110 protein-coding genes and 2 tRNA genes (2 of these 112 running past the window's edge) are annotated in these 108,656 nt (G+C 66.4%); 52 read left to right on the forward strand and 60 right to left on the reverse strand.

Annotated features, from left to right (window positions below):
* The 4 genes from MJ602_RS03000 to MJ602_RS03015 all read left to right on the forward strand — a co-directional run.
* On the forward strand, positions 1 to 297 hold the 3' portion of the coding sequence (locus MJ602_RS03000) for a cytochrome c1 (RefSeq protein ID WP_243019345.1). It extends 447 nt beyond the left edge of the window; 297 of the gene's 744 nt are visible here — the last part of the coding sequence; the start codon falls outside the window, past its left edge; its stop codon occupies positions 295 to 297.
* Between the two features lie 108 nt (positions 298 to 405).
* Positions 406 to 1,017 carry a glutathione S-transferase N-terminal domain-containing protein gene (locus MJ602_RS03005; protein WP_162017299.1) on the forward strand — a complete coding sequence of 204 codons (612 nt, stop codon included), beginning with the start codon at positions 406 to 408 and terminating at the stop codon, positions 1,015 to 1,017.
* A 37-nt stretch (positions 1,018 to 1,054) separates the two neighbouring features.
* On the forward strand, positions 1,055 to 1,543 hold the full coding sequence (locus MJ602_RS03010) for a ClpXP protease specificity-enhancing factor (RefSeq protein ID WP_162017298.1): 489 nt from the start codon (positions 1,055 to 1,057) through the stop codon (positions 1,541 to 1,543).
* Positions 1,544 to 1,571: 28 nt separating this feature from the next.
* A tRNA-Thr gene (locus tag MJ602_RS03015) sits at positions 1,572 to 1,646 on the forward strand.
* A 184-nt stretch (positions 1,647 to 1,830) separates the two neighbouring features.
* Here the strand turns inward: MJ602_RS03015 and MJ602_RS03020 are convergent.
* A complete protein-coding gene (locus tag MJ602_RS03020; RefSeq protein WP_243019346.1) occupies positions 1,831 to 2,307 on the reverse strand; it encodes a winged helix-turn-helix transcriptional regulator in 477 nt (158 codons plus the stop codon).
* Positions 2,308 to 2,433: 126 nt separating this feature from the next.
* On the opposite strand from MJ602_RS03020, the gene MJ602_RS03025 reads away from it, so the two are divergent.
* Entirely contained in the window at positions 2,434 to 3,744 is a 1,311-nt protein-coding gene (locus tag MJ602_RS03025) for a D-amino acid dehydrogenase (protein ID WP_243019347.1), read from the forward strand.
* Positions 3,745 to 3,874: 130 nt separating this feature from the next.
* On the opposite strand, the gene MJ602_RS03030 is transcribed toward MJ602_RS03025, so the two are convergent.
* From MJ602_RS03030 to MJ602_RS03060, 7 genes are all read right to left on the reverse strand, one after another.
* A tRNA-Arg gene (locus MJ602_RS03030) sits at positions 3,875 to 3,949 on the reverse strand.
* A gap of 102 nt (positions 3,950 to 4,051) precedes the next feature.
* Positions 4,052 to 8,059 (reverse strand): translocation/assembly module TamB domain-containing protein, encoded by a 4,008-nt coding sequence (locus MJ602_RS16785; RefSeq protein WP_243019348.1) that lies wholly within the window; start codon positions 8,057 to 8,059, stop codon positions 4,052 to 4,054.
* 41 nt (positions 8,060 to 8,100) lie between these two features.
* Positions 8,101 to 9,954: an autotransporter assembly complex protein TamA gene (locus MJ602_RS03040; protein WP_243019349.1), complete on the reverse strand. Its 1,854-nt coding sequence runs from the start codon at positions 9,952 to 9,954 to the stop codon at positions 8,101 to 8,103.
* Between the two features lie 4 nt (positions 9,955 to 9,958).
* A complete protein-coding gene (locus MJ602_RS03045; RefSeq protein WP_243019350.1) occupies positions 9,959 to 11,146 on the reverse strand; it encodes a vWA domain-containing protein in 1,188 nt (395 codons plus the stop codon).
* 21 nt (positions 11,147 to 11,167) lie between these two features.
* A complete protein-coding gene (locus MJ602_RS03050; protein ID WP_243019351.1) occupies positions 11,168 to 11,767 on the reverse strand; it encodes a GNAT family N-acetyltransferase in 600 nt (199 codons plus the stop codon).
* Positions 11,768 to 11,772: 5 nt separating this feature from the next.
* Complete coding sequence (locus MJ602_RS03055) at positions 11,773 to 12,009, reverse strand: hypothetical protein (protein WP_243019352.1); 237 nt, start codon at positions 12,007 to 12,009, stop codon at positions 11,773 to 11,775.
* 13 nt (positions 12,010 to 12,022) lie between these two features.
* Positions 12,023 to 12,871 (reverse strand): AAA family ATPase, encoded by an 849-nt coding sequence (locus tag MJ602_RS03060; protein WP_162017282.1) that lies wholly within the window; start codon positions 12,869 to 12,871, stop codon positions 12,023 to 12,025.
* Positions 12,872 to 12,978: 107 nt separating this feature from the next.
* Here MJ602_RS03060 and MJ602_RS03065 point away from each other — a divergent pair, with 107 nt between their 5' ends.
* Positions 12,979 to 13,644 (forward strand): c-type cytochrome, encoded by a 666-nt coding sequence (locus tag MJ602_RS03065; protein WP_243019353.1) that lies wholly within the window; start codon positions 12,979 to 12,981, stop codon positions 13,642 to 13,644.
* Between the two features lie 375 nt (positions 13,645 to 14,019).
* Positions 14,020 to 14,913, forward strand: a complete 894-nt coding sequence (locus MJ602_RS03070) for a universal stress protein (RefSeq protein WP_243019354.1) — start codon at positions 14,020 to 14,022, stop codon at positions 14,911 to 14,913.
* A gap of 10 nt (positions 14,914 to 14,923) precedes the next feature.
* Here the strand turns inward: MJ602_RS03070 and MJ602_RS03075 are convergent, their stop codons facing one another.
* Together MJ602_RS03075 and MJ602_RS03080 are read right to left on the reverse strand one after the other, a co-directional pair.
* Positions 14,924 to 15,358, reverse strand: a complete 435-nt coding sequence (locus MJ602_RS03075; protein ID WP_162017279.1) for a DUF1841 family protein — start codon at positions 15,356 to 15,358, stop codon at positions 14,924 to 14,926.
* Between the two features lie 79 nt (positions 15,359 to 15,437).
* Entirely contained in the window at positions 15,438 to 16,073 is a 636-nt protein-coding gene (locus MJ602_RS03080; protein WP_243019355.1) for a trimeric intracellular cation channel family protein, read from the reverse strand.
* Positions 16,074 to 16,178: 105 nt separating this feature from the next.
* Between MJ602_RS03080 and MJ602_RS03085 the strand changes: the two genes are divergently transcribed.
* The 4 genes from MJ602_RS03085 to MJ602_RS03100 all read left to right on the forward strand — a co-directional run bounded on the left by MJ602_RS03085 (position 16,179) and on the right by MJ602_RS03100 (position 19,146).
* On the forward strand, positions 16,179 to 16,817 hold the full coding sequence (locus MJ602_RS03085) for a LysE family translocator (protein ID WP_162017277.1): 639 nt from the start codon (positions 16,179 to 16,181) through the stop codon (positions 16,815 to 16,817).
* An 89-nt stretch (positions 16,818 to 16,906) separates the two neighbouring features.
* Positions 16,907 to 17,524 (forward strand): ParA family protein, encoded by a 618-nt coding sequence (locus MJ602_RS03090; RefSeq protein WP_243019356.1) that lies wholly within the window; start codon positions 16,907 to 16,909, stop codon positions 17,522 to 17,524.
* Between the two features lie 57 nt (positions 17,525 to 17,581).
* On the forward strand, positions 17,582 to 18,046 hold the full coding sequence (locus tag MJ602_RS03095; RefSeq protein WP_162017275.1) for a MaoC family dehydratase: 465 nt from the start codon (positions 17,582 to 17,584) through the stop codon (positions 18,044 to 18,046).
* 152 nt (positions 18,047 to 18,198) lie between these two features.
* Positions 18,199 to 19,146 (forward strand): LysR family transcriptional regulator, encoded by a 948-nt coding sequence (locus tag MJ602_RS03100; RefSeq protein ID WP_243019357.1) that lies wholly within the window; start codon positions 18,199 to 18,201, stop codon positions 19,144 to 19,146.
* Between the two features lies 1 nt (position 19,147).
* Here the strand turns inward: MJ602_RS03100 and MJ602_RS03105 are convergent, their stop codons facing one another.
* On the reverse strand, positions 19,148 to 19,627 hold the full coding sequence (locus MJ602_RS03105; protein ID WP_243019358.1) for a tRNA (cytidine(34)-2'-O)-methyltransferase: 480 nt from the start codon (positions 19,625 to 19,627) through the stop codon (positions 19,148 to 19,150).
* Positions 19,628 to 19,653: 26 nt separating this feature from the next.
* Positions 19,654 to 20,394 (reverse strand): phosphoribosyltransferase family protein, encoded by a 741-nt coding sequence (locus MJ602_RS03110; protein ID WP_243019359.1) that lies wholly within the window; start codon positions 20,392 to 20,394, stop codon positions 19,654 to 19,656.
* 62 nt (positions 20,395 to 20,456) lie between these two features.
* Here MJ602_RS03110 and MJ602_RS03115 point away from each other — a divergent pair, with 62 nt between their 5' ends.
* The 7 genes from MJ602_RS03115 (at position 20,457) to MJ602_RS03140 (ending at position 26,338) form a co-directional block, all read left to right on the forward strand.
* Complete coding sequence (locus tag MJ602_RS03115; protein WP_243019360.1) at positions 20,457 to 21,356, forward strand: methyltransferase domain-containing protein; 900 nt, start codon at positions 20,457 to 20,459, stop codon at positions 21,354 to 21,356.
* A gap of 254 nt (positions 21,357 to 21,610) precedes the next feature.
* Positions 21,611 to 22,780, forward strand: a complete 1,170-nt coding sequence (gene coxB, locus MJ602_RS03120; RefSeq protein WP_162017270.1) for a cytochrome c oxidase subunit II — start codon at positions 21,611 to 21,613, stop codon at positions 22,778 to 22,780.
* Positions 22,781 to 22,812: 32 nt separating this feature from the next.
* Positions 22,813 to 24,450, forward strand: a complete 1,638-nt coding sequence (gene ctaD, locus MJ602_RS03125; protein ID WP_243019361.1) for a cytochrome c oxidase subunit I — start codon at positions 22,813 to 22,815, stop codon at positions 24,448 to 24,450.
* 10 nt (positions 24,451 to 24,460) lie between these two features.
* Entirely contained in the window at positions 24,461 to 24,574 is a 114-nt protein-coding gene (locus tag MJ602_RS16860) for a cytochrome oxidase small assembly protein (protein ID WP_479725622.1), read from the forward strand.
* A 10-nt stretch (positions 24,575 to 24,584) separates the two neighbouring features.
* Positions 24,585 to 25,202 carry a cytochrome c oxidase assembly protein gene (locus MJ602_RS03130; protein ID WP_243019362.1) on the forward strand — a complete coding sequence of 206 codons (618 nt, stop codon included), beginning with the start codon at positions 24,585 to 24,587 and terminating at the stop codon, positions 25,200 to 25,202.
* Positions 25,199 to 25,420, forward strand: coding sequence for a DUF2970 domain-containing protein (locus tag MJ602_RS03135; RefSeq protein WP_162017267.1), 222 nt, complete (start codon positions 25,199 to 25,201; stop codon positions 25,418 to 25,420). The genes MJ602_RS03130 and MJ602_RS03135 overlap by 4 nt, the downstream gene beginning before the upstream one ends.
* A gap of 36 nt (positions 25,421 to 25,456) precedes the next feature.
* Positions 25,457 to 26,338 (forward strand): cytochrome c oxidase subunit 3, encoded by an 882-nt coding sequence (locus MJ602_RS03140; protein ID WP_243019363.1) that lies wholly within the window; start codon positions 25,457 to 25,459, stop codon positions 26,336 to 26,338.
* Between the two features lie 9 nt (positions 26,339 to 26,347).
* Here the strand turns inward: MJ602_RS03140 and MJ602_RS03145 are convergent, their stop codons facing one another.
* Positions 26,348 to 26,578, reverse strand: coding sequence for a twin transmembrane helix small protein (locus tag MJ602_RS03145; RefSeq protein WP_162017265.1), 231 nt, complete (start codon positions 26,576 to 26,578; stop codon positions 26,348 to 26,350).
* Here MJ602_RS03145 and MJ602_RS03150 point away from each other — a divergent pair.
* From MJ602_RS03150 to MJ602_RS03170, 5 genes are read left to right on the forward strand one after another with little or no spacing between them, the layout of a single operon-like run.
* Positions 26,577 to 27,365 carry an SURF1 family protein gene (locus tag MJ602_RS03150; RefSeq protein ID WP_243019364.1) on the forward strand — a complete coding sequence of 263 codons (789 nt, stop codon included), beginning with the start codon at positions 26,577 to 26,579 and terminating at the stop codon, positions 27,363 to 27,365. The genes MJ602_RS03145 and MJ602_RS03150 overlap by 2 nt on opposite strands.
* Positions 27,310 to 28,005 (forward strand): hypothetical protein, encoded by a 696-nt coding sequence (locus MJ602_RS03155; RefSeq protein WP_243019365.1) that lies wholly within the window; start codon positions 27,310 to 27,312, stop codon positions 28,003 to 28,005. The genes MJ602_RS03150 and MJ602_RS03155 overlap by 56 nt, the downstream gene beginning before the upstream one ends.
* Positions 28,002 to 29,207 (forward strand): COX15/CtaA family protein, encoded by a 1,206-nt coding sequence (locus MJ602_RS03160; protein WP_162017262.1) that lies wholly within the window; start codon positions 28,002 to 28,004, stop codon positions 29,205 to 29,207. Before MJ602_RS03155 ends, MJ602_RS03160 begins: the two co-directional genes overlap by 4 nt.
* Positions 29,204 to 30,100 (forward strand): heme o synthase, encoded by an 897-nt coding sequence (gene cyoE, locus MJ602_RS03165; protein WP_162017261.1) that lies wholly within the window; start codon positions 29,204 to 29,206, stop codon positions 30,098 to 30,100. Before MJ602_RS03160 ends, cyoE begins: the two co-directional genes overlap by 4 nt.
* A gap of 11 nt (positions 30,101 to 30,111) precedes the next feature.
* On the forward strand, positions 30,112 to 30,726 hold the full coding sequence (locus MJ602_RS03170) for an SCO family protein (protein ID WP_243019366.1): 615 nt from the start codon (positions 30,112 to 30,114) through the stop codon (positions 30,724 to 30,726).
* A gap of 81 nt (positions 30,727 to 30,807) precedes the next feature.
* Here the strand turns inward: MJ602_RS03170 and rpoH are convergent, their stop codons facing one another.
* Complete coding sequence (gene rpoH, locus MJ602_RS03175) at positions 30,808 to 31,743, reverse strand: RNA polymerase sigma factor RpoH (RefSeq protein ID WP_243019367.1); 936 nt, start codon at positions 31,741 to 31,743, stop codon at positions 30,808 to 30,810.
* Positions 31,744 to 31,888: 145 nt separating this feature from the next.
* On the opposite strand from rpoH, the gene cutA reads away from it, so the two are divergent.
* Positions 31,889 to 32,221: a divalent-cation tolerance protein CutA gene (cutA, locus tag MJ602_RS03180; protein WP_243019368.1), complete on the forward strand. Its 333-nt coding sequence runs from the start codon at positions 31,889 to 31,891 to the stop codon at positions 32,219 to 32,221.
* A 15-nt stretch (positions 32,222 to 32,236) separates the two neighbouring features.
* Here cutA and MJ602_RS03185 read toward each other — a convergent pair whose 3' ends face one another.
* The 3 genes from MJ602_RS03185 to ftsY form a co-directional block, all read right to left on the reverse strand.
* The gene (locus MJ602_RS03185) at positions 32,237 to 33,295 is read right to left on the reverse strand and encodes a hypothetical protein (RefSeq protein WP_243019369.1); all 1,059 of its coding nucleotides are present in this window, start codon (positions 33,293 to 33,295) and stop codon (positions 32,237 to 32,239) included.
* A gap of 65 nt (positions 33,296 to 33,360) precedes the next feature.
* Complete coding sequence (locus tag MJ602_RS03190) at positions 33,361 to 36,012, reverse strand: EAL domain-containing protein (RefSeq protein WP_243019370.1); 2,652 nt, start codon at positions 36,010 to 36,012, stop codon at positions 33,361 to 33,363.
* Positions 36,013 to 36,146: 134 nt separating this feature from the next.
* Positions 36,147 to 37,547, reverse strand: coding sequence for a signal recognition particle-docking protein FtsY (gene ftsY / locus MJ602_RS03195; protein WP_243019371.1), 1,401 nt, complete (start codon positions 37,545 to 37,547; stop codon positions 36,147 to 36,149).
* A 28-nt stretch (positions 37,548 to 37,575) separates the two neighbouring features.
* Between ftsY and MJ602_RS03200 the strand changes: the two genes are divergently transcribed.
* From MJ602_RS03200 to coaD, 5 genes are all read left to right on the forward strand, one after another.
* The gene (locus MJ602_RS03200; RefSeq protein ID WP_243019372.1) at positions 37,576 to 39,009 is read left to right on the forward strand and encodes a M16 family metallopeptidase; all 1,434 of its coding nucleotides are present in this window, start codon (positions 37,576 to 37,578) and stop codon (positions 39,007 to 39,009) included.
* 35 nt (positions 39,010 to 39,044) lie between these two features.
* Positions 39,045 to 40,391 carry a M16 family metallopeptidase gene (locus MJ602_RS03205; RefSeq protein WP_243019373.1) on the forward strand — a complete coding sequence of 449 codons (1,347 nt, stop codon included), beginning with the start codon at positions 39,045 to 39,047 and terminating at the stop codon, positions 40,389 to 40,391.
* A complete protein-coding gene (rsmD, locus tag MJ602_RS03210; RefSeq protein ID WP_243019374.1) occupies positions 40,388 to 41,059 on the forward strand; it encodes a 16S rRNA (guanine(966)-N(2))-methyltransferase RsmD in 672 nt (223 codons plus the stop codon). Before MJ602_RS03205 ends, rsmD begins: the two co-directional genes overlap by 4 nt.
* A 182-nt stretch (positions 41,060 to 41,241) precedes the next feature.
* On the forward strand, positions 41,242 to 42,255 hold the full coding sequence (locus MJ602_RS03215) for a sulfate ABC transporter substrate-binding protein (RefSeq protein ID WP_243019375.1): 1,014 nt from the start codon (positions 41,242 to 41,244) through the stop codon (positions 42,253 to 42,255).
* 285 nt (positions 42,256 to 42,540) lie between these two features.
* Positions 42,541 to 43,041, forward strand: coding sequence for a pantetheine-phosphate adenylyltransferase (gene coaD / locus MJ602_RS03220; RefSeq protein WP_162017244.1), 501 nt, complete (start codon positions 42,541 to 42,543; stop codon positions 43,039 to 43,041).
* Between the two features lies 1 nt (position 43,042).
* On the opposite strand, the gene MJ602_RS03225 is transcribed toward coaD, so the two are convergent.
* Entirely contained in the window at positions 43,043 to 44,122 is a 1,080-nt protein-coding gene (locus MJ602_RS03225; RefSeq protein ID WP_243019376.1) for a zinc-binding metallopeptidase family protein, read from the reverse strand.
* A gap of 9 nt (positions 44,123 to 44,131) precedes the next feature.
* Positions 44,132 to 45,496, reverse strand: coding sequence for a CHASE3 domain-containing protein (locus tag MJ602_RS03230; protein ID WP_243019377.1), 1,365 nt, complete (start codon positions 45,494 to 45,496; stop codon positions 44,132 to 44,134).
* Between the two features lie 68 nt (positions 45,497 to 45,564).
* Here MJ602_RS03230 and MJ602_RS03235 point away from each other — a divergent pair, with 68 nt between their 5' ends.
* The gene (locus tag MJ602_RS03235) at positions 45,565 to 46,197 is read left to right on the forward strand and encodes a response regulator (RefSeq protein WP_243019378.1); all 633 of its coding nucleotides are present in this window, start codon (positions 45,565 to 45,567) and stop codon (positions 46,195 to 46,197) included.
* Between the two features lie 135 nt (positions 46,198 to 46,332).
* On the opposite strand, the gene MJ602_RS03240 is transcribed toward MJ602_RS03235, so the two are convergent.
* The 4 genes from MJ602_RS03240 to gpmA form a co-directional block, all read right to left on the reverse strand.
* A complete protein-coding gene (locus MJ602_RS03240) occupies positions 46,333 to 46,746 on the reverse strand; it encodes a response regulator (protein WP_243019379.1) in 414 nt (137 codons plus the stop codon).
* A 90-nt stretch (positions 46,747 to 46,836) separates the two neighbouring features.
* The gene (locus MJ602_RS03245) at positions 46,837 to 47,604 is read right to left on the reverse strand and encodes a HesA/MoeB/ThiF family protein (RefSeq protein WP_162017239.1); all 768 of its coding nucleotides are present in this window, start codon (positions 47,602 to 47,604) and stop codon (positions 46,837 to 46,839) included.
* A 65-nt stretch (positions 47,605 to 47,669) separates the two neighbouring features.
* Positions 47,670 to 49,106, reverse strand: coding sequence for a S41 family peptidase (locus tag MJ602_RS03250; RefSeq protein ID WP_162017238.1), 1,437 nt, complete (start codon positions 49,104 to 49,106; stop codon positions 47,670 to 47,672).
* Positions 49,107 to 49,211: 105 nt separating this feature from the next.
* Positions 49,212 to 49,955 carry a 2,3-diphosphoglycerate-dependent phosphoglycerate mutase gene (gene gpmA / locus MJ602_RS03255; protein WP_243019380.1) on the reverse strand — a complete coding sequence of 248 codons (744 nt, stop codon included), beginning with the start codon at positions 49,953 to 49,955 and terminating at the stop codon, positions 49,212 to 49,214.
* A gap of 71 nt (positions 49,956 to 50,026) precedes the next feature.
* Here gpmA and MJ602_RS03260 point away from each other — a divergent pair, with 71 nt between their 5' ends.
* The 4 genes from MJ602_RS03260 (at position 50,027) to MJ602_RS03275 (ending at position 52,343) form a co-directional block, all read left to right on the forward strand.
* Positions 50,027 to 50,434 (forward strand): rhodanese-like domain-containing protein, encoded by a 408-nt coding sequence (locus MJ602_RS03260; RefSeq protein ID WP_162017236.1) that lies wholly within the window; start codon positions 50,027 to 50,029, stop codon positions 50,432 to 50,434.
* A 27-nt stretch (positions 50,435 to 50,461) separates the two neighbouring features.
* Positions 50,462 to 50,722 carry a glutaredoxin 3 gene (gene grxC, locus MJ602_RS03265; RefSeq protein WP_243019381.1) on the forward strand — a complete coding sequence of 87 codons (261 nt, stop codon included), beginning with the start codon at positions 50,462 to 50,464 and terminating at the stop codon, positions 50,720 to 50,722.
* Positions 50,723 to 50,817: 95 nt separating this feature from the next.
* Complete coding sequence (gene secB, locus MJ602_RS03270) at positions 50,818 to 51,285, forward strand: protein-export chaperone SecB (RefSeq protein ID WP_162017234.1); 468 nt, start codon at positions 50,818 to 50,820, stop codon at positions 51,283 to 51,285.
* A 50-nt stretch (positions 51,286 to 51,335) separates the two neighbouring features.
* The gene (locus MJ602_RS03275; protein ID WP_243019382.1) at positions 51,336 to 52,343 is read left to right on the forward strand and encodes an NAD(P)H-dependent glycerol-3-phosphate dehydrogenase; all 1,008 of its coding nucleotides are present in this window, start codon (positions 51,336 to 51,338) and stop codon (positions 52,341 to 52,343) included.
* A gap of 164 nt (positions 52,344 to 52,507) precedes the next feature.
* Here MJ602_RS03275 and MJ602_RS03280 read toward each other — a convergent pair whose 3' ends face one another.
* The 4 genes from MJ602_RS03280 to panB are packed head-to-tail and all read right to left on the reverse strand — an operon-like array spanning position 52,508 to position 55,537.
* The gene (locus MJ602_RS03280) at positions 52,508 to 53,146 is read right to left on the reverse strand and encodes a pseudouridine synthase (protein WP_243019383.1); all 639 of its coding nucleotides are present in this window, start codon (positions 53,144 to 53,146) and stop codon (positions 52,508 to 52,510) included.
* A gap of 5 nt (positions 53,147 to 53,151) precedes the next feature.
* Positions 53,152 to 53,757 carry a hypothetical protein gene (locus MJ602_RS03285; protein WP_243019384.1) on the reverse strand — a complete coding sequence of 202 codons (606 nt, stop codon included), beginning with the start codon at positions 53,755 to 53,757 and terminating at the stop codon, positions 53,152 to 53,154.
* A 19-nt stretch (positions 53,758 to 53,776) separates the two neighbouring features.
* Entirely contained in the window at positions 53,777 to 54,625 is an 849-nt protein-coding gene (gene panC, locus MJ602_RS03290; protein ID WP_243019385.1) for a pantoate--beta-alanine ligase, read from the reverse strand.
* An 18-nt stretch (positions 54,626 to 54,643) separates the two neighbouring features.
* Complete coding sequence (panB, locus tag MJ602_RS03295; protein ID WP_162017229.1) at positions 54,644 to 55,537, reverse strand: 3-methyl-2-oxobutanoate hydroxymethyltransferase; 894 nt, start codon at positions 55,535 to 55,537, stop codon at positions 54,644 to 54,646.
* Between the two features lie 153 nt (positions 55,538 to 55,690).
* On the opposite strand from panB, the gene nadC reads away from it, so the two are divergent.
* From nadC to MJ602_RS03315, 4 genes are all read left to right on the forward strand, one after another.
* Positions 55,691 to 56,533: a carboxylating nicotinate-nucleotide diphosphorylase gene (gene nadC / locus MJ602_RS03300; RefSeq protein WP_243019386.1), complete on the forward strand. Its 843-nt coding sequence runs from the start codon at positions 55,691 to 55,693 to the stop codon at positions 56,531 to 56,533.
* Entirely contained in the window at positions 56,530 to 57,648 is a 1,119-nt protein-coding gene (gene nadA / locus MJ602_RS03305) for a quinolinate synthase NadA (protein ID WP_162017227.1), read from the forward strand. Before nadC ends, nadA begins: the two co-directional genes overlap by 4 nt.
* Before the next feature lie 53 nt (positions 57,649 to 57,701).
* Complete coding sequence (locus MJ602_RS03310) at positions 57,702 to 59,474, forward strand: chorismate-binding protein (protein ID WP_243019387.1); 1,773 nt, start codon at positions 57,702 to 57,704, stop codon at positions 59,472 to 59,474.
* A 92-nt stretch (positions 59,475 to 59,566) separates the two neighbouring features.
* A complete protein-coding gene (locus MJ602_RS03315) occupies positions 59,567 to 59,818 on the forward strand; it encodes a hypothetical protein (RefSeq protein ID WP_162017225.1) in 252 nt (83 codons plus the stop codon).
* Between the two features lie 39 nt (positions 59,819 to 59,857).
* Here MJ602_RS03315 and MJ602_RS03320 read toward each other — a convergent pair whose 3' ends face one another.
* From MJ602_RS03320 to MJ602_RS03335, 4 genes are read right to left on the reverse strand one after another with little or no spacing between them, the layout of a single operon-like run.
* Positions 59,858 to 61,924, reverse strand: coding sequence for an AIPR family protein (locus MJ602_RS03320; RefSeq protein ID WP_243019388.1), 2,067 nt, complete (start codon positions 61,922 to 61,924; stop codon positions 59,858 to 59,860).
* On the reverse strand, positions 61,924 to 62,889 hold the full coding sequence (locus tag MJ602_RS03325) for a PD-(D/E)XK motif protein (RefSeq protein WP_243019389.1): 966 nt from the start codon (positions 62,887 to 62,889) through the stop codon (positions 61,924 to 61,926). Before MJ602_RS03325 ends, MJ602_RS03320 begins: the two co-directional genes overlap by 1 nt.
* On the reverse strand, positions 62,882 to 65,542 hold the full coding sequence (locus MJ602_RS03330) for a Z1 domain-containing protein (RefSeq protein ID WP_243019390.1): 2,661 nt from the start codon (positions 65,540 to 65,542) through the stop codon (positions 62,882 to 62,884). Before MJ602_RS03330 ends, MJ602_RS03325 begins: the two co-directional genes overlap by 8 nt.
* Complete coding sequence (locus tag MJ602_RS03335) at positions 65,539 to 67,059, reverse strand: ATP-binding protein (RefSeq protein WP_243019391.1); 1,521 nt, start codon at positions 67,057 to 67,059, stop codon at positions 65,539 to 65,541. Before MJ602_RS03335 ends, MJ602_RS03330 begins: the two co-directional genes overlap by 4 nt.
* A gap of 105 nt (positions 67,060 to 67,164) precedes the next feature.
* Here MJ602_RS03335 and MJ602_RS03340 point away from each other — a divergent pair, with 105 nt between their 5' ends.
* Entirely contained in the window at positions 67,165 to 67,626 is a 462-nt protein-coding gene (locus tag MJ602_RS03340; protein WP_279235701.1) for a very short patch repair endonuclease, read from the forward strand.
* Here the strand turns inward: MJ602_RS03340 and MJ602_RS03345 are convergent.
* From MJ602_RS03345 to gspG, 15 genes are all read right to left on the reverse strand, one after another.
* Positions 67,596 to 69,221 (reverse strand): DNA cytosine methyltransferase, encoded by a 1,626-nt coding sequence (locus tag MJ602_RS03345; protein WP_243019393.1) that lies wholly within the window; start codon positions 69,219 to 69,221, stop codon positions 67,596 to 67,598. The two genes, MJ602_RS03340 and MJ602_RS03345, sit on opposite strands and share 31 nt — an antisense overlap.
* Before the next feature lie 67 nt (positions 69,222 to 69,288).
* Positions 69,289 to 69,669, reverse strand: coding sequence for an aspartate 1-decarboxylase (gene panD / locus MJ602_RS03350; protein WP_243019394.1), 381 nt, complete (start codon positions 69,667 to 69,669; stop codon positions 69,289 to 69,291).
* Between the two features lie 11 nt (positions 69,670 to 69,680).
* Positions 69,681 to 71,261, reverse strand: a complete 1,581-nt coding sequence (nadB, locus tag MJ602_RS03355; RefSeq protein ID WP_243019395.1) for an L-aspartate oxidase — start codon at positions 71,259 to 71,261, stop codon at positions 69,681 to 69,683.
* A 56-nt stretch (positions 71,262 to 71,317) separates the two neighbouring features.
* On the reverse strand, positions 71,318 to 72,184 hold the full coding sequence (locus MJ602_RS03360; RefSeq protein WP_423246682.1) for a segregation and condensation protein A: 867 nt from the start codon (positions 72,182 to 72,184) through the stop codon (positions 71,318 to 71,320).
* Positions 72,185 to 72,242: 58 nt separating this feature from the next.
* Positions 72,243 to 72,452: a DUF3460 family protein gene (locus MJ602_RS03365; RefSeq protein WP_243019396.1), complete on the reverse strand. Its 210-nt coding sequence runs from the start codon at positions 72,450 to 72,452 to the stop codon at positions 72,243 to 72,245.
* Between the two features lie 218 nt (positions 72,453 to 72,670).
* On the reverse strand, positions 72,671 to 74,059 hold the full coding sequence (locus MJ602_RS03370) for a GspE/PulE family protein (protein ID WP_243019397.1): 1,389 nt from the start codon (positions 74,057 to 74,059) through the stop codon (positions 72,671 to 72,673).
* Between the two features lie 2 nt (positions 74,060 to 74,061).
* The gene (gene gspD, locus MJ602_RS03375; protein WP_243019398.1) at positions 74,062 to 76,278 is read right to left on the reverse strand and encodes a type II secretion system secretin GspD; all 2,217 of its coding nucleotides are present in this window, start codon (positions 76,276 to 76,278) and stop codon (positions 74,062 to 74,064) included.
* Between the two features lie 351 nt (positions 76,279 to 76,629).
* Entirely contained in the window at positions 76,630 to 77,439 is an 810-nt protein-coding gene (gene gspN, locus MJ602_RS03380) for a type II secretion system protein N (protein WP_243019540.1), read from the reverse strand.
* 29 nt (positions 77,440 to 77,468) lie between these two features.
* Positions 77,469 to 77,996 carry a type II secretion system protein GspM gene (gspM, locus tag MJ602_RS03385; RefSeq protein ID WP_243019399.1) on the reverse strand — a complete coding sequence of 176 codons (528 nt, stop codon included), beginning with the start codon at positions 77,994 to 77,996 and terminating at the stop codon, positions 77,469 to 77,471.
* 8 nt (positions 77,997 to 78,004) lie between these two features.
* Complete coding sequence (gene gspL, locus MJ602_RS03390; protein WP_243019400.1) at positions 78,005 to 79,219, reverse strand: type II secretion system protein GspL; 1,215 nt, start codon at positions 79,217 to 79,219, stop codon at positions 78,005 to 78,007.
* Between the two features lie 47 nt (positions 79,220 to 79,266).
* A complete protein-coding gene (gene gspK, locus MJ602_RS03395) occupies positions 79,267 to 80,226 on the reverse strand; it encodes a type II secretion system minor pseudopilin GspK (RefSeq protein ID WP_243019401.1) in 960 nt (319 codons plus the stop codon).
* Positions 80,223 to 80,885, reverse strand: a complete 663-nt coding sequence (locus MJ602_RS03400) for a prepilin-type N-terminal cleavage/methylation domain-containing protein (protein WP_243019402.1) — start codon at positions 80,883 to 80,885, stop codon at positions 80,223 to 80,225. Before MJ602_RS03400 ends, gspK begins: the two co-directional genes overlap by 4 nt.
* Positions 80,886 to 81,054: 169 nt before the next feature.
* A complete protein-coding gene (gene gspI / locus MJ602_RS03405) occupies positions 81,055 to 81,426 on the reverse strand; it encodes a type II secretion system minor pseudopilin GspI (protein ID WP_243019403.1) in 372 nt (123 codons plus the stop codon).
* Positions 81,423 to 81,884: a prepilin-type N-terminal cleavage/methylation domain-containing protein gene (locus tag MJ602_RS03410; protein WP_243019404.1), complete on the reverse strand. Its 462-nt coding sequence runs from the start codon at positions 81,882 to 81,884 to the stop codon at positions 81,423 to 81,425. The genes gspI and MJ602_RS03410 overlap by 4 nt, the downstream gene beginning before the upstream one ends.
* Complete coding sequence (gene gspG, locus MJ602_RS03415) at positions 81,859 to 82,299, reverse strand: type II secretion system major pseudopilin GspG (protein WP_162017208.1); 441 nt, start codon at positions 82,297 to 82,299, stop codon at positions 81,859 to 81,861. The genes MJ602_RS03410 and gspG overlap by 26 nt, the downstream gene beginning before the upstream one ends.
* A gap of 65 nt (positions 82,300 to 82,364) precedes the next feature.
* On the opposite strand from gspG, the gene MJ602_RS03420 reads away from it, so the two are divergent.
* Complete coding sequence (locus MJ602_RS03420) at positions 82,365 to 82,811, forward strand: type II secretion system protein N (RefSeq protein WP_243019405.1); 447 nt, start codon at positions 82,365 to 82,367, stop codon at positions 82,809 to 82,811.
* Between the two features lie 33 nt (positions 82,812 to 82,844).
* On the opposite strand, the gene MJ602_RS03425 is transcribed toward MJ602_RS03420, so the two are convergent.
* From MJ602_RS03425 to MJ602_RS03460, 8 genes are read right to left on the reverse strand one after another with little or no spacing between them, the layout of a single operon-like run.
* Complete coding sequence (locus tag MJ602_RS03425; protein WP_243019406.1) at positions 82,845 to 83,270, reverse strand: hypothetical protein; 426 nt, start codon at positions 83,268 to 83,270, stop codon at positions 82,845 to 82,847.
* Positions 83,267 to 85,090, reverse strand: a complete 1,824-nt coding sequence (locus MJ602_RS03430; RefSeq protein ID WP_243019407.1) for a radical SAM protein — start codon at positions 85,088 to 85,090, stop codon at positions 83,267 to 83,269. The genes MJ602_RS03425 and MJ602_RS03430 overlap by 4 nt, the downstream gene beginning before the upstream one ends.
* 2 nt (positions 85,091 to 85,092) lie before the next feature.
* Positions 85,093 to 85,551: a hypothetical protein gene (locus MJ602_RS03435; protein ID WP_162017202.1), complete on the reverse strand. Its 459-nt coding sequence runs from the start codon at positions 85,549 to 85,551 to the stop codon at positions 85,093 to 85,095.
* A gap of 18 nt (positions 85,552 to 85,569) precedes the next feature.
* Positions 85,570 to 86,118 carry a crossover junction endodeoxyribonuclease RuvC gene (gene ruvC / locus MJ602_RS03440; RefSeq protein WP_243019408.1) on the reverse strand — a complete coding sequence of 183 codons (549 nt, stop codon included), beginning with the start codon at positions 86,116 to 86,118 and terminating at the stop codon, positions 85,570 to 85,572.
* A 58-nt stretch (positions 86,119 to 86,176) separates the two neighbouring features.
* Positions 86,177 to 87,175, reverse strand: a complete 999-nt coding sequence (locus MJ602_RS03445; protein ID WP_243019409.1) for a phosphatidate cytidylyltransferase — start codon at positions 87,173 to 87,175, stop codon at positions 86,177 to 86,179.
* 4 nt (positions 87,176 to 87,179) lie between these two features.
* Positions 87,180 to 87,908, reverse strand: a complete 729-nt coding sequence (locus tag MJ602_RS03450) for a lysophospholipid acyltransferase family protein (protein WP_243019410.1) — start codon at positions 87,906 to 87,908, stop codon at positions 87,180 to 87,182.
* A gap of 43 nt (positions 87,909 to 87,951) precedes the next feature.
* Complete coding sequence (locus MJ602_RS03455; RefSeq protein ID WP_479725623.1) at positions 87,952 to 88,494, reverse strand: low molecular weight protein-tyrosine-phosphatase; 543 nt, start codon at positions 88,492 to 88,494, stop codon at positions 87,952 to 87,954.
* 20 nt (positions 88,495 to 88,514) lie between these two features.
* Positions 88,515 to 89,531, reverse strand: a complete 1,017-nt coding sequence (locus MJ602_RS03460) for a GlxA family transcriptional regulator (protein ID WP_243019411.1) — start codon at positions 89,529 to 89,531, stop codon at positions 88,515 to 88,517.
* Positions 89,532 to 89,645: 114 nt separating this feature from the next.
* On the opposite strand from MJ602_RS03460, the gene MJ602_RS03465 reads away from it, so the two are divergent.
* A complete protein-coding gene (locus MJ602_RS03465) occupies positions 89,646 to 90,266 on the forward strand; it encodes a LysE family translocator (RefSeq protein ID WP_243019412.1) in 621 nt (206 codons plus the stop codon).
* Between the two features lie 11 nt (positions 90,267 to 90,277).
* On the opposite strand, the gene mtgA is transcribed toward MJ602_RS03465, so the two are convergent.
* Genes mtgA through MJ602_RS03490 form a run of 5 tightly spaced genes read right to left on the reverse strand, consistent with a single transcriptional unit; the run spans position 90,278 to position 95,437 of the window.
* On the reverse strand, positions 90,278 to 91,012 hold the full coding sequence (mtgA, locus tag MJ602_RS03470; RefSeq protein WP_243019413.1) for a monofunctional biosynthetic peptidoglycan transglycosylase: 735 nt from the start codon (positions 91,010 to 91,012) through the stop codon (positions 90,278 to 90,280).
* Positions 91,013 to 91,025: 13 nt separating this feature from the next.
* On the reverse strand, positions 91,026 to 91,880 hold the full coding sequence (gene aroE / locus MJ602_RS03475) for a shikimate dehydrogenase (protein ID WP_243019414.1): 855 nt from the start codon (positions 91,878 to 91,880) through the stop codon (positions 91,026 to 91,028).
* Positions 91,877 to 92,740, reverse strand: coding sequence for an energy transducer TonB (locus MJ602_RS03480; RefSeq protein ID WP_243019415.1), 864 nt, complete (start codon positions 92,738 to 92,740; stop codon positions 91,877 to 91,879). The genes aroE and MJ602_RS03480 overlap by 4 nt, the downstream gene beginning before the upstream one ends.
* Positions 92,737 to 94,815, reverse strand: a complete 2,079-nt coding sequence (locus MJ602_RS03485) for a ribonuclease catalytic domain-containing protein (RefSeq protein ID WP_243019416.1) — start codon at positions 94,813 to 94,815, stop codon at positions 92,737 to 92,739. The genes MJ602_RS03480 and MJ602_RS03485 overlap by 4 nt, the downstream gene beginning before the upstream one ends.
* 37 nt (positions 94,816 to 94,852) lie before the next feature.
* Positions 94,853 to 95,437: a YqiA/YcfP family alpha/beta fold hydrolase gene (locus tag MJ602_RS03490; RefSeq protein WP_243019417.1), complete on the reverse strand. Its 585-nt coding sequence runs from the start codon at positions 95,435 to 95,437 to the stop codon at positions 94,853 to 94,855.
* A gap of 95 nt (positions 95,438 to 95,532) precedes the next feature.
* Between MJ602_RS03490 and MJ602_RS03495 the strand changes: the two genes are divergently transcribed.
* The 6 genes from MJ602_RS03495 to MJ602_RS03520 all read left to right on the forward strand — a co-directional run bounded on the left by MJ602_RS03495 (position 95,533) and on the right by MJ602_RS03520 (position 103,182).
* On the forward strand, positions 95,533 to 97,953 hold the full coding sequence (locus tag MJ602_RS03495; RefSeq protein ID WP_243019418.1) for a serine/threonine protein kinase: 2,421 nt from the start codon (positions 95,533 to 95,535) through the stop codon (positions 97,951 to 97,953).
* A 38-nt stretch (positions 97,954 to 97,991) separates the two neighbouring features.
* The gene (rodA, locus tag MJ602_RS03500) at positions 97,992 to 99,164 is read left to right on the forward strand and encodes a rod shape-determining protein RodA (protein WP_162017190.1); all 1,173 of its coding nucleotides are present in this window, start codon (positions 97,992 to 97,994) and stop codon (positions 99,162 to 99,164) included.
* A gap of 35 nt (positions 99,165 to 99,199) precedes the next feature.
* Positions 99,200 to 100,684 (forward strand): metalloprotease TldD, encoded by a 1,485-nt coding sequence (gene tldD / locus MJ602_RS03505; protein WP_162017189.1) that lies wholly within the window; start codon positions 99,200 to 99,202, stop codon positions 100,682 to 100,684.
* 245 nt (positions 100,685 to 100,929) lie between these two features.
* Complete coding sequence (locus MJ602_RS03510) at positions 100,930 to 101,472, forward strand: hypothetical protein (protein WP_243019419.1); 543 nt, start codon at positions 100,930 to 100,932, stop codon at positions 101,470 to 101,472.
* Between the two features lie 228 nt (positions 101,473 to 101,700).
* The gene (locus MJ602_RS03515; RefSeq protein ID WP_243019420.1) at positions 101,701 to 102,831 is read left to right on the forward strand and encodes a 3-deoxy-7-phosphoheptulonate synthase; all 1,131 of its coding nucleotides are present in this window, start codon (positions 101,701 to 101,703) and stop codon (positions 102,829 to 102,831) included.
* 39 nt (positions 102,832 to 102,870) lie between these two features.
* Complete coding sequence (locus MJ602_RS03520; protein WP_162017186.1) at positions 102,871 to 103,182, forward strand: hypothetical protein; 312 nt, start codon at positions 102,871 to 102,873, stop codon at positions 103,180 to 103,182.
* 75 nt (positions 103,183 to 103,257) lie between these two features.
* On the opposite strand, the gene mpl is transcribed toward MJ602_RS03520, so the two are convergent.
* Complete coding sequence (mpl, locus tag MJ602_RS03525; RefSeq protein WP_243019421.1) at positions 103,258 to 104,685, reverse strand: UDP-N-acetylmuramate:L-alanyl-gamma-D-glutamyl-meso-diaminopimelate ligase; 1,428 nt, start codon at positions 104,683 to 104,685, stop codon at positions 103,258 to 103,260.
* Positions 104,686 to 104,845: 160 nt separating this feature from the next.
* Between mpl and MJ602_RS03530 the strand changes: the two genes are divergently transcribed.
* The 5 genes from MJ602_RS03530 to prmA all read left to right on the forward strand — a co-directional run.
* A complete protein-coding gene (locus tag MJ602_RS03530; RefSeq protein WP_243019422.1) occupies positions 104,846 to 105,442 on the forward strand; it encodes a hypothetical protein in 597 nt (198 codons plus the stop codon).
* Positions 105,439 to 106,041 (forward strand): TlpA family protein disulfide reductase, encoded by a 603-nt coding sequence (locus MJ602_RS03535; RefSeq protein ID WP_242455394.1) that lies wholly within the window; start codon positions 105,439 to 105,441, stop codon positions 106,039 to 106,041. Before MJ602_RS03530 ends, MJ602_RS03535 begins: the two co-directional genes overlap by 4 nt.
* Before the next feature lie 126 nt (positions 106,042 to 106,167).
* Positions 106,168 to 106,629 carry an acetyl-CoA carboxylase biotin carboxyl carrier protein gene (accB, locus tag MJ602_RS03540; RefSeq protein WP_162017183.1) on the forward strand — a complete coding sequence of 154 codons (462 nt, stop codon included), beginning with the start codon at positions 106,168 to 106,170 and terminating at the stop codon, positions 106,627 to 106,629.
* Between the two features lie 177 nt (positions 106,630 to 106,806).
* Positions 106,807 to 108,156 carry an acetyl-CoA carboxylase biotin carboxylase subunit gene (gene accC / locus MJ602_RS03545; protein ID WP_162017182.1) on the forward strand — a complete coding sequence of 450 codons (1,350 nt, stop codon included), beginning with the start codon at positions 106,807 to 106,809 and terminating at the stop codon, positions 108,154 to 108,156.
* Positions 108,157 to 108,202: 46 nt separating this feature from the next.
* On the forward strand, positions 108,203 to 108,656 hold the 5' portion of the coding sequence (gene prmA / locus MJ602_RS03550; protein ID WP_243019423.1) for a 50S ribosomal protein L11 methyltransferase. The gene runs 434 nt beyond the window's last position; only the first 454 of its 888 coding nucleotides appear in the window; it begins with the start codon at positions 108,203 to 108,205; the stop codon falls past the right edge of the window.

The raw sequence follows: 108,656 nt of genomic DNA on the forward strand, positions 1-108,656 counted from the left end.
GTGCTGTTCCCCAACGTGGGCATGCCGCATGCCCTGTGGCAACTGCAGGGTGAGCGCCGTGCGGTGTTCGACCAAACCACCCATGCCTTCAAGGGCTACGAGCAGATCACGCCCGGCTCCATGAGCGCGCAGGACTACGATGCCGCCATCGGCGACCTCGTGGCCTACATGCAGTGGATGGGTGAGCCTGCCCAGGGCACGCGTGTCCGCCTGGGCATCTGGGTGCTGGGCTTCCTGTTCGTCATGACATTCTTCGCCTGGAAGCTCAACGCAGCCTACTGGAAAGACGTCAAGTAAGGCCCGGTCTCGACCTGGCCACCGCCGCCGCCCTGGCGGCGGTGCATTTCTCTACGGAGTGGGCGCTTGCGAGCGCTCCACTCCTTTGGTTTTTAGGAGCTACTCGCCATGATGGTGCTTTATTCGGGAACCACCTGTCCCTTCTCCCACCGTTGCCGTTTCGTGCTGTTCGAAAAAGGCATGGACTTTGAAATCCGCGACGTGGATCTTTACAACAAGCCCGAGGACATCAGCGTGATGAACCCCTACGGGCAGGTTCCCATCCTAGTTGAACGTGACCTGATCCTGTACGAATCGAACATCATCAACGAGTACATCGACGAGCGCTTCCCGCACCCCCAGCTCATGCCTGGCGATCCGGTGGACCGCGCCCGCGTGCGCCTGTTCCTGCTCAACTTCGAGAAGGAACTGTTCGTGCACGTCGGCACGCTCGAATCGCGTGCCTCCAAGAGCAACGAAAAAGCCCTGGAAAAGGCCCGCGCCCACATCCGCGATCGCCTGACGCAGCTCGCCCCCGTGTTCCTGAAGAACAAGTACATGCTGGGCGAGAACTTCTCCATGCTCGACGTGGCGATTGCACCGCTGCTGTGGCGCCTGGATTACTACGGCATCGAACTGTCCAAGAACGCGGCGCCGCTGCTCAAGTACGCCGAGCGCATCTTCTCGCGCCCGGCCTACATCGAGGCGCTCACGCCCTCCGAAAAGGTCATGCGCAAGTAAGACTGTCCGTCGCCCAACCCCTGCAGGCTCCTCGCCCATGAACGCCCTGGAAACTACCTCCACGCGCCCCTACCTCATCCGTGCACTGCACGAATGGTGCACGGACAACGGCTTCACGCCCTACATCGCCGTGCGCGTGGACGAAACCGTGCAGGTGCCCATGGAGTACGTCAACAATGGCGAGATCGTGCTCAATGTCGGCTTTGATGCCACGGGCAGCCTGCAACTGGGCAACGACTACATCAGCTTCAAGGCCCGCTTTGGCGGCGTGGCGCGCGACATCATGGTGCCCGTGGGCCGGGTGATTGCCATCTACGCCCGTGAAAACGGGCAGGGCATGGCCTTCCCTCCCGCGGAAGACATGGCGCCGCCGCCCGCCACTTTTGCGGCACCGGTATCCAGTGCCGATCCAAGCCGCCTGGTGCAGCTGGTCAGCAGCGAGCCGGGCGACGAGGACAGCGACCCGCATCCCCCCGGGCCACCCCCGGCTTCGCCCACACGGCCCGCGCTCAAGCGTGTCAAGTGAGCTGGCGGGGCTTTACAATACTCCTCTCGCCGATTTAGCTCAGTGGTAGAGCAACCGCCTTGTAAGCGGTAGGTCGTCAGTTCAATCCCGACAATCGGCACCACATCAAGGGCCGCACAGTTCCAAGAACGTGCGGCCCTTTTCTTTGTGCTCTTTGGTATCGCACCGGTGCAGTGGGGGGCTGTGCGCTGGAAGCCACGTGCTGCCGATGGTATGTCGCGCTGCTTCTGCTGCGGTCGTTCATGTTGGACTGCCGAAGAAGCCATCAGGGCCCTTCCCCCGCCGCGTCAGACCTTTCCTCGCTGGACGGGGATCACGAAGCTTTCCTTGACCTCCTCCATCACCACATAGCTGTTGGACTGCGCTGGCACCGGCATGTGCTGCAGGATGGAGCCCAGCAGGTGCCGGTATTCCGACATGTCGGTCAGGCGCACCTTGACCAGGTAGTCGAAGCTGCCCGAGATCAGGTGACATTCCAGCACCTCGGGCATGTTTTGCAACTCGTCGCGCACCTTTTTGAAGATGTGCTCGGACTTCTGTGCCAGGGTGATTTCCACGAACACCAGCAGGTTCTTGCCCAGCGCGGCCGGGTTGACGCGTGCGTGGTAGCCCTTGATCACGCCCTGCGCCTCCAGCCGTTTGACCCGTTGTGAGCAGGGGGAGGTGGACAGGCCGACACGCTCGCCCAATTCGGTCATGGTCAGGCGTCCGTCCTGCTGCAAGAGGTCCAGGATGCGCCGGTCGATGGAGTCGATTTCAGACATTGTTGTTCATGCAGAAGTTTGACAATCAAAACAGCAGCTATTGCTGTATGTGTGCATTATTTCAGCAAAAGATATGCCTGAAAATCCGTAAAGTCACGATCATTCATCGTACATCGGAGACATGCCATGAAAGTTGTCGTATTGGGTGCGGGCGTGATTGGTGTGACCACCGCCTACTACCTGGCCCGCGCGGGCGCCGAGGTCACGGTTATCGACCAGCAGGAGGGCCCGGCCCTGGACACCAGCTTTGCCAATGCCGGCCAGGTCTCGTTCGGCTACTCCACGCCCTGGGGCGCGCCCGGCATCCCGGTCAAGGCGCTCAAGTGGATGTTCGAAAAGCACGCGCCGCTGTCCATCCGGCCTGACGGCACCTTGTTCCAGCTGCGCTGGATGGCCCAGATGCTGCGCAATTGCTCGGCCGAGCGCTATGCGGTCAACAAAGAGCGCATGCTGCGCTTGTCCAACTACAGCCGCGAGTGCATCACCCAGCTGCGTGCCGACACCGGCATTGCCTACGAAGGCCGCCAGGCCGGTACGCTGCAGTTGTTCCGCTCGCAAAAGCAGGTGGACCAGGCCGAGCGCGACATCGCCGTGCTCAAGGAGTGCGGCATCGCCTACGAAATGCTCGACGCCAAGGGCGTGTGCCAGGCCGAGCCTGCGCTGGCCCGGGCCGGTGCCCCGATCGCCGGCGGCCTGCGTTTGCCGCAGGACGAAACCGGCGACTGCTTCAAGTTCACCAACGCCCTGGCGCGCATGGCGCAGGAGCTGGGCGTGCAGTTCCGCTTCAACACCAGCGTGGACGGGCTGCTGTTTGACGGGCAGGGCGCCGTCAATGGCGTGCAACTGGCCACACCAGACCGGGAGGTGGTCAAGGCCGACCGCTACGTGCTGGCCATGGGCAGCTACTCGCGCCAGTTGCTGCTGTCCAGCGGGCTGGACATCCCGGTGTACCCGGTCAAAGGCTATTCGCTCACCATCCCGATCCAGGACGAGGCGCTGGCACCCGTCTCCACGGTCCTCGACGAAACCTACAAGATTGCGCTGACACGCTTTGACAACCGCATCCGCGTAGGTGGCATGGCCGAACTGTCGGGCTTTGACAAGACGTTGCGCGCGCAGCGCCGCGCCACGCTGGAGATGGTCACGCGCCAGCTTTTCCCCGGCGGCGACCTGGCACGCGCCGAGTTCTGGACCGGCTTGCGCCCCATGACACCCGACAGCACGCCCATTGTGGGCCGCACGCCGCACAGGAACCTGTACCTGAACACGGGGCACGGCACGCTGGGCTGGACCATGGCCTGCGGTTCGGGGCAACTCCTGGCCGACATCGTCACCGGCCGCAAGACCGGGATCTCCACCGAAGGCCTGTCGGTGGACCGCTACCTTGGCAGCGTCCCAACCTTGCAGGGTCGGACGGCCGCCGGCAGCGTGGCGTAAGAGTGTGCTTTGCGCTGCACAGTGACCCTGTTGCAGCGCAAAGGGGCTGCGAATCGAAGGCATGGGGCGCGGGGCACGTCAGCGCATGGCCCATGCGCAGCCGTCGCAATGTACCCATGTTTCCGTTGGGTGGTCCCCTCGACAGGAATCGAACCTGTATCTAGCGCTTAGGAGGCACTCGTTCTATCCATTGAACTACGAGGAGCGGCAGGCCAGGATTGTACGCGTTCAAACGCTTCCATTTTGATAGCTGCCTGCGCTTGATGGACGGGCGCTACAGGCCAATTTGGCCTAAATCCTTCGGCCTTCAGTCGAATCGCCGGGTGTAGATCAGATCCAGAGCCGCTTTCTCGCCTGTCTGGGCGCGCAGGGTCAGGTGGCGTGAGAGGTCGTAGAAGATGTACAGCGTGCCCATGGCGCCCGAGAGGCTGCGTTCGTAGCTCAGGTACAAGTCCTGGGACAGCCGCTTGCCCAGGGTGAGGGCGGCGCTGCTGGCGCCGTTGCTGCCGTCGGTGGTCTGGACGCCGAGTTCGTCCAGCCCGAGACGGCTGGCCAGGGGGGCTGTGGGGCTCGTCCCTTTGCTGCCCAGCAGTGCCCATGCGGCCTGCTGGAGCAGCACGGTTTCGGCAGTGCCGCTGGAGGCGCTGCGGCCCAGCACCACGAGGGCCAGTTTTTCGGCATCCGGCCGCTCCGGGTCGGCATACAGGCGCACGCGCGGGGCCTGTGCCGTGCCTTGCACCTGCACGCCGGCCCGGGTGCTGATTTGGGGGCGCAGGGCCAGGATGTCCAGTGCTGGGTTGTCGTAGACGCCGTTGAAGCGGATCAGCCCGCTCTCCACGTCCAGCATCTGGCCCCAGGCGCGGTAGCGGCCCTGCACGGTGCGCACCTCCCCGGTCACGCGCAGTGCGGCGCCTCCTGGCCCGCCACTTTGCACCTCCACCTGCCCACCCAGGCGGGTGGTGATGCCGTGGCCTTGCACGGCAAAGTCATCGCCCAGATCCAGGCGCAGCTCCACCTGGGCGGCAGGAAGGGTGCGGCGTGCAGGGGCCGCAGCGTCCCTGCGAGGGGCATCGTCCGCACGGTGCACCACCACGTCGCTGCCCAGGCGGGGGGCGTTGGCGTCCGGCAGCAGCAGGGCGGCGCGGTCCGCGCGCAGTTGGCCCTGCAAGCGCACCTGGCCCTGGGCCAGGGTGGCGCGCACCTTGCCGGACACGCTGGCCTGGCGGTCCGCGCGGGCCAGTACCTGCAGGGCGTGGGCCTGGGCGTTCAGGTCCATGGCCAGGCCTTGGCCGGCGACCCAGGTGACATGGCCCTGGGCCTCCAGGCGCCCGCCGTCGCGTGGTGGCGGTGTGCGATTGCCGCTGTAGCCGGGGATGTGGGCGCCACCGCCGGGGCTGCCGTGCAGCTGCAGTTCGGTGATCGCGATGCGGTCGCCCTGCAGCGTGGCGCGCAGGCGGCCGTCGCGCAGGTCCACGCCGTCCAGCACCGAGCGCAGCGCAAAGCCATCAGCCGCCAGCTTGCCGTGCCAGCGCGGCTGGCTGCGCGTGCCCGACAGGGTGGCCTGCGTGTCCAGCGTGCCCTGCACACGCCAGCCCGGCGGCGCCAGGGCCGACCACACGCCCAGTTGCGGCAGTTGGGCGTTCATCTGCGCTGCCACGGGGGCTTGTTCGGGCCAGAGCCAGCCCTGGTCCGTGCGCGCGATTTGTGTGGATGCCTGCAGCTCCAGTGTGCCTGCGCGTGCGCTGTCCCAGTGCAGCTGGGCGCTCAGGGTGGTGCCGTCGGTTTCCAGCTGCGCGGCCAAGGCGCGCACCCCTGCGGATTGGGGTGCGGCGCTGGTTTCGATCAGGGGCAAGGGCAGGTCGCCGCTTTCGTGCTGCAGGCGGGCGTCCAGGCGTGGTCGGGCGCCGCCTTCGGTGTCCCAGCGGCCCTTCAACAGCAGGGGGGCGACGCCTTGCGCCGTGGCAGGCCATGGGGTGCTCGATGGGGGTGCAAGCGCGGCCAGCCAGGCCAGCGGCAGGCCCTCCAGCGTGCCACGGCTCTGCCATTGCCAGGGCTGGGTCGGGTGCGTGCGCAGGCGCTGGGGCTCCCAGCGCAGCAGCGTGCGGCCGGGCTGGGGCCCGCTGAGGTGGGCCGATCCCGCATCCGCCTGCAAGGCCAGTGTGGGGCCGGGCTCGGTGTGCAGCGCCAGGGGCAGCGGTTCGGCCAGGGCCAGCAGCCAGGGCTGGCCTGCGCCTGCCGCTGTGGGCTGGGCCGTCAGTTGCAGGGTAGCGATCTGGGCGTGCCATGCCGCAGTGGCGGGGGAGTCGCCCGCTGGGGCCTTCTGGCCGCCGCTCAGGCGCGTCTGCAGGCGCAGGCGCTGGCCTTGGGTGAGGGCCTGGGCGTCCAGGTCGAGCTGGGCTTGCGCGGCGTTACCGCTGAAACGGGCCTGCACATCGCGCCATTGCACGGTGGTGGCCGCTGGGTTGTCCGCCGCGCGGGTCATCCATTCCAGACGCGGGGCGCTCAGCGTGGCTTCGAGCTGGGGTGGGGGGCTTGGGGCATTGCGGCCCGTGCCCGTGGGTACTGCCAGGCCGTCTTTCCAGCCCCCTTGCCAGCGCATGTCCAGCCGGGCCTGGCCCTGGGCCGAGCCTGCATCCAGTATGCCGGGCGGCAGGCCGGGCAGGCTGCGCAGCCAGGCCTGCACCTGGGCTGCCTGCTGCACGTCCACCTGGGCCTGGCCTGCGCCGCTGTGGGCGCTCCAGTGCCCGCTGGCCTGGGCGCTGGCGCCGGGCAGCGCCAGGGTCAGACGGCCACGCGCCTGGGGGGCATCGGCCCAGCGCAGTTCCAGCCCTGGGCTTTGTACACGGGCCTGCAGGGCTTGCAGGTCCAGGCGGTCGATCTGCAAGGTGCGGTCGTGCCAGCGGCCCTGGGCACGGGCATGGTCCAACCGCAGGCCCGGCCCAGGCGCTGTGCGGCGCGCGTCGGCCTGTACGTCCACGCGCCAGTCCAGGCCCGTGGCGTTCTGCCGTGCCTGCAGCGATCCACTGAGGGGCTGCGGCGCCCAGGCGCTGTGCAGCAGGGCGGGGTTGAAGGCGTGCAACTGGGCGCTGCCTTCCAGGGCCTTGTCCGCGGGGTGGTAGCGGCCTTGCAGGGTCATGTGGCCGCTGCCTGCCTGCAGACGGGCCTGGGCCAGCTCCCACAGCGTACCGTCGTAGTGGGCGCTGGCTTGCAGGGCCTGCAGAGGCAGGCGCTGCTGGTCCCAGGGGCCGTGCTGCGGGTTGCTCAACTGGGCCTCGATCTGCCAGCCCGCACCTTCGGGCTGCACCTGCACGTTGCCTTGCAGCGCGGTGTGCGGTGCCTGGGGCCACAGAATGGCCAAGTCCAGCGCCTGTAGCTTGGCTTGTGCCTGGCGCAGTGGCTGCGCGGCCCAGGGCGCGACGGTGGCGTCGATCTGGGCGGTGGAGTGCGTGGTGGGGGCGTGTGCTGTGTCGGGCTGCAGCCGGGCCTGCAACCGCAGCAGGGCATCGGCCCCGGCCAGAGGGCCTTGCAGCCGGGCCTGTGCTTGAAGGACCAGGTCCTGCCCGGCTGGCGTGGTGGTGTGCACCTGGCCTTGGGCTTGCACGTCCAGTGCCATGGGGGCCTGTGCCTGCAGCGTGCCACTGGCCTGGTAGCGGCCCTGGGCCACCTGCAACTGGGTGAGCTCCAGCCGGTGCGTGCTGCCGTCGTATCCGTAGTGCGCTTGCAGGTCTTGCGCGAGGGGCTGGCCGTTCCAGACGATCTGACCGATGTGCGCTGGCATGTCCACGCGCAGGGGCAGGCCGAGCTGTGTTGGCGCGGTTGTGTCGCGCTGGGCCGGGCTGGGCTGGGGGGTGTGGGTCAGCACAAGCTGTGCGGCCTGCAGGCGGCTGAGCACCACGCGGCCTTGCAGGAGCGTGGCAAGGTCCCAGGCGATCTGCACGTCTTGGGCTTGCACCTGCAGGCCGGGACCGCTCCAGCGCAGCGAGGCCATGCGGCCCCCATGGCGCAGGCTGCCCTGCACACCCTGGGCCTCGATCTGTTGGCCTGCGGGCAGCAGCGGGGTGATCCATTGCACCGCCGTGGCCAGTGAGCCGGGCAGGTGCAGCCACACGAGCAGGGCCGTGCAGGCCAGCAGCACCAGGGCGCCCGCGCGCACCAGGGCGTGGCCCAGCAGCGGTAGCAGCCAGGGCTTGCGCTGCGGCGGTGCGCTGGCGCTTGCGCCCTGGCCAGAGGCGGCTGCGTAAGGGTTGGGGCCGCTGGGCCGGCTCGCGCCAGCGGCAAACACCTTGGGGCTGGGCGCGCTAGTGTAGTGTTTCACTCTGATTGAGGCGGGTGGGGTGCGGCGCGGCATGGTGCCCATCAGAAGCGAAAGCCCAGGCGCAGGTGCAGGCGCAGCTTGCGCTCCTGCACGCCGTAGGCCAGGTCGGCCTGCACCGGCCCCACCGGGCTGCGCCAGCGCAGGCCTGCACCCACACCCACGCGGGCGTGCAGGTCGCCAGGCTGGTCGGCCACGGCGCCTGCATCCAGAAACAAGGCGCTTTCCCAGTCCGACGGGGCGCCATCCAGCACCAGGGGTTGCTGCCATTCCACGCTGCCCACGGCCAGGTAGCGGCCGCCGGTGGTCTGGCCTGCCGTGGTGCGCGCGCCAATGCTGTGGTAGCCGTAGCCGCGCACTGTGGTGTCACCACCGGTCACGAACAACTGGCTCACCGGCACGGGCGTGCCATTGCGCGCCAGAACGGCGCCGCCCTCGGCGCGCCAGGCGATGCGCGCCCTGGGGCCGGGCTTCGTGGCCTTGCCGACCTGCCCCAGCGGCTGGTAATGCAGCCAGCGCACCAGTGCGCGCACGTAGGGGTCGCGCTCGGGGCGCAGGGTGTGGCCCAGGCCCAGTTCCCAGGCCAGGCCCCAGCCGCGCGTGGGGTTGGTGGGCTGGTTGAAGTAGCGTCCCGTCCAGGCGTAGTGCAGGCCCAGGGCGGCGCTGGAGGGAGGGGCGCCGACGCCCTGGCTGTCTGCGCTGTCGTATTGCAGTGCCAGGGAGCGGTCGATGCGTTGGCTGCTCTTGGCGCGGCCTGCGCGCAGGCGGCTGCTGTGCACCATGGTGCTGCCCGTGGCATCGCGCTGCACCAGGGCGCCGGTGAACCAGCGCCAGCCGCTGTCGTGCGGCAGGCCGGTCCAGTCGGTGGTCAGGGACTGGGTGTTGCGGTCCCAGCCGATCTTGCTCAGGGCGCGCCAGCCCAGCCAGGGCAAGCGGTTGTGTGTGTGGTCCACCGACAGGCGCAGGCCGCTGTCGGTGGAGGCGCCCACGCCCAGCACCCATTTCTGCAGCGGTGCTTCTCGCACCTGGGCCAGAACGGGGGCGGAGAGCGGGTCTTGCGCTTCGGGCGCCAGGCTCAGGAACACGGCGTCGAAATAGCCGCTGTCGGCCAGGCGCTGCTGCGCGTCGAGCAGGGCGGCTTCGTCGTAGGTGCTGCCCAGGGGCAGGCGGGCGATGCGGCGCACGGTGTCGCTGCCATAGCGCTCGCTGCCTTGCACCTGCAGCGCACCAAAGCGGTACAGGGGGCCGCTGTCGTAGTGCACGGCCAGGCGGGCTTGGTGCTGCGGGGCATCGATGTCGGCGCGGCTGTGGGCGATGCGTGCCGCTGGGTAGCGCCGCGTTTGCAGGGTGCGCAGGCCCTGCTGCTTGGCGTTGTCCCAGGCGTCCTGGGTGAAGGGCTGGCCACTGGGCAGCGTCCATGCCGATTGCAGGCCTTGCTGCAGGCGCTCGGCACCGGGGGCTTGTGTGCCAGGGCCTTGCAGGTGGATGTCCACCTGTGCAACCTGGGTGCGGGGGCCGGGCTCCACCTGCACGCGGATGTGTTGTGCGGTGGCGCTGCCTGGGGACGCCTGCGTCAGCAGTACCTGCACATCGGGTGAGAAGTAGCCCTGGGTGGCCAGCAATTCGCGGGCGTCGGTGGCGGCGGCATCGCGCAGGCGTTCGAGCTCGTCGGCACGCAGGTCGGGCAGGTGGCGAAAGCGTTGCAGCTCCAGGTGCTGTTCCAGCAGCGGGCGCAGCGCATCCGGGGCCTGGACGTGCACCTCAAAGGCCAGGGGTGTGCCGGGTTGGCCTTCCGGGTCCGCGTCGTTCGCGCGGGGCAAAAGGCTGCAACCCGTCAGCATCAGGCAGGAAAACAGCAACGCCGGCCATCGGGCCGGCGTTGGGGCGTGGCGTGGCATGCGGCTATTTTGACAGCAGGCGCATGGTGTCTTCGAGGCCTTTGAGTGACAAAGGGAACATGCGGTGGCCCATGAGCTGCTGGATGATGCTGATGCTCTGGCGGTACTCCCACACGCCCTGGGGCTCGGGGTTGACCCAGGCGTAGCGGGGGAAGGCGTGCGTCAGGCGCTGCAGCCACTCGGCCCCGGCTTCCTCGTTGTTGTATTCCACGCTGCCGCCAGGCTGCAGGATCTCGTAGGGGCTCATGGTGGCGTCGCCCACGAAGATCAGCTTGTAGTCCTTGTTGTACTTGCGGATGATGTCCCAGGTGGGAAACTTCTCGGCAAAGCGGCGGCGGTTGTTCTTCCAGACGAAGTCGTACACGCAGTTGTGGAAGTAGTAGAACTCCAGGTGCTTGAACTCGGCCTTCACGGCGCTGAAGAGTTCCTCCACGCGCTGGATGTGTTCGTCCATGGTGCCGCCCACGTCCATGAGCAGCAGCACCTTCACGTTGTTGTGGCGCTCGGGCACCATCTTGATGTCCAGAAAGCCCGCGTTGGCCGCGGTGCTGCGGATGGTGTCGGGCAGGTCGAGTTCCAGCTCGTGCCCTTCGCGTGCGAACTTGCGCAGGCGCCGCAGCGCGACCTTGATGTTGCGCGTGCCCAGCTCCTGCTGGTCGTCATAGTCGCGGTAGGCGCGCTGTTCCCACACCTTGACGGCGCTGCGGTTCTTGCCCGCACCACCAATGCGCACGCCCTGCGGGTTGTAGCCGCCGTGACCAAAGGGGCTGGTACCGCCGGTGCCTATCCACTTGTTGCCGCCTTCGTGGCGTTCTTTCTGTTCTTCGAGGCGCTTTTTCAGCGTCTCCATGAGCTCGTCCCAGCCCATTTTCTGGATCGCGGCCTTTTCCTCGGGGCTCAGTTCGCGCTCCAGCACCTTGCGCAGCCAGTCGGTGGGGATCTCCTTGGTGAAGTCGGCCACCATTTCCACGCCCTTGAAGTACGCCGCAAAGGCACGGTCGAACTTGTCGAAGTGCTTTTCGTCCTTGACCAGCGCGGTGCGCGCCATGAAGTAGAAATCGTCCAGGCTCCAGGCGTCCTCGGAGCGCGGCCCCACCACGCCAGCCTCCAGCGCTTCGAGCAGGGTGAGGTACTCCTTCACCGATACCGGGAGCTTGGCGGCGCGCAGGGTGTAGAAAAAATCAATCAACATAAAAATAGCCTCTAGCGCCCGTCAATCCTGCGCATGGCGCTGCAAAAGGTATAGCAACTGTGCGCGGGCCTCGGGCCATTCGCCGCTGCGCATGCTGTACATCACGGTGTCGCGGATGGTGCCGTCGCGGCGCAGTGCATGGCCGCGGATCACGCCGTCCTTCCTGGCGCCCAGGCGTTCGATGGCGCGCTGGCTGGCGAAGTTGAAGTTGTCGGTGCGCCAGCCCACCACGTGGCAGGCGAGCTGGTCAAAGGCGTGCCCCATCATCAGCAGCTTGGCGGTGGTGTTGACGTGGGTGCGCTGCACGCTCTTGCGGTACCAGGTCCAGCCGATCTCCACGCGGCGCACGGCCGGCAGGATGTCGTGGAAGCTGGTGCTGCCCAGCACCTGGCCGCTGGCGTCGTCCAGCACGGCAAAGGCAAAGCGGTGGCCTTGGGCACGTCCCTCCAGCGCGGTTTCGATGTAGGCGCGCGTGTCCTGCGGCTCGGGCACCGAGGTGATGCGCAGCTTCCACAGTTCACCGTCGGCAGCGGCATCGGCCAGACCGGGCGTGTGCTCCAGGCCCAGGGGCTCCAGGCGCAGGCCGCGGTCTCTCAGGGTGACGGGTTCCACAAAGGCCATGGAAATCACTTCTCGTTGGTTTTCTGCGGGTTGCGGAGGTTGCGCCAGCGCCGTGCGGCCTGCAGCCCCAATCCGGCGCTCAGTCCCACCAAGGCGATGGCCAGCACTGTCGTGGTGCCATAGCTGGGGGCAAAGAGATCCCATCCCAGCAGGGTGCCCAGCCAGAAGCCGACCAGCGCCCCGCCGACGAAGCCAATGGCGTCGGACAGGCCTTCGATCAGCAGGCGGTTGGCGTCACGCATGGTGCATGCCCCTTCAGCGGTTGCGCTGGTTCATGAACACCAGCTTTTCGAACAGGCTCACGTCCTGCTCGTTTTTCAGCAAGGCGCCCACCAGCGGCGGCACCGACACCTTGTTGTCGGCGCTTTGCAGGGCAGACAGCGGAATGTCTTCGGCCACCAGCAGTTTGAGCCAGTCCAGCAGCTCGGAGGTGGAAGGCTTCTTTTTCAGGCCCGGCAGGTTGCGCACGTCGTAGAAGGTCTTCATGGCCACCGAGAGCAGATCGCCCTTGAGCGTGGGGAAGTGCACGCCGACGATCTGGCGCATGGTGTCGGGCTCGGGGAACTTGATGAAGTGGAAGAAGCAGCGGCGCAGAAAGGCGTCGGGCAGTTCCTTTTCGTTGTTCGAAGTGATGAACACCAGCGGACGGTGCTTGGCCTTGATGAGCTCGCGCGTTTCGTAGCAGTAGAACTCCATGCGGTCGAGCTCGCGCAGCAGGTCGTTGGGGAATTCGATGTCGGCCTTGTCGATCTCATCGATCAGCAGTGCCACCGGGCGGTCGGCCGTGAAGGCCTGCCACAGCACGCCCTGCACGATGTAGTTGCGGATGTCCTTGACGCGCTCGCTGCTGCCTTCCAGCTGGCTGTCGCGCAGGCGGCTCACGGCGTCGTATTCATACAAACCCTGCTGCGCCTTGGTGGTGGACTTGATGTGCCACTGCAGCAGCGGCATGTCCAGCGCCTGGGCCACTTCCTCGGCCAGCATGGTCTTGCCGGTGCCGGGCTCGCCCTTGACGAGCAAGGGGCGCTGCAGTCGGATAGAGGCGTTCACGGCCAGCATGAGGTCCTGGGTGGCGACGTAATTCTGGGAGCCTTGGAATTTCATGAAAATAAATGCGGTATCGTTGACAAATGGGCTTGACAGGTGCTGGCTATAATCATTTTCAGCGCCTGGGCCCCAGGGTTCTCTTCCACAAAGATTGTGCTCGCAAAATGAAAAAGACGCTCCACATGCTCGTTGTCTTGGCTGTCGCTTGCGGGACCGCCGCCATCCACGCCCAGGAGGTGCAGGGCAACGTCCAGGCCGGTGAACAAAAGAATGCCATGTGCATCGGCTGCCACGGCATCGTGGGCTACCAGTCCAGCTTCCCTGAAGTGCACAAGGTGCCGATGATTTCGGGCCAGAACGCGGCCTACCTGGCTTCGGCGCTGCAGGCCTACCTCAAGGGCGAGCGCAAGCACCCCACCATGCGCGGTGTGGCCATCTCGCTGACCGAGCAGGACATTGCCGATCTGTCCGCCTACTATGCCCAGCATGGCAAGAGCGGCACCGAGTTGCCCGCGGCACCCAAGCGCCAGCCCGATGCCCGCGTGGCCGCGCTGCTGCAAAAGGGCGCCTGCGTGTCCTGCCACGGCGACAACTTCGCCAAGCCCATCGACCCGTCCTACCCCAAGATCGCCGGCCAGCATGCCGACTATCTGTTCGTCGCCCTCAAGTCCTACAAGGAAACCGGCAAGAACGCCTACGTGGGCCGCAGCAACGGCGTGATGGCAGGCGTGGTCGGCCAGTTCTCCAACGACGAGCTCAAGGCGCTGGCGCAGTACATCGGCAAGGTGCAGGGGGACCTGCAGGTGGTGCCGCAGCCGCGCTTCCGCTGACCCTCCCTCGCGCTTGCCACGGGCGCGCCAATACTGGCACGCCGAGGTGCGACATGCTTGTGGCTTGCAGCCCTGCTCCCTACAATGGCAGGCGCATGAAACCGCTGGCCCTTGACCCCCATCATTCAACGCCCAGATCCTTTCGGGTCGGGCCGGGGTGGGCGCAGTCCATCGCCCCGGCCGCAGATTCCTAGGCCCGGCGGCTCTTCTCTCACAGACGTCATCCAATCCCCGCCGGGCACATCCTCGTCCAGTGCAGTGGCATGCACGCGCCGCCCTGGCCCGGTGCCACAGATGCCTTTCTGCCGCGCGAGAGGTGGATGACGCAGACGATGACGCTGAGGCGTCCCGCCCATCTGCCCGAGAGGAGTTCCCATGCGCATCCAGAACATTCTGGCCCTGACCGATTTTTCCACCCCGGCCGAGCACGGCCTGGACCGGGCGGCGACGCTCGCCGCCACCCATGGCGCGCGGCTGCGCGTCCTGTATGTCTGCGAAACGCCGCCGCTGCAACTGGCCGATCCGGCGGCTCGGTTGGAACAGCGCGCGCGCCAACTGGCGCGGCGCCATGGTGTTCCAGTGACTGCGGTGATCGGCACGGGTCGGCCGCTGGACGATTGCCTGGCCGAGGCCGAGCGAGCCGATCTGCTGGTGGCGCACGGACGCATGCACCGTCCCTGGCCCGTGCCGCCCTGGCGCACGCTGCTGTACCCGTTGTTGCGCCGCTGTCCCTGCCCGGTGCTGGTGGCATGTCGTCCGCCGCAGGGGCCTTATGCACGGGTCCTGGTGGCGGTGGATTTCTCTGCGGCATCGCGCCCACTGGTGCGCTACGCGGGCGATTTCGAGACCGGCGCGGCCCTGGAACTGTTCCATGCCATCGACACCCACGATGAAGCCCGGCTGCGCAGTGCCGAGGCTTCAACGGCTGCCGTGCAGGCCTACCGGCGCGAGGTGCTGCAGTACGCGCAGGAGCGGCTGTACCGGCTGTCCAATGTGTTCGATGCTCGGCGCAACCGTGTCGGCACGCTGATCGGCCGGGGCGACCTGGCGCGTCAACTCACGGTACAGCAGGAAAGCGCCGACGCCGATCTGGTGGTGCTGGGCCAGGAGCACCGCTCATGGCCGATGGAACTGCTGCGCGGCAGCGTGCCGCGCCGTCTGCTGGCGGGCGGCCTGGAGAGCGACCTGCTGGTCGTGCCCCATGCCTACCTGGGCGTGGTGCCCGGTGGCGCGCAGCCCGCCCGTCCGGCGGGGCGGCTGACGGCATGACGTGGTGCGCTCAGTCGCGTGTTGCCCGGCGTTGGACAGCGGCGACATAGGCATCGCCATCGGGCGGGCGGCCCGAGCGTTGGCTGTCCCACAGCATCTGGCCCAGGCATTCCATGGTGGCGTGGTGCGCGTCGTGCAGGGAATCCAGGCGCTTGGACAGCAACTCCACGGCCTGGCGGATGCCGCGCGGCTGGTCGATGCTGCACTGCTCGCTGATGGACAGGTGCATCGACAGGTGCAAGAAGGGATTGGTGCGGTCCGGCGTCTCGTCGTAGTTGCGCGCCACGGCGGCGTCCGCATCCGCGAGTTCGGCGTGGTACTCGGGGTGCTCGGCGATCCACAGGCTGGCCAGGGTCTCTATGGCTTCCATGGGCGCGCCCGCACGCGCCTTGGCATGGGCTGCGCAGAAGAAGCGGCGGACGTCGGCTTGGCTGGGCTGGAACATGGCGGCAGTGTAGCGGTGCAGCGGGCCATGCGCGGTGCGCCCCGTGCATGTGCCTGGGCATGGAGGGGCAAACCGGCTTTCAGACCCGCCAGGCGGGCAGTTGCCAGTTGCGCCACACGGCCAGGCCGCGCAGCCCCGCCGTGATGGCCACGCAGGCCACCAGCGGCATCCATTCACTGGTGTGGATTTGGCGCAGCGCCACGTCGGCCCAGCCGCCCGCGAAGGCGCACAGTGCGTAGGGGCGGTGGTCGCTGAAGGCCTGGGGCACTTCGTTGCACAGCACGTCGCGCAGCACGCCGCCAAACACGCCCGTGATCACGCCCATCATCACGCCAATGATGGCGGGCATGCCCACGGCCGTGGCCACATCCACCCCCACGGCCGCAAACAGGCCCAGACCGATGGCGTCGGGCAGCAGCATGGCGCGCTCGGTGGGCTCGAAGTGGCGGTGGCGCATGAACAGCATGGCCGCCAGGGACAGGGCGAGCACACCCCACACAAACTCGGTGTGCCGCACCCAGAAAAAGGGGCGTTGGTCCAGCAGCAGGTCGCGCAGGGTGCCGCCGCCAAAGGCGGCCACAAAGGACACCACGCACACGCCCACGACGTCCAACCGCTTGCGTGCCGCGGCGATGATGCCCGAGAGCGCAAAGGCCGCCGTGGCCGCGATTTCCAGCAGCAGGCGCAGGGTGTGGAGCCAGTCGGAGGTTGGCATGGAACGGGGCGTGAGCGAGGGTGTCATTGTCGCGCACGGCATGTGGGCTGCGCCGGGGCTTGCTAAGATGCCCCGCTCAATTTGAGCTTGTGGCGGACGGTTCCCATGGATGTGCAGACTTGGTTGGCTTTTTTCGTGGCTTCTTGCCTGATTGCGATCTCGCCCGGCTCGGGGGCCGTGCTGTCCATGAGCCACGGGCTCAACTACGGGGTGCGCAAGGCGGGCGCCACCATCCTGGGCCTGCAGTTGGGGTTGTTGCTGGTGCTGGTCATTGCCGGGGCGGGCGTAGGCTCGCTGTTGCTGGCGTCCGAGTGGGCGTTCAACCTGGTCAAGGTGCTCGGGGCGTGCTATCTGCTGTACCTGGGGTTCAACCAGTGGCGTGCAGGTGAGGCGTCACCCCTGCAGGAGCAGGAGGGTGGGCCTGCGGGCACCTGGAAGAAGCGCTGCCTGACCGGTTTTCTGACCAATGCCACCAACCCCAAGGGCATTTTGTTCATGGTGGCCGTGCTGCCGCAGTTCATGACCGACGCGCGTCCGCTCTGGACCCAGTTGCTGGTGATGGCCGCCACCACGGTGGTGGTCGATGTGACCGTGATGCATGGCTATGCCGCCGGTGCCAGCGCATTGCGCCGGCTGACGCGCAGTGCCCGTGCCATGCGCGTGCAGAACCGCGTGTTTGGCGGGTTGCTCATGGCGGTGGGCGCTGGGCTGTTCTTCGTCAAGCGGGGAGGGCAGCACGCGTGATGCTGTTGCTATAAAAACAATAGCTGCTTGCGCTTGATCCATAAGCGCTAATGGCACTTTTTGTTGTTTATTCGCAAGGAGATCGGATCATGCCGGTGGTGGTCATAGCTAATCCCAAGGGTGGCGTGGGCAAGTCCACGCTGGCGACACATGTGGCGGGGTACTGGGCACGCAAAGGCCATGCGGTGGTGCTGGGCGATGTGGATCGTCAGCAATCCGCGTGCCTCTGGCTGGGCCTGCGTCCGCCCCAGGCGCGCCCCATTGCGCTGTGGGATACGGGTGATGGCGATGCCATCGCCAAGCCGCCCAAGGGCAGCCACGCCGTGCTGGACACGCCCGCAGGCCTGCATGGCTGGCGGCTGAGCGATGCCCTCAAGCTGGCCGACAAGATCATCGTGCCACTGCAGGCCAGCATCTTCGACATCTACGCCACGCGCGATTTCCTGGACCAGCTGGCCACCCATCGCCGCGCCGGTCATGCGCAGGTGGGCATCGTGGGCATGCGGGTGGATGAGCGCACGCGCTCGGCCGAGCAGCTCCACCATTTCGTGGATGGCCTGGGCCTGCCCGTGCTGGGCACGCTGCGCGACACGCAGAACTACGTGCACCTGGCGGCGCACGGGCTCACGGTGTTCGACGTCACCCCTGGCCGCGTGGCGCGCGACCTGGAGCAATGGGATCCGATCACCGCATGGCTGGAAGCCTGATGCCCTGCTGTCGCACGCCAGACAAGGCCCGTGGGGCGGCGGCGCTACATTGCGCCCATGAAAACCTTTCGTTCCTACACCGAAGTGAGTGCCTGCGTGGGCCAGGAAGTGGCCGTGACCGACTGGATCACCATCACGCAGGAACAGGTCAACCAGTTTGCGCAGGCCACGGGCGACCACCAGTGGATCCATGTGGATCCCGAGCGTGCCAAGGCGGGGCCTTTTGGGGCACCCATTGCGCACGGCTTTCTCACGCTGTCGCTGATTCCGCGTTTCTTCGATCTGGGCATCCAGATCGAGGGTGCGCGCATGGGCGTCAACTACGGCCTCAACCGTGTCCGTTTCACCGCGCCGGTGCCCGTGGGCAGCCGTGTGCGCGCCCGGCTGACGCTGCAGGCCACCGAGGCGCTGGCGCCCGATGGGCTGCAGATGACCTGGCTGGTGACCGTAGAGCGCGAGGGGGCCGACAAGCCCGCCTGCGTGGCCGAGTCGCTGTCGCGCAGCTACGGCGCGCCTGTATAAGGTGCCAACCCCCTGAGCGGCTGCGCCGCTTCCCCCCGCTCTCGCATCGCTGCGCGTTGCGGGCAGGGGGACGCCACCAGCACGGCGGGGCGGCCCTTGCGCGGCGGCTGCTGGCCTTGGCCGCGCCCAGTGCTGGGCGAAGGGGCTGAGCGATGGATCGCCTGCAGGCCATGAGGGTGTTTGCCCGCGTCGTGGACGAGGGGGGGTTTGCCGCAGCGGCGCGGGCGCTGGACATGTCGCCCCCGGTGGTCACGCGCATGGTGGCGGATCTGGAGCGCCACCTGGGAACGCGGCTTTTGCAGCGCACCACGCGCAAGGTGGCGCTGACCGATGCGGGCCAGGCCTACCTGGAGCGTGTGCGCGCCATTTTGTTCGACATCGAAGACGCCGAGGCCCACGCAGCCGCCAGCACCCGCGAACTGCGCGGCAGCCTGCATGTGCTGGCGCCGCCGGTGCTGGCCACCTACTTTCTGGCGCCGCTGGTGGCGCCCTGGCGCGCGCGCTATCCGCGCCTGCTGCTGGACATTGCCACCGACAACTACGTGGCCGCCCGCGTGGACGAGTTTGACGTGACCTTCATGGTGGTGCCCGAGGACTACGACGGCAACATCGTGGCGCGCAACCTGTTCCAGGGCGAGGCCGTCGTGGTGGCGTCCCCGACCTACCTGCAGCGCATGGGCATGCCCCAAACGCCCGCAGACCTGGGCCACCACCAGTACCTGCGCGACAGTGCCATGGCCATGCACAACCCTGCCGGACGCAAGCTGCGCCTGCAGCATTTGCAGGGTCAGTTTGCGGCGCAGGAGGTGGATATGCCGCATGTGGCGCTGCAATCGGTCAGCACGGAGCTTTTGCTGCGCGCCGCACTCGACGGTGTGGGTGTGGCCGTGATGGCGCGTCTGCTGATCGAGCCCTACCTGGCCAGCGGCGCGCTGGTGCATGTGCTGCCCGATTGGATGTATTCGCGCTACACCGTGTATGCCGCCCTGCCCACGCGGCGCATGGTGCCTGCGCGCACCAAGGCCTTCCTCGATTTTGTGACCGAGCAGGTGCCCGAGGCGGTGGCGCTGCAGCGCGCAGCGGCGGGCCTGGTGAACTAACTCAGGGGTTTCCGGGAGGCACGGCAAAGCCGTTCTGGCGCCAGGCCTCGAACACCGTGACGGCCACGGCGTTGGACAGGTTCAGGCTGCGCTGGCCCGTCAGCATGGGCAGGCGCAGTTGCTGCGCGGGGGCAAAGGTCTCGCGCAGCGCGGGGTCCAGGCCGCGCGATTCGGCACCATACACAAACCAGTCGCCGGGCTCAAAGTGCGTTTCGTGCACCAGGCGCTGGCCTTTGGTGGTCAGGGCAAACATGCGCTGCGGGTTGGGGTGGTGCGTGGCCAGCAAGCTCGCCCAGTCGCGGTGGCGCAGCACGCGGGCGTATTCATGGTAATCCAGCCCGGCGCGGCGCATCAGGCGGTCTTCCATCGAAAAGCCCAGCGGCTCGACCAGGTGCAGCGTGCAGCCGGTGTTCGCCGCCAGGCGGATGGCGTTGCCCGTGTTGGGCGGGATCTCGGGTTTGACCAGGACGATGTGGAACATGGGCGTATTGTCTGCGCTGTCGTGCGTCATTCGGGTGGCGGCGTGCGTGCAAACACCAGGGCTGACACCGTGCTGGCACCTGCCTGGCGCAAGGCCAGCGCAGCGGCCTGCAGCGTGGCGCCGGTGGTCATCACGTCGTCCACCAGCAGCACGCTGCGCCCCTGCAGCGCGGCGGCGCGCAACGGGTCCACCGCCAGTGCGCCCTGCAGATTGCGCAGGCGCTGCGCGCGGCCCAGGTTGCTTTGGGCCTGTGTGTCATGCAGGCGCAGCAGCAGTGTGGCGTCTGTCTTGGCGGGCGCCAGGATGCGGGCCAGCAGCAGGGCCTGGTTGAAGCCGCGCTCGCGCAGGCGGTGGGCAGACAACGGAATGGGGAGGACCCAATCGGCGGCATCCATCAGTGGTTCGGCCCAGGACGTGCTGTGCAGCAGCCGGGCCAGGGTGGGCGCCCATGCGGGGTCTGCCTGAAACTTGTATTGCCCCACGATGCCCGCCCAGGGGTAGGCGTAGTCCACGGCCGCCACGCAGCGGTCCAGCCCCAGGGGTGTGCGCAGGCAGGCGCCACAGCGCATGCCTTCGGGGGCATGGCCGCTGGCGGGCAGGGGCAGGGCGCAGCCGGTGCAGCGCGCCTGCGGCTGGGCAAAGCGTGCGGCACAGGCATCGCACACGCGGCGTGCGGGCCAGGCATGGCAGATGGCGCACTGGCTCGGCAGCCATGCACCCAGGCGGCGCAGGGTGGTGCGCAGCATGGAGGGCGAAGGGGTATGCATGATCGTGTCCAATATAGGGCAGGGCGCAACAAACGGTTGCGCCATTTGCCTTTGTAGCTGCCATGCCCTTCGAGCGCCCGCCCACCATCGACCCTGTTGCCGCCGCCCATTGGCAGGCCACTGCGCCTGCGTTGTCGCCCTGGCTGCATGAGGAGGTGGCACGCCGCATGGAGCAGCGCCTGCAGTGGATTCGCATTCCTCCCCAGGCCTGGTGTCATTGGGATCCGGTGCGCGGTGGCTTGCAGGCACACGCCCTGGTGCGCGCGCGCTACCCGCAGGCGCTGTGCCACGTTGTCGAGACCGCGCCGCACCTGCAGCCCTTGGCTGCCAAGGCGCTGGCGCCTGCATGGTGGTCGGCTTCCCGGTGGATAGGTGCGGGTGTGCGCTTTGAGGCGCCTGCGCCCGGATCGGTGCAGATGCTCTGGGCCAACATGGCGCTGCACATGGCAGCCGACCCACAGGCGCTGATTGCGCAGTGGCAAAAGGCCCTGAGCGTGGACGGCTACCTGATGTTTTCGTGCCTGGGTCCGGACACCCTGCGTGAGCTGCGCGCGCTCTACGCGGCCATGGACTGGCCCCTGCCTGGCCACGCCTTCACCGACATGCACGATTGGGGTGACATGCTGATCGAGGCGGGCTTTGCCGAGCCGGTGATGGACATGGAGCGCATCACCCTGACTTTTCCCAGCGCGCCGCGCCTGCTGCAAGAACTGCGCGAGTTGGGCCGCAACCTGCATCCGGCGCGCTTTGCGGGGCTGCGTGGGCGGCGCTGGAAGGCGGGCCTGGAGCAGGCCTTGACCGAGCGGCTGGCGGCGCCGGAGCATGGAGGTCAACTGGCGCTGACCTTTGAAATCGTCTATGGCCATGCCTACAAACCCACGCCCCGGGTGCCCGTGGCGGGGGAAAGTGCCGTGTCCTTGCAGGACATGCGCGCCATGCTGCGCGGCAATCAACGCCGCTGAGCATCATCGGCCAAGTGCCGGTCATCTCGTCAATGACGTAGCGCAAAAACACTGCCTGCAAAGGCAGTAATTACGTGAACGTCTGATTTATCTCAATACCGCTACAATGGTTTGGCAGCCCTCGGGCCGCGTTTCGACTGCCTGTGGGCGGTGCGTTGGTGCGCTGGGTGCGTGGCCCTGCAGTGCAAGGCGCCAGCCCCTGGGCGACGGTGAGGGAGACGACTCGAACGATGAGGCACAACAAAGTGAAAACCATGATGCGCATTCCCCACATGCTGGCCAGCGCCCTGTGCTGGGTCGGCGCCTGGGCCACCACGGCAGCGCATGCCGCGCAGGATCTGCCCGGCGGCCCGGCGGTCAACCAGCTCAACCTGCACCCACCCGCCACGCGCATTGCGCAAGAGCAGCACTGGCTCCACTGGATGATGCTCATCATCTGCACGGTGATCTTCGTGGCCGTGTTCTCGGTGATGTTCTATTCGATCTGGAAGCATCGCAAGTCCCAGGGGGCAAAGGCAGCCCATTTCCATGAGTCGGTCACCGTCGAGGTGATCTGGACGGTGATCCCCTTCATCATCGTGATCCTGATGGCACTGCCCGCCACCAAGGTGCTGGTGGCCCAGAAGGACACCACCAATGCCGATATCACCATCAAGACCACGGGCTACCAGTGGAAGTGGGGTTACGACTACCTCAAGGGCGAAGGCGAGGGCATTGCCTTCCTGTCCACGCTGGACAGCAGCCACCGTGCCATGTCCAACAGCGGCGACGTGTCCCAGGCGCCTGCCGACTACCTGCTGAAGGTGGACAACCCCATGGTGGTGCCCGTGGGCCAGAAGATCCGCATCATCACCACGGCCAATGACGTGATCCACGCCTGGATGGTTCCGGCCTTCGGTGTGAAGCAGGACGCGATCCCGGGCTTTGTGCGCGACACCTGGTTCCGCGCCGAAAAGGTGGGCGACTACTACGGCCAATGCGCCGAGCTGTGCGGCAAGGAGCACGCGTACATGCCCATCCATGTCAAGGTGGTGTCCGCTCAGGACTACTCCGCCTGGGTGGCAGAGCAAAAGAAGAAGGCAGCAGCGCTGCTCGACGACCCCAAGCGCGTGTGGGTGCTCGACGACATCGTGGCGCGCGGTGAAAAGGTGTACGCCGCCAACTGCGCCGCCTGCCACCAGGCCAGCGGTCAGGGTGCGGGTGCGATCAAGGCGCTGGATGGTTCGGCCATCGTCAAGGACCAGGATGCTGCGCGCCAGATCCAGGTCTTGCTGCAGGGAGCGGCCAATGGGGCCATGCCTTCCTGGAAGCAGCTCAGCGATACCGACCTGGCGGCCGTGATCAGCTATACCAAGAATGCCTGGTCCAACAAGACCGGCCAGCTCGTGCAGCCGGCCGACGTCGTGGCCCAGCGCGGCAAGTGAACCGTGCCTGAGTGCACTGAGGAATCCCACCCATGAGCGCAGTTCTTGACCATTCCGCACACGCTGCAGGCGCCGCGCACGGCGCGCACGATCACCATCACCACGGACCCACAGGCTGGCGCCGCTGGGTTTATGCCACCAACCACAAGGACATCGGCACGCTGTACCTGCTGTTCTCGTTCACCATGCTGATGGTGGGCGGGGTGCTGGCGTTGCTGATCCGTGCCGAGCTGTTCCAGCCCGGTTTGCAGCTCGTGAACCCCGAGCTGTTCAACCAGCTCACCACCATGCACGGCCTGATCATGGTGTTTGGCGCCATCATGCCGGCCTTCGTGGGCTTCGCAAACTGGATGGTGCCGCTGCAGATCGGCGCGTCCGACATGGCCTTCGCGCGCATGAACAACTTCAGCTTCTGGCTGATGATCCCGGCTGCGCTGCTGCTGGTGGGCTCGTTCTTCATGCCCGGCGGCGCGCCCGCCGCCGGTTGGACGCTGTATGCGCCGCTGACGTTGCAGATGGGCCCCTCGATGGACGCCGGCATCTTCGCCATGCACATCCTCGGTGCCTCGTCCATCATGGGCTCGATCAACATCATCGTGACCATCCTGAACATGCGCGCGCCCGGCATGACGCTGATGAAGATGCCGATGTTCTGCTGGACCTGGCTGATCACCGCCTACCTGCTGATCGCCGTGATGCCTGTGCTGGCCGGCGCCATCACCATGACGCTGACCGACCGCCACTTCGGCACCAGCTTCTTCAACCCCGCGGGGGGCGGTGACCCGGTGATGTACCAGCACATCTTCTGGTTCTTCGGGCACCCCGAGGTGTACATCATGATCCTGCCGGCTTTTGGCATCATCAGCCAGATCGTGCCTGCCTTCAGCCGCAAGAAGCTGTTCGGCTATGCCTCCATGGTGTACGCCACCTCGTCCATCGCCATCCTGTCGTTCATCGTGTGGGCGCACCACATGTTCACCACGGGCATGCCGGTGACGGGCCAGTTGTTCTTCATGTACGCAACCATGCTGATCTCGGTGCCCACGGCGGTGAAGATCTTCAACTGGGTGGCCACCATGTGGCGTGGTTCCATGACCTTCGAGACGCCCATGCTGTTCTCGGTAGGCTTCATCTTCGTGTTCACCATTGGTGGCTTCACGGGCCTGATTCTGGCCATGGCGCCCATCGACATCCAGTTGCAGGACACCTATTACGTGGTGGCGCACTTCCACTACGTGCTTGTGGCCGGCTCGCTGTTTGCGCTGTTTGCGGGCGTGTATTTCTGGCTGCCCAAGTGGACCGGAGTGATGTATTCCGAACTGCGCGGCAAGATCCACTTCTGGACCTCGCTGGTGTTCTTCAACATCACCTTCTTCCCCATGCACTTCCTGGGGCTGGCGGGCATGCCACGCCGCTATGCGGACTACCCCATGCAGTTTGCCGACTTCAATGCCGTTGCGTCCATCGGCGCGCTGGGTTTTGGTCTGGCGCAGGTGTACTTCTTTGTCGCCGTGGTCTGGCCCTGCATGCGCGGGCAGGGGGCCAAGGCGCCAGCCAAGCCCTGGGATGGTGCCGAGGGCCTGGAGTGGGAGCTGCCTTCGCCTGCACCTCTGCACACCTTCGAGACCCCGCCGAAGCTGGACGCAACGGCCACGCGCATCATTGGCTGAGGAGACTGCCATGCCTACTGCTGCACAACGCAAGGCCAATGCCCGCACTGCGTGGGGACTGGTGGCGCTTGCCGCCACCTTTCTTGCAGGTTTCGTCGGCAAGATTTTGTGGCTGAACGCCTGAGGCGACCGTCATGACAGCGCGCAGCGCCAACACCCGGATGCTCGGCAAGCTTGCCGTCATTGCCGTGGGCATGTTTGCGTTTGGCTATGCCTTGGTCCCTATTTACGAGCGCATTTGTGAGCTGACGGGTATCAATATCCTGGCCTTGTCCGAGCGCCAAGTACCGGGCAATGGCGCGGCAGGGCGTGATGTGCCGGCGCCCAGGAACACCCAGGTGGATCGCAGCCGCACCATCACGGTGGAGTTCGATGCCAATGCCCGTGGTCCCTGGAAGTTCTGGCCCGCGCAGCGCTCGCTGCAGGTGCACCCTGGCGAGCTGACCACGGTGATGTACGAGTTCCAGAATGTGCAGAACCGGCGCATGGCAGCGCAGGCCATTCCCAGCTACGCCCCCAGCCAGGCGGCAGCGCATTTCAACAAGCTGGAATGCTTCTGCTTTGACCAGTACACCTTGGAGCCTGGGGAGAAGAAGCAATGGCCAGTGGCCTTTGTGATCGACCCGCGCATTTCGCGTGATGTCACCACCATCACGCTGTCCTATACCTTTTTCGAGGTGGGTGGGCGTACGCCTCCCGCACCCGTCACCCCTGTGGCGGCAGCCCAGGTGAACCCCAAGGCGGGCACATGAAGCAGGTCACCGAGCCCCGCCCGCCCCAGGCACCGGGCCGCAGTTCGGCGCTGCGCAGCATCCGTGCGGTGGCCTGGTCGCTGATTGGCCTGCGCAAGGGCAGCGAGTACCGTGAGGACTTGCAGCGGATACATCCCCTGCATGTGATTGTGGTGGGCCTGGTGGCCATTTTTGGACTGGTGGCGCTGCTGATGGCCCTGGTCCACTTCATTGTGTGAGTCCCAAAAGAACATATAGATCCAGGAGCAATCGAGATGAGTGCAACCACCCCCAGCAGCACCCCGTACTACTACGTGCCCGCGCAGTCCAGCCACCCCGTCATGGCTGCGGCGGGGCTGTTCTTCGTGATCCTGGGAGCAAGCCAGTGGATCAATGGCATCGACTGGGGCGCCTATGCCCTGGGCTTTGGCCTGCTGTGGTGGCTGGTCGTGCTGTTCCAATGGTTCCGCGATGCCGCCCGCGAGAGCGAGGGTGGCCTGTACGGGCGCAAGATCGACCTCTCCTACCGCTGGGGCATGAGCTGGTTCATCTTCTCGGAAGTGATGTTCTTCGGCGCGTTCTTCACCGCGCTGTGGTGGGCACGCGCGCACTCGGTGCCTGCGCTGGGTAGCCTGGAAAACGGCATCCTGTGGCCCGACTTCAAGGCCGTGTGGCCCAGCGTGGTGGCGGGCGCCACGGCGTCGCCAGCGGGTATCGTGGAGCCGTTCAAGACCGTGGGGCCGTTCTGGCTGCCGACCATCAACACCGCCTTGCTGCTGAGCTCCGGTGTCACGCTGACCATTGCGCACCATGCGCTGCGTGAGAATCAGCGCGGCAAGACCATCGCCTTCATGTGGATCACGGTGCTGCTGGGCTTTACCTTCCTGTGTGTGCAAGGCTACGAGTACTACCACCTCTACACCGACCTGAACCTCAAGCTCAACTCGGGCATCTTCGGCTCTACGTTCTTCATGCTCACGGGCTTCCACGGCTTCCACGTTTTCCTGGGCATGTTGATGCTGCTGTTCATCACGCTGCGCCTGCATCAGGGGCATTTCAGCGCAGAGCGGCATTTTGGCTTCGAGGGTGCCGCCTGGTATTGGCACTTTGTCGATGTGGTCTGGCTGGGCTTGTACGTGCTGGTGTACTGGATGTAAGTCGGAGCGCTACGCTGCGGGCAGGCCGGTGGGCTGGATGTAACCCAGCTTCCAGGCCAGCAGCAGGGCGATGAAGAGCGCGATCGACAGTCCCACGCGCCAGGCCAGCATGCGGGCCATGCGTCGGCCATTGTCTTCACTGTGGGGGGCCGGCTTGCGGTCGCCGCGCAGCATGAAGAACAATGCAGAGCCCAGGCTGGCAAGAATGGCCAGAAAGGCGAGCAGAACCATGGTTTTCATGGAAAGCGATTATCCCGGGACGGTACAAGGCATGCAGGCACAAGGGCGATTCTGGAGTGTGACCCTGGCTGCGGTGTTGGCCGTGGGGGTGACCGCGTCCCTGGGTCGGTGGCAAATGGACCGGGCTGCCCAGAAGCAGGCCCTGCAGACGGCGGTGGAAACGCGTGCCACCCAGTCACCCCTCGCATCCCATGAAGCGGTGCAGGCCTTGCGCCCTGGCACCGAGCAGGCCGCTGACCTGCTGCATCGCACCGTGCACCTGCGTGGACGTTGGTTGGCTGAGCACACGGTGTACCTGGACAACCGCCAGATGAACGGTCGGCCAGGATTCTTTGTGCTGACACCGCTGCAGCTGGAAGGGGCCGCGCACAGCGTGCTGGTGCAGCGTGGCTGGATTGCGCGCAATTTCCAGGACCGCACGGCGCTGGCGAGCGTAGAGACACCGCAAGGCGAGGTCGAGGTGACCGGACGGCTCGCGCTGGGGCCCTCGCGTCTTCTGGAACTGGCCGGTGCCGACAAGGGACCAGGGGCTTCGCGCATCCGGCAGAATCTGGAGTTGGCCGCATTTGCGGCAGAAACCGGCCTGGCCCTGGCACCCTTGACGGTGGTGCAGACCCAGGGGCCTGCCGATGGCCTGCTGCGTCAGTGGCCCGCATTCAGCGCCGGGGTGGAGAAGCACCACGGCTACGCTTTCCAATGGTTCGGGCTCAGCGGCCTGATTGCACTGCTTTATGTCTGGTTCCAATTTGTCCGACGCCTCCACCCTCGCAGCCCTCGCACCGCCTGAAGGCGACAAGCCCGATGCGGATCGCGCTCGGCGCCGTGCGCGCTGGACCTTGCTGGTGCTGCTGCTGGCTTGTCTGGCGCCGGTGCTGGCTTCGTACTTTGCCTACTACGTGGTGCGGCCGGAAGGGCGGCGCAACTTTGGCAGCCTCATTGATCCGCAGCGTCCCGTCCCCGAAGCGCTGGCCACCAGCACGCTGGATGGCCGTCCCGGCCGAGTGTCCGATCTGCGCCATCAGTGGCTGCTGGTGAGCGTGGGTTCCGGGGCCTGCGATGCAGTCTGCGAAAATCACCTGTATTTGCAGCGCCAGATGCGCGAGGGCCTGGGCCGTGAAAAGGACCGGCTCGACTGGATCTGGCTTGTGACGGATGACGCCCCGGTGCCTGAGGCGCTGCAACCGGCGCTGGCGCAGGCCACGGTGCTGCGGGTGGATGCCCAGGCGCTGGCGCGTTGGCTGGAGCCTGCCCCGGGACATGGATTGAACGAACACCTATACGTTGTGGACCCTATGGGGAACTGGATGATGCGCTTCCCTGCGGCACTGGATGCGGCAGGCGCGGCCAAGGCCAAGCGTGACCTGGAGCGCATGTTGCGCGCTTCTTCATCCTGGGACACCGCAGGACGCATGGAAACCTCTCGATGAACGAAACCCAAGCCTTGTATGACTACGCGCCGCTGCTGCAGCTGATGCTGTTGGGAGCGACCATTGCCCTGGGGCCTTTGGCGTGGGTGGCCTGGCGCAGCAGGGGCGGTGCCCGTGGCAAGCGCCTGCAGGCCCTCATGGTGCTCACGCTGTTCCTGACCTTTGATCTGGTGATGTTCGGTGCTTTCACGCGCCTGACCGACTCGGGTCTGGGCTGTCCCGATTGGCCGGGCTGCTACGGCAATGCCAGCCCCATCGGTGCACGCGAAGAAATCAGTGCGGCCCAGGATGCCATGCCCACCGGCCCGGTCACGCATGGCAAGGCGTGGGTGGAGATGATCCATCGCTACCTTGCCAGTGCCGTGGGTGTGCTGATCATTGCCATCAATGTGGGCGTGTGGCGCCAGAAGCGCCAGTGGCAGCGCGAGGGACGCACCGGTGATGAACCCCTGCACCCCGGCTGGGCCGTGGCCACTCTGGTGTGGGTCTGCCTGCAGGGGGTGTTTGGCGCCTGGACCGTGACCATGAAGCTGTTCCCCGCCATCGTCACTTTGCACCTGATCGGGGGGCTGGTGCTGTTGGCCTTGTTGTGCGCGCAAGCGGTGCGGCAGGTGCGCACGGTGCAGGGCGTACAACCTGTGCAGCTACCAGTGAACTTGCGCTGGGCCATGGTGGCTGCCCTGGCGCTGGTGTGGATTCAGGTCGCCTTGGGCGGTTGGGTCAGCACCAACTACGCGGTGCTCGCTTGCACCACCTTCCCGACCTGCCAGGGAAGCTGGTGGCCTGCCATGGACTTTGCCCAGGGCTTTGAGATCTGGCGTCCGCTGGGCCTGCTCAAGGATGGAAGCCACATTGGATTTGCGGCGCTCACGGCCATTCACTATGTGCACCGACTGTTCGCCTACCTGGTCCTGGTGGTGCTGGTCGTACTGGGTCTGCGCATGCTGCGTGCAGGGGATTCCACCCATCCCGTGGCAGCGCAGGGACGGTGGTTGCTGGCGCTGGCAGCGTTGCAGCTCGTCACCGGTCTGAGCAACGTGATTCTCGATTGGCCCCTGGCGGCTGCCGTGCTGCACACCGGTGGTGCTGCGGCGCTGGTGGGTGTACTGACCTGGGCGCTGGCGGCCAGCGAGGCCAGCGCATCACAGGCCGTACTGGTGTCATCCAACACGCCCCTGGCGACAGCCAAGGCCAAGGCATGAGCGTGACCGCCGCAGTGTCGCTCCCTTCGCGCCTGGCGCAGTATTACGCGCTGACCAAGCCGCGCGTGGTCCAGCTCATCGTGTTCTGTGCGCTCATCGGCATGGTGCTGGCGGTGCCTGGCGTGCCCACACTCGACCAACTGCTGCGCATGCTGGTGGCCTGCCTGGGAATCTGGCTGGTGGCGGCTGCGGCCGCCGCCTTCAACTGCCTGGTGGAGAAAACCATCGATGCCAAGATGAAGCGCACCGCCTGGCGCCCCACGGCCAAGGGCGAGCTGACCGACATGCAGGCACTGCTGTTTTCTGCGGTGCTGTGCCTGGCGGGTTCGGCCGTTCTGTACGAGGGCGCCAACCCGCTGACCATGTGGCTGACCTTTGCCACGTTTGTGGGCTATGCGGTCATCTACACCCTTCTGCTCAAGCCGCGCACGCCACAGAACATCGTCATCGGGGGGGCTTCGGGCGCCATGCCCCCAGTGCTGGGCTGGGCCGCCATGACCGGCGATGTGGGGCCGCAGGCGCTGATCCTGTTCCTCATCATCTTTTTGTGGACGCCGCCGCACTTCTGGGCGCTGGCCCTATACCGGGTGGAGGACTATCGCAAGTCCGGCCTGCCCATGCTGCCGGTGACCCATGGCAATGCCTACACGCGCCTGCAGGTGTTCCTGTACACCCTGGTGCTGTTTGCCGCTGCCCTCATGCCTTTTGTGTCCGGCATGAGTTCCTGGATCTACCTGAGCGCCGCTGTGTTGTTGGGCGCAGGTTTCTGTGCCTACGGGTTCGCGCTGTGGCGCAGCTACTCGGATGCACTGGCGCGCCGCACCTTCCGTTTTTCCATCGTCTACCTCAGCCTGCTGTTTGCAGCCCTGCTGGTGGACCACTACCTGCAGTGAGAGCCCCGTTCATGCCCCGTCGAAATGCTATAAAAACGATAGCTGCTTGCGCTTTGTTTGCAAGCGCTGGAGCCATTTTTTCCGCTTGTTCCAAAAGCCAGCCCGAGTTCCGGGGGGTAGACATCTCCCAGGTGGACTATGCGCGTGACTTCGCACCGCTCAAGGACCACAACGGCCAGCAGCGGAGCATCAAGGACTTCCAAGGCAAGGTCGTCGTGGTGTTCTTTGGCTACACCCAGTGCCCCGATGTGTGCCCCACCTCCATGCAGGAGATGGCCGAAGTCAAGAAGATGCTCGGTGCCGATGGCGAACGCCTGCAGTCCATCTTCATCACCGTGGATCCCGAGCGCGACACGCCCGAGATGCTCAAAGCCTACATGGCCAACTTCGACCCCAGCTTCCTGGCCCTGGTCGGCAACGCCGAACAGACTGCGGCCTTGGCCAAGGAGTTCAAGATCTATTACAAGAAGGCCGAGGGAAAGACCCCCACAAGCTACACCATGGACCACTCGGCCGGCAGCTACATCTACGACACCCAGGGTCGCCTGCGCGTGTACTACCGCTACGGCAGCGGTGCCGAGGCCCTGGCGCACGATGTGAAGCAGTTGCTCAAGGAAGCCCGTTGAGGCCTGTGGAGTGGGTGCGCTGAAAGCAGCAGGGCTGCACATGGCAGCCCTGGTGTTTCTGGGAGGGGGGGCAGCAGCCCGTCAGGCGAATTCCGCCAGCGCCTTCTTCATCTTTTTCATGGCCGCTACTTCGATCTGGCGGATGCGCTCGGCACTCACGCCGTATTCGGCGGCCAGTTCGTGCAGCGTCATGCCACCCGAGCCGTCGTCATTGACGCGCAACCAGCGCTCCTCCACGATGCGACGGCTGCGCGCATCCAGGCTGTTCAGCGCCGTGGCAATGCCATCGGAGGCCAGCAGGTCGCGCTGGCGCGACTCGATCATGGCCGTGGGTTCGTGCGCCGCATCGGCCAGATAGGCAATGGGGCCATAGGCCTGCTCGCCATCGTCCGACGGGGCCGGGTCCAGCAGCACATCGCCGCCCGACATACGCGTTTCCATCTCCAGCACTTCTTCGCGCTTGACGTTCAGTTGCGCCGCCACCTGATCGATTTCGCTCTCGGTCAGCGTGTTGCGGTGCGTGTCCAGCGCGTCGGCATCGGCCTTGAAGCCCTGCTTCATCGAGCGCAGGTTGAAAAACAGCTTGCGTTGCGCCTTGGTGGTGGCCACCTTGACCATGCGCCAGTTCTTCAGGATGTACTCGTGGATCTCGGCCTTGATCCAGTGCATGGCATAGCTCACCAGGCGCACGCCCTGGTCGGGGTCAAAGCGCTTGACCGCCTTCATCAGCCCCACATTGCCTTCCTGGATCAGATCGCCCTGTGGCAGTCCGTAGCCCAGGTATTGGCGCGAAATGGACACCACCAGGCGCAGATGTGACATCACCAAGCGTCCTGCGGCGTCCACATCATTGCGGTCGCGCAGGGCGCGCGCTGCTTCCTGCTCCTCTTCAGGGGTGAGCAGCGGCAGGCGGTTGACCGCAGAAATATAGGCGTCCAGATTGCCCAGCGGGGGCACCAGCGCCCAAGGGTTGGCAGGCGCCACAGCGGTCGTCGCAGCGATGGTGGGAAGGGTCATTCGGCTTGTCCTTTCCTTGTATGCCTTCATGTTAGCACTCTCTTGGAGGGACTGCTAATTCCGGAGTTCCCCTGGGGTTTGCACAAAATGAGGGGCGGTCAGGCGCGCTCCTGCGTGGCAGACTTGCGTGCCGAGGTCTCTATCCATGACTATTTGTTCCGAAACCCTGAAGGCTGTGACCACCACCGTGGGCACGGCAGAGGATGCGCGCCGCCTGGCGCAGGCTGTGCTGGCGCAGCGCTTGGCGGCCTGCGTGCAGATCGAAGCCATCAGCTCCCACTACCGCTGGCAGGGCGCCTTGCATGAGGATGCGGAGTGGCGCCTGGTCTGCAAGACCGTTCCCCAGGCAGTGGATGGGCTATGTGCGCTGTTGCAGGCCCAGCACCCCTATACCTTGCCGCAACTGGTGGTGCAGCCCCTGCAGGCCAGCGCGGCGTACGCCGACTGGGTGCGGCAGGAGACGCAGGGGACCTGGTAGTTTCAGAACCGGTTCTCAGGCCACCAGGTCGATTTGCTGCGTGCTCCCCACGCCACCGTCTTCACGCAGGTACACGCTGGTGGCGCGCACGGCGCCCAGCGTGCGGTTGTCGGCCGTGCGCAGCGAGAACGGGGTGTCTGCTGCCGCCAGCGCCAAGGCACCCACACCGGCTTCTTGCAGGGTGCGCAGGTGGCCAGGCCCTTCGGCCTCTGGGGTCCACAGGCGCAGTTCGCCATACACGGTGTCGTTGGCATCGATCCAGCCGTTGCCGTCCTCATCGTGTTCGGCCAGTTCGCTGTAGCCGTTGCCCGTGGCGGGGCCGAACAGTTCGCGACCGTCGTCGATGCGCTGGTTCCGGTTGCCGTCCAGTGCCAGGTAGGCGCGCTGGCCTGCCAGCAAGGGCACCTGCTCGGTGTGGCCATCGCCGTCCAGGTCGAAGGCAAAGCGCAGGTCCTGCAACTGCGCGGCCGTGCCGTCAAAGTTGATGACCAGCGGATCCACCGGTTGGACCGCGTTGCCCAGGCGGACCAGCAGGTGCGTTTCCTCGCGGTAGCTGCGCTGCATTTGCAATTGCAGGCTGAAACGGATTTCCTGCCCATCGGCGGTGTGCACCACGCCTTGGGCGGCCCACTGGGTTTGCTCGGTTTCTTCGAGCACGGTGTGCTGTTCGAATTCCAGGCCGAATTCAGGGCGCGGGGATGCAGCGGCGGCTGCACGGGGGTCTTGCAGCACCACCGGATCGGCCGCTGGAGCGTCCGCCAGGCGCAATTCCTGCGCGCGGATGCCGGTCATGCGTTCGATCAGGTCGCGCACCATGGCCAGGTGCGGGGTCAGTGCCTTGGCGGGGTCGGCATCCCGCGCCTTGGTGCTGGACGCGGCCTGGGGCGCAGGCGCGTTGTGTGCCACGGCCGCAGCGCTGGCCGCGGCAAGTGCGCGGGCTGACGGCTGACCTGTGGCTGCGGCAGCGCGCGCTGGGCGCGGGCCTACCCAGGCTTCCAGCCGGGTGCTCTGCGCCTGCACGCGCGTGGCGCTGTGCTGCACCTGCCACTGCAGGGCAGAGGATGTGACTTTCATGGCCGGACTCCCAGGAGCGGATGCCGGCATATCGGCACAACAGCCGCGTTACTTGAGTCCTCGGATCAGGTGCGCTGCGCGCGCACGCGTTGCTCAAACAGCTCCAATGGCTCGGGGCGACCGAACAGGTAACCCTGGAATGCGCGGCAGCCATGCTCAATCAGGAAGCGGTGATGCTCGGGCGTTTCCACACCCTCGGCAATCACGCCCAGGCCGAGCATGTTGGCCAGGGCGATGATGGTGTGGGCGATGGCGGCGTCCTTGGGGTCCAGCATCACGTCGTGCACGAAGCCCTGGTCGATCTTGATCTGGTCGAGCGGCAGGCGCTTGAGATAGCTCAGGCTGGAGTATCCGGTGCCGAAGTCGTCGAGCGAGAAACCCAGGCCGTGCCGCTTGAGTGCATGCATGGTGGCGATGACGCCGGCCACGTCCTGCAGCAGCAGGCTTTCGGTCAGTTCGAGCTTGATGTGCGCCGGGTCCGCCCCGGTGGAGCCGATCAGGTCGAGCACCTGCGCAACGAAGTCTTCCTGGTGGAACTGGCGCGCGCTCACATTGATGGCCAGCGTCAGGTGGGCCAGCCGAGGGTCCGTGCGCCAGCGGGCCTGTTGGCGCAGCGCCGTTTCCATGGCCCAGTAGCCCAGTGGCAGGATGAGGCCGGTGTCCTCGGCCAAGGGCACGAAGAGGGCGGGCGATACCAGTCCCTTTTCAGGGTGCTTCCAGCGCAACAGCACCTCCGCGCCGGTGATCTGTCCGTCACTGTCCACCTGGGGCTGGTAGAGCAGCAGGAACTGGCCATTGCGCAGGCCGTCGTGCAGCTCGGTTTCGAGCAGGGCGCGCTGGTTCACCGCCTCCTGCATGTCCGGGTCGAAGAAGCGCAGGGTGTTGCGGCCTGCATCCTTGGCGCGGTACATGGCCAGGTCGGCCTGCTTGAGCACCTCGTCCACCGTGGCCTGGTGTCGCAGCAGCGTGGCACCGATGCTGGCCGTGAAATGGTGATCCTGCCCGGCCAGACGGTAGCTCATGCGCAACTGCGTCAGAAGCAGTTCGCCCAGCGTACGCACCTGTGCGGCCGCTTCGGTGGCATCGGGGCTGAGGTTCTGCAGCACCAGCACGAACTCGTCGCCACCGAGCCGCGCCACCGTGTCCTGCTCGCGCAGACAGGCGCGCAGGCGCTGCGCCACTTCCACCAGCAGCAGGTCGCCCACCTCGTGGCCCCGGCTGTCGTTCAGGGTCTTGAAGTTGTCAATGTCCACGAACAGCACGGCCGCATTCAGGCCCGTGCGCGCGCTGCCGGCCATGACCTGCTGCAGCCGGTCTGCCAGCAGCCGCCGGTTGGGCAGGCCGGTGAGGGCATCGTAGAAGGCGAGGTAGCGGGCTTCTTCCTCGGCGGCCTTGCGGGCGGAGATGTCGATGTCGATGCAGAACATCTCGGGGGGCTGCCCCGGTACCGCAATGCGCGTGTGGCTGGAGAACACATCGACGAGCGAGCCATCCTTGCGCCGCAGGCGCAGCTCGCCGGCCGGGATGGGCTGGCCGGTGGCGAACATGCGGGCGACATCCTTGCGTACCGGCTCGCGCATCTCGGTCGGGATGATCAGGTCCAGCAGGTTGCGGCCCAGTGCTTCCTGTTCGGTGTAGCCGTAGAGGGTTTCGGAGGCCTTGTTCCAGTAGCTCGTGGTGCCATCGGCGCGGTAGCCCTGCACCGAGATGGCGGGAATGTCGCGCAACAGCGATCGAAAGCGCAGTTCGGATTCGCGCAGCGCGTTCTCGGCCAGCGTGCGCTCGGTGATGTCGCGGGCGAGAAAGAGCACGGTGGCCTGACCGTTGACCAGTGTGCCCAGGGCGCGCCCCCGCCCTTCGAAGTGGCGTGGTCCGGACAGCGTTTCCATCACGTATTCGACGCTTTCGGTCTGGCCGCTGCGCAGCGTGGTGCGGATCAGTTCCATGAAGCGGTCCGCCTGGGCGGTCGGCAACACCTCATGCAGCCGTTTGCCCAGCAGCACGGTGGCGGGTGCTGCAAGTGCCGACTCTTCAGGTGACAGCACCTCGACATAGCGGCCCTGGGCGTCGAGCACCAGCAGTACATCGGGGATGGCGTAGGCAATCGCGTGCAGGCGCGCTGCGCTTTCTTGCAGCGCCTGCTCGGTGGTCATGCGGTCTTCCACGTCGCGCAGCAGCAACCCGACCAGGGCCGTGGCAGGCGCAGACAGCAGCAGCAGCAACAGCGTCAGGCGCTGGTTCATCTCCTGCGCCAGGGTGTCTGGCAGCCACTGGGCCATGCCCAGGGCCACGGCGTGCAGCAGCAGGCCGAAGCCGAGCAGCGGCACAGGCCTGACCTGGACGAGCCCCCGCTGCAGGGCCCAGCGGAAGGCCAGGCCCAGGGCGGCGGAAAGCACGATCACCGACAGGCCCACCCAGGTTCCGGCGCCGCCGATCCACAGGCGCGCGGTGCCCGCCATGACCACGGCCAAGCCAGCGACCACGGGGCCGCCGAACAGACCCGCCATGCTCAGCACCACGGAGCGCACATCGAAAATCGCACCAGGACCGACCGATACCAACGGGCTGAGCATGCTGATCGCGGCGATGCTGCCGAACAGCAGCCCCGAGGTCAGGCGCCCTGCCGTAGGCTTCTGTCGCCACAGCCGGATATGGCTGGCGTGCAGAAAGCACAGGGTCAGCAGCAGGGCAAGGGCTTTGACCAGTTCGGTGAACATGGGTGCGCGGACCAAACCACAGGACGCGTGGACGGATTCCTGGAGCCAAGAAGGCACCATCATGCGGCAATCGCCTGCCCGCGTAAACGGGGAAACCCGCCCCGTGGCCCGGTGGCCGGGGTGGGGCGTGGTCGTCAGCCCAGCAGTGCCTGGGCGAACTCGCGGGCGTTGAAGGTTTCCAGGTCTTCGAGCTTTTCGCCCACGCCAATGAAATACACCGGAACGGGGCGCTCCTGCGCAATGGCGGCCAGCACGCCGCCCTTGGCCGTGCCGTCGAGCTTGGTCACGATCAGGCCGGTGAGCTGCAGCGCGTCGTCGAAGGCGCGCACCTGGGCCAGCGCATTCTGGCCGGTGTTGCCGTCGATGACCAACAGCACCTCGTGCGGCGCCGTGGCGTCGGCCTTGGTGACCACGCGGCGGATCTTCTTCAGCTCTTCCATCAGGTGCAGTTGCGTGGGCAGGCGCCCGGCGGTGTCCACCAGCACCACGTCCTTGCCGCGCGCCTTGCCCGCGGTCACGGCGTCAAAGCTCACGGCGGCGGGGTCGCCGCCCTCCTGGCTGACGATTTCCACGGTGTTGCGATCGGCCCACACCCCGAGCTGCTCGCGCGCAGCTGCACGGAAGGTGTCGGCCGCCGCCAGCAGCACTTTCTGGTCGTGCTGGGCCAGGTGGCGTGTGAGCTTGCCGATGGAGGTGGTCTTGCCCGCGCCGTTGACCCCCGCCACCATGATGACGGTGGGTTGGTGCTCGCCAATCACCAAGGGCTTTTCCAGCGGGCGCAGCAGTTCGGTCAGCGCCTCGGCCAGCAGGCCCTTGACGGCGGCAGGCTCGGTGGCCTTGGCCTCCTTGACGCGGCGCTTGAGGTCGGTGAGCAGCCACTGCGTGGCCTTGACGCCGGTGTCGGCCATCAGCAGGGCGTCTTCCAGCTCTTCGTACAGCGCATCATCGATGCGCGTGCCGGTGAACACCGTGGCAATGCTGCTGCCGGTCTTGCGCAGGCCGGACTTGAGGCGATCGAGCCAGCCCTTGCGCGCAGGCTCTGGCGCTGGCTCCGCTGCCATGGGCGCCGATGCCATGACAGGGGCAGGGGCAGGGGCAGGGGCAGGGGCAGGGGCAGGGGCAGGGGCAGGGGCAGGGGCAGGGGCAGGGGCAGGGGCAGGGGCAGGGGCAGCGGGCGCCGCAGGTTCCGGCGCGGCGGGTGGCGCCGGGGCCAGTGTCGGCGCCGGGGGCGGAACGTCTGCTGTGGGCGTGGGTATCGACGGCGCAGCGGGGGCTGGCAGCACCTGCGCTTCAGGTGCTGGGGCCGCAGGAGCCGCAGGCGGCACGGCCACGGGGGGCGCGGCATCTGCGTTCAATGGCGCGATGGGCTTGTTCAGCCAGCCAAACAGGCCGCCGGCGTCGGCATCGCCGGTGGCGGCGGGCTTGGGCGGTGGTTCGGCAGGCGGCGAAACGGGCGAGGGCGCGGTCGGCTGTGCGGGTGCGCTGCCCTCGGTGGGCTGCGCAGGCGTGGGTTTCTTCTTGAAAAAACTGAACATTGGTGGGTTCGTAGAATCACTGCATTCTATGAAACACGCCACACCCCTCCTGGCCCTGTGGGCCTGTCTTGTCGCCGGGGCTGCCCTGGCGCAACCGGCGCGTGCGCCCGCAACCCCTGCCGCAGCGCAGGCAGCGGCGGGGCCGCAGCAGTTCCAGCTCTCCAACGGCATGCAGCTCATCGTGCAGCCCGACCGGCGCGCGCCCACGGCGGTGCACATGGTCTGGGTGCGTGTGGGCTCCATGGACGAGGTCGATGGCACCTCGGGCGTGGCCCACGTGCTGGAGCACATGATGTTCAAGGGCTCGCGCAGCGTGCCGCCGGGCGAGTTCTCGCGCCGCGTGGCGGCCCTGGGCGGGCAAGAGAACGCCTTTACCAGCCTGGACTACACCGGCTACTACCAGCAGATTCCGGCGCACCGGCTCGAAGACGTGATGCGCCTGGAAGCCGACCGCTTTGCCCACAACGAATGGCCCGACGCCGAATTCCGCAAGGAGATCGAGGTCGTCAAGGAAGAGCGCCGCCTGCGCACCGAAGACCAGCCGCGCGCCCTGTTGTGGGAGCAGCTCAGCGCGGCGGCCTTCACCGCCTCGCCCTACCGGCGGCCCATCGTCGGTTGGATGAGCGACCTGGACGCCATGACGCCCGAGGACGTGCGCCAGTTCCACCGCCAGTGGTACGTGCCGGGCAACGCCGCCGTGGTGGTTGCGGGTGACGTGGATGTGGCCCAGGTGCGTGCGCTGGCCGAGAAGTACTACGGCAGCATCCCCACGCGCGCCGTGCCCACGCGCAAGCCGCGCGCCGAGCCGCCCCAGCGCGGCCTGCGTCGCATCGAGGTCAAGGCCCCGGCCGAGCAGGCCTATGTGGCGCTGGCGTTCCGTGTGCCCGCACTCAGCGCGGTGGACGCCCCCAGCGCCGAAGACCGCGACGCGCTGGCGCTGATCGTGCTCTCCGCCGTGCTCAGCGGCTACGACGGTGCACGCCTGGAGCGCGCGCTCACCCAGGGCGCTCAGCGCGTGGCCGACAGCGCCGACAGCGGCGCCTCCGTCATGGGGCGCGGGCCTGCGCAGTTTGTGCTGACCGGCGTCCCGGCCCAGGGCAAGACGGCGCGGCAGGTCGAAGACGCCCTGCGCGCCGAACTGGCGCGCGTGGCCCGCGACGGTGTGAGTGCGGCCGAGCTGGAGCGCGTCAAGACCCAGTGGATCGCCGCCAAGGTCTACGAGCGCGATTCCGTCATGCGCCAGGCGCAAAGCCTGGGCCAGCACTGGGTGCAGGGCTGGCCGCTGGACGCCGAAGACCGTCTGCTGGCGCAGTTGCGCACCGTCACGCCGCAGCAGGTGCAGGCCGTGGCGCAGCGCTACTTTGGCGACGACCAGCTCACCGTGGCCACCCTGCTGCCCCAGCCCCTGCCTGCAGGCGCCGCCCGCCCCGGCAGCGCGCCCGCCGCAGCCCACCGCCATTGATGCCCGACGACCGGGCCTACCCAGGATTCATCGCCATGAATGCTATTAAAATTATAGCTGCTCGCGCTTTATTCATAAGCGCTGGTGTGCTTTTTTGTGCCCAATCCGCCTGGGCGCTGCTGCCCATCCAGCACTGGCAGGAGCCCAGCGGCGCCCGCGTCTGGCTGGTGGAAAGCACCGCCATCCCCATGGTGGATGTGCAGATCGACTTTGACGCCGGTGCCCGGCGCGACCCGGCCGAACAGGCCGGTCTTGCGCAGGCCCTGGCGGGCATGGTGTCCAAGGGCGTGCGCGCCGGGCGCGGCTTTGCCGCCCTGGACGAAAACGCCCTGGGCGAAGCCTGGGCCGACCTGGGCGCGCAGTTCGAGGCCAGCGCCGGGCGCGATGCCCTGAGCTTCTCGCTGCGTTCGCTCACCGAGCCCGCCTTGCTCGACAAGGCCGTGCACCTGGCCGCGCGCCAGATGGCCGAGCCCGCCCTGCCGCCCGAGGTGTGGGCGCGCGAGCGCGAGCGCTGGAGCGCCAGCCTGCGCGAGGCCGACACCCGGCCCGGCACCGTGGCCGCCAAGGCGTTTTCGAGTGCCGTGTTTGGCAGCCATCCCTATGGGCAGCGCCCCACGCCGCAAACGCTGGAGCGCATCCAGGTGGCCGACCTGCAGCGCTTTCACGCCCAGCACCTGGACGCCTGCCGCGCCCGCGTGCACATCGTGGGCGCCGTGGGCAAGGCGCAGGCGCGGCTGCTGGTGGCTGCGCTGCTGGCGCGCCTGCCGGCCTCCAGCCCCTGCGCCCCGCTGCCCGCCGTGCCTGAGGTGGAGCCGCTCAAGGCTGCAGCGCAGCAGAACATCCCCTTTGCCTCGGCCCAGGCCCATGTGTACATCGGCCAGCCCGGTTTTGCGCGCAAGGACCCCGACTTCATCGCGCTGCTGGTGGGCAACCACATCCTGGGCGGCGGTGGCTTTGTCTCGCGCCTGACCGAAGAGGTGCGCGAAAAGCGCGGCCTGAGCTACAGCGTGTACAGCGGCTTTGCGCCGGGCCTGCATGCGGGCGCGTTCAGCATCAACCTGCAGACCCGGCCCGACCAGGCCGCGCAGGCCGTGCAGGTCGCGCGCGAAGTGGTCGAGCGCTTCGTCGCCGAAGGCCCCACCGAAGAAGAACTGCGCGCCGCCAAGGACAACCTGGTGGGCGGCTTTGCGCTGCGCATCGACAGCAACCGCAAGCTGCTGGCCAACGTGGTCAACATCGCCACCTACGGCCTGCCGCTGGACTACCTGGATGGCTGGACGCGCCGCGTGGAAGCCCTCACCGTGGCCGACGTCAAGGCCGCCATGGCGCGCAAGCTCCAGCCTGCGCGCATGGTCACCGTGGTGGTGGGCGCGCAGCCATGAGCAGCCGCCTGAGCATGGCCAAGGTGCAGGCTGCCCTGCGTAAAGGTGTGGCCTCTGCCGCTGCCCCGGTCCGCAGCGCAGCCTCGGCCGCAGCGCCAGTGCGCGCCCAAGGCGCCCAGGGCGCGGGCGAAATCCGCATCATCGGCGGGCAATGGAAGCGCACCCGCCTGCCGGTGCCCCAGCGCCCCGGCCTGCGCCCCACGCCCGACCGCGTGCGTGAAACCCTGTTCAACTGGCTGGGCCAGGATGTGACCGGCTGGCGCTGCCTGGACGCCTTTGCCGGCACCGGCGCCCTGGGGCTGGAGGCCGCATCGCGCGGCGCCGCATCGGTGCTGCTGGTGGAGCAGGACGGCGAGCTGCTGGCGCGCCTGCAGCAGCACGTGCTGCGGCTGCAGGCCACCAGCGTGCAGCTGCGCCGCGGCGACGGCGTGGCCGCACTGCGCCAGTGCGCCCCCGCCAGCCTGGACCTGGTGCTGCTCGACCCGCCGTTCGACAGCGCGCTGTTCCAGCCCGCCCTGCAGGCCGCCGCCCAGGCCGTGGGCCCCCAGGGCTGGGTCTATCTGGAAGCCCCGCAAGCCTGGGACGCGGCCCTGGCCCCCCTGGGCCTGGCGCTGCACCGCCATCTGCGCGCCGGTGCGGTGCATGCGCATCTGCTGCGACAGGCGTGAGATAAACACCCCCTGCGGCGCCTGCGGGGCGGCCCTTGCGCGGGAGCTCAGGCCTGAGGGGCGCCGGTTTACCGGGTTTTTAGATGTTTTGGTAATAAAAAACCAAAAACACAGTAGTTCCAGTTTTGAAGTGTGGATTCCACAATCCTTTCACCACACCACAAAACCACAGGAACTACACCATGAATTTTCGCCGTCGTTTCATCCAGCTACCCCTGGCCGCCGCTGTACTGACCCTGGGCGCCGCATCCGCCTGGGCGCAGGGCGTGACCCTGCTCAACGTGTCCTACGACCCGACGCGTGAGCTGTACGTGGAGTTCAACCAGGCCTTTGCCAAGCACTGGAAGGCCCAGACCGGCCAGGACGTGACCATCAAGCAAAGCCATGGCGGCTCGGGCAAGCAGGCGCGCTCCATCATCGACGGGCTGGAGGCCGACGTGGCCACCCTGGCCCTGGCCGGCGACACCGACGCGCTGCACGCCAACGGCGGCTGGATCGCCAAGGACTGGCAGAAGCGCCTGCCGCACAACAGCGCGCCCTACACCTCCACCATCGTGCTGGTGGTGCGCCAGGGCAACCCCAAGGGCATCAAGGACTGGGACGACCTCGTCAGGCCCGGCATCAGCGTCATCACGCCCAACCCCAAGACCTCGGGCGGCGCGCGCTGGAACTACCTGGCGGCGTGGGAGTTCGCCAAGCGCAAGTACGGTGGCGATGCCAAGGCCAAAGACTTCGTGACCAGGCTGTACGCCAATGTGCCGGTGCTCGATACCGGTGCGCGTGGCTCTTCGGTGACCTTCGCGCAGCGCAACCAGGGCGATGTGTTCATCAGCTGGGAGAACGAGGCCTATCTGCTGGAGAAGGAGTTTGGCAGCAAGGTCGATGTGGTCTATCCCTCGCTGTCCATCCTGGCCGAGCCCGCCGTCACCGTGGTGGACAAGAACGCAGACCGCAAAGGCACGCGCGCCGTGGCCGAGGCCTACCTGAAGTACCTCTACACCGAGGAAGGCCAGGACATCGTGGGCCGGCATTTCTACCGCCCGGCCATCTCCGAGAAAGCCAAGGCCAAGTACGCCAAGCAGTTCCCTGCGCTGCAACTGTTCACCATCGATGCCGCCTTTGGTGGTTGGGAAAAGGCCGCCAAGGACCACTTCGCGGACCACGCCAGCTTTGACCAGATCTATATAAAAAAATAAGAGAAAAATTGGCATCAAGCGCTCGTCCATCAAGCGCTGGCAGCTATCAAAATAGAAGCAAAGGAACCACCCTATCCACCTTGTGGATCGCAGGCAGTCCGTCGGAGCGTTCGTGCCTTGCCAGTCTTGCAGGATCCCGTGGGGTGGGGCATCACCGCGTGCCTGTGTGCTGCGGTCGGTGCGTGGTGGCGCGGTACGGATTCGCCGAATCTGCTACCGTGACGCGTGAATAGAAACGGCTGCACCGCTCGTCAATGTGGTGTGGTGCCTGGGAGCCCCAAAGACATGTCACGCAAACTACTCGCTGTTTACCCTGGAACCTTTGATCCCATCACCTTGGGGCATGAAGACCTGCTGCGCCGCACGGCCCGCCTGTTTGACGGCGTGATCGTCGCCGTGGCCATTGCACACCACAAGAAAACGCTGTTCAGCCTGGACGAGCGCATGGACATGGCGCGCGAGGCGCTGCGCGACTGCCCCCAGGTACAGGTCGAGCCCTTCGAGGGGCTGGTGACGGCCTTTGCCGCCGCGCGTGGGGCCTGTGCCATGGTGCGCGGCTTGCGCTCGGGCACCGACTTTGATTACGAGTTCCAGCTTGCAGGCATGAACCGCGCCCTCATGCCGCAGGTGGAGACGGTGTTCCTCACCCCTGACAGCCGCTACCAGTCCATCAGCAGCACGCTGGTGCGCGAGATTGCCACTTTGGGCGGCGACGTGGCGCAGTTCGTCTCGCCCGTGGTGCACGAGCGGCTGATGCAGAAGCTGGGTCGCGCAGCGCGGGCGTGATTCAACTGCTGCTGGCCTGCTGCACCGTGTCGTGCACAAAGCGCAGCTTGCACCATGCCCCAGCCGACAGGGCAAAGGGGTAGGCGTCGGGCTGACCCAGGCTGCGGTTCAGGCTGTTGAGCAGCAGCGTCAGCGGCACCCATTGGCGCACCAGGGTGTCGAACGGTGGCGCGGGGTGGGCGAACGGGTTGGCGACTTGCTCGCGCACGATGCCGTGGGCGCCGGGCACCCGCAGGGCGGTGTCGTATGCGGAAGCGGTCTCCAGCAGATCGACCATGTGCAGGTAATGCGCCCAGGTCTCGGCCCAGTCTTCCCAGGGGTGAGCGGTGGCGTAGGCGCTGACATGCTGTTCTTGCCAGTCGGGTGGTGGGCCGTCTGCATAGTGGGCAGACAGCGCGGCGGCGTAGTCCCGGCGCTCGTCGCCAAACAGGGCGCGAAAGGCGTCCAGCCGGCCGCCTTGCTGCACCAGCCGTTCCCAGTAGAAGTGGCCTGATTCATGTCGCAGGTGGCCCAGCAGCGTGCGGTAGGGTTCGTGCAGGGCCAGGCGGCGGCGCGCGCGCTCCACATCGTCGGCCTCGGCCACGTTCAGCGTGATGGTGCCGCCCTGGTGCCCGGTGAGGATGGCTGGCCCGCCCGGTTGGTCGGCCAGCAGGGCGTAGCGGGGGCTGGCCTGCGCGGCGGCGTTGTCGGCCGTGCCTTGCAGGCCCAGGCGCGCCAGGGTGTAGAACAGTTGGCGCTTGGCTGCCTCGATGCGTGCCCAGTGCTGGCGCAGCAAGGGGTCGGTCAGCGCGGGCAGCATGTGCGTCTGGCGGCAGGCCAGGCACAGGTGGTGCGGGCTGTGGGCGGGCAGGGCGAAGTTGCAGCCGCCCCCGTCGTCGCGGTGCGTGCACAGGCGGTAGCGTGCCGCTCCGGGTGCAGGGCTGCGCTCCTGCCATAGCGCTGGGGCATTCCCTGGTGCGGGTTCGAGCGCGCGCAGGGCCATGGCTTCCGGCACAAAGGCCAGCGTGCTGCCGCAGCGCACGCAGTGCATGCTGTCAAAAAACACCAGGTGGCCGCAATGGCTGCATGGATAGACCTGCATGGCGTGAGCTTACCCCGATGGCGGCAGCCAGGCGTGCACGGTCGTGCCCTGACCTGGCGTGGACTGCACCTGCCACTGGCCGCCCAGGGCCTCTATGCGCTGGCGCATGCCGGCCAGGCCATGGCCGCCATGGCCCAGGGTGGCGGGCTCAAAGCCGATGCCATCGTCGTGCACCGTGACCACGACCTGCGCCCCCTGGGGCTGCACGCGCACGTGGACCTGGCGCGCCTGGGCGTATTTGCCGATGTTGGTGAGCGACTCCTGCACCAGGCGGTACACGGCCAGTTGTGCGGCGTCGTTCAGGCGCACCTCGTCCACATGGGCCTGCACGGACAGGCCAGCGCGTTCCGAAAACTCGCGCGCCAGAATCTCCAGCGCTGTGGCCAGCCCCAGGTTGGCCAGCGCCGAGGGCCGCAGGTCTTCAATGATGCGGCGCTTGAGCGCAATCACCTGGTTGAGCGTGGCGCCCAGGTGTTGCAGGCGCTCCTGCACCTCAGGGCCGCTGGTGCCGATGCGGGATTTGAGGCGCGCCAGATCCAGCTTGGCGGCGGTGAGCAGGGCGCCGAGTTCGTCGTGCAGCTCGCGTGCCAGGTGGCCGCGTTCGTCCTCGCGCACCTGCTGCAGGTGGTTGGCCAGCGCGCTGAGCGATGCGGTGCGCGCGCGCACCAGGGCCTCCAGGCGTTCGCGCTCGCTCTCCAGGGCTTGTTGTTCGCGGGCCGTGGCCTGTTGCAGGGCCTGGGTCTGGCGCAGGTAGCGGTAGAACGCCAGCAGGCCTACAGCAGTGGCCAGCGCGATGCCCAGGCGCGAGCCCCACAATGCGCGTTCGATCTCGGCCTGCCCACGTGCCACCTGTGCGTTGCTGCTGTCAATCAGGGCGCGTGCATGCAGGCGGATCGCATCCATGTGTTGTTTGCCCACGTCGGTGGAGAGCACGAACTGCCAGGCGTCCTGCCGCTCCTTGCGGCGCAGGTCCAGGCTCAGCGCCATTTCCGAAAGCTTGGTGGTGATGGTGCGGGCGAGTGCCTCGTAGTGCTGTCTGTCCTCGGGGGTGTCGGCCACCAGGCTTCGCAGTTGTTCCAGGTCGTCCTGCAGCGTGGCGATCCCGGCCTTGTAGGGGTCGAGATAGCGCTCATCGCCCGTGAGCAGGTAGCCGCGCAGGCCGGTTTCGGCGTCGAGCATGTCCTGCAACAGCCGGTTGACGCTGGAGTGTGTGGCCTGGCTGTGCGCCAGTTGCTGCAAAGCCTGGTGTGAGCGCTGGTAGCCCGCCTCGTTGATGCCCACCAGTGCCAGTGCCGCGAGCACCGCCAGGGGCAGCACCACGGCAAGGCGTTGCAGGGCATGGGGCCATCGCAGGGGGCGGTGTGGACGAAGCATGCAAATCAGGATAATGGGTCGAACGCCGCCGCCGCCGTGGCTGGCGGCGCGCAGGGAGAGCCGATTCGATGATCAATGTAGGTATCGTGGACGACCATGCGATTGTGCGCTCGGGGCTGCGCCAGTTTCTGTCCGAGCATGTGGACCTGCGCGTGGTGGGCGAGGCCGCCAACGGACGCGAGGCCATCGACCTGGTGCACCAGCAGGACATTCAGGTGCTGGTCATGGACCTGGCCATGCCGGGGCGCAGCGGCATCGACGTGCTGGCGCAGTTGCGCGCCAAGGCACCGCACATGGGCATTCTGGTGCTCAGCGGCTACCCCGAGGAACACTACGCCATCAGCCTGATCCGCCAGGGTGCCAGCGGCTACCTCAACAAGGAATGCGAGCCCGAAACAATTGTCGAGGCCATCCGCACCATTGCGCAGGGGCGCCGCTACGTCACACCCGCAGTCGCCGACCTGTTGGCCCAGCAGTTGCACCGCAAGGAGGACGCGCCGGTGCACGAGCAGTTGTCCGAGCGTGAATTCCAGGTGTTCCTGAAGCTCGCACGCGGCGAAACGGCCGGGGACATCGCCCAGGCGCTGTCGCTGAGCGTCAAGACGGTGAGCACCTACCGCACGCGCCTGCTCGAAAAAATGGGCCTGTCCACCAACAGCGACCTGACGTACTACGCGCTCAAGAACCGTCTGATCGATTGAAGTGATGTAACACCCCCCTGAGGTGCTGCGCACCTTCCCCCCGCTTTCGCAGCGCAGCGCGCCGCGGGCAGGGGAACGCTCCCTGCGCGGCGGGGCGGCCCTTGCGCGGGAGCCCTGGCTTGGGGCGCGTCGGTTTCATCCGCTGTGGGTGCCGCGTTCGTGCAATGGATCACTGAGATGCGCCGCCAGTTCGCGGCAGTAGTCCACCAGCGCCTCGATATCGCCCGACTTGTCGAACACCGCGTCCACGCCCAGTTGGGCACAGCGCCGGCGCACGTCGGGCGTGGCGTAGTTGCTGAGCACCACCGCGCGCTGCCCTGGTTGGCGGCGCCGGCAGGCCGCCAGTACACCCAGGCCTGTGCCCTGGCGCAGGAACACATCCACGATGACCAGGTCCCAGTTCTGCGTGTGGGCGTCCAGCCATTGGCAGGCGGTGGCTTCGCTGTCGGCCATGCCCACGGGCTCCACGGCGGCCAGCTCTTGCAGCGTGCCGATCAGGTTCTCGCGGATGGTGGGGTTGTCTTCGACGAAGAAGGTGCGGAGCTTCACAGCGGCCTTTCGGGATGTGGCGAGCCCACTCTATCGTGACGGGCGGCCGCGGGCTGCCAGCGCAGGCAAGCGCTGCGCGTAGGCGCATTCCTACTGGGCTGGCGGGATGTGGGCTGTGCCGCACACCGGGCAGGCCGGATTGCGGGCAGTGCGCAGGCTGCTCCATTCCATGCTCCGGCCGTCCAGCATCAGCAATCGCCCGGCCAGAGAGGTGCCCACGCCCGCCACGAGCTTGAGCGCCTCGGTGGCCTGCAGGGCCCCCACCACGCCCACCAGCGGAGCAAACACGCCCATGGTGGAGCAGGCCACTTCCTCGAACTGCGCCGCCGGGTCGAACAGGCAGGCGTAGCAGGGGGTGCCGGGCTCGCGCGGGTCGATGACGGTGATCTGCGCATCGAAGCGGATGACCGCTCCCGCCACCAGCGGCTTGCCCAGGCGCACGCAGGCGGCATTGACCGCCTGGCGCGTGGCGTAGTTGTCCGAGCAGTCGAGCACCACCGTGGCCTCCTGCACCAGCGTGTGCAGGCGCAGGGCGTCCACGCGCTCCTGCAGCGCGGTCACCTGCACGTCGGGGTTGATGGCCTGCACCGCCTGTGCAGCCGATGCCACCTTGGGCTGGCCCACGCGCTGTGTGGTGTGGGCGATCTGGCGCTGCAGGTTGGTCAGGTCCACCACGTCGTGGTCCACCAGCGTGATCCGGCCCACGCCCGCCGAGCCCAGGTACAGCGCTACTGGGGAACCCAGGCCGCCAGCGCCAATGACCAGTGCGTGCGCCGCCAGAATGCGCTCCTGTCCCTCGATGCCGACCTCATCGAGCAGGATGTGGCGGGAATAGCGCAGGAGCTGGTCGTCGGTCATGGGTGGGCGGGGCAGTAAAAAGGGCCGGTGTGCAACCGGCCCCGGTGGGCGAAGGCGGCAGCGGCTTACTGCTCCTTCTTTTCTTCCTTGCGCTCGGTCTGGGTCTTGCTCACCAGCACGGGCTTGCCGCGCAACTGGTTCAGGGCCTGGGCGAGCTGGAAGTCCTTGTCGGTGCCGAACTCGGGGAGCTTGCGCTCGGACACGGGTTTCTTGGCCTCCTCTTCCAGGCGCTTGCGGGCTTCCTCGCGGGCCTTTTCGCGTTCGGGGTCGGGCTTTTCCTCGCCCTGGCCGTTGCCCAGGTGTTTTTCCAGGTCGGCCTCGCGCATGCGCAGGGCGGCAAAGGGGCTGCCCTCGGCGGTCTCGTCCACCATCACGTCGGGGACGATGCCGCGCGCCTGGATGGATTTGCCGCTGGGTGTGTAGTAGCGCGCCGTGGTCAGCTTGATTCCGGTGTCCGGCCCCAGGGGGCGCACGGTCTGCACCGAACCCTTGCCAAAGGTCTGGCTGCCCATGATGGTGGCGCGCTTGTGGTCCTGCAGGGCACCGGCCACGATCTCGCTGGCCGAGGCAGAGCCTTCGTTGACCAGCACCACCAGCGGCACCTTCTTGATGGCCGCAGGCAGGCGTTTGAGCGGGTCGCTGCTGCCACGGCGGGCGTAGAAGTCGGGCGATGCCTTGAACGTGGCCTTGCTCTCCGCAAGCTGCCCGTTGGTGGTGACCACCACCACGTCCGCAGGCAGGAAGGCCGCAGAAATGGCCACGGCGGCGTCCAGCAGGCCGCCGGGGTCGTTGCGCAGGTCCAGCACCAGGCCCTTGAGCTGCGGGTCCTGCTTGTACAGTTCCTCGACCTTGCGCACGAAGTCGTCCACCGTGCGTTCCTGGAACTGCGACAGACGAATCCAGCCGTAGCCAGGCTCGACCATCTTGCCCTTGACGGACTGTGTCTTGATCTCTTCGCGCGTGATCGTGACGGCAAAGGTACGGTTCTCTTCCCTGCGGAAGATGGTGAGCGTGACCTTGGTGTCGGGCTGGCCACGCATGCGCTTGACGGCCTCGTTCAGACTCAGCCCGCGGACGGCGGTTTCGTCGATCTTGGTGATCAGGTCGTTGGTCTTGAGCCCGGCGCGGAAGGCTGGCGAGCCCTCGATGGGCGAGACCACCTTGATCAATCCGTCTTCCTGCGTGATCTCGATGCCCACGCCGACGAACTTGCCCGTGGTGCCTTCACGGAATTCGGAGAAGGACTTCTTGTCGAAATACTGCGAGTGCGGATCGAGGCTGGCGACCATGCCCGAAATGGCATCGGTGATGAGCTTCTTGTCGTCCACCGGCTCCACATAGTCGGTCTTGACGAGGCCGAACACGGCGGCAAGTTGCTGGATTTCCTCCAGCGGCAAGGGTGCCATGCTGCCGCGTGCCATGGTTTGCAGCGACACCGTGGTCAGCGCGCCCGCGAGCGCGCCGACCGATACCCACCCTGCGATTTTCAGTTTCTGGCCCATACGTTTACCTCTGACCGGGTCAATATACACCTTGGAAGGGCCCAACCCGCGCCGGTTCCCGCGCGGGCGCTCACATTTTGCAGCGCTTGTCTTTTTTCGGTGGACTCAGGCCTTGCCTTGGGTGGCAACCGCTGCCGCAGCCTTGGCGGCGGCCTCTGCATCGCCAAGATAGTAGTGGCGGATGGGGCGCAGGTCCGTGTCCAGTTCGTACACCAGAGGAATTCCGTTGGGTATGTTCAGGCCGACGATGTCCTGGTCGGAGATGCCGTCCAGGTACTTGACCAGTGCGCGGATGGAGTTGCCGTGCGCCGCCACCAGCACGCGCTGACCGGAGCGGATGCTGGGGGCCATGGTCTCGTTCCAGAAGGGCAGGACGCGGGCCACGGTGTCCTGGAGGCACTCGGTCAGCGGCACCTGGGAGGCGTCCAGGTTGGCGTAGCGGCGGTCGTTGCGCTCGCTGCGCGGGTCCTGCGGCTCCAGCGCGGGTGGGGGGGTGTCGTAACTGCGGCGCCAGACCAGCACCTGCTCGTCGCCGTACTGTTTGGCCATGTCGGTCTTGTTCAGGCCCTGCAGCGCACCGTAGTGGCGCTCGTTCAGGCGCCAGCTTTTCTGCACGGGCAGCCAGGTGCGGTCCATCTCGTCCAGGCAGTACCACAGGGTGTGGATGGCGCGCTTGAGCACGCTGGTGTAGCACAGGTCAAAGTCATAGCCTTCGGCCTTGAGCAGCTTGCCTGCCGACATGGCCTGGGACACCCCGGTGGGGGTCAGGTCCACATCGGTCCAGCCGGTGAAGCGGTTTTCCAGGTTCCAGGTGGATTCGCCGTGGCGGATCAGAACGAGTTTGTGCATGGTGTCCCTTGGGCAAGCAGGTCGAAACCCGGCATTTTAGAATTGCGGCATCTGACACCCCAAGGAATATCGTGAATTTCATTGTCGAGAACTGGTATCTGTTCGTGCTGGCCTTCGTTTCGGGAGGGATGCTGTTCCTGCCCATGCTCAAGTCGGGCGCGAACGGGCTGACTCCCTCGGCCGCCGTGCTGCTGGTCAATCGCGAGAAGGCGGTGCTCATCGACGTGTGTGGTGCCGACGAATACGCCGAAGGCCACGTGGGCGGCGCCAAGAACGTGCCGGTGAATGAAATCGATGAGCGCCTGCCCACGGTGGTCAAGAACAAGGCACTGCCGCTGGTCATGGTGTGCTCCAGTGGTGCGCGTGCCACACGCGCGGCCATCATGGCCCGGCGCCTGGGCTACGAGAACGTGCAGGTGCTCGCCGGTGGCACCAAGGCCTGGCGTGAAGCGGGCCTGCCGATCGAGAAAAAAGCCTGATTGCCCACTGCCGCCGAGGAAAACGCCATGCAAGCCGTCAAGATGTACACCACCGCCGTTTGCCCCTACTGCGTGCGTGCCAAGCAACTGCTCAAGGCACGCGGGGTCGAGCACATCGAAGAGATCCGCATCGACACCAACCCGCAGGAGCGCGAGCGCATGATGGAAACCACTGGCCGACGCACCGTGCCGCAGATCTTCATCGGCGACACCCATGTCGGTGGTTGCGACGACCTGATGGCCCTGGACGCCCGCGGCGGTCTGCTGCCCCTGCTGGGCGCTGCATAATCCCGTGTTTCGCGCCCGCAGCGGGAAGGTATCCTGCAGCGGGTCTTTTTGTGGCCCGGCGCTGTGCCGGGCCTGGTTTGAGCTGAAAGCATCCCATGGCCGATCAAGAAACCTCCTCCGCCCCCGTGTTCCAGATCCAGCGTGTGTACCTCAAGGATCTGTCGCTGGAGCAGCCCAACTCCCCCGCCATCCTGCTGGAACAGCAACAACCCAACGTGGACATCCAGCTGGGCGTGGAAGCCACCCCGGTGGTCGAGGGCATTTACGAGGTCTGTGTGACCGCCACCGTGCAGACCAAGATCCAGGACAAGACCGTGTTCCTGATCGAGGCCAAGCAAGCCGGCATCTTCGAGATCCGCAACGTGCCTGAAGACCAGATGAGCATGGTCATCGGCGTGGCCTGCCCGCAGATCGTGTACCCCTACCTGCGTGGCAACGTGGCCGATGTGGTCAACCGCGCCGGCTTCCCGCCCGTGCACCTGGCGGAAATCAACTTCCAGGCCATGTACGAGCAGCAACGGGCACAGGCGGCTGCAGCGCCCTCGTCGCCTCTGCCGCAGTAATTTTTAGGTCTTTTTGGCCTCTGGCGCTTATGCAATAAGCGCGAGCTGCTATGAAAATCATAGTTCTTGGTGCGGGTGCCTGGGGTACGGCCATGGCGATCAGCGCCGCGCGCCACTCCGACAGTCACGCCGTGACCCTGTGGGCGCGCAGCGCCGAGCATGCAGTGCAGATGCAGGCGGCACGCAGCAATGCGCGCTACCTGCCTGGCGTGGGCCTGCCCCAGGGGCTGGAGGTGCGCAGCGGCACGGTGCCCGATGCGGTGGCCGGGGCTGGGCTGGTGGTCGTCGCCACCCCCATGGCCGCACTGCGCGGCATGCTGGGGGCCTTGCACGGCTGCACCGCCCCGGTGGCCTGGCTGTGCAAGGGCTTTGAGGCCGCGCTGGCCGAAGGTGCACCGGGCCTGCTGGCCCACGAAGTGCACGCCCAGGTGGCGCCCGGCCTGCGGGCAGGCGTGCTCAGCGGCCCCAGCTTCGCCCAGGAAGTGGCCCTGGCCCAACCCACCGCGCTGGTGGCCGCCAGCGAACACGCCGACGTGCGCGACACCCTGGTGCGCGCCTTCCACAGCCCCAGCCTGCGTGTCTATGCCAACGACGATATCGTGGGTGTGGAAGTGGGCGGCGCCGTCAAGAACGTGCTGGCCATTGCCACCGGCCTGTGCGATGGCCTGCAACTGGGGCTCAATGCGCGGGCCGCGCTCATCACGCGTGGCCTGGCAGAAATCACCCGCCTGGGCTTGGCCCTGGGCGCGCGCGCCGAAACCTTCATGGGCCTGTCGGGCCTGGGCGACCTGGTGCTGACCGCCACTGGCGACCTCTCGCGCAATCGGCGTGTGGGTCTGCTGCTGGCGCAGGGGCAGACGCTGGCGCAGGCCGTGGACTCGCTCGGCCACGTGGCCGAGGGTGTGTACTGCGCCCGCACTGTGGTGCAACGTGCACGCCAACTGGGCGTGGAAATGCCCATCAGCGAAGCCGTGGTGGCCTTGCTCGACGGCCGCCTGCGCCCCGCCGAGGCCGTGGCCGCCCTCATGGAGCGCGAGCCCAAGGGCGAAGGCGCCTGAAGCAAGACAACCCCCTGTGTCGCTTCGCTCCTTCCCCCTTCTCTGGCATCGCTGAGCGATGCGGAAGGGGGACGCCACCAGCGCTGCGGGGCGGCCCTTGCGCGGTGGCTGCCGATGTGGGGCGCGCTCGTTTCATGCGGCATGGGTGGTGCGCACCTCCTGATTCAGGTCAGGGTAGGGGTCTGCACCTCGCGCCACTCTCCCGGCGCCAATCCCTCCAATCCCCAAGGGCCGATGCGCACGCGCACCAGGCGCAGCGTGGGCAGGCCCACGGCGGCGGTCATGCGGCGCACCTGGCGGTTGCGGCCCTCGCGGATGGTCAGTTCCAGCCAGGCCGTGGGAATGCTCTGGCGCACCCGGATGGGCGGCTGGCGCTCCCACAGCGCAGGCGCTTCGGCCAGGCACTGCGCCTGGGCGGGCAGGGTGGGGCCGTCGTTCAACAGCACGCCCTCGCGCAGTTGGCGCAGTTGATCTTCGGTCGGCGTGCCCTCCACCTGCACCCAATAGGTTTTGGGCAGCTTGTGGCGTGGGTCGGCAATGCGGGCCTGCAGCGGGCCGTCGTTGGTCAGCAGCAGCAGGCCTTCGCTGTCGCGGTCCAGGCGTCCGGCAGGGTACACACCGGGTACGTCCACAAAGTCCTTGAGGGTATGTCGCCCGCTGCCGTCGGGGCTGAACTGGGTGAGCACATCGAAGGGCTTGTTCAGCAGCAGCAGCCGGGGCACGGCCGGTCGTGGTTGCGCGGTGCGGCGCGGCGCCGCTGATGGGTTGCGCGTCCCGCGAGCGTTGCGGGGAGGCGGGGCCATACCCCTCAGCCTTTGACCAAGGCGAGGTAGGCACGGCGCGTGGCAGGGTCCACTGCGTCGATCACCTGTGCATACGCCGTCTGGTGCCGCGCCATCAGGCGCGCCGAGGCCACGGGCTTGGACTTGCAGTACCAGTGGCAGGTGTGCTGCATCAAAAACAATTCGGCCATCAGCGTGAAGGCCTTGTCCTTGGGGACGCGCTGGGCGTCGTTGCGCACCGCGCGTTCAATGCCTTCGGCGTGGATCTTGAATGCCTGGCGCAGGTCGAAGCTGGCGCTGGGCCACCACTGGTCGGCAAACGGCAGGGCCAGCGGCAGGGTGCTCACGCGGGTGAGGGCGGCGTCCACGCGCGCCATTTCGGTCGCCAGTTGGCCGAACTGCTCGCTCAGTTGCAGCTCGGTGGTGCGCAGCAGGTCCCAGATCTGCTGGCGCCGGGCGGGGTCGGTTTCGCCCAGGGCGCGCATGTAGCCCTCGATGAGGTTTTCCAGCAGCTTCTCGATCTGGTACTGCGCCAGGTGGCTGGCCAGCAGGCCGATGCGCTGGCGCTGCTGCTTGCCATTGAGCACGAAGATGCCAATGGACAGCAACAGGGCAAGGAGCAGGATATCCATGGGGCCGTGGTCTGGCGCGTCAGACTTCCAGGTTGTCGATCAGGCGCGTGCGGCCCAGGCGTGCGGCGCCCAGCACCACCAGCGCATCACCGGCCTGGGGGGGCTGCAGGTCACTGCGGCGGCGCACGGTCAGGTAGTCGGGCTGCCAGCCGCGTCCGGTCAGGGCCTGCAGGGCGCGCGCCTCCAGCGCTTCGCGCTGCGCGGGCAGGGTGTGGGCCGCGGCCACGGCGTCGCGTGCCAGGGCGCGCAGGGCCAGCGACAGTTGCACCGCCTCCTGGCGCTCGGCCTCGCTCAGGTAGCCGTTGCGTGAGCTCAGCGCCAGGCCATCGTCGGCGCGCTGCGTGGTTCCGGCCACGATGTCCAGGGGCAGCGCAAACTGCTGCACCATGCGGCGCAGCACCATGAGCTGCTGGTAGTCCTTCTGCCCGAACAACGCCGTACCCTGGGCCTTGCCCGCAAACACGGCGGAAAACAGCTTCATCACCACCGTGCACACGCCGGTGAAGAAGCCGGGGCGGAACTGCCCTTCCAGAATGTCGGCCAGTTGCGGGTCGGGTTGTACCTTGAAGGTTTGCGGCTCGGGGTACAGATCCTGCTCGCTGGGGGCAAACAGCACATCGCAGCCTGCGGCGCGCAGCTTGTCGGCGTCCACCTGCAGGGTGCGCGGGTAGCTGTCGAAGTCCTCGTGCGGCAGAAACTGCAGGCGGTTGACGAAGATGCTGGCCACCAGCGTGTCGCCCAGCGGCCTGGCCTGGCGCACCAGGGCCAGGTGGCCGTCGTGCAGGTTGCCCATGGTGGGTACGAAGGCAGGGTTGCGGCTCTGCGCCAGGGCGGCGCGCAGCTCGGGAATGGTGTGGATGATCTGCATGGGGAAAGGGGGCACGCCTTACCAGGCGTGCAGGGTGTTGTCGGGGAAGCGGCCTTGCTTGACGGCCTGGACATAGGCCTCCATGGCGCCGCGCACGCTGTCTGCGTCCTGCATGAAGTTGTGCACGAACTTGGCCATCTTGCCCAGGTTCAGCCCCAGCATGTCGTGCAGCACCAGCACCTGGCCTGCCGTGCCGTTGCCTGCGCCAATGCCGATGGTGTGGCAGTGCTGCAGTTCCTGGGTCAGTTCGGCCGAGAGCAGCGCGGGCACCATTTCCAGCACCAGCATGGTGGCGCCGGCGTCCTGCAGCTCGTGGGCGTGGCGGCGCAGGGTTTGCGCGGCCTGCTCGGTCTTGCCCTGCACGCGGTAGCCGCCCAGGGCGTGCACCGTTTGCGGCGTGAGGCCCAGGTGGGCGCACACGGGCACGCCGCGCTCGACCAGGAACTGCACCGTTGGTGCTGTCCAGCCGCCGCCTTCGAGCTTGACCATGTGGGCCCCGGCGCGCATCAGCTCGCATGCGCTGCGCAGCGCCTGTTCGCGGCTTTCGGCGTAGCTGCCATAGGGCAGGTCGGCGATCAGCCAGGCCGTGCCCTGCACGCGGCGCAGGCCGCGCGCCACGCTTTCGGTGTGATAGACCATGGTTTCCAGCGTCACGCCCACCGTGCTGTGCAGGCCCTGGCAGACCATGCCCAGCGAATCGCCCACCAGCAGGCATTCCACGCCCGCAGCGTCGGCCACGGCGGCAAAGGTGGCGTCGTAGGCCGTCAGCATGGTGATTTTTTCGCCCGCTTCGCGCATTTGCTGCAGACGCGGCAGGCTCACCGGGCGGCGCTGGGGCAGTGGGGATGCGGGGGGCAGCGTGCCGTAGGGCGTGCCGCTGGGAGTGGAAGGGGGCGTGGTGGGATCGGTCATGGTGCCTCAATCGCAAAAAGCCGTGGAGCCCGGCAGTCTAGTCGAAGCCGCTATGCTTTGGGGTTGAATCATCCCAGCGCTGCTGGCCCTGGCCCCGCCCGGCCAGGGCGCTGCGCATTGAAGAACATGGACATGAACCCCAAAGACCCCACGATGGAACCGCTTGGCACCCAGGTGCTGCTGGATGTGGCCCGCGCGCTGCAGGAAGACGTCGGCAGCGGCGACCTGACCGCTGCCCTGGTGCCCGCAGGGCGCCGTGCCCGCGCCCGCGTGCTGGCGCGCGAAGCCGCCGTCATCTGCGGCGCACCCTGGGCCGAAGCGGCGCTGCGCGCGCTGGACCCCACCGTGCGCATCACCTGGCATGTGGCCGAGGGACAGCGCAGCACCTCCGACCAGGTGGTGTTGGAGGCCGAGGGCGACGCCCGCGCGCTGCTGAGCGCCGAGCGTACGGCGCTCAACTTCCTGCAACTGCTGTCTGCCGTGGCGACCAAGACGGCCACCTACGTGGAGGCCGTGCGCGGCACCCGTGCCCACATTGTGGACACGCGCAAGACCATCCCCGGCCTGCGCCTGGCGCAGAAGTACGCCGTGCGCGTGGGCGGCGGCACCAACCACCGCATCGGCCTGCACGACGCCGTCCTCATCAAGGAAAACCACATTGCCGCTGCGGGCGGCGTCAGCGCCGTGCTGCAGGCCGCGCAGCAGGTGGCCGCGCGCGCGCAGTTCATCGAGATCGAGGTGGAAACGCTGGAGCAACTGCGCGAGGCGCTGGACGCGGGCGCAAGAATGGTGCTGCTGGACAACATGCCCCTGCCCATGCTGCACGAGGCGGTGCGAATCAACGCGGGCCGCGCCATCCTCGAAATCTCGGGCGGCGTGACGCTGGAGGGCCTGCGCGCCCTTGCAGAAACCGGCGTGGACCGCATCTCCATTGGCACGCTGACCAAGGACGTCAAGGCCACCGACTTCTCGATGCGCCTCCAGGAGCTGCCATGAACACCACGATCACCCTGAAAGAAGTCGATTACGAACAGCCCGAAGGCGGCGCGGTCTGCTCCACCAAACACGCCTGGGCGCGTGTGCCCGCCGAGCTGTCGCAGGACGAGCGTGCCGCGCTCAAGGACAAGATCCGCCGTCTGCTGAAGGAAAAGAACGCGGTCATGGTGTCGCACTACTACGTGCACCCCGACCTGCAGGACCTGGCCGAGGAGACCGGTGGCATCGTCAGCGATTCGCTGGAGATGGCGCGCTTTGGCCGCGACCACGCCGCGCAAACGCTGGTGGTCAGCGGCGTGCGCTTCATGGGCGAGACGGCCAAGATCCTCTCGCCCGAGAAGACCGTGCTCATGCCCGACCTGGATGCCAATTGCTCGCTCGACCTGGGCTGCCCCATTGAGGAGTTCAGCGCCTTCTGCGACCAGCACCCTGACCGCACCGTGGTCGTCTATGCCAACACCAGCGCCGCCGTGAAGGCGCGCGCCGACTGGCTCGTCACGTCGAGCTGCGCGCTGGACATCGTGCGCGCCCTCAAGGACCAGGGCCACAAAATCCTGTGGGCGCCCGACCGCCACCTGGGCGACTACATCCGCCGCGAAACCGGCGCCGACATGGTGTTCTGGAACGGCGCCTGCATCGTGCACGACGAGTTCAAGGCCTTCGAGCTCGAAGCGCTGAAGAAGGAGCACCCCCACGCCAAGGTACTGGTGCACCCCGAAAGCCCGGCCGAGGTCATCGCCCTGGCCGACGCCGTGGGCTCCACCTCCGCCATCCTCAAGGCTGCGCAGACCATGGACGCCCAGGAGTTCATCGTCGCCACCGACAACGGCATGATGCACAAGCTGCGCACACTCAACCCCGGCAAGCGCTTCATCGAAGCCCCCACCGCAGGCAACAGCGCCACCTGCAAAAGCTGCGCCCACTGCCCCTGGATGGCCATGAACGGCCTGGCCGACGTGGCCCGCGTACTGGAGACCGGCGCCAACGCCGTGCACGTGGACCCGGCGCTGATCCCACGCGCGCGCATGCCCATAGACCGCATGCTGGCCTTCACCGCAGCCCTGCGCAGCGGCCAGCCAGTCAGCGGCCTGGTGCCCCATATCGGCGCGGCATGATGCTATCAAAATAGTAGCTGCTGGCGCTTATCCAATAAGCGCTGGAGGCCATTTTGACTATTGGTTCACTGATCGACTTTGCCGACCCGCATGATGCGGCCGGTGCCCGCCTGCGCCATGCGTTTGGCGCGCCGCGTACCGTGTGGGCGGCCCATGCGCTGCACGAGGTGCGTGCTGTGCTCGACGCTGCCGAGGCCGCAGCACGGGGCGGCGCCTGGGTGCTGGGCTGGCTGCGCTACGAGGCCGCGCCCGCGTTCGACCCCGCGCTCGCCGTGCAGGCGGGCGACCCCGCGCTGCCCCTGGCCTGGTTTGCGGCGCACGATGCACCGCTGCCCTGGCCCACCGCAGCGACAGCGGCAGACGATGCGCGCATCGACTGGCACACCCAGCCCGAGCGCGCCGCGTTTGACGCCGCGCTGGCGCACATCCAGGACGGCATTGCGCGCGGCACCTACTACCAGGTCAACCACACCGCACGGCTGCGCGGGCGCTGGTCGGGCACGGCGCAGGCCTTGTTTGCCGCGTTGCAGCGCGCCCAGGGCGGCGGCTACGCGGCGTGGATCGACGGCGCTGCCGCCGGGCAGGTGCTGTCCGTCTCGCCCGAGCTGTTCTTCGACTGGCAGGCCGGGCCGCAGGGCAGCGGCCCCATCCTCACCCGCCCCATGAAAGGTACGGCCGCACGCGGCGCCACGCCGCAGGACGACGCCGCGCAGGCCGCGCACCTGCGCAACTCGCCCAAGGAGCGCGCCGAAAACGTGATGATCGTGGACCTGCTGCGCAACGACCTCTCGCGCATTGCCCAGCCCCACAGCGTGCGCGTGCCGCGCCTGTTCCATACCGAGGCGCTGCCCACCGTGTGGCAGATGACCTCGGACGTGGCCGCCACCACGCGCACGGGCACGCGGCTGCAGGACGTGTTTGCGGCGCTGTTCCCCTGCGGCTCCGTCACGGGCGCGCCCAAGGTGCAGGCCATGCGCACCATCGCCCAGCTTGAAGACGGGCCGCGCGGCGTGTACTGCGGCGCCGTGGGCCTGCTGCGGCCCGCCGCTGGTGGCGGCCTGCACGCCACCTTCAACGTACCCATCCGCACCGTCGAACTGCAGGGCAGCGAGGCCCGCTGCGGCATTGGCAGCGGCATTGTCTGGGGCGCCGACGCCAACGCCGAATGGCGCGAATGGGCCGCCAAGCGCGCCTTTGTCGAGCGCGCCAGTGAGCCCTTCGACCTGCTGGAAACCCTGCGGCTGGAGGACGGTGCCTACCACCACCTGCCCGAGCACCTGGCGCGCATGGAGCAGGCGGCGGCGCATTTCGGCGTGCCTTGGGACGCCACCGCCGTGCACCAGTGCCTGCAGGTGTTGGCGGGCAGCCACCCGCAGGGGGCATGGCGCACGCGCCTGTTGCTGGGCGCCGCAGGCACACCGCGTGCCGAGGCCTTTGCCCTGGCCCCCACGCCCGAACCCGTGCTGCTGCGCCTGGCGCAGCGCCCGCTGGCCCAGGCGCACGGCGAATTCGTGCGCCACAAGACCACGCGCCGCGCGCACTACGCCGCGTTTGCGCCCCAGGAGCCGGGCGTGTTCGACACCGTGCTGTGGAACGAGGAAGGCGAGATCACCGAAGGCACCTTCGGCAACATCGCCATGCTGCTCGACGGCCGCTGGGTCACGCCGCCGCTGGCCTGCGGCCTGCTGCCCGGCGTGGGCCGCGCCGTGGCGCTGCGCGATGGCCGGGTGATCGAGGCCGTGGTGCGGATTCAGGATCTGCCGCGCGTGCAGGGCTGGGCCTTCATCAACAGCCTGCGCGGCTGGCTGCAGGCGCGCCTGGGCTGATAGCCACCGCCTGCACGCCGCCCGCGCCAGCGGTGCTGGTACAGTGGTCCGCCATCGGTATGGATCGGTGTGAACCCACGGAGGACGGCAGCATGGCGCTGTTTCAAGGCATCTTCTTTTTGATCCTGGGCCTGGGGCTGCTGGGCGTGGCCTACCAAAGCCTGGCGCGGGGCTGGCTGCCTTTTGGCTCCAACGGCTTCAAGGGCCGCCTGGAATGGCGCCGCGATGAGCAGCCAGGCCTGTTCTGGCTGGCCTGGGCCATGTACGCCACCGCAGGCCTGGTGATGGCCGTATTCGCCCTGGGCCTGCTGCTGGGCGTGAGCACGCCGCTGCCGTTGCGCTGACTTCTTGGTGTCTTATGAGTGCGTGGTGTGCCCTTGAGCTTATTCGACTAGCACGCCCTCAGTTTTCCCCTTGTTCAGAATATCCAAAAGCACCAAGCACTGCTTTTCTGTGGGCAGTTTAGCGGGGATTTGTGCGGCTACTTTGAGTACGCCGTCCTCCTTTGGGGTGAGCAGATTTCTTTCCATTAACGCTTTGCGGATGCGATTCCACTCTGTCGCAGGGACGGTCAGTACTTTTTTCTGGGCATCGATGCCGTCATCGATCCTTTGTGTCTGTTTTGCTGACCGCACTGTGACTGACTGTTCATCGAGTGAAACGAGCCGATCATAGAAACTCTGGGGCAGGGCGCTTGCGATGGTTTCGACACGAGCCTGAATCCTCGTCCAGCATGCTTCTCTTTTGCACCATTCGGATATGTTGGATATGCCTTGAGGTGGATTGGTAATGTCGTTGTTCACTACCCCAGATATCATCGCGATTGCTCCTTCCAGCACCGTATCGACCATCTGCGCATTCCAGATTCCGAGAAAGTCGATGCTCTGCTTCCTGCGTTTTGCAATTTCAGAAAGTATTGCTAATGTATAGGCCACGATATTTGCACGGTACCCGCCGTTATACCAAGGTTGGGCGGAAACGATACGCTCTGTGGCTCGAAATATTAGACCACGCGCCACCGCTCTTTTGAAATAAAACTCATTGAATCCATCGGATGACTTTTCCCACTCACTGCCGATTCGAGAAGCATAGCGTGCAAAGTTTTTCTGGGAGCCAAGATTGACGTGCCTCGGATGGTCATCCCAGACGTTCTCGAATTTCGCAAGATCTGTCTTGGTGAACATTTGCGGTTTTGGATGTTCGGCTTTGAATTTCCGTTGCTCTGCTGGCGTGAGCTTTGATTGCACATCAGCATACTGACCACGCGCTCGTTCATAGAACCAGCGTGTCTCACGTGTGGCGCCTTTCTGCGCTGGTGCCCAAATACGGCGAGAAAACCCTTCCATCCTGATATGGAATGGGTGATTTGAAAAGAAATCGGCTGCATTTACACGATTCTGGGTGTTGGCATACTCCGATATCTTTGGCACGATCGTCTCGCTTTGCAGGCTGTCGATAACGGACAGCTTCATTTGAACAAATATCTTGGATAGGTCCGCTTTGTCTCGTTTCCTTGTGTGGAAGAGGGAGGCAGTGGTTTGCCCGCCATTGACAATCTGAAGGTCAATTACTCTTGAGATCGCTAGGCCTGAATCCGTCATCACGGTGTCTACACTTTGCGCTGTAGCGGTGATTCCGTTGTTGTAGGCAAAGAACATTCCTGGTTCATTCAAAATGGTCGACCGTATTCCCTGATTCACATTGCCACGGGCCTGCAGGAAGGTGCGCACGTTCTGTTCCAGCAGGCGTGCTCCGAATTTTTCGTACAGGGTTGCCAGCACATCTGCAGGCATAACCATCAGATAAGACTCGTAAGTATCGGTTTTGAGGTGGGCAGGCAAGCAAGCGATAGCCTTGCCGAACATATGATCGAAATCCAGATCGAGTGGTTCTTTGTGACTGCGGGAGCTTCGCTGGCGTTGAAGCCGTGAAATGTCCCATACGTGGTAACTGGCTGGGATACCAGCAACATCTCCATCGGCCAGGCTCTGCACAGTACCGCTGAGCGTGCGTTCGGAGAGAAGAATAAGGTTCAGCGAGCTGATGGCGCATCTGCGGTCAGCGATCTGCCTTGATAGACCGTATTCCGGCGAGGTGACTTCCAGTTCGCTGGCCAGATTCCTGTCGATGCTTGCCTCGAAAAAGTTTGCAAGACGCTTGAACGCAGCATCCAGATCGGTCTTGGTCAGTGATACCAATTCGTTTCTGGAATCGAAATCGGCAATGAAAAGATCCAGACCACCTTCGTCATTGAACCAGTATCCATCTATGCGCATACCACGCTGCGCTCGGAAATGGCAAAGCTCAAAGCCTTCAGTGAAGCCAGTTTCGATTAGTTCGGTCGCAAAAGTCTCCATGAACTCGTCGAGCTGAAATCTGGCATTGGCCTCGGCACCTGCCAACAGTTCCTGTCGGAAATCGTGAAAAAAGGCTTCGCCAGTTTGCTCCATCACTGTCCTCCGAAGATGGCGGTTCCGTCGCACTCGTATGGCGCGATCGATTCAAGTTTGATGTCGTAGGCTACGTTGGCGATCCCTGTCGGCAACTTTGACCGAATGAGACGCGGAAAATCGGGAGCGACTCGATAGCTTCGAACATCGCTAATGGAAAAGCGTGGTTCGTCATAGGCAGGCAGAGGGGCGTAGCCGTGTGCAACGAGCTTTTGTTCAAAAGCCTCCAAAGCGCTTGCCTCGTCGAGGCGCGACAGGACTGCAGCTACTATCTCGTTGAGGGAGCGGGCGGTCGTCACGTCTGACAATGCGCTAAGTCGGTAGATGCGCAGGAACAGCGCATCGTTCAAGGATTCAAGCTGATCTTCTGACGAAATGCGGACGCTGTTTCGCTCTGACCCCGAGAGCGATTTGACCTCGACGGCTGTGTTGCCGAATATGAAATCCTGATGTGATCGTTCCGGACCGAGCCAGGCTTCGACGGCGGCAATGCTCGACATCTCCCGATCGATTAGTTCCGTCAGGAAGACAATTTCGGCAAAGAGGCCGCGTACTTCCTCGATGGTCAGGTGCTGACCTCGACCTGACAGGAATGTCTTCCAACGGCGGATGTGCGCCAGAGAGATTGCGAGAGCGCTTGCCGAGTCGGTGGCGCGCTCCAGAGCGGATGCAAGGGTGCGGCACAGTCCTTCGAAGAGATCGCGGTCCACCTGCTTCTCAAGGGCGAGGACCAAGCGCTGCTGCCCCTGATCTCCGGCACGAAAATCGACACCAATGCCGTTCACCGTGACCGCGTTTTTCCGATACTGGGCTGCGTGGTCGCCCTGAAGCTCCACGATGAACAGGCAGGCGCCGCCGGCATCGCGTCCCCAGAAACAGGGCACGGCCGTTTCCACCGCAACCGGGCGGACATTGAAGTCCGCTCCCGGAACGGCGATGTCATCCCACGGAGAGGACTCAGGCATCGTAGTCATCCTCCTCGTCAGGATCGTCGGCGTAACCTTGCATCTGCTGGAGCCAGACCTTGTTCACGACGACATTGATGGTCGTCGAATAGTCCCCGTGGGGGAAACTGACGCCGAAGGCAACGATCGGTCCCTTCACGGCCTCGCCCTTGGGCTCCAGGCTGTGAATCATGAGGAGCGGCTTGTTCCGGACCATGCGGTAATGCGTGTCGGATACCGCTCCTGAGCCATCTTCGCCGCCAGCCAGTGTTCTGGCCTCATTGCGTTGTGCGTCGCTGAGACCGAGCTTCTCGTCGCCACGCGAGGCAACCCTGTCCTTGTTCAGGCGCCAAGAAGTGCCGTCCGGCTGATCCTTCCCGACGACGCGCACTTGGTTCCTCAGGGTGAACGCGTTTTCACCGCCTGAGCCACCCGAAGGGGAAATCAGCAGAACATCGGCCAGCGGGCGCTTCGTCGCAATCCGTTCGAGATAGCTCACCACGTCCGATTTCTGTCCGGCAAAGGTGGAATGGCATTCGAACCGGGTGAGGAAGTCGTCGATCACCTCGACGGGTACGTCCCTGAAGATGACGCCCTTTTCGGTGGACTCCTCCGGTTGCCCGCCGAATCCACTTCGCCAGTGATCGGCGATCAGCGCAAGGTTCCTGGCATTCACGTCAGGGTCGGTGGAGACTATGTAGCTCTCCCGCAATCGCCCACTGAAACTCTGCTCGACCGTGACCTCTTGGCCGGATCGCATCTTGTTCACCGCCGTGATCAGCAGGCTGTCCGGATGCGAGCGGACGTACAGGCCAAAATCCTTCGGGCTAAGGCGATCGCGCCGCATGCGCTTGACCTGCTGTACAAGTTCTTCGGAGGCATCGGCGATGTGGGAGTACCAGTTGATCGAATCGCGCGAAAGATGGACGCGGCAGAGGTCCTCGAAGCCCGGCCGGTAACCAAACCAGCGGCCCATCTGCATGAGGGTGTCGTACATCTTCGTGTTGCGGTACATGTAGCTGACGGTCAACCCCTCGATGGTCAGGCCTCGGGAGAGGCTCAGACCACCGACCGCGACCGCGGTCAACCCGACTCCTTCCTTAGCGTAGCGGGCGTAGTCGAGCACCTCGTCACTCTTGCTGTTGATGACATAGAGGTGTAGGTGCTCGAAGACGCCGCTGAGGGCAGCCTTCACTTCCGCCCAGGTAAACCCGGCGTCGGCATACTCGGCATCGAAGGCGTGCTTCAGGCCCTGCATGTACGCGTTTCGTGAGGAAACCTCTTCCGGCATCGCGTAGTTGGCGAGAACCGCCTCCCTGATCCTCTTCTCCCTGAGACTCAGGAAGTCACGTACGGCCTTCTGAACGGGCACGAAGCGCGATACATTGACCATCATTGAGCAATGCTTGCCGGTCTGCCCACGCAGGTTCCGGATGGCGCGGGCGACGATGAATTCGTCGAGTGCGCGATAGAGGCTGGCGGGCAACTCGTGGACGGGATCGTCACGCTTGTGGGCGTACGGGATGAGATCCTCGCAATCGTCGATCGGCCTCACGATCGATTGACTGGTCGCCTCGTCGAGGAACACCTTCTCTGCGCCGAAGTACGTCGTTGGCGCGTCCAGGCAATAGATGAAGTCGCGTGGGAACAGCTCCTCACGCACATCATCGCCATACGCGTCGGGGTTGATGAAGATGTTGGCGAACGGTGTCGCCGTGTAGCCGACATAGCACGATTTCGCGAACAGCCCAAGGATGCGCCGGATCATCGTATTCGTTTGGGTCGGATCCAGATCCTCCTTGTTGGTGTTGATCGACGCGTTGTCGGCCTCGTCGTCAATCAGCAGCATCGGCACGTCGGAAATCCGGCCATCGCCCTCGGCGTTCAGCTCCTTCAGCCACTTGTGAAGAGCCTTGAGCGTCGTGACGTTCTTCTTGATGACCAGAATGATCGGCTTGCTGAAGTCGTTGATTTTCCAGCCGCTCTTTTCCGCTGTGTTCTTGTTGAAGTCCTCGTTGATGTTGGTGAGGGTGGCCGGATGCGGATAGCCCGGCGCGAGGCCCACACCGATGTTGCGACGATCCTCGGGATCGCTGGATCGGCCGATGAAGGCTTCATCGATGCGCTGCTGCGTCTGCTTGCGCAGATTGTTGTGAATGCCGGCGACGACGATGATGAACTTGTAGCCGGTGTCGGCGGCACGTGCTATCAGGCCGGTGTAGTTGGCCGTCTTGCCCGACTGCACATGACCGATGACAAGGCCGCGACGGTTCCAGGTTGTGCCCTCGCTCATCGGATCCTGCAGGTGGCCGAGAATGCGGGTCGTCACATCGCTCAGCGACTGAACCATCTGCGGAGGCCAACCTTCCTTGAGAAGAAAATTCCCATAGGATTCCGCATACGTCCAGGCGACATCCTCACGCTTGTGGACCCACTGATCATCATGCTTTGCAGTGACATCCACCAACGAAACACCGGCCCCCATGCGTGTGTCGATCGAGATCATCGCCTCGGTGACGATATTGCGGAGATCACCCGTAAAGCCGAAGATTGCGGCGATCTGTTTCGCCTTTTCCTCCACCAGCTCACGCGTCGGCGTCTCGCCCATGTTGGCAAGGCCTGAGATGAGCGAATTGGTGATGTTCCGTTCTTCAGTGATGGCTGTGAGGCTCATACAAAGGTCTCGCTGATGAATTTTTCGGCCAGATCGATCTGACCGTCAAAAAGGTGCGTCGAGCGCACGATCTGGAGAAAGGCTTTCGGATCGCCAGGCCCGTCACCGTACAGCACCTGACGCAGGCTTTTCAGGCGTTCCATGGTCTGGTTCTCATCTGCAGCATGCTGATTGATCACGCGCGGCTGGGTTGAATAGTCGGAATAGATCATCTCGATAGGCAGCGCAGCTGCAATCGAATCAAGTAGCGTACGCAGCAGTTTTGCGTCCTCCGCCAAGAGTTTTCCTGTCAGCGAAGTGATGATTGGGTGCTGTACGTTGATTGCGAAGCGGATACCGTCGTGATCTGCATATCGTTCCCATAGCGGAGCCTGGGCTTCGTGGAACAGGCGCTGCCCGCGTCCTCGATGCACCGTCACACTGCGATCGGTGATTTTGTTGATGATCTGACGCAAGCGTTCACGCACCAGATGCGGTGGACGGGCACGTGACTTCTTGATATCTATGGTCCATGCCTCGTCAAGATCGTTGGAAAAATCGATCTGTATCCGCGCCAGCTTGGTGGCTTCGCCTTTCGGCACCAAACGGAACCAATCTCCCCATGCCATCAGGCGCCCGTTCCTGTAAACATAGCCTCCTTGGTTCGAAATGAAATCGCTGCGATCCTGGTAAAAATCGTAGTCGGCAGCGGAGAGTCGGCTGTGGTGAGGAAGTACATAGGGTTGCATTCGGACCTCAGCACCTCCGACATATACGATTTCTTCAGGTAGAACCTGGGTCGCTGGGCTCTTTTTGCAGAAGGGATCAAATGGCGCAATGGGATGCCCATTGATGGTGATGGATATCCTGGTACGGCCTTTGACTTCACCCGAGAGGAATCGATGAAAAACGAGGGACAGGTGTCGTCTCACTGCTTCCAGTTTCTCGTTCACGATATCCTGCTGGTGATCATTGGCTTCGTCCTCCAGCAAGCGATCAAGCTGTTGCCAGACTACTGCAGTGCCGTGCCTACCAAGATTGCCGATATGAGGTAACGCTTGGATTTCAGCCTCATCAAGGATATTCAGAATCCAGTCGTCTGCAGCATCGATTCGATCCAAATTCCATTCGGCACCAGAAAGAAGGCCTTCGGTGGTGCTTACAACGGTCAGCGAGCGGCACTGCGAGAAAGACGCTGTTTTCAGCCCAAGTCCAAAGCGCCCCAGGTCCTTTGGTGACCGATGCCGTCTGGGGTTGACTGTGCCATGGCGCATGGCGGCCAGCACCTCATCTCCCGTCATTCCTTTGCCGTTGTCGAGAATGACCACAACAGGATGCTCGCAAGCAATATCGCAGATGATGTCGATCTTGTCTGCGTCCGCAGAGATACTGTTATCGATCAGATCCGCAATGGCAGTTTCGAGTGAGTAACCAAGATCCCGCATCGAGGCAGAAAGGCATGCTGCGCTTGGTGGATGTCTGTGCTCCCGTGCCATCAATGCTCCCTTTTTGATCTCTTGCGAAACAGTTGCATGCAAAGCTTCAAGCTACCGATCTATGGTTCGTTTCTCTTCGGATGAAATGGCCGAGGATGTGCGAACAGGCGGTTTTCGATGACAGCCAGGCGAATAGTATCCAGGGCCATGCACGTACCGACTTCCCCTCAGCGCAGTCGCATGATGTCTGGCATTCGCGGCAAGGACACTTGGCCGGAACGGGCACTTCGCTCCCTTCTTTTTGCCAGGGGATTTCGATATCGACTGCACGTCAGAGGCTTGCCCGGTACCCCTGACCTTGTTTTTCCGAAACACCGTGCCGTCGTGTTCGTCCATGGCTGCTTCTGGCATCGGCATGATGGATGCCGCTATACCACCACTCCTCGAACCAATGCGGACTTCTGGCAGCAGAAGTTTCTTGGCAATGTCGATCGAGACAAAAAGCATGTGGAGCAACTCCTGACGCTTGGTTGGCGTGTGGCTATCGTCTGGGAGTGCTCGCTGAAGCATTCGGTGGAGGACACAGCAAGATCGGTGGAGGAGTGGCTGCACGGCAATTCGGAAGCTTTGGTGCTCGGTCAGTCTGCTTTGGCCAGCAGCGGAGCCTGAAACTGACCGGGTGTGCTGCTCTTTTCACTTGCCATTGGTTGGTTGTTCATGCGGTCACGGGCTTGCCTGCGTTTGTTTCTGCTCATCTCATTCAGCAGGCTTCGCACTATTGTTGCCAGCTTGTACGCAAGAAGTGGCGGAACGGCGTTGCCGATTTGGGTATATTGCTCCGTCCGGTTGCCTGCAAAGAAGTAGTTGTCCGGAAACGTCTGAAGGCGTGCGGCTTCCCTGACGGTCAGGCTTCTGCATTGCTCAGGATCGTAGTGAATATAGTAGTGGCCGTCCTTGGCAATATGCGCGACTATCGTGGTGGCAGGGTCGTTTTTGCACTGTACGCGGAAGCGATCCTTGAAGGGTATGGCTCCTGCCCTGTCGTTGGGCTGTACGTTGTGATGGGCTGGCAGCAGCTTGGGGGGGAAGACATCCAGCCGAGGGGAATACTTCTGCCATTCAGCAAAGGTTGCTGCAAAGAAGTACCGGGCCAGATCCGATGCCATGTGCGCCCTTGATTCATGCTGGCATATGCCACCCAGATTGCGATCCAGCAGCCATTGCTGCAGTTCGGTTGGGTTGTGGGGCCTTCTGTATTCCTGCGCGATGAAAGCTCCGCCCGTGCTTGTGCTGGTCGCTTTGGCTACAGAGGATTGCATTCTCTCGATCATTGCCGACTCGATTTCCAAACCCCAGCCATCCATGTAGCTGGGAGCAGCCTGAACCGCATGTCGCCATGCTTCCAGTGAATCTCCTTTGGACAGCTTGCTTCGAATCTTCGGAAGATCATCGATGGCATGTCCGACAGTCACAGGTGTTGATACGGGTTCAAGCAAATGGTGCTGAGGTGCTCCGGTGCCCTTGAGTACTCCGAGCAGGATCACTCTGTGCCTGCTCTGGGGTATGCCGTAGCGCTCCGAATGAATAAGGTAGTCCTCTGGCTCCAGGGAATCGCTGTTGCCTCTCTTCGCAAAGGAGCGGATCTCATATTCGAGTCCCTCTGCCGGTGATGCGAGATCCGCAATGATCCGTTCGAACATCGGACTGCCGGCGTGACTTGACGACAGCAGCCCCTTGACGTTCTCCATCACAAAGATGGTCGGTCTGTGCTCCCGAATGATCCGCAAGTATTCCTTGTAGAGAAAGTGCTTCTCATCCTTGTGGAAGTCCTTGTCGTTGGTTCGCCTTGCACGTCCGGCGACGGAATATGCCTGGCAGGGCGGGCCTCCGATGAGTACCCAAGTCTGCTGGCCGTTGAGTGCGGCACGGATTTCTGCGTCGATGCTTGTTTCGTCGGATTTCCCCAGCTCCAGGCACCGCGCTTCCTTTGAAGCATGCTCGAAAGCCGCAGCTACGGCAGGAATGCTGCGAAACGTGGCTTCGTCGATTTCGCCCCGTATGAAGCTGTAGTAGTGCCTGACATGATCGGTTCCACGAAGGCGCCTGAAGGCAGCTCGCAGCATCAGCGTTCGATGCGCGACCTCGGTCTTTTCAATGGAAATCCCGATCTCGAAGAAGGGCTGCTGGTCATGGCCTTTCAGGGAGGCAAAGCCCTCTCCCAGTCCTCCGGGGCCGGCAAAGAGGTCGATTATCGGAATCGGCATTTGGCCTTCTTTTGGTTTACTGCGAAGTGCCGTCGCAAGACATTGGGCGCATCGAACCTTGATGTTGTCAAAGCGTCTGCACAGGCACCTTGTGCCGCAGTTCCACCTGGCGGTTCTTTTCATCTACAAACACCAGTTGCGGCTTGTGCGTGGCCACGTCGGCCTCGGGCACCTGGGCGAAGGCCGCGATGATGAGCAGGTCGCCCACGCTGGCGCGGCGTGCTGCCGAGCCGTTCACCGAGATCATGCCGCTGCCGCGCTGGCCCTTGATGGCGTAGGTGATGAAGCGTTCGCCGTTGTTGATGTTCCAGATGTGAACCTGTTCGTTTTCGCAGATGTCGGCGGCGTCGAGCAGGTCTTCGTCGATGGCGCAGGAGCCTTCGTAGTGCAGTTCGCATTGCGTGGCGGCCACGCGGTGGATCTTGGACTTGAGCAGGGTGCGGTACATGGCGGTGCTTTTCAATGGTTGACGGGGGGCACGAGGATGGTGGGCGCAGCCGGTGCGGCTAGGTCGGGGTAGTCGCGGCTGTAGTGCAGGCCGCGGCTTTCGCGGCGCATTTGGGCCGAGCGCACGATGAGGTCGGCCACCTGCACCAGGTTGCGCAGCTCCAGCAGGTCGCGCGTGATGTGGAAGTGGGAATAGAACTCGTGGATTTCGCCGGTGAGCAGGGCGATGCGGTGCGCGGCGCGCTCCAGGCGCTTGTTGGTGCGCACGATGCCCACGTAGTCCCACATGAAGCGGCGCAGCTCGTCCCAGTTGTGCGAGATGACGACCGATTCGTCGGCGTCCTGCACGCGGCTGTCGTCCCAGCGTGGCAGCGCGGGAATTTGCTGGCGCGGCGCCTGGGCGATGTGCTGCGCGGCGGCGCGGGCAAACACCATGCATTCGAGCAGCGAGTTGCTGGCCAGGCGGTTGGCGCCGTGCAGGCCGGTGCAGGCCACCTCGCCCACGGCGTACAGGCCGGGCAGGTCGGTGCGGCCCGACAGGTCGGTGAGCACGCCGCCGCAGGTGAAGTGGGCCGTGGGCACCACGGGGATGGGCTCCCGGGTGATGTCGATGCCCAGCGATGCGCAATAGCCCAGGATGTTGGGGAAGTGCTCGCGCAGGAACTCGGGGCTCTGGTGCGAGATGTCCAGGTGCACGCAGTCCAGGCCGTGTTTCTTCATCTCGAAGTCGATGGCGCGCGCCACCACGTCGCGCGGGGCGAGTTCGGCACGTTCGTCGTGCTGCGGCATGAAGCGCGTGCCGTCGGGCAGCAGCAGTTTGCCGCCTTCGCCGCGCACGGCTTCGCTGATGAGGAAGGACTTGGCGCGCGGGTGGTACAGCCCCGTGGGGTGGAACTGCACAAACTCCATGTTGCCCACGCGGCAACCGGCACGCCAGGCGGCGGCAATGCCGTCGCCGGTGGCGGTGTCGGGGTTGGTGGTGTAGAGGTACACCTTGCCCGCGCCGCCCGTGGCCAGGATGGTTTTCGGGGCGCGGAAGGTCACCACCGTGTCGCTGGCTTCGTCCAGCGCGTAGAGGCCCAGGCAGCGCTGGCCCGACAGGCCCAGCTTGCGGGCGGTGATCAGGTCCACCAGGGTGTGGTGCTCGAACACGGTGATGCCGGGGGTGCTGCGCACCACGTCGATCAGCGTCTTTTGCACGGCGGCGCCGGTGGCGTCGGTGGCGTGCACGATGCGCCGCGCGCTGTGGCCGCCTTCGCGCGTGAGGTGCAGGTCGTCGCCCTCCAGCGTGAATGGCACGCCCAGGCTGCGCAGCCAGCCGATGGACTGGGGTGCGTTCTCCACCACAAAGCGCGTGGTCGCCAGGTCGCACAGGCCCGCGCCCGCCACCAGCGTGTCCTGGATGTGGGCGGCAAAGCTGTCGTCGTCGGCCAGCACGGCGGCAATGCCGCCCTGCGCCCAGCCGCTGGAGCCGTCCTGCAGCTCGCGCTTGGTGATGACCGCCACGCGGTGCGTGGCCGCCAGATGCAGTGCGGTGGAGAGGCCCGCCAGGCCGCTGCCCACAATCAATACGTCAAAGTCGTGCGATGCCATGGATGAAACTCTCGGGTTGAGCGCCCTGTGTGGCCGTGGGCCGGGCAGGGCGCTTGTCAGACCGGCGTGTAGGCCAGCCGGACGTAGATGGGCGCGTAGGCCTCGGCCTGGGTGATCTCGATGAGGGTTTCCTTGGCCAGCTCCAGCAGCGCAATAAAGGTTACCACCAGCACGGTGCCGCCCTTGCTGGGGTCGAACAATTCCTCAAACTCCACAAAGCGGCGGCCCTGCAGCGTCTTGAGCACCTGGCTCATGTATTCGCGCACGCTCAGCTCCTCGCGCGTGATCTTGTGGTGCTGTACCAGCTTGGCGCGTTTGAGGATGTCGCGCCAGGCCTCCTGCAGATCGACCACGTGCACATCGGGGAAGCGCGGTTGCAGGCTTTGCTCGATGAAGACCTGGGCCTTGAGGAAGTCGCGCCCGTACTGCGGCAGGTAACCCAGCTGCTGCGCGGCCAGCTTCATCTGTTCGTATTCGAGCAGGCGGCGCACCAGCTCGGCGCGCGGGTCCTGTGCTTCGTCGGTGCCCTCCTGCTTGCGCGGCGGCAGCAGCATGCGCGACTTGATCTCGATGAGCATGGCCGCCATCAGCAGGTACTCGGCCGCCAGCTCCAGATTGCGGCTGCGGATTTCGTCCACATACGCCAAGTACTGGCGCGTGACGCTGAGCATGGGGATGTCGAGGATGTTGAAGTTCTGCTTGCGGATCAGGTACAGCAGCAGATCGAGCGGCCCCTCGAAGGCCTCCAGAAACACTTCCAGCGCGTCGGGCGGGATGTACAGGTCGGTGGGCAGCGCAAACAGCGGCTCGCCGTACAGGCGCGCCAGCGCGACCTGGTCCACCACCTCGGGCATGGCGGACGGCGCAGCCGCGTCGGCATCACCCGCAGGCACGGGCGCGGCAGTGTCCGTCACAGAACCCATTTGCTATAAAAATAATAGCTTCCAGCGCCCGTATTTATTGCGCTAGAGCCTGTTTTTGTCAGTAACCGTCGTACGAGTAGAACGCGTACGGCTTCTGGTTGACGCGGCCTGCGCGGTAGTCCTGCCACAGGCTGCGGTCCACCTTCTTGTCCCACAGCAGCGCGCGGCCCGCCTGTTGGCCTGCGTCGAGCTGGGGCTTTTGCTTCTTCAGATCGTCCAGAAACTGGGTGGCAACCGAGGTGTAGTGGGGGCGGGCAAAGAGGGACATGGTGTGTGGCTGGAAAAGGGTGGTCGATTTTAGCGGGGTCTGGGGCTAGGAGCCTGTCGGACTTGGGAATCGTCGGCTGCAAATTGACCGCAGCGGTCCATTTCTCACCGTCTTTTTGCCCCATAGCCCCGCTATGGGGCTGCAAATCCGGCAAAAACTGTCCTCGCTGGGGCCAATTTTCGCTTTCGACGCCCCAAGTCCGACAGGCTCCTAGGGCATCAATCCCGCGTCACCCGTACCACCTCTTCGCGCGTGGTCACGCCTGCGGCGATCAGGCGCTCGCCATCCTCGCGCATGAGCTGCATGCCCGCAGCCAGTGCGGCGGCGCGGATGTCGGCCTCGCTGGCGCGGTTGTGCACCAGGGCGCGCAGCGGGTCGTCCACCGCCAGCAGCTCGAACAGGCCGGTGCGCCCCGCGTAGCCGGTGTGGCCGCAGGCCTCGCACCCCTTGCCGGCGCAGGCGTGGCAGACCTTGCGCACCAGGCGCTGGGCCAGCACGCCCAGCAGGGAGGAGCTGAGCAGGAAAGGCTCCACGCCCATGTCGGTCAGGCGTGTGACGGCGCTGGCGGCGTCGTTGGTGTGCAGGGTGGCCAGCACCAGGTGGCCGGTGAGCGAGGCCTGGATGGCGATCTGCGCGGTCTCGAAGTCGCGGATCTCGCCGATCATGATGATGTCCGGGTCCTGGCGCAGGATGGCGCGCAGGGCCTTGGCAAACGTCAGGTCGATCTTGGGGTTGACCTGCGTCTGGCCCACGCCGGGCAGCTCGTATTCGATCGGGTCTTCCACCGTCATGATGTTGCTGCGCGTGGCGTCCAGGCGGCTCAGGGCGGCGTACAGCGTGGTCGTCTTGCCCGAGCCCGTGGGGCCGGTGACGAGCACGATGCCGTGCGGCTGCGCGATCAGGCCGGTGAAGCGGCGCAGCGTGTCGCCCTGCATGCCCACGGCCTCCAGGCTCAGCTTGCTCTCGCTCTTGTCCAAGAGGCGCAGCACCGCGCGCTCGCCATGGGCGCTGGGCAGGGTGGAGACGCGCACGTCGATGGCGCGGGTGCCCAGGCGCAGGCTGATGCGGCCGTCCTGCGGCAGGCGTTTTTCGGAGATGTCCAGCTCGGCCATGATCTTCAGGCGCGAGATCAGCGCGGCGTGCAGCGCGCGGTTGGGTTGCACCACCTCGCGCAGCGTGCCGTCCACGCGGAAGCGCACGCTGCTGTGGCGCTCGTAGGGCTCGATGTGGATGTCGCTCGCGCCGTCGCGCGCGGCCTGCGTGAGCAGGGCGTTGAGCATGCGGATGATGGGCGCGTCGTCGGCGGCTTCCAGCAGGTCTTCCACGGCGGGCAGGTCCTGCATCATGCGCGAGAGGTCGGTGTCCGACTCGACCTCGCTGACCACCGTGGCGGCGCTCGATTCGCCCTGGGCGTAGGCGGCGCTGATGCGCTGGGCCAGGGCCGCGGCGTCCAGCACCTGCAGGTGGCGCACGGCATGCTTGCGCAGCACTTCGCCCAGCAGCGCCATGTCGGGCGCCGGGCCGTGCCAGAGCACGGGCTGCTGGCCGTCGTCCTCCAGCAGCAACTGGGCGGTGCGGGCAAAGGCGTAGGGCAGGGGGTGGCGCATGGTCACTGGGCGTTGTGTGGCGCGGTGCTGCGCTCCATGCGCAGCGAGGGCAGCACGGGCGCACCCTGCACATTGCCCAGCACGCCGCCGGAGGAGGGCTGCACCTGCTGCTGCAGCGCGCGGATGGATTCGTAGCGGTCGATCATGAGCGCGTCGCTGGCAGCCGCGTCGCGCACCACCACGGGGCGCAGAAAGACCATCAGGTTGGTCTTCTTGCGCGAGCGGTTTTCGCTGCGGAACAGGTTGCCCACAATGGGCACGTCGCCCAGCAGGGGCACCTTGTCCTCGGCCTGCGAGTAGCTGTCTTCCAGCAGGCCCCCCAGCACGATGATGCTGCCGTCTTCCACCAGCACGTTGGACTCGATGGAGCGCTTGCTGGTGGTGGGGCCGTTGGCGTTCTTGAGCGTGGCGTCGTCGATCTTGGAGACCTCCTGGTAGATCGCCATCTTGACCGTGCCGTTCTCGTTGATCTGCGGGCGCACGCGCAGCATCAGGCCCACGTCCTTGCGCTCCACGGTGGTGAACGGGTTCACCGCGCCACTGTTGCCGCCGGTGTTGGCATACGACCCGGTGACAAAGGGCACGTTGTTGCCGATGACGATCTTGGCCTCTTCGTTGTCCAGCGTCATCAGGTTGGGGGTGGAGAGCACGTTGGCGTCGCCGCTGTTCTGCAGAAAGTTGGCCAGCGCGCCCAGGTAGTACTGGCCGCCCACGCGGGGGGCCAGCGCGAGGTTCAGCCCGCCGCCCAGGGTGCCCACTGCCGTGCCGATGGTGCCGGCGTTGCCCGAGGCCAGCGCGGACGTGATGCCCAGGATGTTGGCGCCCGCAGCGCCCGAGTTGGTGCCGATCACGCCGATGGTGCCGTCGCCCTGTTTGCCCATCACGCCCTGCCACTGGATGCCGAACTCGGCCAGCTTGTTGGCGTTGACCTCGACGATCAGGCTCTCGACCAGCACCTGCGCGCGGCGCCCGTCGAGCTTGTCGATCACGGCGCGCAACTGGCGGTACTGCGGCTCGGGCGCGGTGATGATGAGCGAGTTGGTCGTCGGGTCCGCCTGGATCTGCCCGCCGGTGGAGGGCTGGTTGGCGGGCGCGGCGCTGTTGCTGGCGCCCGCACCCAGGCCGCTGCTGGCAGAGGACGTGGATGTGCTGCTGCCGGTGCTGCTCAGCCCGCTGCCCAGCGCCGGTGCGCTGGTGCTGGCGGTGGATGGCGTGCTGGTGCTGGCGCCCCCGGCATTGGCGCTGCCTGCCGCCATGGCGGCGCGCAGCGTGGCGGCGAGCTTGGTGGCGTCGGCATTCTTCAGGTACACCACATGGATGTTGCCGCTGGCAGCGCTGCTGCCGGGCGCGGGCGGCTGGTCTAGCCTTTCGACCAGGGCACGCACCTGGGCCACGCGGGCGGGGTTGGCGGCGCGCAGCACCAGGGCGTTGCTGCGGGGCTCGGCCAGCAGCGTGGTCTTGGCGCCGGTATCGCTCTGACCGGCGGCGGCGCCGGGCGCGCCGGCGCTGCTGCCCGTTTCCACCAGCCGCGCCACCAGCGGCGCGAGGTCGGTGGCAATGGCGTGCTTGAGCGGGATGATTTCCACATCGCTGGCGGTGGACACATCCATGGCCGCAATGATCTTGCCCAGGCGCTGCAGGTTGTCGGCGTAGTCGGTGATGACCAGCGCGTTGGTTCCGGGGCTGACGTTGATGGTGTTGTTCGGGCTGATCAGCGGGCGCAGCACGGGCACCAGGTTGGCGGCGCTTTCGTGGTTGAGGCGGTAGATCTGCGTCACGATCTGCCCGCCCGCCGGGCCGCTGGCGCCGCTCTGGGCCACGCTCACGCTGCCGCCCTGCAGCTTGGCGTCGGCCTCGGGCACCACCTTGTACAGGCCGCTGGCCTCCACCACCGTGAAGCCCTGCAGGCGCAGCGCCGCCAGGAACTGGTCAAACGCCTTGGCAGGCGGCACGGCGTGTTCGGTGACGAGGTTGATCTGCCCGCGCACGCGCGGGTCCACCACCACGTTGCGCCCGGTGATGGTGGCCATGGTGCGCGCCACGGCCTCGATCTCGGCGTTGGCGAAGTTCAGCGTCACCGGCTCGCCGGGGCGCACGCTGGCGGTGCCGGGTTGCAGCACGTTTTGAGCATGAATTTGGCCTGTGGCGCCCATGAATAAAGCGGCGGCAGCTATTGTTTTAATAGCAAAAGAACGTGTTGGCATGTTCAAGCAGGTCATATCAGTTATCCATTGTGCGAACGCGGCACCCGCGACGCATGAAACCGGCGCGCCCCAGGCCAGGGCTCCCGCGCAAGAGCCGCCCCGCCGTACCGGTGGCGTCCCCCTGCCCGCAGTGCGCAGCGCTGCGAGAGCGGGGGGAAGGAGCGAAGCGACACAGGGGGTGTTTCATTCCAGCTATCCATAGCGCTGCGCGTCACCCGCATCGCATGAAACGGGCGCGGCCCAAGCCAGGGCTCCCGCGCAAGGGCCGCCCCGCCGCGCCGGGAGCGTCCCCCTGCCCGCAGCGCGCAGCGCTGCGAGAGCGGGGGGAAGGAGCGAAGCGACGCAGGGGGGTGGCTCATTTCAGGTTCAACCCAGCGTGATGAGCGAGCGCGCGCCGTTGCGCCGCCCGATGATGTTGAGCAGATTGGACAGGGCGCCCTCGCGCTCGGGCGTGGCGCTGGCCTCCCCGGCAAAGCGCAGGCGCTGGCCCACCCACTGGCCGCTGCCACTGAGTTGCAGGTCGCCCTGCAGCGTTTGCAGTTGCAACGCCACCGCCTCGCCCCCTTGCAGGGTGATGCGGTAGCTGCCCATGGGCTTGAGTGTGGACAGGCGCGAGGACATGGCCAGCGCGTCGAGCTGCGCGCTGCCGGCCACTGCCAGGCGGCCCGCTGCCCATTCGGCCTGCAGGCCCGTGGTTTGCAGCAGGAGCTGGCCTTGCGGCTGCAAGGTGTTCCAGGGGGTGCCCAGGCCGGTCAGCACGGCGGCGGGCCACTGGCTCTGGCCATCGGCCAGCGCCACGCGGGCGCCGCCCCAGTGCAGGCCCAGGCGCAACAGCAGCGGGGTGGGGGTGCAGCAGTCGGCACGCAACTCGGCGCGCAGGCCGCCCCAGGTGGGGCGCAGGCGCCAGTGCAGGCGCGCGGGCAGCGCGGCGCGGTCCCGGCTGCCGGGGCCGCCGGTCAGCACCAGTTGGGCCGAGCCCGTCCATACCGTGCCGCTGGGAGCTTGCAACTGGATCTGTTGGCCGCTGGCCCGGCCCACCGCAGTTGCCAGCCAGTGGGCCGGTGCAAAGGCCAGCAGGGCGGGCAGCACCCCGGCCAGGGCACCGGCCAGCGCCCAGCCCCAGGGCGTTTGTGCGGCGGTGTCGGCCGTGCGTGCGGTGCGCGGCGGGCGGTGCATGGGGGATGGACGGCTGGGCACGGTGCGGCTCAACGGGTGGGCAGGCTCAGCACCAGGGTGCCGTCCCAGCGCACGGTGGGCGTGGGCGCGCCATTGCCCTGGCGCGGGTTGGCGCTGCGGGTCAGGTGGGCCTCTTGCGGTACGGCGCGGGCGTTGTTGCGGGCCTGGGCCAGCCAGTTGGCCAGGGCGTCGGCCTGCACGCCTTGCAGCGTGAGCGTGGCGCGGTCGCCCGACAGGGCCAGTTTGGCGCCTGCACCCAGGGTGGCGGTGACCGATGCCTGCAGTGCGCGCGCCGCGTCTTCCGGGCTGGTGCGGGGCTGGGCCTGCAGTTGCTGGGCTTCGGACGCCAGCGCCTGCATGTGCTGCAACTGGGCGTCCAGCTTGGCGTGCTGGGCGCTGGCGCTGCGCAGCGTGTGCAGCGCAGGGGCCAGCAGCAGCCACCACAGCAGCGCCAGACCGACCACGGCAGCGGCGGCGCTCACCAGGGTTTGCTCGCGCGGGGCCAGCTTGTTCCAGGCGGCTTGCAGGGCGGAGGCGGAGGATGCGGTGCGGGTCATGGGGGGGCTTATTGGGCTTGTTCGCGCACGATCAGGGTGCCGTCTTCCAGGCGCAGCTGGTGGCTGGTGGCGCGGGCACGGGCCTGGGCGTCGGCCAGGTCGGTGTCGGTCAGGTTCAGGCCCTTGAGGCGCAGTTCGCCTGCACCAAAGTCGATGGCGCTGGGCTGTGCCTGTGCGGGCAGGGCCTGGGCGGCGGCGGCGAGCAAAACCTCCAGGTCGCGCGGCGCCAGACCTCCTGCGGCCTGGCGCAACTGGGCCAGTTCGCGCTCCATCTGCAGGGGGGCATCGACCACTACCTTGACCTGCGGGAAAGTCTGCGTGAGGGCGTTGTGTGCAGCAGCTTTCTTGGTGGCCAGCATCTGGCGTTCCTGCCAGGCCCAGGCGTTGAGCCCGGCCAGGTGCGCCAGCAGCAGCACGGCGGCGCCCCAGCGGGCAGCGCGCCATTGGGGTGCGCGCAGCAGTTGGCCTGCCAGGCTCCCGGCCTTGCGCAGGGTGCGGGTGCGGCCGCTGCTGGCCAGGTCCATCTGGGCCAGGTCCCAGGGGCTGCGCGCTGCGAGCAGGGCGCGTTCGTGTTCGGTTTGCAGTTGGGCGCTGCGGCCCAGGGCTTGTTCGGCCAGCGCGGCCACGGCGGGTTCGGCGACCAGGGGCGGGGGTGGGTCGGCGTCCAGCCCAGTGAGGGCCATGCTGGCCGCAGCCAGGGGCAGCAGCACCACGCCCTGGTCGGGGCCGGGGGTGGCGGCCAGCAGGGCGTCTTCGGGGCAGGTGCCCAGCACCAGCACGGCGTCGGTGGCGCCGGGGGCGAGCTCGGGCACCACGCGGGCCACGGGGCGGCCCGCGGCCTCCAGGGCCTGCAGTGCGTCGCGCAGCCAGGCGCGGTCGCAAACGGCCACCCAGGCGCTGGCGCCGGGGCGTGCGCCGGGCTCCAGCGCGAAATGCAGTTGTGCGGGGTCGTCCAGCAGGCGGTCTTCGAGCAGGCCTTCCAGCACGTTGCGCAGGCGCGGGCTGTTCGGCCCCACGCCGGGGGGCAAGGTCACGCGCTGCCAGGACAGCGCGCGCACCGGCACCAGGGCCACGATCTCGCTGGCGCGCCCCACGGCGGGCAGCGTGCTGGCGGCCGCGGTGCCGTGGCGCGTGGCCTGGTGGCCGTCTGCGCTGAGCGTGTAGCGGTATTCGGTGGCGCCACCATTGCGCGCCAGGGGGAGGTGAAGGACGAGGGTGCTCATGGAAAAAGTTCGCGGGCCATTGTAGGGGGCGTGTATGTCCGGCCTGCTCAGGACATGCCCGGTACCCGCGCCCCCGTGCGTTCGCGCCAGACGGTGGTGGCCTCCAGGCCCATGCGGCGCACCAGCGAGCGCTCCTGCACCACCGTGGGCCCCATGCGCAGGCGGCCGTGCACTTCAAAATAGCTGGACGCCACGCCATGCTCGCTGCCGCTGACCTCGATCTGCTCGCCCAGCAGCTTTTTGACATCGTCCACCGAGCGGAAGGGCTGCATCTGGCGCACCGCCATGATCCGGTCGGCGCCCGCGCGGTCCAGGCCACGCAGGGTGGCCATCAGCACCTCGGCCCCGGCGGTGTTGAGGTTGACCGGCTTGCGCTCGGGCAGCAGCGTGATGTGTGGTGCCAGCAATGCCAGCGTGCGCGGCGCCAGGCCCAGCCAGGCCAGTTGGCTGGGGGACTGCGGCATCAGCGGGGCGTCGGTGCTTTCGTTGCCCGGTGCCTGGGCCTGGCGCAGGGCCTGCACCAGGGCCGTGAGTTCGGCCGGTGGCAGGCCCAACTGGGCAAACAGGCGCTCGAACTGGGCCAACGCTGCTTCGTTGACGGTGTCGCCGCTCACCAGGTTGGCCAGGTTCAGGCGCGATTGCAGGTCGATGATCTGGCCCGAGAGGAAGGCCTCTTCGCCGCCGCCTGCATCGTCGATCTGCGTCACGTTGCGGTCTGCCGTCAGAAAGGTGGACAGGCGCGCCTCTTCCAGCGGCACGGCCCAGGGCTCGGCCAGGTGGTCGGCGCCGCCCGCGCGGCTGTCTTCGATGAGGATCAGGCGCGACCAGTCGAGCGCGCCGATCAGGATCCAGGCGGACTGGATGCGCGTGCGCTCGGCTGCCTCGACCTCCACGCTGCGCCATTGCTGCCACAGCGCCGTGGCAGCGAAGGTGGCCACCAGGGTCACGGTCAGCATGGCCGCCAGCAGTGCGGCGCCGCCTTGTCGGCAGCGGGTGCGTGGGCTCATGACTTGCCTCCGCCGCGCAGGGGGTTGGCCCAGTCGCGCACCAGCGTGCCGCCCAGGGCAGCGCCGCCGGGCAAATCCAGTTGCAGGCGCACGCCGTCGGGGATGAGCGCGCCGACGGCGCTCAGGTCGGCTGGCGGTGTGCCGGGGCTGGACAGCGGGTTGCTCCAGGCGTCGCCCCGGTAATAGAACACGCGCCAGTCGCTCAGGGGCAGGATGGCCACTTCGTTGCGCCGGTCAACATCGGCCGGGTTGCGCGCCCATTGGGCGGCCTGCAGCCAGGCCTGTGACCAGGCACCGCGCGTGCGCAGGGGGGCAGACTGCCAGCGCAGCCACAGGTCCTGTCCCTGCACATTGCGCCGCGCCCAGGCCACCACCAACGCGCCTTCGCCCGCATCGACCGGGCTGCGGCGCGTCAGGCGCAGTACCTGGCCGTCCCAGTCGATGGGCACCGTGTGCGCCAGGGGCAGCAGTGCGTCCAGGTCAGCACTCCATTGCCCCAGGGCGGCCTGCAGCGTCAAAAGTTGCTCGCTGCGCTCGCGCGTCTGGGTCTGCGTGCGCACCATGCTGTCCAGCCCACGCCAGCTCAGCACGGCCACCAGCCCCAGGATGGCAATGGCCACCAGCAGCTCGATCAGCGTGAACCCGCGTGCGCTCAACAAACTTCCATTCCGCGTAGGCGTTGCCCGCAACGCATGACACCGGCAGGGCCTAGGCCAGGGCTCCCGCGCAAGGGCCGCCCCGCCGCGCTGGGAGCGTCCCCCTGCCCGCAGCGCGCAGCGCTGCGAGAGCGGGGGGAAGGCGCGTAGCGCCACAGGGGGGTGTGCCATATCAGCGGCGACCCACGATGGTGGACAGCCGCAGTACCGGCTGGGAGTCGTCGAACACCTGCGCATCCACCCGGCGGAACGACGGGTTGGGCGTGGGGCGCACCACCAGGTTGACCAGCAAGCCCCGGCCCGCCTGGTCGCAGGGCTGCGTGGTGTCGCCAATCGGCGGCATCTGGCGCGACAGGCGCGTGGCGATCAGCGCGTTCTCGGCGCAGATCTGGGCCAGCAGCACATCGGACTGGCGCTGGGCGTTGCGCACCAGCGCGCTGCTGGCCTGGGAGCCCGCCAGCAAGGCAATCGCCACAATGGCCAGGGCCGTGAGCACCTCCACCAGCGTGAAGCCGCGCTGTACCGAGGGCGACTGGGGGCTCAAGGTGCGGCCTCCAGAGTGAAGGGGCGCAGCCCATCGGTGGCCACGCGCACGCTGCGCTCGGGCCAGGAAGGGTGGGCCAGGGTGACTTGCTGTGGCCCGATCAGCGGCTCGGGGCCCAGCCACAACTGCCCCGTGCCGCGCACCTGGGTCTGTGCGTCCAGCCATTGCGTGGGCAGCGTCTTCTCGGGCAGGCCGTCGAAGTGGAACCCCTGCCCATCGGCCCGCCAGCGCACCGCCACACCGCTGGCGCGTGACTGTGCGCGGCCCGCCTCCAGCAGCGCGGCCAGGCGCTCGCCTTCGCGCTCCAGCAGGGCGCCGCCGTTGTCGCGCAGCGCCAGGGCCACGCCGGCCATCGCCAGGCCCACAATGGCCAGCACCACCAGCAGTTCCAGCAATGTGAAGCCCCGCAGCCGCTGCGGGCGCCACAGCGGCCTATTGCCAGCTGCCAATGTCGGCATTCTTGCCTTCGCCGCCGGACTGGCCGTCGGCACCAAAGGACATCACGTCCACCTCGCCCTTGATGCCGGGGCTGAGGTACTGGTAGGGGCGCCCCCAGGGGTCGCTGGGGAGCTTTTCCAGGTAGGGCTTCCAGTTGAGCGGCTGCGGGCCCGAGGTGGGCTTGGCAATCAGCGCCTGCAGGCCCTGGTCGGCCGTGGGGTAGCGCTGGTTGTCCAGCCGGTAGAGCTTGAGCGCCTGCATCAGATTGGTCACATCGGTGCGCGCAGCAGTCACGCGGGCGTCATCGGCACGGTCCAGCACGTTGGGCACGATCAGCGCACCCAGCACGCCGATGATGACCAGCACCACCATCAGCTCGATCAGTGTGAAGCCACGGGCCAGCGTGCGGCGCGCGCAAGAGTCGGAAAGGTTCATGGTCGGCAGGCGGTTGAAGAAGGGCCACGGGCCATCCCGTGCATCGGCTGAATCATAATCGCGCGATGCAGACCCGATCACACCAACCCTGGGGCGTGCGCCTGAGCACCCTGGCCATCTGGGCACTGGCCGCCGCCAGCGCGGCCTACTGGGGCCTGCGCCTCACGGCTCGCCCCCCCGGCATGCCTGCGCCCACTGCCGCCCCCGCCCCCGTGGCTGCTGACATGCAGGCCATGGCGCGGCTGCTGGGCGCGGTGACCGCACAGACGCCCCAGGCCGCTGCAGCGCCTGTCTCCAGCCGCTTTGCGCTGGTGGGCGTGCTGGCGGGCCAACAGGGCGGCAGCGGCGCCGCCCTCATCGCCGTGGACGGCAAACCCGCCAAACCCTACCGCGTGGGCGCCACGGTGGATGCCGGGCTGGTGCTGCAGTCGCTGGGCCCGCGCCAGGCCCGACTGGGGGCTGGGCAGGAGGGTGTCACAACGGTGACGCTGGAGATGCCGGTGCGCAAGTGACAGTGGCAGCGGGAAGCCCGGCAGCCCTGAAGTTCACCCGTTGTTATTGTTGTTATTGTTGTTATTGTTGTTATTGCTGCTGCGGCCCTTGTCCCGTTCCTTGGCCGGTAGCTGGCCGGGCAGGGTGAGGAACAACCCGGCGGTTCCCAGCATGACCAACTGCGCATTGCGGCTGTAGGCGGCGCTGTCGATGGCCGAGAGCTTGGCGCCGTTGCACCACAGGGTCTGGATCTGGCGTGCCTGCGGCACGTCGTAGCTTTGCACCACCTTTCCCCCCGCGTGGCACGAGATGCGGCCTTCCTGGTAGATCAGGTGGTCTTGCTTGCCGCGTGCGCTGTCGGCCAACCAGCGCACCAGGGGTTCTTCGACCTGGGTGCGCGCGGGGCCGTCTTCCAGCCGCAGGGCGTTCAGAAAGCATTCCACGGTGTAGGCGGTGCGCTGCAGGTCGATGGTGTTCATGGCAGGAAATGGAATTCAAAGTTCTGGAACGGCAGGTTGGCCGTCTGCACATGGTAGAAGGCGTTGGCCTTCTGCTTCTGGTAGTGGTACTCGCGCAAAAAGAAGGTCGTCACGAACAGGTTGTTAAGCACGCCGCGCTGGTAGTGCGCGCGGTGCAGTTCGATGAGGCTAGAGAGGTCCACCTGCGCGAAGTCGTCACCGAGCAGGGCGCTGGGCTCCAGGAAGTCGGCGTAGAGCTGGTAGGTGAACACATGCGCCTGCTTGCTGCGCTGTTCGTCGCCATAGACCACGGGCGTGTCGCGCAGCATTTGCAGGTAAATGGTGTTGCGCACGGCCTCGGGGCAGTTCTGCGCCAGCAGGTCGCGGCGCAGGTGCAGCCGCACGCGGTCGCCGGGCACCAGGGTGTGCAGGCTGCGCTGGGTTTTGAGCAACTGCGATTCCAGCGCGATGGCCTCGCCATTGACTTCAAGCACGAAGGCGCTGCCATCGAACAGCGCCTGCAGCACCGGGTCGGCATCGATGAGCGCGGGCAGGGTGTTTTTCTCTTCGCCCAGGTCGCTGGGCAGCACCAGGCGGCGCGTGGTGGGGCGTGGCGTGGGTTGCGTGAAGGCCAGGCCGGGGTGCGTGGCGAGCTGGTACTGCTGCGCGTAATCCTGCTGTACGTCGGGCGGGTCGGCGGGGTAGCTGAGCGGGGCGTCGGCGTAGATGCGCTTTTGCAGGCCGCAGGTGTAGGAGCGGCCGCTGTGGTTCTGGTGCTTCACTACCGGGCAGCCTGTGTGGCAGGTGGACAGGTGGCTGCAGCCCTGGCAGGCGCTGTCAAAGCCGTGCGCCTGGTGCACCGCGCGGATTTTGCGCGCACCGTTGTCCAGGATGTCGAGGATGGGCTGCTCGAACACGTTGCCGTAGCGGAATTCCGGAATGCCCTGGCCGCGCACGCAGGAGTACACCGAGCCGTCGCTCTGCAGCAGGTAGAAGCGCTCGCCGCAGTTGGCGGCGTTGGTGCAGTAGCCGGGCGTGAACTCGTCGAACCAGTGGCGGCGCAGGCCTTCCTCCAATTCGGTGCCCAGGAAGGCGGCGTGCAGCGTGTCGTACAGCCGCTGCTGCTGCTCGGGCGTGGCGGGGGTGAGCACGGCCTCGCCCTTGGCGGCGCGGTTGAGCTCTGAGCCGAAGGCGAACATCAGGTTGAACTGGTTCATGTCGAAGCCCAGCTCGCGGTGGATGAACCAGATGTCGTCCACCAGCGCCTGCATGTCCTGCAGGTGTTCGCTGCTGAGCGTGGCGGAAATTTTCTTGGCGTGCGGGTAGCGCGCCAGCAGGCGGATGTTCTCCAGCGTGCGCGGCAGCCAGCCGGTGCCGCCGCGCGTGGTGCGGTGGCGCTCGTGCAGGGCCAGCGGCAGGTCGATGCTGGCGCTGATGGACACCTTGTGCCGGTCGAACAGTTCGTAGAGCGGCGCGAACTTGAACAGGTTGGTCTTGATGTGCGGCGCCGATTTGCGGTGCCCCAGGGCGTTCAGCGCGTCGAAATGCTCGCGGTAGTGCGCGCGAATCATGCCGAACAGCGCGTCGAGCACCTCGGGCGGCAGCGTGGTCACCTCGCCGCCGTGCAGCGATACGTTGAAGGCCAGCACGCCGGCCGCGCGCAAAGCATCGAGCGTATGGCGCAGCGTGTGCTCGGCCTGCTGCGCGTCGCGCTTGAGCGCGGCCTCGCTGGTCTGCTTGCCCAGGTAGCAGTAGCTGCAGCTCAGGTTGCAGCACAGCGTGGGCACGTAGAGCAGGTGGATGGAGCGCTCGAAGGTGCGCGTGTGAGCGGCTGCGTCCATGCTCAGGCTTCCTCCAGCGGTGTGCCGGGCGCGGCCTTGAGCACGCCCTCGATGATGCGTGCCGAGACCTTCTCGAACTTGGTGTCCTTGTTCTTGGCGATCTTGTCGGGCTTGCGCGCGTTGGTGGGGAACTTGCTGCGCTCGATGACCAGCGGCTTGCCCTTGTCGGCGCCGTACAGGGACAGGCGCCCCTCGCTTCTGGCGAGCACCATGCGCTGCACGTTGCCAAAATAAACAATCGTGTCGCCACACAGCAGGTAGCGCGGCCCGATCTGCAGGTAGCGCGCCGCCGACAGCCGCGCCACCACCGGAACCAGCCAAAGCACCGCACCCACAGGGAAGGCCAGCACCGTGGCCAGCAGTGCCAGCACCGCACCGCCATACATCACCCCGCGCCGCACCGGGCCGATCAGCGGGCGGCCCCCGTGGGGGTATTTGAAGAGCGCAAACGACGTAGGCATGTGGATGCAGGGCAAGAGTCAGTAGCTTCGCCCGCCCTTGTACATCGCATGCTGGCGGCGCTGCAAGTCGGTGACCTGCGCCACCCTGGCCATGGCTGCGCCCGCGTGCGCGTGGGTGATGGCCAGGCCCAGCGCGTCGGCGGCGTCAGTGCCGGGCAGGCCGGGCAGGTCGAGCAGGCGGCGCACCATCTCCTGCACCTGGGACTTGGCGGCGCGGCCATGGCCGACCACGGCTTTCTTCATTTGCAGCGCGGTGTATTCGGCCACGGGCAGGTCGCGCGCCACCAGCGCGGTCAGGCAGGCGCCGCGTGCCTGGCCCAGCAGCAGGGTGGACTGGGGGTTGACGTTGACGAAGACGATCTCCACCGTGGCCACGTCGGGCTCGTAGCGCGCCACCACCTCGCCGATGCCGTCGAACAGCACCTTCAGGCGCCCAGGCAGGTCGCCCAGCGCGATCTTGGTGGTGCGGATGGTGCCGCTGGCCACGTAGCGCAGCTGGTGGCCCTCTACGTCGACTACGCCAAAGCCGGTGGTCTGCAAACCGGGGTCAATGCCAAGGATTCTCATTTGCTATTGTTTTGATAGCTGCTTGCGCTTTGTGGGTAAGCGCTGGAGGCCAATTCATTCATAAACCAAAATACCAGCGCACCGAATGGAAGAACACCGGCGCGGCGAAGCACAGCGCATCCACGCGGTCGAGCAGGCCGCCCGCGCCGGTGACCGACTGGCCCTGCATGCCCCAGCTGGTCACGCCCCGGTCGCGCTTGAGCGCCTTCATCACCAGATGCCCCAGACTGCCCGCCGTGCAGGCCAGCAGTGCCATGCCCAGCGCCTGCCCCGGCTTGAACGGGGTGATGAACGACAGCAGCCCGCCCACCAGCCCACCCACGGCCACACCGGCCAGCCAGCTCGCCCATTGGAAGCTCTGGCTCACCGCGGGCGCCACGGGCTGGTGCGGAAAGCGTCGTCCCAGCAGGTGCTGCACCACCATACAGGTTTGCACCGACAGCACCAGGTAGAACACCAGGAAGGCGCCCCGCCCCGGCCCTTGGCCCGGAAAGTCGAGCAGCAGCAGTGCGGGCACATGGCTCATGCCATAGACGCAGACCATGATGCCCCACTGCAGCTTGGCGCTGCGTTCCAGAAAACGCTGCGGGTCGTTGGCCAGCGCGCTCACCACGGGCAGCGCCAGGAACACATAGACCGGGATGAACACCGTGAACAGGTCGAAATGCCGCGTACCCACCAGCACGAACTGCAGCGGCAGCACCACGAAGAAGGCCAGCACCAGGCTGCGGTGGTCGCCGCGCCGCGTGGGCGAGAGCGTGATGAACTCGCGCAGCGCAAAAAACGCCACCAGCGCGAACAATACCGTGGCTGCCGTGTCGCCCAGCACCCAGCCGACCCAGAACACCGTGGCCATGGCCCAGGAAGTCTGCAAAAGCCCGCGCAGGCGCCGCCCCTTGGCCTTGCGTGCGGCGGCGGCGTCGGCATCCCCCGCAGGCGTTTCGCGCAGGCCGCGCACAAAAGCCCAGAGGGTGACGAGCGAGAGCACACCAAAGACCACCAGGAACAGCGCACCGATCTGCTGCGTGGTGGAGAGGCTGCGCAGAAAGGAATTCATCGCGTCACACCTCCCTCAAGGCCATGACGGCGCGGCGCGCGCGGTCGAGGAAGGGGCGGCGTTCCTCGCCGGGCTCCAGTTGGATGGGCGCACCGAAGGTCACCGAGCACAGGATGGGTACGGGCACCACCTCGCCCTTGGGGATGACGCGCTGTACGTTGTTGATCCAGGCCGGCACCAGCACCACCTGGGGGAACATCTGCGCCAGCCGGAACAGGCCCGACTTGAAGGGCTGCGGGTCATCGCCATGGCCGCGCGTGCCCTCGGGGAAGATGATGATCGAGTCGCCGCTTTCCAGCGCGCGCACCAGCGGTGCCAGCGGGTCGCCCTCGGGCAGCGCGGCGCGCAGGGCCTCGGGGCTGGGCGGGGGTGGTGCTTCGCTGGCCGGGTCGGGTCCGCCGGGCTGGGCGCTGTCGGCAACGACCGCAGCTGCCGGGGCCGTGGGCGGCGTGGCCGCCTGGCGCTCCACGTAAATGGCGTTGAACACGGCGGTGGTGATCCATTGCCGAAAAGGCGATTTCGTCCAGTAGTCGCGCGCGGCGATAGGGCGGGTGATGCTGCGCAGCTCCTCGGGCAGTGCGGCCCAGATCATCACCAGGTCGGCATGGCTCTGGTGGTTGGCAAAATAGATACGCTGCTCCGCCTTGGGCGGGCAACCGTACCAGCGTGCCTGCGAGCCGGTGAGCACGCGCACCAGGCCCAGCAGGAAGAAACCCATCAACTTGGCAAGCATGGGGGGATGATAGGGGGCGAACAGGGCGGCGCGCAGGCAACCGTTAGGGGCGGCTCCCGGTGGCGGGCGCCAGCACGCCGAGCAGGCCCCGGCAGGCGTCTTCCACGATGTCGAGCACGTGCTCGAAGCCCGCTGCGCCCCCGTAGTAGGGATCGGGCACCTCGTAGGCCTGCACGGTGGTGCAGAAATCCGTGAGGCGCAGCAGGCGGTGGTGCTGTCCGGGTGGGCACAGCGGGCGGGCATGGGCTTCGTTGGCTGCGTCCATCACCAGCACCAGGTCGAATTCCTCGAAATCGCGGGCCACGAGGCGGCGCGCGCGCTGCGCCGAGAGGTCATAACCGCGCCGTGCGGCATGCTGCTGGGCGCGCTCGTCGGGCGGCTCGCCCACGTGGTAGCCGTGCGTGCCGGCCGAATCGACGGCGATGCGCTGGGCCAGGCCCGCGTCAGCCACCAGTTTTTCGAGCACGCCGTGGGCGGTGGGGCTGCGGCAGATGTTGCCCATGCAGACCATGAGGACGCGGACGGGGCCGGCCTCCGTGCGGTGGGCCAGGTGGGGCAGGGCGGGGAGCGAGGGGGCGTGGGGCATGGGGGGCATTGGCAAAAGGGTCAAGGGGAGGACGGGGCGGCGCGCTGTGCGCGCAGCGCGCCGGGGCTCTGGCCCAGGTGCTGGCGCATCAGCCGGCCCAGGCTGGCGGCGCTGGCCAGGCCCACCTCGCCGGCGATGGACGCCAGGCTGTGGTGGGAGTGCTGCACGCGCCATTGCGCATGCTCCAGGCGCATCCGGGTCCAGTGTTCGTGCGCGCTCACGCCAAAGCGCTCCTGGAACAGCCGGTCCAGGTGGCGGCGCCCGATGCCGATGCGCCGCGCCAGTTCGGGAATGCCCATGGGCTCGCCCAGCGCGCTGCGCATCAGGGCGATGGCGCGCGAAAGGTGCCTGCCCAGGCGCGGGTCGCCCTCCATCGAGCGCAGGGGGTGCGCGGGGTGGCGGGGCTCGTCCACCAGCATGTCGGCCAGGCCCTTGCAGGCGCGTGCCCGGCCGCAGTGCCGCGCCAGCAGCTCCACCGCCATGTCGATGGCGGCGGTGCCGCCGGCGCAGGTGATGCGGTCGCGGTCGAAGCAGTAGATCAGTTCGCCGCGCACCGCGATGCGCGGGAAGGCGCTGCGGAACTCGGCCACGTGGCGCCAGTGCAGCGCCACCTCGTGGCCGCGCAGCAGCCCGGCCCGCGCCAGCAGGAAGCAGGCGTTGTCGATGGCCACCAGCGGCAGTCCGTGGCGGCTGGCGGCGCGCAGCACGGGCGCATAGGCCCCGGCCAGGGCCATGGACTTTTCCACCGTGCGGCTGCCGAACACCACCAGGTAGTCGAACGCGCGCCAGTCCACATCGGCAGGCGTGGCGTCGATCTCCACGCGCACGCCGCTGCTGGAGGTGACGGGCTGCGCGTCGATGCCCAGCAGCGTCCAGGCGCAGTGGCGCTGGCGGCTGCGGTCCGCGTCGTCGGCCGAAAAGCGCAGCTTGTCCAGGAAGCCGCCGAACGGCAGCAGCGTGAACTCTGGCAGCGGCAGCAGCAGTAGGCGCACGTCGGGCCGCTGCGGCGCCGGTTCGTGGGAGGGATGCGCGGCCATGCAGGTGAAAAAATGTCCAGATCGGTCGCAATATAAGCCAGATCGGAGCATGGCAAAGGCGTACCGCCGGCCTAGACTGCACGGCGTCTGGAACGTTCTTTTCGGAGTGCAGCAATGGCCTGGTCCCTGTGGTGGGTGTATCTGCTGGCGTCGGTGGGCCTGTCGCTCACCCCTGGCCCCAACAGCCTGCTGGTGCTGGCGCACGGCGCGCTGCACGGGCGCCGGCGCACGCTCTGGACCATCACCGGCGGCTCCCTGGGTTTCGCGCTGCTGATCGGCCTGTCCATGCTGGGCATCGGCGCACTGCTGCGCGCCTCGGCCGACGCGCTGGTGCTGCTCAAATGGGGCGGCGGCGCTTACCTGGTGTGGCTGGGCATCCAGCTCTGGCGCGCGCCGCCGCTGCAGCTGGACATGCCCGAGATCGACGGCCAGCACGGCCCCGTGCGCCGCTCGGTGATGTTCCGCCAGGGGCTGCTCGCAGCCATCTCCAACCCCAAGGCCCTGCTGTTCTACGGCGCCTTCCTGCCGCAGTTCATCGAGCCGGGGCGCAGCCTGTGGCTGCAATACGTGGTGATGGCGGGCACGTTCTGCATGATCGAGTGCGTGGTCGAGTTCGGCCTCGCCAGCCTGGCGCACCGCGTGCGCCCCTGGCTGCGGCGCGTGGGGCGGCGCTTCAACCAGGGCTGCGGCGTGCTGTTCGCGGTGATGGGGGCAGCGCTGCCGCTGACGAACTGAGGCGCTGAGCGTCAGGGCAGCTCGGCGCTCCCCATGCGCGCCAGGATGGTGCGCGTGCGCCCGCTCAGATAGGCCGAGTTCGGCGTCTTCTCGAAGCGCTTGGGCGCGGGCAGCATGACGGCCAGGCGCGCGGCCTCGTGCGGGGCGAGGTCGGCGGCGCTCTTGCGGTAGTAGTGGCGCGCGGCGGCCTCGGCGCCGAAGACGCCGTTGCCCCATTCCACGTTGTTGAGGTAGATCTCCAGGATGCGTTCCTTGCTCAGGAACTGCTCCAGCGCCAGCGTGAGCACAAATTCCTGGCCCTTGCGCACGAGGGTGCGCTCGCCCGAGAGCAGCAGGTTCTTGGCCAGCTGCTGGGTGATGGTGGAGCCGCCGCGGATCTTGGGTGCGCGCACCGGCTTGTCGGGTGCGCGGGCCTGGGCCTTGGCGGTTTGTGCCTCGGCCTTGGCGTTGCGTTCCCAGGCCTTTTCGATGGCGTTCCAGTCCACGCCCTCGTGGTTGACGAAGCCGTCGTCCTCCGAGGCGATCACGGCGCGCTTGAGGTGGCCGCTGATCTGCGCATAAGGCACCCACTGCTGGCGCCAGCGCAGCGGGCCGCCGCTGGCGATCTGCGCCCAGGCCTCGGAGCGCTGGAAGGTGGTGGATTCGGGGTTGACTGCCGCCATGGCGGCGATGCGCAGCACGAAGAACAGCTCCAGCGCGAGCACCGCGAACGCGACGAGGCCGATCCAGCGCAGCAGGGCTTTCATGGGCGGTGGGCGCTCAGTGCGCGGCGGGTGTGGCCATCAGCGCGCGCAGCTGGGCCAGCACCTGGCCGCTGGGCGGGCGCACGCCGCGCCAGATGCGGAAGGCCTCGGCGGCCTGTTCCACCAGCATGCCCAGGCCGTCGCGCGGCGTCGCGCCGTGCTCACGCGCCCAGCCGAGAAAGCCCTCGGCGGCAGGGCCGTACATCATGTCGTAGGCCAGGCTGCCGGGGCGCAGCACGCGCGCAGGCACGGGTACTTCGGCACCGGCCAGGCTGCTGGCGGTGGCGTTGATGATGAGATCAAAATCATGCTCCAGCGCTTGTGGGAACTGCGCTGATAGCTCTGTTTTTTGTAGCGCTGCAAGCGCGGCGTGCGATTGCACCAGCGCCTGGGCACGCTCCAGCGTGCGGTTGGCCACCACCACGCGGCGCGGGCCCGCGGCCAGCAGCGGGCCCAGGGCCCCGGCGGCGGCGCCGCCCGCGCCGACGAGCAGCACGTCGCGCCCGGCCAGGGCGAAGTCGGCGCCTTGCTCGATGTCGGCCACCAGGCCCAGGCCGTCGGTGTTGTCGGCATGGATGGTGCCGTCGATGAAGCTCAGGGTGTTGGCTGCGCCCGCCAGTTGCACGCGCTCGCTGCGCACGCTGGCAGCCTGCGCCGCCTCCAGCTTGAAGGGCACGGTGATGTTGCAGCCGCGCCCGCCCGCCTGGGCAAAGTCGCGCAGCGCAGCGCCAAAGCCGTCGAGTGGCACCAGGCGGCGTTCGTACGCCAGGGCCTGGCCCGTGAGTTCGGCAAAGCGGGCGTGGATCCACGGCGAGCGGCTGTGCTCCACCGGGTTGCCCATGACGCAGTACAGGTCGGTGGGGCGGGTCATCGGACGGAGGTTTCCAGCGTTTGGTCGCGGGTGAACCTGAAGCGCGAGACGACGGCGATCTGGTCTGCCTTCTGCCGCATGTCGGGGTTGAAGCTGCCGAACGGCCCGGCGCCCACGGCAATGGCTTCGGCCTGGCGGTCCAGGCGCGAGTTGCCCGAGCCCTGCACGATCTCGGTGCCGAGCACGCGCCCGTCGTGGTTGACGGTGAGGATCATGACCAGCTCGCCGTAGAGCTTCTTGCCGCCGTATTCGGGGAAGTTGACCGTGCCCTTGTCCTCGACCTTGCGGCGCAGCTGGTCGTAATAGACGGCGTACACCTCCTCGCGCGTGGCGGGGCTGATGTAGCGCTTCTTGGGGCGGGAGTTTTCTTCGTTGATGCGCTTTTCGATCTCGGCCAGCATCTTGATGAGCTGGCGGCGGCGCTCCTGCTCGGCTGCCTCCTGGGCGTTCTGCGCGGGCTTGCGCGGGTCGGGTGCGGGCAGCGCGGCAATGTCCTTGCGCAACTGGGCAAGCAGCAGGGTTTGCTGCTCCTGCAGCGCGTCCATCTTGCGCTGGGCTTCCTCGAAGTCGTCGCCCACGGTGGTCAGTGCCGAGTAGGGCAGGGGGCTGGTGGCGCGGCCCTTGTCGGCGTCGCCGCCCCCGGCCAGCGAGAACTGGGCAATGGCCTGGGCCTTGTCGGGCTTCTCGTTGGATTGGGCGTTGACCAGGATGACCTCCAGCGGCGTGTCCTGGAACATGCGGTCAAACCCTGCGGGATCGACAAAGCGCACCGAGAGCACGGCGGCATGCAGCGCCACCGACACGCCCAGCGTCAGCTGCAGCGTGTTCCACTGGGAGAGGAAGGAAGTCAGCGGTTTCACGGGGAGGGATTATCGGTGCTTGCGCCGGCCTCGGGCTCGTTGACGTCCACGGCAATGGCGATGGGGCCGGCCTGCAGGGCTTCGTCGTCCTCGGCCTCGTCCACGGGGCCGTCGTCGCTCGGGTCCGCAGGGTCGTCTAGGCGCTCGATCAGGGTGCCGTGCACGTCCAGCGCGATCTCATCGACCTCGCCCAGGCGCACGCGGATGCGCGCGCCGCGCGGCAGGTTTTGCGCGCCCAGCACCGGGAAGACCAGCGGAAGCGCATCGGCGCGCACCAGAAAGCTGCCGCCGGGCCCTTCCTTGAAGACGGTGGCTTCCAGCTCGGTGATGCCGTTCTGCTCCAGGTACTTGAGCGTCCAGAAGCGCTCCATGCCGGCCTGGTAGCCGTTGTAGGCGCTGTAGGCGGCATCGAAGCTGCTGATGATGGAGAACAGGTCGGCGTCCTTGGGTTTGAACGGCGCGGCCAGTGCGGCGGTCTTGCCGTGGCGCGCGCAGGCAATGATCTGCCACTGGTTCACCAGGTCGGTGTAGCGGCGCAGCGGCGAGGTGGCCCAGGCGTAGCTCTTCACGCCGATGCCCGCGTGCGGCAGGGCCTTGGTGCCCATGCGCACCTTCACGCCCGGTGCCAGGCTGGCCTGGCTGCGGTAGATGCCGGGCACGCCGTGTTCGGCCAGCATCTGGCCCCAGGTGCTGTTGGCGACGATGGCGGCCTCGGCCACGATCAGGTCCAGCGGCGCGCCGCGCTTGCGCGTGCCGATGGTGACCTGCTCCGTGCCCTGCGGCTCGGCGCCGTCGTTGCCGTGCAGGCGGAAGGTGTAGTCGGGGCGGTTGAAGGTTTCGGGCTTGCCGCGCACCAGCTCGCGCCCGGCCTTCAGTTTGAGCGCCAGGCGGTACAAAAAGGATAGCTGCTCGCGCCTTTCCAGCAAGGCCTGGGGCGTGTTTTCATGCTGAATCGATGGGTCTTGCAGCCAGGCCTCGGTGACGATGTGGTCAAGCTGGTCGTGGCGCAGGTTCACGGCCACGGGCACGCGCTCCAGGCGTGTTTCGGTGGCGGTGATCTCCAGGGTCTGCTCGTCGATGGTCGCGTAGAGCGACACGGCCGGGTTGGCGCGGCCTTCGTCCAGGGTATAGATCTGCACCACGGCGTCGGGCAGCATGGTGATCTTGTAGCCCGGCATATAGACGGTGGACAGGCGCGTGCGGCCCAGCTTGTCCAGGTCGCCGCCGGGCTGGATGGCCAGGCCCGGTGCGGCAATGTGGATGCCCAGCGTGACGGTGCCCGTGCCCAGGCCCTGCACCGAGAGCGCGTCGTCGATCTCGGTGGTCTGCGAGTCGTCGATGGAATAGGCTTGCACGGGGGCCAGCGGCAGGTCTGCCGGTGGCTGGGGCGCGGCGACGGCGGGAAAGCCCGTGCCCTTGGGGAAGAAGTCGAACAGGAAGCGCTTCCAGTGGAATTGGTAGCTCGAATCGATGGCGCCCGCCTTCTGCAACAGCGCCAGCGGCGCGGTGTGCGTGGCGCGGCTGGCCTCGACCACGGCCTTGTATTCGGGCGCGTTCTTGTCGGGGCGGAACAGAATTTTGTAGAGCTGCTCGCGGATGGGCTGCGGGCACTCGCCCTGGCCCAGTTGCTCGGCCCAGTCGGCGATCTGCTGCATCACCAGCTTTTTCTTTTCGATGGCGGCCAGCGCCTGCTGCAGGATTTCGGCCGGGGCTTTCTTGAAGCGGCCCTTGCCGGCGCGGCGGAAGTAGTGCGGCGCATCGTAGAGCGCGAACAGTGCGCCGGCCTGCTCGGCCAGCGTGGCGCTGGTGGAAAAGTAGTCGCGCGCCAGGTCGGCAAAGCCGAATTCCTCCTCGGGGGCGAATTCCCAAGCCAGCGGCAGCTCGATGGTGGCAGCCACGGCCTGGGCCTGGACCACCAGTTCGGCGGGAGCGGGCTTTTCGAACTTGAGCAGGATGTGGGCGGCCTTGGCCTTGACCCGTTTGCCGGAATCGAGCTCGATCTGGGCTGAGGTCTCGGCTTCGGACAGGATGCGACCGGCCAGGAACTTGCCGGCTTCTTCAAACAATGCGTACATGGGCGCGATTGTCCCATGGGCTTGCCGCAGGGAGGGGTCAGGCCAGTTCGAGGAAGTCCACGATGGCGTCCAGGTGCGTGTCGAAGTCGCTCAGCGCATGGTCTCCGCCTTCCAGCAGGCGCAACCGGGCCTGGGGGTAGCGTGCCACCATCTCGCGCCAGTCCAGCACTTCGTCTCCCTTGGCGATGATGGCCAGCTCGGGCCCGGCCGGGGGCTGGCCGCGCAGGTCCAGCGCGCGCAACTCCTGCACGTACTCGGGCCGGAAGAAAAAACGCTCCTCGGGCTGGTGCCAGGCGGTTTGTTCGCCGATGTAGCGCTCCAGGTCGCGGGCCGGATTCACCGCCGGATTCAGCAGCACACTCGAACAGTGGGCCTGGCGTGCCACCCAGGTGGCGTAGTAGCCGCCCAGCGAAGAGCCCACCACGGCCATCTGGTCGAGCGGCCATTGGGCGATGCCCTGGGCCACCTGCTCCATGGCCAGGCGCGGCGAGGGGGGGAGCTGGGGGCACCAGAAGTGCAGTCCTGGGTGGTGTTGGGCCACATGCTGCGCCATGCGTCGGGCCTTGGCAGACTGGGGGGAGGAGCGAAAACCGTGCAGGTAGAGCAGATGGGTTGTGGCCATGGTGCGACAAAAAGAGGAGCCGGTGCAAACACTGGTACAAAGCGCAAGCGCAGGCATAAGATGTGCGAACAGACTGTTACAAACCCAGGCCCACGATGCCCGATTTTGCCCCGCTCTCCACTGCCAAGCGCCTGCTGACCGGAGGCGGTGCACAGCCTGCCGCCGTGGGGCGCTTTGAACTCAGGCGCCTGCTGGGCAAGGGGGCGCAGGCCAGCGTGTGGCTGGCACACGATCCGCGCCTGCAGCGCGAGGTGGCCATCAAGCTGCTGCCGCCGGTGCAGGGGCAGGACGCCGCCGCGGTGCTGGAGCATTGGCTGCGTGAGGCACGCCATGTGGGGCGCCTGGCGCATCCGCACATCGTGCCCGTGTTCGAGGCCGATGTGCAGGGCCAGCAGCCCTACATCGTCTTTGAATATGTGCCCGGCTGCACGCTGGCCGAGCACCTGGAGCGGCAGGGGCGCTGTGCGCCACACGACGCGGTGTCCCTGGTGGTGGATGTGCTCGACGGCCTGCAGGCGGCCCACGCGGCGGGCATCGTGCACCGCGACCTGAAACCCTCGAACGTGATGGTGGACGCCCAGCGCAACGCCCGTGTCATGGACTTTGGCCTTGCTGCCGCCGTGGCCAGCACGCCCGATGCGCAGTTGGCCAGCGGTACCCCGGCCTACATGGCGCCCGAGGCCACGGCCAGCATGCCGCCCGCGCCTGCGATGGACATCTACTCTGCCGCGCTGGTGCTGGTGGAGCTGTTGACGGGCCGCCCCCTGATCCACCAGACCGATACCTGGCAGGCCCTGTATCGCATTGCCAACGACCGCATCGAGCTGCCCAAAGACCTGGGCAGCGGTGTGGACGATGCCTTGCGCGCCATCCTGCAGCACGCCTTGGCCCGTGACCCGGCGCAGCGCTATGCCTCGGCAGCGGAGTTCCGCGATGCGCTGCAGGCCTGGGCCGCACCGGTGAGTGCCTCCACCACAGCGGGCAACGCCACGCTGGACTTTTTGCTGCGGCGCATGCGCCACAAGAGCGACTTTCCGGCGCTGTCGGATTCGGTGGCGCGCATCCAGCGCGTGGCCAGCTCCGAGGACGACAGCATCAGCGACCTCACACGCGAAATCCTCAAGGACGTGGCACTGACGCACAAGCTGCTGCGTCTGGTCAACAGCGTGCTGTTTGCGCATGCCAGCCAAGGCTCGGTCAGCACGGTCTCGCGCGCAGTCAGCCTGGTGGGCTTCAATGCCGTGCGCAACATGGCGCTGGGCTTGGTGTTGCTGGAGCACATGCAGGACAGGCAGCATGCGGGGCAGATGCGCGAGGAGTTTTTGCGCGCCATGATGGCTGCGTCGCTGGCCTCCGAGCTGGGTGGCGCGGCCATGTCGGAGGAGTCGTTCATCGGTGCACTGTTCCAGAACCTGGGCCGCATGCTGTGTTCCTTCTACTTCGCCGAAGAGGCGGCGCAGATCCGCACCGCCGTGGCGGCGGGCACTGAGGAGGAGGCGGCCGCGATGCAGGTGCTGGGGCTGGGGTTGGAGGACCTGGGCGCTGGCGTGGCGCGGGTGTGGGGCCTGCCCGAAACCTTGCAGCGCTGCATTCGCAAACCGCTGGGGGCGCCGCCCCACCGCCCGCCAGAGAAGGGGGCCGAGGGCCTGCGCTGGCTGGCGCGGGCGGCCAATGAAGTGGCCACGGCCATCCTGCAGACGGAGCCGCAGCAGTTGGACGCTCGCCTGCAAAAGCTGGGTTCGGAATGGTCGCGCACCCTGGCCCTGCAGCCACAAGCCTTTGCCGATGCGACCTTGCGCGCGCGCCAGCAGTTGGTGGCGCTGGCGCAGGCGCTGGAGTTGCAGGTGGCCCCCGACAGTGCCGCCGCACGTCTGCTGCGCTTGCCTGCGCCGGTGGTGGATGCCGCCGCCAGCGATGAGCTGGCGCCGCACGAGCTGCATCCCCATGCCACCCAGCCGCTGACGGTGCAGGCCCCTGTCAGTGGCCCCCAGGCCCAGGCGCAGATGGCGGACGTGCTGTCGGCCGGCATCCAGGATGTGACCAATGCCATGGTCAACGAGGGTTTTGCGCTCAACGATGTGCTGCGCATGATTCTGGAGGCCATGTTCCGCGCGCTGGGTGCGCGCCGCATCGTGTTTGCCCTGCGTGATGCGCGCGCCGACGTGCTCACGGGACGCTTCGGGCTGGGGGAGGGTAGCGAAGCGGCGGTGCGTTCCCTGGCGGTGCCCTTGCGCGAAACCGCCGACCTGTTCACCGCGGTCTGTGTGCGTGGGGCCGATACCCTCATCAGCGACGCCACCGAGGCCCGCATGCAGGAGCGTCTTCCTGCGTGGTACCGCAAGGGGCTCAATGCGCCCACCTTCTTGCTGCTGCCCCTGCAGATCAAGGGGCGGCCGTTTGCGCTGATCTATGCGGACCAGGAGCGCCCCGGCGCCCTGGCGGTGGATGACAAGGTGCTGGGGCTGCTGCGCACGCTGCGCAACCAGGCCGTCATGGCGTTTCGCCAGCGGACCTGACCCTGGAGGGGCTGCGCGCTGGCCGCGATAATCGCGGGATGGCCACCACGATCGACAAGCCCACCCTGCTGCAACGCGTCCTCCCCTTGTTCAGGGGGTTTGACGGCTGGCTGGTGGCCATTGTCCTCATGCTGGCAGGCGTGGGCTTGGTGGCCATGTATTCGGCGGGCTATGACCACGGTACACGGTTTGTGGACCATGGGCGCAACATGCTGATCGCAGCGGGCATTTTGTTCCTGGTGGCCCAGGTGCCACCCCAGCGCATCATGGCGTTTGCCGTGCCGCTGTACCTGGCCGGGGTGGCATTGCTGGTGGCGGTGGCCCTGTTCGGCATCACCAAGAAGGGGGCGCAGCGCTGGGTCAACGTAGGCATCGTCATCCAGCCCAGCGAGATTCTCAAGATTGCCATGCCGCTGATGCTGGCCTGGTGGTTCCAGCGGCGCGAAGGGCAGTTGCGTCCGTTGGACTTTGTCGTGGCGGGGCTGTTGTTGGCGCTGCCCGTGGGGCTGATCATGAAGCAGCCCGATCTGGGCACGTCGCTGCTGGTGCTGGCGGCAGGGCTTTCCGTGATCTATTTCGCCGGCCTGCCCTGGAGGCTGGTGCTGCCGCCCGTGGTGCTGGGTTTGGTCGGCATTGCCGTGCTGGTGGCGATGGGCGACGATTGGTGTGCCGACGGCGTGCGCTGGCCCATCCTGCATGATTACCAGCAGCAGCGCATCTGCACGCTGCTGGATCCCACGCGCGACCCCCTGGGCAAAGGGTTCCACATCATCCAGGGCATGATTGCCATCGGCTCCGGCGGGGTTTTTGGCAAGGGCTTCATGGCGGGGACGCAGACGCACCTGGAGTTCATTCCGGAGCGCACCACGGACTTCATCTTTGCCGCCTATTCCGAGGAGTTCGGGCTGCTGGGCAACCTCGTGTTGGTGTTCGGTTTTCTGATGCTCGTCTGGCGAAGCCTGGCCATTGCCATGGGCGCGGGAACGCTGTTTGGCCGACTCATGGCAGGCGCGGTGTCCATGATCTTCTTCACCTATGCGTTTGTGAACATGGGGATGGTCAGTGGCATGCTTCCCGTGGTGGGGGTGCCACTGCCGTTTGTGAGCTACGGGGGCACGGCCATGGTGACCTTGGGCCTGGCGCTGGGCATTCTCATGTCGATTGCGCGGGCGCAGCGCCTGCCGGTTCCCGGCAAACCGGTGGTGGCCTGAGGCGCACTGGGCCGTGGCCGCCTAAAATCCTGCGGATGACCTCTCGCCCCACCCTTGGCGCGCCGCGCAGCGCGCCCACCATTGATCGCATCGCCCAGGCCCAGCAGTGTCTCCTGGCCCCTTTTGGCCTGGACGAAAGCCACCTGGCACGGGCCCTGGCAGAGATCCGCGCCCACCGCGTGGACGATGCCGACCTGTACTTCCAGACCACCCGCAGCGAGGGCTGGAGCCTGGAGGAAGGCATTGTCAAGACCGGCTCGTTTTCCATCGACCAGGGGGTGGGCGTGCGTGCCGTGTGCGGAGAAAAAACGGCCTTCGCCTATTCGGACGACATCTCCGAAGCCTCCCTGTTGGACGCTGCACGCACGGTGCGCAGCATTGCGGCGGCGGGGCATTCCGCGCGGGTGGCTGCCAAGGCACGCAAGGTGGCCAAAAGCCGCAGCCTGTACCCGGCCGTCGATCCGATTGCCACGCTGGACAGCACGGCCAAGGTGGCCTTGCTGGAGAAGGTGGAGCAGCGCGCCCGTGCCCGCGATCCGCGCGTGGTGCAGGTCATGGCCGGGCTGGCCAGCGAATACGACGTGGTGCTGGTAGCGCGTGCCGATGGCACCCTGGCCGCCGATGTGCGCCCGCTGGTGCGCCTGTCCGTCACGGTGATTGCGGAGCAGGGCGGTCGCCGGGAGGTGGGCTCTGCGGGCGGGGGCGGGCGTTTCGGCCTGGCGTATTTCGACGACGTCCAGATCGGGCGTTATGTGGAAGAGGCGGTCAACACCGCACTGGTCAACCTGGAATCCCGACCCGCGCCGGCCGGCGAAATGACGGTGGTGCTCGGGCCCGGCTGGCCCGGCATTCTGCTGCACGAGGCCGTGGGCCACGGGCTGGAGGGCGACTTCAACCGCAAGGGCTCCAGTGCCTTCAGCGGGCGCATCGGCCAGCGCGTGGCCGCCAAGGGCGTGACCGTGCTGGACGACGGCACGCTGGCCGACCGGCGCGGCTCGCTCAATGTGGACGACGAGGGCCAGCCCAGCGGCTGCAATGTGCTGATCGAGGACGGCATTCTGCGCGGCTACATCCAGGATCGCATGAATGCCCGCCTGATGAACGTGGCGCCCACCGGCAATGGCCGGCGTGAAAGCTATGCCCACATTCCCATGCCGCGCATGACCAACACCTACATGCTGGCGGGCGACAAGGACCCGAAGGAGATCATTGCCAGCATCCGCAAGGGCCTCTATGCCACCAACTTTGGGGGTGGGCAGGTGGACATCACCTCGGGCAAGTTCGTGTTTTCGGCCAGCGAGGCCTACTGGGTGGAGAACGGCAAGATCCTCTACCCCGTCAAGGGCGCCACCATCGTGGGCAGCGGCCCCGAATCGCTCAAGAAGGTCAGCATGATCGGCAACGACATGCGCCTGGACAGCGGCGTGGGCACCTGCGGCAAGGAGGGCCAGAGCGTGCCGGTGGGCGTGGGCCAGCCCACCCTGCGCATCGACGGGCTGACGGTGGGCGGCACGGCATAGGTGGAGGGGGCACCCCCCTTGTCGCCTTCGGCACCTTCCCCCCGCTCTCGCATCGCTGCGCAATTCGGGCAGGGGGACGCTCCCTGCACTGCGGGGCGGCCCTTGCGCGGGAGCCCTGGTGGGGCCGCGCCCGCTACTGGGGTTTGGGGCGGAAGTGCCCGCAGGTGTTGCGGCCATGCACCACCTCGGGGCTGGGGGCGTCGGTGGCCGGTGCGCATGGCGGGGGAAGGTTGGACAATCGTGCCATGGCTGCCTCTCGCCCCTTGTCCTTGCAAACGCTCCAGACATTTGGCGATATCAGCCGTTTTCTGCGCGAGGGCGTGGCGGACGAGGATTCGCGCCAGATGCGCGACAGCGTGGGTGCTTTGGCCCAGGTGATCGACGAGGCCGTCAAGGTGCGCCATGCGCGCCACGAGGCGGCGCTGGTCACGCAGCATGCGCAAGGCCTGGTGGGTACGGTGCGTGAGCACCAGCGTTTCATCACCGGGCTTGGCTCGGCCTGGCATGCGTTGTACGAGTTCGGTGCTTACCAGAGTGCTCTGCGCGAACTGCGCAGGGCGGCCGAAGACTGGCTCAAGGCGCTGGAGCGCCGCAGCAGCCGCGAAGGCGCCGCTTTTGACCGTGTGGAACTGCTGGCCTGGCGCACTCTGGGCGAGGGGGTGTTGCTCATCGATATGTATGAGCAGGGCGGCACCAGCCTGCTCAGCGGTGTGCCGGAGTCTTCGCCACCTCCCGGCACCACGCCCTGGATGCGCATGGCGGCCTGGTGGAAGCGGCTGCGTGGCTGAAATGCCGGGCGCGGGCGCGATACTGCAGTGCAACGCAAATATGCTACATTCGGCCCCTATGCCATCGCGCTTCGCTTTTTACTTTTGGTTTTGGTTCTCGGTCCCAGGCGGATGAGAGGCGAGCGCGCGAGCACCCAGACACTTCCCACCCAACCGCCGAAGCTGCAAAGCCCGGCGGTTTTTTGTTTTTGAGCGTTTTCCCTTTCCACTTCTCACAGAAAGCACCCCATGAGCCCCAAAGCCCTGAGCGCCAGTGATGCCTGGTACCAAAGCGTCGAGAAAACCAGCGAGACCGACGACGAACGCATCAAGGACATCACCGTGCTGCCCCCTCCCGAACACCTGATTCGCTTCTTCCCGATCCGTGGCACGGCGGTGGAGCAGTTGATCACCCAGACGCGCAAGACCATCCACCAGATCATGCACGGCAAGGACGACCGCCTGCTGGTGGTGATCGGCCCGTGCTCCATCCATGACCCGGCGGCTGCGCTGGACTATGCGCGCCGCCTGAAGGAAGTGCGCGCCCAGTACCAGGGCACGCTGGAGATCGTGATGCGCGTGTACTTCGAGAAGCCGCGCACCACCGTGGGCTGGAAGGGCCTCATCAATGACCCCTATCTGGACGAGAGCTACCGCATCGACGAGGGGCTGCGCATCGCACGCCAGTTGCTCATTGAGATCAACCGCCTGGGCGTGCCGGCGGCCAGCGAGTTCCTGGACGTGATCTCGCCCCAGTACATCGGCGACCTGATCGCCTGGGGTGCCATCGGTGCGCGCACGACGGAGAGCCAGGTGCACCGCGAGCTGGCCTCGGGCCTGTCGGCGCCGATCGGCTTCAAGAACGGCACGGACGGCAACATCCGTATTGCCACCGACGCCATCCAGTCGGCCAGCCGGGGTCATCACTTCCTGTCGGTGCACAAGAATGGCCAGGTCGCCATCGTCAATACCAAGGGCAACAAGGACTGCCACGTCATCCTGCGTGGCGGCAAGGCGCCCAACTACGATGCGACCAGTGTGGCCGCCGCCTGCAAGGAACTGGAAGCCGCCAAGCTTCTGCCGACGCTGATGGTGGACTGCAGCCACGCCAACAGCAGCAAGCAGCACGAGAAGCAGCGCGACGTGGCGGGGGACATTGCCGCTCAGATCGCTGCGGGCTCGCACAACGTGTTCGGCGTCATGATCGAAAGCCATCTGGTGGCAGGCGCGCAGAAGTTCACGCCGGGCAAGGACCAGCCCGGTGCACTGGAATACGGCAAGAGCATCACCGACGCCTGCCTGGGCTGGGACGACTCGCTCCACGCGCTGGCCGACCTGTCTCAGGCCGTTCTGGCGCGCCGCCAGCGTGCCAAGGTGTAAGCTAGCGGCTGTTTCTTATCCCCCACTGAAAGGCATTTCATGCATAGCGTAGTGACGGTTTCCCTGGGTCAAAGTCAGGAATTTCGTTTCGAACTCGATGGCGTCGCACCCATGGCGCACGAAGAGGCGCGGCTCTGGCTCGATGGCGAATTCACTGCCATGGAGTGCGAGCCTCTGCGTGCCAGCGGCAAGGTGCTGCTGGCCGACAAGGTGCTGGTGGTGGCGCGGGATGCGGGCGTCTCCCGGCTGGGCGATCGCGAGTGGCTGGGCCAGTTTGCACGCGCAGTGACTGCAGCGCTGTCGCGCCCTGTGGTGCGTATTGACCTGCAGGGAATGACCATCGCTTACTGATGGAATAGGTGTTTTGCGCCCTTCAATAGGGCGCAAAGCGCTACAAAAATAATAGCTAAAGCGGCGCGGGCCGCATCAGTGGGCTTTGCCCAGCGCTTGCAGCAAGCGCTCGTGCACGCCGCCAAAGGCGCCGTTGCTCATGCAGACGATGTGATCGCCCGCTTGTGCGGCCTGCACCACCTGGGCCACCAGGTGCTCCACATTGGGGGCCGTTTGTGCGCGGCCACCGGGGCCGGTGCCCAGGGGTGCCAGCGCTGCGGCGGCATCCCAGTCCAGCCCAGCGGTGTGGCAGAACGCCAGATCGGCGCTCTCCAGTGCCCAGGGCAACTGCGCTTTCATGGTGCCCAGCTTCATGGTGTTGCTGCGTGGCTCGAACACGGCCAGGATTCGCGCGCTGCTTCCCACCTGCCGCCGCAAGCCGTCCAGTGTGGTGCGCATGGCCGTGGGGTGGTGGGCAAAGTCGTCGTACACAGTGATGCCGCGTACCATGCCGCGCCGCTCCATGCGGCGGCGCACGTTCTCAAAGCGGGCCAGGGCCTGGGCTGCATCCTGCGGTGCCACACCCACATGGTGGGCTGCCGCGATGGCGGCCAGCGCGTTGAGCTGGTTGTGCACGCCGCCCAGTGCCCATTGCACCTGCGCGACCTTGCGGCCATGTTGCAGCACGGCAAAGTCGTGCGGCTCCCCCTGTGCGGTGAAGTCGCTCACTGCCGCGCCAAAAGTCAGCACCGGGCTCCAGCAGCCCTGGTGCAGCACGCGGGTCAGGCTTTCCTCCAGGCCGTTGGCCACCACGCAGCCCGAGGGCGGTACGGTCCGCACCAGGTGGTGGAACTGGCGCTCGATGGCGGCCAGGTCGTCAAAAATGTCGGCGTGGTCGAATTCCAGGTTGTTCAGCACGGCGGTGCGTGGCCGGTAGTGCACAAACTTGCTGCGCTTGTCGAAGAAAGCGGTGTCGTATTCATCGGCTTCGATCACGAACAGCGGTGCCTCGCCCTTGGGACCAGCGCCGGGCTGGGGCCGCCGGGCGGCGCCCAGCCTGGCCGAAACGCCGAAGTTCAGTGGCACCCCACCCACCAGAAAGCCTGGCTCCTGACCCGCGCACTCCAGGATCCAGGCCAGCATCGAGGTCGTGGTGGTTTTCCCATGCGTGCCCGCCACGGCCAGCACATGGCGCCCCTGCAGGATATGCTCGCTGAGCCACTGGGGGCCGCTGGTATAGGCGGCGCCACTGTCCAGAATGGCTTCCATCAGGGGGAACTTGGGGCTGCCGTCGGCCAGGCGCGCACGGCTCACCACGTTGCCGATGACGTACAGGTCAGGCTGCAGCGCCAGCTGGTCGGCGCTGTAGCCCTCGATCAGGTCGATGCCCAGTGCGCGCAGTTGGTCGCTCATGGGAGGGTAAACGCCTGCGTCGCAGCCCGTGACGCGGTGGCCCGCCGCGCGCGCCAGTGCGGCCAGCCCGCCCATGAAGGTTCCGCAAATGCCCAGGATATGGATGTGCATGGATGAATTCTTTGAATGAAATTGGCATTCAAGGCGCATTCTAATTGCGCAAATAGCTATAAAAATAATAGCATTTTTTTGCCTGAACAACCGGGGCGGCCCTGGGCTGCGCGGGGAGATCGCCCGGTCCGGACCGCGCAGCCGTCACAATGCGCTTGCTATGACCTCCTTGCCCCTTGACGCTGAAATTGCCCAGGCCGCCGCCCGCATGGTGGTGGAGGAGGGGCTGGAGTATGGTCCCGCCAAGCGGCGGGCGGTCAAGCTGCTGGGCCTGCCGGCGCGCAGCCCTTTGCCGGACAACGATGTGGTCGAGGACGCGGTGCGCGAGCACATTGCCCTCTATTGCGCAGACACCCAGCCGACCGAGTTGCGTGCCCTGCGTGCGCTGGCGCTGGAGTGGATGGAGCGCTTGGCCGCTTTTCGACCCCACCTTGGCGGAGCCGTGTGGCACGGCACGGCCACGCGGCTGTCGGACATTTACCTGCAGTTGTTCTGCGATGATCCGAAATCGGCAGAGATTGCCCTGATCAACCAGGGCGTGAACTACGAACCTGGCTCGGTGCCGGGTTTGCATGGCCAGACGGTGGACGTCCTCAGTGTGGCCTGCCCGCAGCGGTCGCTGGGGTTGGTGGTCGGAGTGCACCTGTTGGTGTACGACCTGGACGATCTGCGCGGTGCGCTGCGTCTGGACCGCAAGGGCCGCCCGCCACGGGGTGATGTGCAGGCGGTGCGCCGCTTGTTGGAGAACGAAACGTGAATCAGCGTATGACGGAAGAAGCGCAAGACCCGGCCCAGGCCGAGATGAAGGCGGCGGCAGGGGAGGTTCCACTGCTGTCGCGCCGGCAATGGGCGCTGCTGGCAGGCGTGGGTGTGGCGTCAGCCGCCGCCGGGGGCGGCTGGGCCTGGTGGCGTGGTCGCCCCACGGCAGCAGAACAGGACGCGGGCAGTGCTTTTTGGGATCGCAGCTTTGAAACACCCGTGGGCGAGACCCTGTCCGTGCAGTCGCTGCGCGGCAATCCGCTGTTGGTGAACTTCTGGGCGACCTGGTGCCCTCCCTGCATTGCAGAGCTGCCCTTGCTGGATGGTTTTTACCGTGAAAATGCGTCAAAAAACTGGAAGGTGCTTGGAATTGCGGTCGATCAGCTTGCATCCGTCAAAGGATTCCTGGAGCGCTCGCCGGTGACATTCCCTGTGGCCATGGCGGGGCAGGGTGGCATAGAGCTGGCGCGTTCTCTGGGGAATCTGCATGGCGGCCTGCCGTTTTCGGTACTGTTCGGTGCAGATGGGCGCATCTTGCATCGTAAAATGGGACAGGTGACCGACGGTGACCTGCGCGCCTGGCTGCGCCTGGGCTGATGGCTGCTGGCCTGTGGCCTGTGGCCTGTAGTTGGCGGCTATTGAATTAAAAAGTCGATCGTAGGCCAAAGATGACGTGAATTGGGGTACATTCGCGCCCTGTTCAGTTTTGCTGAGGAAGCTCACATGGATCTGCGAAAACTCAAGACCCTGATCGACCTGGTCTCGGAGTCCAACGTCTCCGAACTGGAAATCACCGAGGCCGAGGGCAAGGTTCGCATCGTCAAGAGCGGCCCCACCGTGGTCCAGCAGTATGTCCCCGCAGCCGCCCCTGCGCCCGCAGCCGCCGCCCCAGCGCAGCCCGCTGCGGCTCCGGTGGCTGAGTTGCCCGCTCCGGCGGTGGCCGAGGTCAAGGGCCATGTGGTCAAGTCGCCCATGGTGGGAACGTTCTACCGTTCTTCCAGCCCTGGTGCCAAGCCCTTCGTCGAGGTGGGTAGCCAGGTCAAGGAAGGCGAGACGCTCTGCATCATCGAGGCCATGAAGATTCTCAACGAGATCGAGGCCGACAAGAGCGGCACGGTCACGCGCATTTTGGGTGAGAACGGCCAGGCAGTGGAGTACGGTCAACCCCTGTTCGTGATCGAGTGATGGGGAGCAAGCCCGTGAGCGGCTGTGCAGCTTCTCCCATGTCTCGCGGGGCTGCCGCCTCCGGGAGGGGAGATACCGCCGACGCCCGAACATGGGAGTGCTGCTGGCCCTTGTGCGGGGCGCTTCAATTGCAGGCGCCGCATTCGCATTCATCACGTCGCATGGTGGACAAACAACATGTTTAAAAAGATTCTGGTCGCCAATCGCGGCGAAATCGCCCTCCGTATCCAGCGTGCCTGCCATGAACTGGGCATCAAGGCGGTGATGGTTTATTCCGAGGCCGACCGTGACGCCAAGTACGTCAAGCTGGCCGAGGAGGCCGTCTGCATAGGCCCTGCGCCCTCGCCGCTGTCCTACCTCAACATGCCGGCCATCATCTCGGCGGCCGAGGTGACCGACGCCGAGGCCATTCACCCCGGCTATGGCTTCCTGTCGGAAAACGCCGACTTTGCCGAGCGCGTGGAGCGCAGCGGCTTTCAGTTCATCGGCCCCACGCCGGAGTCGATCCGCATCATGGGCGACAAGGTGTCGGCCAAGCAGGCCATGATCAAGGCAGGCGTACCCTGTGTGCCGGGATCGGATGGCGAACTGCCTGACGATCCGGTGCAGATCAAGCGCATCGCCAAGGCCATTGGCTATCCCGTCATCATCAAGGCCGCAGGTGGCGGTGGCGGGCGCGGCATGCGCGTGGTGCACACCGAGGCGGCACTCATCAACGCGGTACAGATGACCAAGGCCGAAGCGGGTGCCGCGTTTGGCAATCCGGCGGTCTATATGGAGAAATTCCTCCAGAACCCGCGCCACATCGAGATCCAGATCCTGGCCGACAAGCACCGCAACGCCGTGTACCTGGGCGAGCGCGACTGCTCCATGCAGCGGCGCCACCAGAAGGTGATCGAGGAGGCGCCTGCTCCCGGTATTCCGCGTCGAATGATCGATCGCATTGGCGACCGCTGCGTCGCTGCCTGCAAGAAGATCGGCTATCGGGGCGCGGGCACGTTCGAGTTTCTCTACGAGAACGGTGAGTTCTACTTCATAGAAATGAACACCCGCGTGCAGGTGGAGCATCCGGTGACCGAATGGATCACCGGGGTGGACATTGTCAAGACGCAGATCATGGTGGCTGCGGGCGAGAAGCTGCCCTTCACCCAGCGCCAGATCGAGATCCGTGGCCACGCGATCGAATGCCGGATCAACGCCGAGGATCCGTACAAGTTCACACCTTCCCCCGGGCGGATCACGATGTGGCATGCGCCGGGTGGGCCGGGCGTGCGCGTGGACTCCCACGCCTACACCAACTATTTTGTGCCGCCCAACTACGACTCGATGATCGGCAAGCTCATCGTGCACGGCGACACGCGCGAGCAGGCGTTGGCCCGCATGCGCACAGCCCTGTCCGAGACCGTGATCGAAGGCATCAACACCAACGTGCCCTTGCACCGCGAACTGATGGTGGACGCCAAGTTCATGGAAGGCGGCACCAACATCCACTACCTGGAAGAGTGGCTGTCCCAGCGCCAGCGCTGAGTGAAGCAGGTGCCCATGCCGGGTGCCATTTGCGGGAAACCTGAACATGCATGAACTGAGCCTGCTGTGCCCGCAAGACCGGGTGGAAACCTTGAGCGAGGCGTTGGAAGCGCTGGAGGCGCTCAGCGTGTCGGTCGAAGATGCCGACGCGCAGACCGACGCCGAACAGGCGCTCTTTGGCGAGCCCGGCATGCCGCCGCCCCAGGCAGGTTGGCAGCGCAGCAAGGTGGTTGCCTTGTTTGCCACCGAGGAGGCGGCGCTCGAAGCACAGGCGCTGTTGGCGGTGCAGGATTTTTTTGAAGGCTGTACCGTGGTGGCGCTGGCGCCGCTGCAGGACCAGGACTGGGTGCGACTGACGCAGTCACAGTTTGCGCCGGTGGACATCACGCCCGATTTCTGGATCGTGCCCACCTGGCACGAGCCGCCCGCGCAGGCGCAGTGGGTGATTCGTCTGGACCCTGGCTTGGCGTTCGGCACCGGTACGCATCCCACCACGCGCA

Source organism: Simplicispira sedimenti (assembly GCF_022760965.1).
Lineage (GTDB): Bacteria > Pseudomonadota > Gammaproteobacteria > Burkholderiales > Burkholderiaceae_C > Simplicispira > Simplicispira sedimenti.

What these genes read in the sequence shown, in the direction of transcription:
- MJ602_RS03145 (WP_162017265.1), bottom strand. Translation starts at nt 26,578, where the DNA reads ATGAAAACCATGGTTCTGCTCGCCTTTCTGGCCATTCTTGCCAGCCTG.
- MJ602_RS03025 (WP_243019347.1), top strand. Translation starts at nt 2,434, where the DNA reads ATGAAAGTTGTCGTATTGGGTGCGGGCGTGATTGGTGTGACCACCGCC.
- MJ602_RS03340 (WP_279235701.1), top strand. Translation starts at nt 67,165, where the DNA reads ATGCACGTACCGACTTCCCCTCAGCGCAGTCGCATGATGTCTGGCATT.
- MJ602_RS03150 (WP_243019364.1), top strand. Translation starts at nt 26,577, where the DNA reads ATGGAAAGCGATTATCCCGGGACGGTACAAGGCATGCAGGCACAAGGG.
- MJ602_RS03250 (WP_162017238.1), bottom strand. Translation starts at nt 49,106, where the DNA reads ATGGGCCAGAAACTGAAAATCGCAGGGTGGGTATCGGTCGGCGCGCTC.
- mtgA (WP_243019413.1), bottom strand. Translation starts at nt 91,012, where the DNA reads ATGAAAGCCCTGCTGCGCTGGATCGGCCTCGTCGCGTTCGCGGTGCTC.
- gpmA (WP_243019380.1), bottom strand. Translation starts at nt 49,955, where the DNA reads ATGCACAAACTCGTTCTGATCCGCCACGGCGAATCCACCTGGAACCTG.
- MJ602_RS03275 (WP_243019382.1), top strand. Translation starts at nt 51,336, where the DNA reads ATGAAAATCATAGTTCTTGGTGCGGGTGCCTGGGGTACGGCCATGGCG.
- ftsY (WP_243019371.1), bottom strand. Translation starts at nt 37,547, where the DNA reads ATGTTCAGTTTTTTCAAGAAGAAACCCACGCCTGCGCAGCCCACCGAG.
- MJ602_RS03085 (WP_162017277.1), top strand. Translation starts at nt 16,179, where the DNA reads ATGGATGTGCAGACTTGGTTGGCTTTTTTCGTGGCTTCTTGCCTGATT.
- MJ602_RS03080 (WP_243019355.1), bottom strand. Translation starts at nt 16,073, where the DNA reads ATGCCAACCTCCGACTGGCTCCACACCCTGCGCCTGCTGCTGGAAATC.
- aroE (WP_243019414.1), bottom strand. Translation starts at nt 91,880, where the DNA reads ATGACCCGCCCCACCGACCTGTACTGCGTCATGGGCAACCCGGTGGAG.
- MJ602_RS03235 (WP_243019378.1), top strand. Translation starts at nt 45,565, where the DNA reads ATGATCAATGTAGGTATCGTGGACGACCATGCGATTGTGCGCTCGGGG.
- MJ602_RS03205 (WP_243019373.1), top strand. Translation starts at nt 39,045, where the DNA reads ATGAATGCTATTAAAATTATAGCTGCTCGCGCTTTATTCATAAGCGCT.
- gspN (WP_243019540.1), bottom strand. Translation starts at nt 77,439, where the DNA reads ATGCACCGCCCGCCGCGCACCGCACGCACGGCCGACACCGCCGCACAA.
- MJ602_RS03325 (WP_243019389.1), bottom strand. Translation starts at nt 62,889, where the DNA reads ATGCCTGAGTCCTCTCCGTGGGATGACATCGCCGTTCCGGGAGCGGAC.
- MJ602_RS03330 (WP_243019390.1), bottom strand. Translation starts at nt 65,542, where the DNA reads ATGAGCCTCACAGCCATCACTGAAGAACGGAACATCACCAATTCGCTC.
- panD (WP_243019394.1), bottom strand. Translation starts at nt 69,669, where the DNA reads ATGTACCGCACCCTGCTCAAGTCCAAGATCCACCGCGTGGCCGCCACG.
- MJ602_RS03365 (WP_243019396.1), bottom strand. Translation starts at nt 72,452, where the DNA reads ATGTCCCTCTTTGCCCGCCCCCACTACACCTCGGTTGCCACCCAGTTT.
- MJ602_RS03040 (WP_243019349.1), bottom strand. Translation starts at nt 9,954, where the DNA reads ATGCCACGCCACGCCCCAACGCCGGCCCGATGGCCGGCGTTGCTGTTT.
- MJ602_RS03530 (WP_243019422.1), top strand. Translation starts at nt 104,846, where the DNA reads ATGACCTCCTTGCCCCTTGACGCTGAAATTGCCCAGGCCGCCGCCCGC.
- cyoE (WP_162017261.1), top strand. Translation starts at nt 29,204, where the DNA reads ATGAGCGTGACCGCCGCAGTGTCGCTCCCTTCGCGCCTGGCGCAGTAT.
- MJ602_RS03370 (WP_243019397.1), bottom strand. Translation starts at nt 74,059, where the DNA reads ATGCGCCACCCCCTGCCCTACGCCTTTGCCCGCACCGCCCAGTTGCTG.
- nadA (WP_162017227.1), top strand. Translation starts at nt 56,530, where the DNA reads ATGAACACCACGATCACCCTGAAAGAAGTCGATTACGAACAGCCCGAA.
- tldD (WP_162017189.1), top strand. Translation starts at nt 99,200, where the DNA reads ATGACCTCTCGCCCCACCCTTGGCGCGCCGCGCAGCGCGCCCACCATT.
- MJ602_RS03155 (WP_243019365.1), top strand. Translation starts at nt 27,310, where the DNA reads ATGTCTGGTTCCAATTTGTCCGACGCCTCCACCCTCGCAGCCCTCGCA.
- MJ602_RS03450 (WP_243019410.1), bottom strand. Translation starts at nt 87,908, where the DNA reads ATGCTTGCCAAGTTGATGGGTTTCTTCCTGCTGGGCCTGGTGCGCGTG.
- MJ602_RS03160 (WP_162017262.1), top strand. Translation starts at nt 28,002, where the DNA reads ATGAACGAAACCCAAGCCTTGTATGACTACGCGCCGCTGCTGCAGCTG.
- MJ602_RS03020 (WP_243019346.1), bottom strand. Translation starts at nt 2,307, where the DNA reads ATGTCTGAAATCGACTCCATCGACCGGCGCATCCTGGACCTCTTGCAG.
- MJ602_RS03135 (WP_162017267.1), top strand. Translation starts at nt 25,199, where the DNA reads ATGAAGCAGGTCACCGAGCCCCGCCCGCCCCAGGCACCGGGCCGCAGT.
- MJ602_RS03495 (WP_243019418.1), top strand. Translation starts at nt 95,533, where the DNA reads ATGCCCGATTTTGCCCCGCTCTCCACTGCCAAGCGCCTGCTGACCGGA.
- MJ602_RS03200 (WP_243019372.1), top strand. Translation starts at nt 37,576, where the DNA reads ATGAAACACGCCACACCCCTCCTGGCCCTGTGGGCCTGTCTTGTCGCC.
- MJ602_RS03455 (WP_479725623.1), bottom strand. Translation starts at nt 88,494, where the DNA reads ATGCCCCACGCCCCCTCGCTCCCCGCCCTGCCCCACCTGGCCCACCGC.
- MJ602_RS03050 (WP_243019351.1), bottom strand. Translation starts at nt 11,767, where the DNA reads ATGGCCTTTGTGGAACCCGTCACCCTGAGAGACCGCGGCCTGCGCCTG.
- MJ602_RS03010 (WP_162017298.1), top strand. Translation starts at nt 1,055, where the DNA reads ATGAACGCCCTGGAAACTACCTCCACGCGCCCCTACCTCATCCGTGCA.
- gspM (WP_243019399.1), bottom strand. Translation starts at nt 77,996, where the DNA reads ATGACCCGCACCGCATCCTCCGCCTCCGCCCTGCAAGCCGCCTGGAAC.
- MJ602_RS03045 (WP_243019350.1), bottom strand. Translation starts at nt 11,146, where the DNA reads ATGTTGATTGATTTTTTCTACACCCTGCGCGCCGCCAAGCTCCCGGTA.
- MJ602_RS03190 (WP_243019370.1), bottom strand. Translation starts at nt 36,012, where the DNA reads ATGTTCACCGAACTGGTCAAAGCCCTTGCCCTGCTGCTGACCCTGTGC.
- ruvC (WP_243019408.1), bottom strand. Translation starts at nt 86,118, where the DNA reads ATGAGAATCCTTGGCATTGACCCCGGTTTGCAGACCACCGGCTTTGGC.
- MJ602_RS03430 (WP_243019407.1), bottom strand. Translation starts at nt 85,090, where the DNA reads ATGGACGCAGCCGCTCACACGCGCACCTTCGAGCGCTCCATCCACCTG.
- MJ602_RS03170 (WP_243019366.1), top strand. Translation starts at nt 30,112, where the DNA reads ATGCCCCGTCGAAATGCTATAAAAACGATAGCTGCTTGCGCTTTGTTT.
- MJ602_RS03460 (WP_243019411.1), bottom strand. Translation starts at nt 89,531, where the DNA reads ATGGCCGCGCATCCCTCCCACGAACCGGCGCCGCAGCGGCCCGACGTG.
- MJ602_RS03005 (WP_162017299.1), top strand. Translation starts at nt 406, where the DNA reads ATGATGGTGCTTTATTCGGGAACCACCTGTCCCTTCTCCCACCGTTGC.
- rsmD (WP_243019374.1), top strand. Translation starts at nt 40,388, where the DNA reads ATGAGCAGCCGCCTGAGCATGGCCAAGGTGCAGGCTGCCCTGCGTAAA.
- MJ602_RS03105 (WP_243019358.1), bottom strand. Translation starts at nt 19,627, where the DNA reads ATGTTCCACATCGTCCTGGTCAAACCCGAGATCCCGCCCAACACGGGC.
- MJ602_RS03515 (WP_243019420.1), top strand. Translation starts at nt 101,701, where the DNA reads ATGAGCCCCAAAGCCCTGAGCGCCAGTGATGCCTGGTACCAAAGCGTC.
- MJ602_RS03215 (WP_243019375.1), top strand. Translation starts at nt 41,242, where the DNA reads ATGAATTTTCGCCGTCGTTTCATCCAGCTACCCCTGGCCGCCGCTGTA.
- MJ602_RS03490 (WP_243019417.1), bottom strand. Translation starts at nt 95,437, where the DNA reads ATGGCCACAACCCATCTGCTCTACCTGCACGGTTTTCGCTCCTCCCCC.
- MJ602_RS03425 (WP_243019406.1), bottom strand. Translation starts at nt 83,270, where the DNA reads ATGAACACCATCGACCTGCAGCGCACCGCCTACACCGTGGAATGCTTT.
- MJ602_RS03070 (WP_243019354.1), top strand. Translation starts at nt 14,020, where the DNA reads ATGCGCATCCAGAACATTCTGGCCCTGACCGATTTTTCCACCCCGGCC.
- MJ602_RS03095 (WP_162017275.1), top strand. Translation starts at nt 17,582, where the DNA reads ATGAAAACCTTTCGTTCCTACACCGAAGTGAGTGCCTGCGTGGGCCAG.
- MJ602_RS03465 (WP_243019412.1), top strand. Translation starts at nt 89,646, where the DNA reads ATGGCCTGGTCCCTGTGGTGGGTGTATCTGCTGGCGTCGGTGGGCCTG.
- cutA (WP_243019368.1), top strand. Translation starts at nt 31,889, where the DNA reads ATGACTATTTGTTCCGAAACCCTGAAGGCTGTGACCACCACCGTGGGC.
- MJ602_RS03225 (WP_243019376.1), bottom strand. Translation starts at nt 44,122, where the DNA reads ATGCAGGTCTATCCATGCAGCCATTGCGGCCACCTGGTGTTTTTTGAC.
- MJ602_RS03285 (WP_243019384.1), bottom strand. Translation starts at nt 53,757, where the DNA reads ATGGATATCCTGCTCCTTGCCCTGTTGCTGTCCATTGGCATCTTCGTG.
- nadC (WP_243019386.1), top strand. Translation starts at nt 55,691, where the DNA reads ATGGAACCGCTTGGCACCCAGGTGCTGCTGGATGTGGCCCGCGCGCTG.
- panC (WP_243019385.1), bottom strand. Translation starts at nt 54,625, where the DNA reads ATGCAGATCATCCACACCATTCCCGAGCTGCGCGCCGCCCTGGCGCAG.
- secB (WP_162017234.1), top strand. Translation starts at nt 50,818, where the DNA reads ATGGCCGATCAAGAAACCTCCTCCGCCCCCGTGTTCCAGATCCAGCGT.
- MJ602_RS03065 (WP_243019353.1), top strand. Translation starts at nt 12,979, where the DNA reads ATGAAAAAGACGCTCCACATGCTCGTTGTCTTGGCTGTCGCTTGCGGG.
- MJ602_RS03055 (WP_243019352.1), bottom strand. Translation starts at nt 12,009, where the DNA reads ATGCGTGACGCCAACCGCCTGCTGATCGAAGGCCTGTCCGACGCCATT.
- MJ602_RS03360 (WP_423246682.1), bottom strand. Translation starts at nt 72,184, where the DNA reads ATGGGTTCTGTGACGGACACTGCCGCGCCCGTGCCTGCGGGTGATGCC.
- ctaD (WP_243019361.1), top strand. Translation starts at nt 22,813, where the DNA reads ATGAGCGCAGTTCTTGACCATTCCGCACACGCTGCAGGCGCCGCGCAC.
- MJ602_RS03510 (WP_243019419.1), top strand. Translation starts at nt 100,930, where the DNA reads ATGGCTGCCTCTCGCCCCTTGTCCTTGCAAACGCTCCAGACATTTGGC.
- accB (WP_162017183.1), top strand. Translation starts at nt 106,168, where the DNA reads ATGGATCTGCGAAAACTCAAGACCCTGATCGACCTGGTCTCGGAGTCC.
- MJ602_RS03060 (WP_162017282.1), bottom strand. Translation starts at nt 12,871, where the DNA reads ATGAAATTCCAAGGCTCCCAGAATTACGTCGCCACCCAGGACCTCATG.
- MJ602_RS03090 (WP_243019356.1), top strand. Translation starts at nt 16,907, where the DNA reads ATGCCGGTGGTGGTCATAGCTAATCCCAAGGGTGGCGTGGGCAAGTCC.
- MJ602_RS03245 (WP_162017239.1), bottom strand. Translation starts at nt 47,604, where the DNA reads ATGACCGACGACCAGCTCCTGCGCTATTCCCGCCACATCCTGCTCGAT.
- MJ602_RS03280 (WP_243019383.1), bottom strand. Translation starts at nt 53,146, where the DNA reads ATGGCCCCGCCTCCCCGCAACGCTCGCGGGACGCGCAACCCATCAGCG.
- gspK (WP_243019401.1), bottom strand. Translation starts at nt 80,226, where the DNA reads ATGAGCCCACGCACCCGCTGCCGACAAGGCGGCGCCGCACTGCTGGCG.
- MJ602_RS16860 (WP_479725622.1), top strand. Translation starts at nt 24,461, where the DNA reads ATGCCTACTGCTGCACAACGCAAGGCCAATGCCCGCACTGCGTGGGGA.
- MJ602_RS03435 (WP_162017202.1), bottom strand. Translation starts at nt 85,551, where the DNA reads ATGCCTACGTCGTTTGCGCTCTTCAAATACCCCCACGGGGGCCGCCCG.
- nadB (WP_243019395.1), bottom strand. Translation starts at nt 71,261, where the DNA reads ATGGCATCGCACGACTTTGACGTATTGATTGTGGGCAGCGGCCTGGCG.
- MJ602_RS03140 (WP_243019363.1), top strand. Translation starts at nt 25,457, where the DNA reads ATGAGTGCAACCACCCCCAGCAGCACCCCGTACTACTACGTGCCCGCG.
- panB (WP_162017229.1), bottom strand. Translation starts at nt 55,537, where the DNA reads ATGACCGATCCCACCACGCCCCCTTCCACTCCCAGCGGCACGCCCTAC.
- MJ602_RS03320 (WP_243019388.1), bottom strand. Translation starts at nt 61,924, where the DNA reads ATGGAGCAAACTGGCGAAGCCTTTTTTCACGATTTCCGACAGGAACTG.
- MJ602_RS03185 (WP_243019369.1), bottom strand. Translation starts at nt 33,295, where the DNA reads ATGAAAGTCACATCCTCTGCCCTGCAGTGGCAGGTGCAGCACAGCGCC.
- MJ602_RS03410 (WP_243019404.1), bottom strand. Translation starts at nt 81,884, where the DNA reads ATGCCGACATTGGCAGCTGGCAATAGGCCGCTGTGGCGCCCGCAGCGG.
- MJ602_RS03130 (WP_243019362.1), top strand. Translation starts at nt 24,585, where the DNA reads ATGACAGCGCGCAGCGCCAACACCCGGATGCTCGGCAAGCTTGCCGTC.
- rodA (WP_162017190.1), top strand. Translation starts at nt 97,992, where the DNA reads ATGGCCACCACGATCGACAAGCCCACCCTGCTGCAACGCGTCCTCCCC.
- MJ602_RS03420 (WP_243019405.1), top strand. Translation starts at nt 82,365, where the DNA reads ATGCAGACCCGATCACACCAACCCTGGGGCGTGCGCCTGAGCACCCTG.
- MJ602_RS03520 (WP_162017186.1), top strand. Translation starts at nt 102,871, where the DNA reads ATGCATAGCGTAGTGACGGTTTCCCTGGGTCAAAGTCAGGAATTTCGT.
- rpoH (WP_243019367.1), bottom strand. Translation starts at nt 31,743, where the DNA reads ATGACCCTTCCCACCATCGCTGCGACGACCGCTGTGGCGCCTGCCAAC.
- MJ602_RS03345 (WP_243019393.1), bottom strand. Translation starts at nt 69,221, where the DNA reads ATGCCGATTCCGATAATCGACCTCTTTGCCGGCCCCGGAGGACTGGGA.
- mpl (WP_243019421.1), bottom strand. Translation starts at nt 104,685, where the DNA reads ATGCACATCCATATCCTGGGCATTTGCGGAACCTTCATGGGCGGGCTG.
- MJ602_RS03485 (WP_243019416.1), bottom strand. Translation starts at nt 94,815, where the DNA reads ATGTACGCATTGTTTGAAGAAGCCGGCAAGTTCCTGGCCGGTCGCATC.
- coxB (WP_162017270.1), top strand. Translation starts at nt 21,611, where the DNA reads ATGATGCGCATTCCCCACATGCTGGCCAGCGCCCTGTGCTGGGTCGGC.
- gspD (WP_243019398.1), bottom strand. Translation starts at nt 76,278, where the DNA reads ATGACCTGCTTGAACATGCCAACACGTTCTTTTGCTATTAAAACAATA.
- MJ602_RS03315 (WP_162017225.1), top strand. Translation starts at nt 59,567, where the DNA reads ATGGCGCTGTTTCAAGGCATCTTCTTTTTGATCCTGGGCCTGGGGCTG.
- coaD (WP_162017244.1), top strand. Translation starts at nt 42,541, where the DNA reads ATGTCACGCAAACTACTCGCTGTTTACCCTGGAACCTTTGATCCCATC.
- MJ602_RS03115 (WP_243019360.1), top strand. Translation starts at nt 20,457, where the DNA reads ATGCCCTTCGAGCGCCCGCCCACCATCGACCCTGTTGCCGCCGCCCAT.
- MJ602_RS03230 (WP_243019377.1), bottom strand. Translation starts at nt 45,496, where the DNA reads ATGCTTCGTCCACACCGCCCCCTGCGATGGCCCCATGCCCTGCAACGC.
- grxC (WP_243019381.1), top strand. Translation starts at nt 50,462, where the DNA reads ATGCAAGCCGTCAAGATGTACACCACCGCCGTTTGCCCCTACTGCGTG.
- accC (WP_162017182.1), top strand. Translation starts at nt 106,807, where the DNA reads ATGTTTAAAAAGATTCTGGTCGCCAATCGCGGCGAAATCGCCCTCCGT.
- MJ602_RS03445 (WP_243019409.1), bottom strand. Translation starts at nt 87,175, where the DNA reads ATGAATTCCTTTCTGCGCAGCCTCTCCACCACGCAGCAGATCGGTGCG.
- gspG (WP_162017208.1), bottom strand. Translation starts at nt 82,299, where the DNA reads ATGAACCTTTCCGACTCTTGCGCGCGCCGCACGCTGGCCCGTGGCTTC.
- MJ602_RS03100 (WP_243019357.1), top strand. Translation starts at nt 18,199, where the DNA reads ATGGATCGCCTGCAGGCCATGAGGGTGTTTGCCCGCGTCGTGGACGAG.
- MJ602_RS03110 (WP_243019359.1), bottom strand. Translation starts at nt 20,394, where the DNA reads ATGCATACCCCTTCGCCCTCCATGCTGCGCACCACCCTGCGCCGCCTG.
- gspL (WP_243019400.1), bottom strand. Translation starts at nt 79,219, where the DNA reads ATGAGCACCCTCGTCCTTCACCTCCCCCTGGCGCGCAATGGTGGCGCC.
- MJ602_RS03075 (WP_162017279.1), bottom strand. Translation starts at nt 15,358, where the DNA reads ATGTTCCAGCCCAGCCAAGCCGACGTCCGCCGCTTCTTCTGCGCAGCC.